Origin of the sequence: Pseudomonas sp. CFBP 13727 (genome assembly GCF_014841915.1) — a bacterium.
Lineage (GTDB): Bacteria > Pseudomonadota > Gammaproteobacteria > Pseudomonadales > Pseudomonadaceae > Aquipseudomonas > Aquipseudomonas baltica.
Window position 1 is genome coordinate 1,264,593 of sequence record NZ_JACYUT010000001.1, and the last position, 115,343, is coordinate 1,379,935.

Genomic DNA, 115,343 nt, shown 5'->3' on the forward strand with positions numbered 1-115,343 from the left:
GGAGAACGTGCTGCGCGCGTCCATCCTGGCCGACCCGGCTGGCGCTCGCCGCAACACCAAGGACAACACACCGGCCGTGATCCACTACTCCATCGTTCCCGGCAACACCGTGGAAGTGGATGTGGCCGCCAAGGGCGGTGGCTCCGAGAACAAGTCGAAGATGGCCATGCTCAACCCGTCCGACTCGATCGTAGACTGGGTCCTCAAGACCGTGCCAACCATGGGCGCCGGCTGGTGCCCGCCCGGCATGCTCGGCATCGGTATCGGCGGCACGGCCGAAAAGGCTGCGGTGATGGCCAAGGAAGTGCTGATGGAGTCCATCGACATCCATGAGCTCAAGGCACGTGGCCCACAGAACCGCATCGAGGAGATCCGCCTGGAGCTGTTCGAGAAAGTCAACCAGCTGGGCATCGGCGCCCAGGGCCTCGGCGGCCTGACCACCGTGCTCGACGTCAAGATCATGGACTACCCGACCCACGCTGCCTCCTTGCCGGTGTGCATGATCCCCAACTGCGCCGCCACTCGCCACGCCCACTTCGTGCTCGACGGCTCCGGCCCGGCTGAACTCGAAGCGCCGGACCTGGACGCTTACCCGGAAATCGTCTGGGAAGCCGGCCCGTCGGCGCGCCGGGTCAATCTCGACACGCTGACGCCCGAAGAGGTGCAAAGCTGGCAACCCGGTGAAACCATCCTGCTCAATGGCAAGATGCTCACTGGCCGCGATGCGGCGCACAAGCGCATGGTCGAGATGCTGAACAGGGGTGAAACCCTGCCGGTCGACCTCAAGGGCCGTTTCATCTACTACGTCGGCCCGGTCGATCCGGTCCGCGAAGAAGTGGTAGGCCCTGCCGGCCCGACCACCGCCACGCGGATGGACAAGTTCACCCGGCAGATCCTCGACCAGACCGGCCTGCTGGGCATGATCGGCAAGTCCGAGCGCGGCCCAACCGCCATCGAGGCGATCAAGGACCACAAGGCCGTGTACCTGATGGCCGTGGGTGGCGCCGCCTACCTGGTGGCCCAGGCGATCAAGAAGTCGCGCGTAGTGGCCTTCGAAGAACTGGGCATGGAAGCGATCTACGAGTTCGACGTCAAGGACATGCCGGTCACCGTGGCCGTCGACAGCAAGGGTGAGTCGGTCCACATCACCGGGCCAGCCATCTGGCAAGCCAGGATCGCCGAAAGCCTGGCGGTGGAAGTGCAGTAAGCGTTTTGTGCTGAACCGAGAAGCCCGGCTCTGTGCCGGGCTTTTTGCGTTCATGAGCCGGATTCAGCTGGACAGGCGACCCTAACCGCGTGGCCAGGCTTTGCCTACCTATCAGTTCTGTGGATACCCCGCTCTCGGCAGGCCCGCTAAAAAGTCGGCCTGATTACCCCCTTGAGCGAGGCACACCATGAACACACCTGAACGCCCCGACCCAGTTTTCGACGACGGCGACCACCTGCCTCCCGAGGCCGAGCTGCCCGAGCTGGCGGATCCAACACCTAACCCGCTGTTCGACAACCTGGTTCCGCTCACCCCGGAAAATCGCCTGCCGGGCAGAATGAGCTTCACCGACGCGATGCCGGAAATGGGCATGAGCTCGGTGTTCGACATCATTCGCCAACCCAAGGCCGAATTCACCCGTCAGCTACGTACCCTCAGCGATGCCGATGGCGAACTGGCCTACGACAATGCGCTGTGCTACGCCACCCAGATCGCCCGCTCCTATCGTGAAGACGCCGTGTCCTCAGGCCGCAACCTGCCACTGATCGCCCCGCAGACCGGCGTGCGTGCACTGGTCGACATCGGCCCGAGCTACCCCAACCTGTTCAAGGAAAACTGGGACCAGTTCTGCAAGGTCGGCGCCATCGAAGCCATGGACGGCCCGGTGGCCTACTTGGGCTCGCTGCGCCGTTTTGCCGAGCAGAAGATCGAAGGCGCGTCCACGTCGCCACTGCGGATACCGCTGGCGGTGCGCCGGCCGGACCTGGACAGCCTGTTGATCGACGAGCAGAGCACCTACCAGAGCGTGCCAATGCTGGACCTGGTGAACAACGTGTTGAGCCAGGGCATTGCCAAATACCAGACGGAGAAAGGCGACGCGCGGCCGATTCATGAGTTGCTGGCGGAGAAAAAGCATCCGTTCGTGTTTCCCTATCACTTTGCGCATCAGCAGGTGAGCTTGGCGTTGAGCGGTGAAAAGCCGACGCTGGGGGAGTTGAACTACCGGATGAGTATCTCGCCGCTCGGCGAGGAGTCTGCTTATGGATCCGTAGGAATAAGCGCTACCGTCGCCCAAATTGGATTGGCAGGTTTGAGTCCAACTATCGAGACGCTGGTGACATCGGCCTCCCCGTTCAGCCATTTCTATGTATCACTGCGCGATCTACTGGGTAATAAACAATTCCTGACGCCAGGCGCCGAACAATTCAAGTCACACAAGCACTTCACTAGTGGCTTTCTGATGCCGTCACAAACCTCCGTTAAGTCGGTCGAGCCTCCGGCTTTGCAGTTGGAGTGGTCTTCATCGAGGGATGACACACTTGCTCATCTAGTATTCACAGGGGCCGAGCAGTCTATTAGAGAGCTGCCCGTCAAGTTTGCCAGTCAGGATTATCCAGCCGCCAAAAAATGGCACATGCACAACGCTGTCTACGGCAGCACGCTGAATACCAAGACACTAATAATTACCTATTCGGGCACCGATGCTGCGTTGAGCGACGCCGCTGGCCGCCGCTGTGATGTGTTGATCACGGCACAATCCTGGTCGCAGCTCGAGGACTGGGCACCTTCGAAGCGGGTTGCACCTTGGAAATTCACCTTCACGCCTGACGACGACTGTGCTCTGAATGACCAAGAGCGCGCGTTTTTTGTCACGCACTACGGAGTGGATTTTACCCATGGCTCGATGAATCCACTGGTTGGCCTGGACCGTTTTCTTCACTCCACAGACCTTGACAGTAAGGCCACGGAAAACCTGCTCGCAGTCAAGGCATTCGCCCCCATACAGTCGCCTAACTTCATCTCCCTCAACCGCATGGCCACCGGCATTCGCGGTTCCAGACCTTTCCCCCGCTCCAATCACTACGGAGCCAGCTACATAAACGGCATTGGTGGGAAGGACTCAGGCACAAAATCCTATGACAACTACGACAACACTATCGGCCTGGCCAAAGCCACCTCTGGCGATAAATGGCAGCTGACCAATACCAGCCTCGAGCGATACGACCGGCTGCAACGCATGATCCGGCTGCAGAAGGCTACCGGCCTCTCGTTCGCTCAGTTGGACATTCTCATGATCGGCGCCATGCGTTCTGAAAGTGATGCCAATGCTGGACTGCTAATCAACGGCAATACGCTCAGGACACTCGGGATGTACCGCTACTTCAGCCGCGAGTACTCGATTGCGGCTGATGAGTTTGCCGCATTCGTACACCATGTCTCGCCCTACGCCGCGACGGGTCAGGTTTCCATGCTCGACAAAGCGTTCAATACACCCGTGCTCTTCGATAGGCCTTTGGTGATTGATGACGGTGGTTTCAACCTGAACTCCTCTGATCCACTGCACCAGAAAACCGTCGCGCAACTCTGCGCAAGCCTGGGCGTTCAACCAGGCCGAGAGTTCGAACGCTTGGTCGCCGACACCCTGACTGCCGTGACGCCATTGAAACGCTCGCTGGCAGTGGTGTCCTCGCTTTACCGCCAAGCCCGTATCGCGCAGATGTTCGGTCTCTCGGCCAGCGACTTCTGGGAGCTGACGACCTTGCTGGGTGGCAGCGCCTATCGCGGGTCGATTGCCAGCGGTCGCTTGAAAGCGCTGGACTCTGCTGGCAAGGACATCCTCGACATCCTGATGGAACTGGACTGGGCCGTGCGCTGGCTCAAGGCCAATAAACTCACGGTCACCGGGCTGCTCGCCTTGTTGAGCACGGACGCTGCACAGGAGCCAGGCAACGCCCTGCTCGAGCGCCTGCAGCAGATGGCCGATGAGGGCCGTACCTTGGCCGTGAACGCCGCCACGATATCCGCCCTCGGTCTACCCAACAAAGCCACCGGCGCAGCCATCGACTGGCACACGGAACTGGGCAAAGGGACCTCAGCCATCATTGATGCGGCCGGGCTGGTGAAGCCGCTTCAACCAACGCTGACCGACACCGATCAGCAGCAGCTGGCAGAAAAGGTTCGCTCGCTGGTCGCCTCGCTGGGGCTGGCCGCCAATGACGTCCAGATCGCCGAAGACACACTGAATACGTATCTGGCCAACGCCCTGTGCCGCCAGCAGAGGCTTGTGGAAGGCCTGCTGCAGGAACACACCACGCTCCTGCCGGAATTGGCGGTATGGGTCGCCCACTGCGCCGATGTTTCACCTTACCGCCTGCTCGAGCGCACCTTCCAGGCCTGGCCGATGGACGCCGAGCCCGATGCCGCCAAAGTGAGTACGGTTCTGGCCGACCTGCGCCAGATCGACACCTGCGCACGCGCTGTCAGCTGGGCCAAGGTTGGCACCGCCGCGTTGCGCACCTTCGTCGTCAACCCGGCGTGGCTGGGGTGCGAAAGCCTGTGGCCGTTGTCCTTGAACACCCTGCACCTACTCAAGGCCTACGACAGCCTGTTCAACACCTTGGGGCAGACGGAAGAGCGCCTGCTTGGTTACGTGCAGCAAGCCAATGCATTGGTATCCAGACGGCCCGGCAAACGCCAACTGGCGGTCCAGTCGCAAACCTGCAATGCCGCCCTGGCGAGCTTGCTGGGCTGGAGCGAAAGCGAGGTGGCGGTGCTCACCGCGCTGCTGCCTCAGCAAACCGCCAAGAGCGTTGCCCATATCGACTGGGTGCGCCGCGCACAGGCCCTTTCGCTGGAAACCGGCCTCAACGCCGCGACCCTGCTCAAAGCCTGCTCCCTGCATGCCGACAGCCCCGAAGCTGACTGGCAAGCGGTGGGCCAGGCGGCCATGGCGGCCGCGGGCCGTTGATTCACCAGATGTTCAGGCCGGCCTCTTCGCGGGTAGAGCCCTCTGCCCGCGAAGGCCGCGCCGCTTTTGCAAGGTGATTCGCTTACCCAACAGCCCTGGGAAACCAGCCCAGGTCGGCCGGTCACGCCAGTGCCGCTGCCCTGTTGTCCTGCCCGGACGCTTCGTTTAGCTCGATATCAACGACATGCCCACCTGCCTGCTTTATCTCAGGTGCGCAGTCCAGGCATGCCCCTGCATCCACGCCCTCCCCAGCTCACCTACAGCCGCCAGCAACTGCGCGTCATGCCACACCGCAGCTCGCCCCGTCGAAACCTCGCACCCGTTACAGCACCTTCTCGTCCAGGCATCCAGCCTACCCGACAGCCCACCATCGACAGCGCCTGAAACGGCACCATCACCTCAGCATTCAACCTGGTCGCCTGCCAGCATCAGCATTTGCTTGTCCGCGATGATGTTATTTCTCCGCAGTAGCGTGGTCGGCTACAAAACGCCCCAGTCCTTGCGACAGCTCGGCGTACACACCTGTGCAGTGCACGGATGCCCCGGTTTTCAGGGCTTTCGAGGTAGCAACAGGGCATCTCATAACGCCATTGAACAGCCCTGGCTACCTATCAGTTCTATGGATACCCCACCCTTCGCTCGCCCGCTAAAACATTGGCCTTGATCAGCCTGATGAGCGAGCCCCCGCATGACCACACCTGAACGCCCCGACCCAGTTTTCGACGACGGCGACCACCTGCTTCCCGAGGTCGAGCTGCCCGAGCTGGCGGATCCAACACCCAACCCGCTGTTCGACAACCTGGTTCCGCTCACTCCGGAAAATCGCCTGCTGGGCAGAATGAGCTTCGCCGACGCGATGCCGGAAATGGGCATGAGCTCGGTGTTCGACATCATTCGTCAACCCAAGGCCGAGTTCACCCGTCAGCTACGCACCCTCAGCGATGCCGATGGCGACCTGGCCTACGACAATGCCCTGTGCTACGCCACCCAGATCGCCCGTTCCTATCGTGAAGACATCGTGTCCTCAGGCCGCAACCTGCCACTGATCGCTCCGCAGACCGGCGTGCGTGCACTGGTCGACATCGGCCCGAGCTACCCCAACCTGTTCAAGGAAAACTGGGACCAGTTCTGCAAGGTCGGCGCCATCGAAGCCATGGACGGCCCGGTGGCCTACCTGGGCTCGTTGCGCCGCTTTGCCGAGCAGAAGATCGAAGGCGCGTCCACGTCGCCACTGCGGATACCGCTGGCGGTGCGCCGGCCGGACCTGGACAGCCTGGTGATCGACGAGCAGAGCACCTATCAGAGCCGCCCGATGCTGGACCTGGTGAACACGGTGCTCACCCAGGGCATCGAGAAGTACCAGGTAGAAAAAGAAGACCCACGGCCGGTGCATCAACTGCTGGCCGAGAAAAAACACCCGTTCGTCTTTCCCTATCACTTTGCCCATCAGCAGGTGAGTTTGGCGCTGGAAGGTGACAAGCCAGTACTGGGTGCGCTGAACCTGGCGCTGAGGACGGGTCTGCAAGCATCCGCCCATCCTGTGGATCAACGTAACGCCTTGGCGCTGTTGTCCGGTTTGAGCCCTGCGCAGCAACATCTGTTAATGGCCGAAAGGCGCTTTCCAGCCTTCAACTTGTCGCTGCAAGGCCCTAGCTGGTACACACCAATCATTTCAAACATCCACCTGTGGGACAGCAACACCACTCATATCGAGATACCTGAGCAAGAGTCGGTCATAAGCGTTTTACACACTGACAGCGATACGCTGATAGAAATGCGCCTGATCAACAATGGCCGATCCCAGACAGTCAAACTGCGTGGTCGAGTGCTTCAGGAAGGTGCTGGCGGCAGTTGGAAAATGAGCCATCAGCATGCGGATGGTAACTTGGGCATTTGTTTTGTTCTCTATTACAAAGCCGAAGATAATCCCGGAGTGGAGTTGGCACTTCACTATGATGCCCCCTTGGTATTGAACGTCATGGTGACTGTTGCCGGCCAATCGCGCATCGGTCGCCAGATGGTGTTCGATGTCAGTACGCTTGGCGATCCTGTTCTGGGCCGTGATTTGAACGTTGCCGAGCGCGACTATCTCCAGGCCCACCTGGCAATTGACCAACGTAACCTCGGCGAGTCGCTGTTGAACCGGGCCAAGGTCTTCTGCGACAAGACCGGCGTCGATGCCGAACAGCTGACGGCACTGCTCTCGCAAAAAGACCATAGCCCTCACGTCTCGCCCAATTGCCCCATCCGCAACAAGACCGGTGCCAGCAATCCGTTGCGACGCTCGCCTACACCGATGAACTATGGCGCTGTTTTCATCAACGGCAACGGGGCCATTGATCGCTTCAAACCCCGCGACAACAGCTATCAGTACAACAACGCTGTTTCCCTTGTGGAAGAAACGCTGGGCAGCGAGCGTACTGTCTATCTGGCCTATACCTCACTGGATAGGTTCGACCGAATGCAGCGCATGATCCGCCTGCAACGTTGGACCAAACTGCCATTCGCCGAGTTGGATACCCTGATCGTCTCGGCCATGCGCGCGGAAGGCGATGCCAACCCTGACTTGACCCTCAATCCTAATACGTTGCGTATGCTGGGCGCTTATCGCTATCTCAATGGCCGCCATGGCATTGGCGCTGAAGAGTTCGCCGCGTTCGTTCATGATGTGTCTGCGTTCGCCAGCGGCACCCGCACACCGCTGTTCGACCAGGTATTCAACAACCCGGTACTGTTCGGCACACCCCTGGTTCTGGACCACGGCTCATTCAGCCACACCAGTGACGACCCTGCCCACCAAGCCACTGTCAATCAGCTGTGCGCAGGGCTTGGCTTGACACCTGAGGCATTCGCCGCGGTCGCGCTTCAGACCATCGAGCATGTCGGTCCTCTCAACCGCTCACTGCTCACGGTGTCGGCTTTGTACCGACTGACCCGAATCGCACGCCTGTTCAGGCTCGAGGTAGAAGACTGTCTTTACCTGATCGAGTGCCTGGGCGGCCGCACCTACCTGCGCCATTGCACTGTTGGCACGCTCCTGCAAGGTAATGAAACGCAAACGGACGTGCTGGATATCCTCATTCATCTGGATGGCGTGGTCGACTGGTTGGGGCGCCACAAGTTGAGCGTTGCCAAGATGAGGACGCTACTTGCGGTGGATGCCGAGGCCAGCCCGACCACAGGCGTGCTCGAACGTCTGCAACAGCTGGCAAGCGACGGTCGCAGCACTGCCGTGACACCGGTGGCAGTGGCCGCCTTGGCTTTGCCCGGCAAGGCCACAGGGGCGACCATCGACTGGTTCAGCGAACTGGGCAAGGGCGCCAACGCGCTCATCGACAGTGCAGGGTTGATCAAGCCACCGAACGCAAACGTGGCAGGCAGTGATCACGCGCAACTGGCCGCGCAGGTCCGCGCCTTGATCGCAACCCTGGGTCTGGGGAGTGACGACGTGGCTGCCGCTGAAACCCGGCTTACTGCTTTCTTGCTCGACGCCTGGGCCCGCCAACAGCGCTTGGTCGAAGGCCTGCTGCAGGAACACACCACGCTCCTGCCGGAATTGGCGGTATGGGTCGCTCACTGCGCCGATGTTTCACCTTACCGCCTGCTCGAGCGCACCCTCCAGGCCTGGCCGATGGACGCCGAGCCCGATGCCGCCAAAGTGAGTACGGTTCTGGCCGACCTGCGCCAGATCGGCACCTGCGCACGCGCTGTCAGCTGGGCCAATGTCGGCGCCGCCGCATTGCGCAGCTTCGTCGTCAACCCGGCGTGGCTGGGGTGCGAAAGCCTGTGGCCGTTGTCCTTGAACACCCTGCACCTGCTCAAAGCCTACGACAGCCTGTTCAACACCCTGGGCCAGCCAGAAGAGCGCCTGCTCGGCTACTTGCGGCAGGCCAATGCACAGGTCTCCAAACGCCCCGGCAAACGCCAACTGGCGGTCCAGTCGCAAACCTGCAACGCCGCCCTCGCCGCCTTGCTGGGCTGGAGCGAAAGCGAGGTGGCGGTGCTCACCGCGCTGCTGCCTCAGCAAACCGCCAAGAGCGTTGCCCATATCGACTGGGTGCGCCGCGCACAGGCCCTTTCGCTGGAAACCGGCCTCAACGCCGCGACCCTGCTCAAAGCCTGCTCCCTGCATGCCGACAGCCCCGAAGCTGACTGGCAAGCGGTGGGCCAGGCGGCCATGGCGGCTGTAAACCGCTGATTCACTGGGTGTCCAGGCCGGCCCCTTCGCGGGCAGAGGGCTCAGCCCGCGAAGGGGTCAGCACTGGCGCCCCTCCATTACTCATCCAAAGGAATACCTGCATGACCATCGCAGCCACACTCAACGAAAGCTTTCGCGACGCCCTCGTCGCCTACTACCTGGGCGAAGTCGTGCCCAACGACGCCACTCTGGCCGACCTTGGCCTGGCCAATAAACTGAAAACCGAAAACGACCTGTACGAATACCTGCTGCTGGACACCCAGGTCACCCAGGCCGTGGAAACCAGCCCCGTAGCCAGTGCCATCGCCAGTCTGCAGCAGTACATCAACGGCGCGCTGCTGGGCATGGAGCCGGGTTACAACGACGTACGCTTCAGCGAAGCGCTGCTCGGCGAATGGCGCGACCAGCGTAGTCAGTACCCACTGTGGGCGGCCAACCAACAGTTGGCCTGGTACCCCTCGCTGTACATCGACCCCTCGCTGCGGATGAAGAAATCCAGCTATTTCCAGCAGCTCGAGAACGACATCAATCAGAACCGCATCAGTTTGGACACTACTCAGGAGGCGGTGCAGAACTACTTGGCCAGCTTCGAGGAAGTGGCCAATCTGAGCATCATCAACGGTTACATCGCCGGCACCGACTTCAAGGAGTCCACCTACTACTTCATCGGCAAGTCCCGCGCCGAGGGCGCCTACTACTGGCGCTCGGTGAACATGGCCGAACGTACCTACGTCAGTGGTACTCAAGGGCCGAAGGTGGACAATCCGAACCCAGGGGCTTGGTCGGACTGGAAACGGGCCAACCTGCCCATCTCCGATACTGCCATCGAACACACCATTCGCCCGGTTTACTTCAATAACCGGTTGTTCGTGGTGTGGGTTGAGTACGTTGAAAGTGTAGAGCCCGGCGGCAGCGGTGACCTTGAGGCCACGCCGCCCGAAGATGGCAAGTATCCCCATCGCTCATTAACCAGCAGCAAACCAAAAATGTCGGCGAAGCTGCGCCTGAACCTCACCTACAAGAAATACGATGACAGTTGGAGCGCACCGCAGTGCTACATGGATGTTGACGTTGACCCGGGATCAGCCGCTATGCTGGACGTACACACAGTTGCGGTAGTGGATAAGTCGACAAATCCTGAAGGCCTATTGATGCTGATGCACAAAGGTTATTCGACCGGCGCAAACAACGACGGTACCCGCGACACCTACAAGTGCCTGAAGAGTCTGAAGCTAGACAAAAACTTCGTGACCACGGCGCTATTTCCTGAGCGCGGGATGGTTGATGACGACACCTCCGACACCGGCATCTACAGGTTGATGGTACTGCGAGCGGGACGATTGTTCGCCAACGCCAATGCCGGGCGTTTTCAGTTTCCGGTAACAGCGGGCGTCATATCCATCAAGTCTGTAAGCACCACTTCCCCCCATCCCAATAGTTCTGAAGTTCAAGGCTGGAACTATCTTGGGTGGCAGGACAGGGTGGGGAATAGTTCGGTAAACCGCCAGGTGACGTTCAACGCCACGACCAACAGGCTCAGCTTTTCATCACACGTGGCCACCGCGTTCACATCCGAACAAGAGTTCAATATCGAGTGTACAAACACTGGCTTTAGTTTATCGTTGATCGGACTCAAACCGACAGATGCAACGAGCGACATTATCCTGGACGCAAGGTCCACATTTCGAGCTACATATGACGCTTTCAAGCAGAATTTCGATTACACATTTTACAAAAGTCGTGAGGGTACATTTACTCCATTCCTGAAAAATAGTACAGGCTCAAACCTGACGCTGAACGCTTCGTCCGGTACCGCCAGCCTAGCAGGCAAGCGGTTGACGCGGGCAGCCTTTGACCGCCTCACCGGTTCAGATCCAGCCATTCCACCAGGGCTCGGCCTGACTATCACGCATACGAGCAGTGGCGTTTTTTTCCATCAGGGTCTTCTCAACGCTTTACCCAACACCCTCACTCAGAACTATCAGCAATTTCTCGCCCGAGCAACGTCGGTTACTACGCCAACACCGCCCAGCATGACGCAAAAGACTAATCTGAAAGTTGCGCCGACAGCGACTTCCGAGTTGTTACCCGGCCAGCATAACCAGAGCATCGATATCGCCATCAATCCGGAGACACTGCGGCCTGATTGGTCAGCCAACTTCCCGGACACAACCTTCACCGTCATTCACGGCGTCTATGTAACCCAGCGTGGTGTTGGCGTTACCAGAAGCCTGGGGCACTGCTGCAAAGCTACAAAAATCGAACTTCAGGCGATTGGTTCCGGAGACAGCCTGCGCGCTCCAAAGATTTCTCGGCATACCAACCCAACGTTGGGCACCGTTGAGTACATAGACTTCGCCAACTCAACAATTGCCAAGAACGACAACGACAACGCCAACCGACAACCCATCCGCATGAACACCCTGTTCGCCCGCAACCTGATCGAGCGCGCCAACGTTGCCTTGGAAAACCTGTTGTCCTGGGAAACCCAATGCCTGCCCGAGCCTGGGCTAGGCAACGGCTCGGCAGACCCCTTCATGGACTTCAAAGGCGCCAACGGCCTGTACTTCTGGGAGCTGTTCTTCCACCTGCCGTTCCTTATCAGCCACCGCCTGAACACCGAGCAACAGTTCAGCGAAGCCGAGCACTGGCTCAGCTTCATCTTCGACCCGAGCCGACGCGCCGACAGCAGCGGCCGTCCCGACTACTGGAACGTGCGCCCGCTGGTGGACGACCTGAGCCGCGAGCGTGCCACCCGCGCGCCGATCGATCCGGACGGCATCGCCAGCGACAACCCGGTGCACTACCGCAAGGCGGTGTACAGCCACTTCGTTCGCAACCTGCTGGACCGCGGCGATGCGGCGTATCGCCAGTTGACGCCGGATGCGTTGAACGAAGCCAAGCTTTGGTATGTGCGCGTGCTGGACCTGTTGGGCCCGCGTCCGGACAAGCGCCTGGTCAGTGGCTGGAAGCCGCTGACGCTGAAAAAGCTGTCGGATTCGGTCAGTGGCGGGCTGCGCGCGTTCGAGCAACGTTTGATCGAGCAGGAGCGCCTGGTCGCCGAAAGTGCCGCCGAGAACGACGGTCGGTCACTTATCATCTTCCAGCAGCCGCCGCTGGCGCTCATGCCTTTTGCGGTCGACCCATCGCTGGCCGAACTCGACAGCCCGCATTTCCGCGTGGCCCTGAACCGCGAACTGGTGCAGAACTGGGACACCGCCGAAGCGCGGCTGCGCAACCTGCGGCATAACCGCACCCTGGACGGCAAGCCGCTGCAGTTGCCACTGTTCGCCGCACCGCTGGACCCACGCGCGCTGATGTCGGCGTTCGGCTCCGCAGCCGCCGGGGGCGGTAGCGGTCGATTGCTCGGCCAGGAAATCCCGCACTACCGCTTCAGCGTCATGCACAACCGTGCCAGCGCTGCGGTAGAAAACCTGATCCAGTTCGGCAGCACCCTGCTCTCGTTGCTCGAACGCAAGGACAATGCCCAACTGCAGGAAATGCAACAGCAGCAAGCCTGGGACATGGCCAAGCAGGCCATCGTCCTGCAGCAGCTGGTTCAGGGTGTGGAGGCCGAAGGCCGCAAGGCGCTGTTGGCCAGCCGTGCGATCGCTGAAAACCGTTTGAGCCATTACGCCACCCTGGCTTCTGAAGTCGTGAGCGCCGGGGAAGTATCTGCCGGCGCCCTGCATCTGCAAGGTCGAGTCGCCGAAGGGGTGGGCTTCGTCTCCCAGGCCATTGGCGAGGGCCTCAAGGTAGCGCCCAACCAGGTCGGTGCAGTGGGCGGCGTGATCGCCGGCATGGCCGGTGGCGCAATCGTCGGCGCCACCACCGGCGGCTGGCGCCTGGAAGGCGTCACCGGCATTGCCACTGCCGTGGCCCAAGGCATGGCCACCGCTTTCCATGGCGCGGCTGAAGCCCTGGACCGCACCGAGCAATACCGTCGTCGCCATCAGGAATGGATGCACGCCGAAGACCAGGCCAAACGCGAGATCGAGCAGATCGATGCGCAGCTGGCGGTGCACGACGAGCAGGCCAAGGTCACCGCCGAGCAGTTACGGCAGACCGAGCTGATGGTTGACCAAGCGGCCACCACCTATCAGTTCCTCAACAAGCGCTTCACCAATGCCCAGCTCTACCAATGGCTCAACGGCCAGTTCGCCACCTTCTACTACCAGGCCTACGACACCACGTTGTCGCTGTGCCTGGCCGCCGAAGCGTGCTGGCAGTACGAGATCGCCGACTTGAAGACCCGTTTCATTCAGCCGGGTGCCTGGAAGGACAGCTACCGCGGCCTTACCGCCGGTGAGTCGCTCAAGCTCAACCTGATGAAGATGGAAGCGGCCTACCTGCAACGCAATGCGCGCTCGCTGGAGATCACCAAGACCGTGTCGGTGCGCCGTCTGCAGGAAACCGAGGCCAAGCCGTGGGCGACCATCGTCGAGGACCTGGGCAAGACCGGTGGGCTGGAAATCAAGCTGGAACAGGGCCTCTTCGACAACGACTACCCCGGCCAGTACCTGCGCCGCATCAAGCGCGTCAGCGTGACCTTGCCAGCGGTGCTGGGCCCTTACGAGGACCTGGCGGCCGTCCTTACGCAAACCTACAGCAAGGTGGAAATGGCCGACACGGTGGGTGCCAACGTTTGGGAAAACATGCGCGCCAGCCAACAGATCGCCCTGTCCAGCGGCGTCGACGACGACGGCATGTTCACCCTGAACTTCGACGACGAGCGCTACCTGCCGTTCGAGGGCACAGGGGCGGTGTCGACCTGGAACCTGCGTTTCACCCGCTCCACGCCTGAGCTGTTGGCGGCGTTAAGCGATGTGATCGTGCGGGTTAGCTACACGGCGAAGTCCGCGTAGTTCGGGCGGTCGCTTTCGCGGGCAGAAGGCTCGCAAACAAGGCGACTCATCATTCAAAGGACCGGGCCACGCGCTCGGTCTCTATCCCATCTTCAGTGATACCTACTCATGAATACACACCACGACACCCCACTGGCGATCAACACGCCTTCACTTCCCAAAGGCGGCGGCGCCATCCAGAGCATCGGCAAGGGCTGGGGCTCGGTGGGCGCCAGCGGCGCTGCCTCGTTCAGCATCGCGCTGCCACTCTCACCTGGCCGCGGCGCCACCCCACAACTGGGCTTGAGCTACAGCAGCGGCGCCGGTAACGGCCCCTGCGGCATGGGCTGGGGGCTGAGCCGCCAGAGCATCGCCCGGCGCACGCAAAAAGGCGTACCGGCGTACACCGTCGACGACGAAATGGTCGGCCCGGGCGGCGATGTCCTGCTGCCACAGCGCGACGCCCAAGGCGTCATCGTCAGCACCACCGTCCATACCTTTCGCGGCCAGGCGCTGGGGGCCAGTTACCGAGTGACTCGCCACTGCCCCAGAGTGGAAGGCAGCTTCGCGCGTATCGAGCATTGGCAGCTGGACGATGCCGACGCCGGGTTCTGGCTGGTCCATGGCAGCGATGGCGGCCTGCACCTGTACGGCAAGCGCGCCAGTGCGCGCGTCTTCCCAGCCCACGCGCCGCAGCAGGTGGGCGAATGGCTGCTGGAGGAATCGGTAACGCCCACCGGCGATCACGTCGTCTACGAGTACCGCGCCGAAGACGGCGTTGGCCTGCCTGAAGGCGATGAACGCGACCACAGCGCCCAGCGCTACCTGAGCCGCGTGCGCTATGGCAACTTCACCGCCCATGCACCGCTGTATTTGTGGGATGAAGCGAGCCTGCCCGAGCATTGGCATTTCGACCTGGTGCTGGACTATGGCGAACGCGCCATCGAGCAGGGCAGCGTACCGACCTACGCCGCCAGCCAGCCCTGGCCGCTGCGGCCCGACCCCATCGCCAACTTTGCCTACGGTTTCGAACTGCGCAGCTTGCGGCGGTGCCATCAGGTGCTGATGTTCCATCGGTTCGACGAACTGGGCAGCGCGCCCGTGCTGGTCAACCGCTTGTGGCTGGAATATCGCCAGTGTCACGGTTACAGCCTGCTCACGGCCGCCATCGCTCAGGCCTGTGAAGGCACCGAGATGGTCGAACAGCCGCCGCTGGAATTTCGCTACGAGCATTTCCGCTTCGAAGACGCGCGTTACCGCGAGTTCGAAGCGATGCCGGGCCTCGACGATGGCCAGACCTATCAGTTGGTTGACCTGTACGGCGAAGGCCTGCCTGGCGTGCTCTACCGCCAGGACGACAGTTGGCGCTACCGCGAACCGGTGCGCGGCGATGACTCGGCCGACCCTGATGCCGTGGCCTACGCACCTTGGCAGCAATTGCCCAGGCAACCGGTCGCGGACGCGCGCAAGCCCGCTCGCCAGTTCCTCAGCGACCTGACCGGCGACGGCCGTCTGGATTGGATCGTCGCCCAGCCCGGGTACAGCGGTTTCTTCACCTTGGGCAACGATCGAGCGTGGTCCGGTTTCCATCCGTTCGATGCCTTTCCACTGGAGTTCTTCAGCGCCGAGGGGCAAATGACCGACCTTGTCGGCGATGGCCTGCGTGATTTCGCGATGATCGGCAGCCGCAGCGTGCGGCTGTACCCCAGCGCGCGCGACAAAGGCTTTGCCTTGCCCCGTGACGTTGCCCACGCCGACGACGCGCTGCCATTGGCCAGCAACAGCCAGCATGAGTTGGTGGCGTTCAGCGACGTGCTGGGCAGTGGCCAGCAGCACTTGATCCGCATCCGCCATGACGAGCTGCGCTGCTGGCCGAACCTGGGCCGCGGCATGTTCGGCAAAAGCTTCAAGATGGCCAGCCTGCCGTTTGCCTTCGGTGAGTTCGATGCGTCGCGGGTACGCCTGGCTGACCTGGATGGCTCCGGCGCCGCCGACCTGATCTACCTGAACAGCGAGCATGCGCAGGTATTCCTGAACCAGAGCGGCAATGGCTTTGCCGAACCGGTGCTGCAGGCCTGGCCCCAAGGCCTGCGCTACGACAACAGCTGGCAGGTCAGTGTCGCCGACCTGCAAGGGCTGGGCTGTTCGAGCCTGGTGCTCAGCGTACCGCACCTGCCGGGGCAGCATTGGCAGCTGGACTTCAATTCAGGTCGCAAGCCCTACCTGCTGGTGGGGTCGAACAACAACATGGGCGCCGACACCCAGGCCTGCTACCGCAGTTCGGCTCAGGAATGGCTGGATGAAAAAGCCGAACAGCTGGCCGCAGGGCTCACACCGGTTGCCGAACTGCCGTTTCCGGTGCACGTGGTGGTGGGCCAGACCCAGCACGACGAGATCACCGGCAATACCTTGAGCCAGCGCGTGCAGTATCGCCGAGGTCATTACGATGGCCGTGAGCGCGAGATGCGTGGCTTCGGCCTGGTAATCGCCACGGACTCCGAAGCGCCGTCGGCGAGTGCCGAGCCAACCTCGCCAGTGCTGCTGACCAAGACCTGGTACCACACCGGCCGAGCAGTGGATGAAGTCCTGCATGGCACCGTCGAGCATGATCCGCAGGCACGGACACTGGGCCCGATTCTGCTGCTGCGCCACGATGCCCAAACCGGCAATGACAGCATCGTCACCGAACAGGACGAAGGCTTGCGCCACGACATGGCCTGTGCGCTCAGCGGTCAGGTGCTGCGCACCGAAGTGTTCGGCCTGGACGGTCAAGCCTGTGCGGCGGTGCCTTATTCGGTGCAGGTACAGCGCCCTGCCCTGCGCCTGCTGCAACCGCGCAGCGCGCGGCAGCGTTACGCCACCCTGCTGCCCATCACCCTGGAAACTCTGAGCTATCAGTACGAGCGCATCGCCGACGACCCGCAATGCAGCCACAGCGTGCAATTGCGCGCCGATGCGTTCGGTGCAGTGACTCACGCAGTCAGCATCGCCTATGCCCGGCGCAAGCACGAGATCGACGCCCCACCCTACAGCGACGAACACGAGCAGACCTGGTGGCGAGATGCGTTCGACCCGGCCCAGCATCGCTATTACTTCAGCGAAAGCCGTACCCAAGCCATTCATCTGGCCGATGACCCACAGCACTGGCGCTTGCACCTGCCCTACCGGGCACGTGGCAACGCCTGGTCGTTGCCCAAGGCCGACGTGACACTGGACCAGCTCGGCTACGAAGCGCTGTTGCGTGACGATGGGCTGTTGGGCAACACCGCGCCCAGGACCCTGACCGCCTTGAGCATGCAACGCTATCAAGGGTGCAGTGACGGCAGCGCCAGTTTCCTCGCCCTGGCCGACTTCGCCGAGGCGGCCGAGCTGGATGAAGCAGCGCTGCAAGCCTATGAAGAGGTATTGGAACCGCAGGCGCTGGACGCCAAGCTGGTGGAACTGGGTTATCAACCCATGCCGGCATTCCTGCCCGAGGAGCCGGACCGCGTGCTGTGGTCGGTGCGCCAGGGGTATGCCACCTACGGCGACGCCCAGGCGTTCTACAAGGTCCAGGCCTACCGGCAGAGCCCCGCGATGGGTGAAACACGCGTGCAGTACGATGCCTACCAGTTGCTGCCAGTGAAGGTAATCGCCGCCGATGGCTGCACTACCCAGGCACGGTATGACTACCGGCACTTGCAGCCGGTGGACGTGGTCGACCCCAACGACAATCGCCAGCAAGCCAGCTATGACGCCTTCGGACGCTTGTCGCTGAGCAGCTTCTTCGGCACCGAGATGGGCGAGCCGGTGGGCTTTGCACCGTTGCAGGGCCAGACCATGGCCGGCAGTATTGCCGAAGCGATTGCCGACGACGCCGCTGGCCTGGGTGACTGGGCCATGGCCTATACCCATGAAGGCGATGCCTGGATGGGCGAGGTGCCCGCCGTTGGTGTGACCGACAGCTACGCGCTGGGCGAGCAGGTAATGGCCGGTCGCGTGACCCTGAGTGGGCAGTTGCGTGCCTCGGCTCGCAAGGGATGGCAGCAGGGCCTGTTGGCCGACGCGGTCGCCGAGACTCTGGCGCCACTGGCCAGCTATCCTCGCCAGCCGGTTCGCGTGGCGGCGTTCCAGGCCGATCGCTACCCCGGCGACCCCGAGCGCCAGGTACGCATGAGCATCGAGAGCTTCGACGGCTTCGGGCGCAACCTGCAAAGCAAGCAGCGGGTCGAGCCCGGCATGGCCCACCAGGTGGACGGTGACGGCATGCTGCTGGCCGAGGATGCCCATGCCGATCCACGCTGGCGGGTCAGCCAGCGCGTGGAGTACGACACCAAGGGACAGGTGATTCGTGTGTACCGTCCGTACTTCGCCAACAGTGATCGCTATATCGATGACGCCAGCCATCGCGATGCCGAGCACAGCTACCATGATCTGCAGCGCTATGACGCCCTGGGACGGCCGACGGAGACCTGGACTGCGGCCGGCTGGTTGCGCCGCCAGCGCCATACCCCTTGGTACAGCATCAGCGAAGACGAGAACGACACGGCCGAGGAGGTGCTGGCGATGCGCGCTGCCGAGGCTTGATCCCTACCGCCGCTAGCCCGGCGGACACTGCTCGCAGGGCGGCATGTCGCCGCCCTGTCGAGCCATGAAGTGACAGCGTCGCTTGCCAAGCCCGGTGAGCGTCAGTTGTCCAGTGGGCCTGTGGCGAGGTTCACCAAAAGTCTGGGGACAAACGGTCATTTGCCTCCAGTCCAGACACGGCGCGGGCTAGCGCCGTCACCCACACAATACCCACATGTTATCCACAGTCTGGCACCTTGCAATGACCTCCAGACCGCATTATCTTGTATCCCCGGCGCGCAAAACCACTACATGTAGGGTTTCGCCTGAAAAACCAAGCACAAGTCAAAGCAAGAACTCAAGCCCTTGCAGCGTGCTTTCCCCGAGTTTTTTCGCCCACGAATTCTCCGCCTGCCGCTACCTGCGGACGGCCGCATTTTCCGCTCTTTCCTACACCCGGCTGAAGGCCTCGGCCTTCCGCGGACAGCTTTTCGGTGACGGACCCAACGATTGGCGTCCGCTCAAATTTTTGAACGTGGAGATACTCACCCCATGCAAACCGACACAACTCGCGAGAACTCGCCGGCCAAGGCGCCGCAGGCCAACGATGCCAATCTGGATCTGGCCGCGACCGCTCCAGGCCAACTGCGCGTGATCAAGCGCAACGGTACCGTGGTCGGCTACACCGACGACAAGATCACCGTGGCCATCACCAAGGCGTTCCTTGCAGTTGAAGGCGGCAACGCCGCCGCCTCGTCGCGCATCCACGACACCGTCGCGCGCCTGACCGAACAGGTCACCGCCACCTTCAAGCGGCGCATGCCATCGGGTGGCACCATCCACATCGAAGAGATCCAGGACCAGGTCGAACTGGCCCTGATGCGCGCCGGCGAGCAGAAGGTCGCGCGCGACTACGTGATCTACCGCAACGAGCGCTCCAAGGAGCGCGCCACCCGCACTCCGGCCGATGCACCGGTCGAAGCGCACCCCAGCATCCGCATCACCAAGGCCGACGGCAGCCTGGCGCCGCTGGACATGGGCCGCCTGAACACCATCATCAACGAAGCCTGCGAAGGCCTGGCCGAAGTCGACGGTGGCCTGATCCAGAAAGAAACCCTGAAAAACCTGTACGACGGCGTGGCCCTCACCGACGTCAACACCGCCCTGGTGATGACCTCGCGCACCCTGGTCGAGCGCGAGCCGAACTACTCGTTCGTCACCGCCCGCCTGCTGATGGACACCTTGCGCGCCGAAGGCCTGAGCTTCCTGGAAGTGGCTGAAAGCGCCACGCACCACGAGATGGTCGACCTGTACGCCAAAGCGCTGCCCTCCTACATCGCCAAGGGTATCGAGTTCGAACTGCTGAACCCCGTGCTGGCCACCTTCGACCTGGAAAAACTGGGCCGGGCGATCAACCACGAGCGCGATCAGCAATTCACCTACCTGGGCCTGCAGACCTTGTACGACCGCTACTTCATCCACAAGGATGGCGTGCGTTTCGAACTGCCGCAGATCTTCTTCATGCGCGTGGCCATGGGCCTGGCGATCGAAGAGAAGAACAAGGAAGACCGTGCGATCGAGTTCTACAACCTGTTGTCGTCCTTCGACTACATGGCCTCGACCCCGACCCTGTTCAACGCCGGCACCCTGCGTCCGCAGCTGTCGAGCTGCTACCTGACCACCGTACCGGACGACCTGTCGGGCATCTACGGCGCGATCCACGACAACGCCATGCTGTCCAAATTCGCCGGCGGCCTGGGCAACGACTGGACGCCAGTGCGCGCGCTGGGCTCGTACATCAAGGGCACCAACGGTAAATCCCAAGGCGTCGTACCTTTCCTGAAGGTCGTCAACGACACCGCCGTGGCAGTGAACCAGGGCGGCAAGCGCAAGGGCGCGGTCTGCGCGTACCTGGAAACCTGGCACCTGGACATCGAAGAGTTCATCGAGCTGCGCAAGAACACCGGTGATGACCGTCGTCGTACCCACGACATGAACACCGCCAACTGGATCCCCGACCTGTTCATGAAGCGCGTCTTCGACGACGGCAAGTGGACCCTGTTCTCGCCCAACGAAGTGCCGGACCTGCACGACCTGACCGGCAAGGCCTTCGAGGAGCGCTACGAGTACTACGAAGCGCTGACCGAGTACAACAAGATCAAGGTATTCAAGACCGTCCAGGCCAAAGACCTGTGGCGCAAGATGCTGTCGATGCTGTTCGAAACCGGCCACCCATGGCTGACCTTCAAGGACCCGTGCAACCTGCGCTCGCCGCAGCAGCACGTGGGCGTGGTCCACAGCTCGAACCTGTGCACCGAGATCACCCTGAACACCAACAAGGACGAGATCGCGGTCTGCAACCTGGGCTCGATCAACCTGCCGAACCACATTGCCGACGGCAAGCTGGACACCGCCAAGCTCGAGCGCACCATCAACACCGCCGTGCGCATGCTCGACAACGTGATCGACATCAACTACTACTCGGTGCCGCAGGCGCGCAACTCCAACTTCAAGCACCGCCCGGTCGGCCTGGGCATCATGGGCTTCCAGGATGCGCTGTACAAACAGCACATCCCGTACGGTTCCGATGCCGCCGTCGAGTTCGCCGACAAGTCGATGGAAGCGGTCAGCTACTACGCTATCCAGGCGTCGTGCGACCTGGCCGACGAGCGTGGCGCCTACGAGACGTTCCAGGGCTCGCTGTGGTCCAAGGGCATCCTGCCGCTGGATTCGCAACAGATCCTGATCGAGGCCCGTGGCCAGAAGTACATCGATGTCGACCTCAACGAATCGCTGGACTGGGCGCCGGTACGTGCGCGCGTGCAGAAAGGCATTCGCAACTCGAACATCATGGCCATCGCGCCGACCGCGACCATCGCCAACATCACCGGCGTGTCGCAGTCGATCGAGCCGACCTACCAGAACCTGTACGTGAAATCGAACCTGTCGGGCGAGTTCACCGTGATCAACCCCTACCTGGTTCGCGACCTGAAAGAGCGCGGCCTGTGGGACTCGGTCATGATCAACGACCTGAAGTACTACGACGGCTCGGTACAGCAGATCGAACGCATCCCGCAGGAATTGAAAGACCTCTATGCGACCGCGTTCGAAGTGGACACCAAGTGGATCGTCGACGCAGCCAGCCGTCGCCAGAAGTGGATCGACCAGGCCCAGTCGCTGAACCTGTACATCGCCGGCGCTTCGGGCAAGAAGCTCGACGTGACCTACCGCATGGCCTGGTACCGTGGTCTGAAGACCACCTACTACCTCCGTGCCCTGGCCGCGACCAGTACCGAGAAGTCGACCATCAGCACCAGCAACCTCAATGCAGTGTCGAGTGGCGGCAACAGCGCGCCGATGCAGGCCGCGCCAGCCGGCCCGGCACCCGTGCCAAAGGCCTGTGCAATCGACGAGCCGGATTGCGAAGCCTGTCAGTAGGGTTCATAAGCTTTAAACGTATACTTAGCTAAATCTCCAACCCCAATAGATACAAGGGGTTGGAGCGTCCACTCCTCGTATACCCTCTCTATACTTGCCGCCCTATCTAGCTCATAGGTCGGAATCGTATACATTGCTCACTTTCCCCATCAGATCTTTCACCGAATTAGACGACTTTCCGATGACCGCGCTGGTCGATCAGGAAGGGCGCCCATTTAATGTTTCGGACTGCTTTTGGTGAAAGACACGAGCGGTTTTGGGGGACTCCTCACATCCAGCGCAATTCGCCAATACCCGACGTCATGCCAGGCGCCATGCTTGAATCCCACTTCTGGATACGTACCGATGTGAGCGAAGCCCAGCGCTTCGTGCAACCCAATACTGCCGTCGTTGGGCAGCGCGATCCCGGCGTAGGCTGCGTGAAAACCTTGCCTCTTCAATGTCGGCAGCAACACGTCATACAGTGCCCGACCGACGCCACTACGGTGCGCTTCTGGCGATATATAGACGGTAACGTCGACCGACCAGCGATATGCCTCCCGAGCCCGGTGCTGACTGGCATATGCATAGCCGATGACCTGGCAGTCTCGCTCCGCTACCAGATACGGGTAGGTAGGCAAAGTCGACCCAATCCGCTTGGCCATTTCTTCGACGGTAGGGGGCTCAAGCTCAAACGAAATCGCGGTGCGTTCTACCATCGGTGCGTAAATTGCCTGGATGGCTTGAGCGTCCGAAATCTGCGCAATCCTTACTGTCGTGTTGCTCATCTCTATCCTATTGGTGGCTCAAATCGATCTTTGATTGACTCGTTTCGAGAGTGCCTCGGCGCTTTCCTTGCGCTCCGAGTAGCGGTCTACCAGATACGTTTCCCGGCCCCGAACCATCAGCGTGAACTTCATCAGTTCCTCCAGCACGTCCACCACACGGTCGTAGTAGGCAGATGGCTTCATACGCCCTGCGTCGTCGAACTCCAGGAAGGCTTTGGGTACTGACGACTGGTTTGGAATGGTGATCATCCGCATCCAGCGCCCGAGGGTCCGCAGCTGGTTTACCGTGTTGAAGGACTGTGATCCACCGCAAACCTGCATGACGGCCAGCGTCTTGCCCTGAGTGGGCCGGACAGCGCCCATGGTGAGCGGAATCCAGTCGATCTGGGCTTTGAATACAGCAGACATTGCACCGTGACGCTCTGGCGAACACCACACCTGTCCCTCTGACCATAGAACCAGATCCCGCAGCTCTTTGACCTTTGGATGGTCTTCCGGAGCGTCGTCGGGGAGAGGTAGACCCGAGGGATCAAAGATGACGGCTTCGGCTCCGATTAGGTTCAGGATGCGCGCTGCCTCTTGGGTCAGTAGCCTGCTGAAAGAGCGCTCACGGGTCGAACCATACAACAACAAAATACGTGGCTTGTGGGCCAGGTGATCGTGGCCCTGAAGCAGATCCATTGAGGGGATATCAACCAGTGACAGATCCAGATTTGGAAGATCCGGACCAATATCCGTGGACAATTCGTCCATTACAGTTCACCTATTCGATCTAGTTCGCGCTTCAATTCCTGCGGTGTAAGCGTCGAATGATCCAGACTGAAGAATGCCTCGAAACGCTTTTTAATCAGGACTACGGTTGCGTCAAATGCGGCCTGGATTTCGCTGTCTGTTCCTTCAACATCGGAAGGATCGGCAAGACCCCAGTGGCTTTTGACAGCAGGCCCGAAATAGACCGGGCAGGGTTCGCCTCCAGCCTTGTCACACACGGTGATCACCACATCCGGTGGTGAGTTCGAAAAAACCTCTGAGCCTTTGCTGTAGAGATCTGTGGTGCCGATACCGAGCGCTTGCAGCGTGCTCACGGCACGCAGGTTCAGGTGCCCGCTTGGGAAGCTCCCCGAACTGAGGGCAGTAAAACCGCTCGGGGCCACGTGGTTGAACACCCCCTCCGAGAGAACGCTCCGGCAGCTGTTTGCCGTACACATAAATAGTACTTTCATGGGTTTCTCCTAGACAGGGATGCTCAGCCGTAACGCCAGTGCCATCAGCGTTACCAGCAAGATAGGAAGGGTGAGGATGCTGCCGACTTTGAAGTAGTAGCCCCAGGTGATGCGGATATTTTTCTGCGACAGCACATGCAGCCACAGCAACGTGGCCAGACTTCCGATGGGCGTGATCTTGGGGCCAAGATCGCAACCGATGACGTTGGCGTAGATCATGGCCTCACGTACCAGTCCCGTAGCGTCGCTGCCCTGAATGGACAGAGCGCCGATAAGCACACTCGGCATGTTGTTCATGATCGAAGACAACAGCGCAGCGGTGATACCGGTGCCCAAGGTAGCGGCCCATAGGCCATGCTCGGCAAATATGTTCAGCAGCCCCGAGAGCGAGTCGGTTAGGCCGGCATTACGCAGGCCATAGACCACCAGATACATGCCCAGCGAAAACACGACAATTTGCCAGGGCGCGTGCTTGATGACCTTTCTTGTGGAGATGATGTGGCCTTTACCTGCGATGACCAGCAGGATCATCGCACACGCAGCAGCAACGGCGCTGATGGGGATACCTAGCGGCTCCAGTGCGAACAGACCAATCAGCAGCAGGCCAAGTACCCACCAGCCAGCAATGAAGGTCGCCCGATCACGAATTACCGACTCTGGAGCCTCAAGCTGACCCGCGTCGTACTGGGCGGGAATGTCCTTGCGATAGAACATCCAGAGCATGAATAGCGTCGCTGCCACCGCCACCAGGTTCACTGGCCACATCACCGATGCATACTTACCGAAACCCACGCCAAAAAAGTCTGCCGAAACGATGTTGACCAGATTGGACACCACCATGGGCAGACTGGCGGTATCCGCGATAAAGCCTGCGGCCATCACGAACGCTAAAGTCGATGCTGGACTAAAGCGCAGCGCCGTCAGCATCGCGATGACGATCGGGGTCAGAATCAGTGCGGCTCCATCATTGGCGAACAGTGCTGAGACGGCTGCACCGAGCAGGATCATCAGCGCAAACAGGCGTCCGCCTTTGCCCTGACCCCAGCAAGCCACATGTAGCGCCGCCCATTTGAAGAATCCCGCTTCATCGAGCAGCAAACTGATGATGATCACGGCAATGAAGGTCGCGGTAGCGTTCCAGACGATGTGCCATACAACCGGCACATCCCCCAGGCTCACCACGCCGGTCAACAATGCCAGAACGGCACCCGCTGCTGCGCTCCAGCCGACGCCTAAGCCCCTTGGTTGCCAGATAACGAGCACGAGCGTAACTACGAAAATCGACGCAGCGATGAGCATGGGTATGTTCCAGATCAGGAGGTCAGCAGCAGGAGGCTTGGCGCACTGGTCTGTCTTCCATGGAAGCCAGCCGCCCTTGATGGTCGTTAACCCAGGACTGGTGGGCCTGTGTAGTGACGTTCAGAACATCTAGCGCCCACTGTTCAAGTTCGGGATGTAGGCGGTAGTAAACCCACTGACCCTGCCTGCGATCCGCGAGTAACCCGCAAGCACGCAACTGTGCAAGGTGCCTGGAAACCTTCGACTGGTTATCGTCCAGTGCCCAGATCAACTCGCACACGCACAGCTCACCCTCTGCGGACAGCATGAGCATGATCCGAGCGCGGGTTTCGTCTCCCAGGCACTTGAAGAAGGTGTGTGGTGCAAGGTTCATAAGCAATCGACCTAGATATGTGGATAACCGAATATACAGATATAAACACATTCAGTTCTCTTGCACAAATGACTAGCGACCGGACTTGATGATCCAGGTATCGGAGGTTGAGGTTCACTTCAAAGGCAGCGATAGCGCGAGATCAGCACTCGCCAGCTTGCATGTGATCGACGATTTGGGGCCTAGTTGATTCCCCATGGACTCCCCATCTGACTCGGCTCCGGTGTAGGCGATCTGCCATACGTCGCTAAGTCCGCTTGCGATATGATGCCAAGCAGATATCAAGCAGGCAGCTTGGGAACGGTTGAAAGGCCGGGGCTGTATGGCTTTTATTTCACAACACAGGAACGTGTTCTATGCCAGTCGATGCACCTCCATTTGTCCCTCCACCACGACTGCCTGTAATTCCTCTCCCACCCACGTACCAAGGGCAGCAGGCATACCTTCCACCAGGTGCTAGTGAGTGGATGCCGCTGACAGCTGAGGCTTATCAAGTCCTGAAGGGCGTCGAGCCTGATGATGAAAATGTGATCAGCTCGAACAGGAATAGGCTTAGCGAGATGTTTTCGTCTGCTCTTCAGGTACCTAACTTAGGTTTTTTTGCTGGAAGCGGTACATCTCTAGGTAACCCAGGCGGGCCTAGCATGTGGAAGCTATGGCAAGACTCGATGTGTGACCCGCAGACCCATGCGCTGACAGCTGCCGGCCAGCAGGTTACTGAGCGTGTCCGTTACGCCGAGCGCGATAATCCGAACATTGAGCATTTCTTATCACAGTGCGACGCCTACCTGGCGTTCAATGACGACCAAGTCGTCGAAGAGTTTGTCGCACGCGTGAAGGAGCAAATCCTACACGCTTGCTCAACGTTCATTACTCTGCCCACTTCAGACATATCGGCATATCGTGAACTCCTCCAGAAGCTGGCTAGGAGAAGGGTTCGTGACCCGCGCCTGAAGGTGTTTACGACAAACTATGACATGTGTTTTGAAACGGCAGCGTCGGAACTGGGCATGGTCATTATTGACGGATTTTCCTACACCCGCAGACGCCGGTTTGACGGCAAACATTTCACGTACGACATCGTGCGCCGGGAGGCAGACAGCCACGAGTTTGCCGAAGGCATTTTTCAACTGCTGAAGCTACACGGATCAGTCAGCTGGAGCCGTGATGGTCATGAAATCTATGAGGACAGCCGACCGACGCCGGAAAACGCATGCCTGATATATCCCGCAAAAGGAAAATACCAGCAAGCGTTTCTTCAACCCCACTTGGAGCTGCTTTCAAGATTTCTGGAGTTTTTACGTCAACCAAACAGCTGTCTGGTTGTGTCAGGATTCGGGTTTAACGATGACCACCTTTCCGAACCGATCTATTCAGCCTTGCAATCCAACCCTAGCCTGAAGCTGATTCTTTGCGACTACAGTGGCATCAGCCATGTCCACAATCGTGGGGATAATGGATCGAGCGCCTACTGGGGAAAATTCCGCGATCTCGCTCAGCGTGGTTTCGACGTCCATTTTGTTAGTGGTTCATTCAGCGATCTGGCCGCGCATATCCCCCACCTACGCACGGCTTCGCCAGCTGAGAATTTGGCGAACGCAGTCAAACGGATCGGTAGGTAATCATGTCCCCAGAAGGAATACTCCTTAGCACGCTTAAAATCGGGGTGGTCACCAGCGTGGCTGCGCAGTTGATCAAAATCAACTTGGCACATGCTGGAGAGAACAGCGGTCGATATCTCGGTCAAAATCGCTATGGCAAGGGTGAGGTGGGGGAACTGGTTCTGATCGAGGGTCAGCAGGCAGTGCTCTTAGGACGCATCACCGAGGTGAACCTACCTGATCGCGAGCGTACCGAGATTTCCCAAGATTTTGCTGGCACGCATGCTATTGACGCGATCGGCTTTATCCGCCTGCTGGGGTCTGTTCACCCTCACACCTTGAAAGTCACTGCGGGCGTCAGCTCCTACCCACGATTGGGAGACCGGGTTTACTCAGCACCGGGCTCGTTTATCTCCAAAATCCCAACATTGATTTCGAGCGGAATAAATGGAGAGTCTCCCCGCGTAACGCTTAACCTCGGACATGTTTCTGGGGACGGCGGTTTCGCGATTGCTGTAACGCCAGAAAAACTCTTTGGTCGGCATTGCGCGATCTTGGGCTCAACTGGGGGAGGGAAAAGCTGGACGACTTCAAAGCTTATTGAGGAGTGTCGTCGATATGCCTGCAAGATCGTGCTTGTGGACGCTACCGGGGAGTACCGGTCGCTTGAGGGGGAGGACTCAACACATCAACATCTTGGAAACCCGCTGCATCGCACGACAGGCTCACTTGAGGTAGGCATTCCACCCACCTGCTTCAATGAGACTGATTTCATTGCACTCTTTCAGCCATCTGGTAAAACCCAAGGCCCGAAACTCAGAGAAGCCATCAAGAGCCTGAGACTGGCAGCGTTGGCTCCAGATATCTTCCCAGGAGGGTATGTCCCGAAAGTAAGTCAACTCAAAGCTGATTTCCGTCGAGCGATGAACAGGGACGACAACGCCAACAGGGTAGGTAATCCAAATCTACCCTTCGATCCGGGCATGTTGGTTCGGCAAATTGTCGAGGAATGCTGCTACCCGACCGGCCATAACAACGATATGACTAGATGGGGCGCTGCGAGTAGCGAGCTATCTTATTGCTCCTCTCTTATGACACGTATCATGAGCGTAATGGACTCCCCTTCGTTGAGCAGCGTATTTAGCCCAGCTCAGGGCCTACCGAGTTTAGTTGAACATCTGGATGAATTTATTACCGGTGAAAAGCGGCTATTCAGAATATGCCTCAGCTCAGTTGGCTATGAGTTCAACGCGAGAGAAGTCATCGCCAACGCTATCGGCAGACTGTTATTGCTTCGAGCACGCAACGAGTCTTTCAGGCAGCGCCCGCTAATCGTCATCTTGGACGAAGCTCACAATTTCCTAGGAAAAACATTAGGGAATGAAGACGACGTTCAGAACTTGGATGCGTTCGAACTCATCGCGAAAGAGGGACGAAAATACGGGCTTAACATCTGCCTGGTGACTCAGCGACCGCGAGACATCACAGAGGGAGTGCTGAGTCAGATGGGCACGTTGCTCGTGCATCGCCTTACAAATGACCGTGACCGAGAAGTGGTCGAGCGTGCGTGTGGAGAGCTGGATCGTTCCGCTGCGGCGTTCTTGCCCAATCTGAAACAAGGTGAGGTGGCATTGGTAGGTGTAGATTTTCCAATCCCTGTAACTATTCAGATCGGACGTCCCACCCAGCCTCCAAAATCGGACGGGCCGAGCTTCCAAGAATTATGGTGGAATCGCGATCCTGGTCGATAGGCGCTAGCTTAGCCGGATTGAAGCGTGGCCTGCTCGTAGATTGGTCAGGGACGTCCGACATCAGAAAATTGGGGGGTTAAAATCTGGACTGTAAAAACGTATACTTTGACCTTCAAAATGAAGCTGAAAACACCAAATGTATACGTTTTCGCAAAAAATTCTGAAAAATTATCTGGTCAAACCCCCGCCAGCGTTGGGCAAGACGAATGTATACGTAGATTCCTATAAGTATTATGCCAGTAAGCGGCGGCTAGACCCTGAAGCCCGCCTCACGGTAACGTGAAGCGGGCTTTTTTGTGCTCGGCGCGCGGACGCTGTTCTCGCACATCCCGAAACACCGCACGTGGAACCTTCCCCACGGTTACCCGTCAACCCCTCGAACCCACTCTCGGATTGGTCACTACCATGAAAACCACCGCTGCCCTGCTCCTGGCCTGTATGGCCGCCCCAGCCTTTGCCGCCGAAATGTCGCACAGCAACAGCGACATGACCCCAATGCAGCACGAGTACATGATGAGCATGGAGACCATGCAGAAATCCATGCACGAAGGCGGCATGGAAACCGACGCCGACGTTGCTTTCGCCAAAGGCATGCTGGCCCACCACAAGGCCGCACTGGACATGGCCAGGATCGAGTTGAAATACGGCAAGGACGCTGAGATGCGCAAGCTGGCCGAGGACATCATCAAAGCCCAGCAGGCGGAAATCGATCAGATGGAGACGTGGGTCAAGAAGCATCAGAAGTGATGTAAGCTTTCGCCCTATCGCGCTCGCCCCCCACTTCAAGGAGTCCGCCCATGAGCAACCGCCAAAGCGAAATCGCAGCCGCCCTGGCCGTGATCCCGCCGTTCGCCGATGACCACGCCATCGACCAGGAAATGGAACGCCGCAAGGCGTTCATCAAGCAGTGTCTGACCACGGCCGGCTTGAAGGTTCTGGTACTGGGCATCAGCGGCGGCGTCGACTCGCTCACGGCCGGGCGCCTGGCACAGGTGGCCATCGAGGAACTGCGCAAGAGCAGCGGCGACCCTGACTACCGATTCATCGCAGTGCGCCTGCCCTACAACGTCCAGCACGACGAGGACGACGCTGCCGCCTCGTTGCGCTTCATCAAGGCGGATGTCGAAGAAACGGTGAACATCGCCGATGCCGTGCAAGGCCTTGCCCAGCAGACAGCACAACTGCACGGTCTGAGCGATGCCCGTCGTGACTTCGTCATGGGCAACGTCAAGGCACGTATCCGCATGGTCGCGCAGTACACCATCGCCAATGCCAACAATGGCATGGTGATCGGCACGGACCATGCCGCCGAGGCCGTCATGGGGTTCTTCACCAAGTTCGGTGATGGGGCGTGCGACCTGGCGCCGCTCAGCGGGCTGGTGAAAAACCAGGTTCGTGCCATCGCCCGCCGGCTTGGGGCACCGGACAATCTGGTGATGAAAGTGCCAACGGCCGACCTCGAAGAACTGCGACCCGGCAAGCCGGACGAAGACGCCCATGGCGTGAGCTACCAGCAGATCGACGCGTTCCTCCACGGTGAGCCGGTGGGCGACGAAGCCTATGGGATTATCGTGAAGGCGTACGACCAGACGCATCACAAACGTGTGTTGCCGTTTTCGCCTTGATTTCCCTTCGATGTGCGGTTGATCATCTGAACAGGTCAGGGAGATCAACCCACAATGAAATTGCATCAACTGCGCGCACTTGTCTGTATTCATGAAACCGGGAGCCTGCAAGACGCCTCGCACGTGCTGCACCTCACGCAGTCGGCATTGAGCCGGGCGATGAAGGAACTGGAAAACGAACTGGGGGTTACCCTTCTGGTTCGTTCCAACAAAGGCATGAGCCTGACCGAGCATGGCCAGCGCATGCTGACCCACGCTCGCCAGGCGCTGGAAAGCGTGCGGCGAGCGCGTCAGGAAATCGAAGACATGAACGGGCTGACCGTGAGCGAGGTCACCCTGGGAGTGACGCCCGTCACCGCGCTGCTGCCGCCACTGCAACAGACCCTTCTGCGTTTCCAGCAGACCTACCCAAACGCCGCGCTGAAGGTACTGGAGATGCGCCCTGCCCAGTTGCTGCAGCATCTGCGCGATGGCCTGCTGGACTTTGCCCTGACGTCGCAAGTGCCAAGCCATGCCGTAGGGCTGGACTGGCAGCCGCTGTGCCGCATTCCCGGCAGCGTGGCGGTGCGCAAGGATCATCCGCTGCGCCACGTGAGATCGCTGCGGTTACTGCAGCACGCCCAGTGGATCAGCGTCGATCCTGTTGCAGACAGCCAATCCCAGTTCAATCAACTGTTCGCCGGCAGTGCGCTCGGCCGCCCGTCCAAGGTGTTCGAATGCACCGCAATGAATCTGGCGCTGAAGATGCTGATCGAGAGCGATGCCGTGATGGTGGTCAGTGAGAGTGCCCTCGGACCCTGCTGGGCGGGCATGACCGATATGGCCAACTACCTGCATACGCTTGGGTTGCAAGAGGCGGTTCCCGATTTTTCGGTCAATGTGGTGTGCGTGAACCAGGCCTACCTGACCCGGACCGCGAGCCTGTTGTTCGGTCAACTGCAGGCCAGCTTTGCGTAAACGGCCACTTGGACCAATACCCTGACGGCGACTCCTTCAAAACAGCGGATTCAGACATTTCGAGTTGAGCAATACTCAAGCCCTTGCACGGACCGTAATTTCAGACCCTCAACTTTGCCGAATCCCCAGGCTAGAGCCTACGGTCAGTGAATGAAACGGCTTCAGCTCAGCAGGCAACGGCTCCCACGGTTACCAACCTTCCCATTTTCCGCTACTCGTCTGGATGGTTTTGGGTCGCTCATTCCCCGCCAGCAGCGCCATCCGGTATCAGTCAACGCCTCCATCGAAACCAAGCCATAAGCCCTTGATTAAATGTGATGTGCAGTGACTGAACCCATCCCCGACACTGGCCCGCACCACGATTCCGGGTACAGGCCTTACCTATGAAAAGCACTCTTGCCAGCGATTCACCTCTTCCTGTCGCCGATGCACCGCCCGCACCGCAGCCCAACAAGATGCGTCGGGTCATCATCGCTTCTTCCCTGGGCAACGGCCTGGAGATCTACGACTTCACCGTGTACAGCTTTTTCGCAGTCATCATCGGTCAGTTGTTCTTTCCCGGGTCCTCGCCCATGGCCTCGCTGCTCATGTCTCTGGCGACATTTGCCGTCGGCTTCGTCATGCGGCCCTTGGGTGCGTTGCTCATCGGTCGAGTCGCCGACCGCCGAGGGCGCAAGGCTGCACTGTCGCTGACCATTGCCCTGATGACGGTGGGTACCGGCATCATCGCCTTCACACCCACCTACGCCAGTATCGGCATCAGTGCCAGTGTCCTGCTGGTGATCGCCCGGCTGCTGCAGGGGCTTTCGGTCGGTGGCGAAGTGGGTTGCGCGTCGGCGTTCATGATGGAGTCGGGCCGCACCGACAACCGTTGCTTCGTGGTCAGCTGGCAGGGCGCCAGTCAAGGCGCTGCCGCATTGCTGGGTGCGGGCACGGGCTTGCTGCTGACCAGCAGTCTCAGCGAGGCATCGTTGCTGGAGTGGGGATGGCGGGTGCCCTTCGTGATCGGCCTGCTGATCGGCCCGGTCGGCTGGTTCATCCGCCAGCATCTGGATGAAACGCATACGGCCACCGCCACTGCACCCTCGCTGGGGCAGTTGCTCAAGACGCAAAGCCGCATCCTGTTGCTAGGCATCGCCTGGATGTCGGCAACCACCGTGACCATGTACATGGTGGTCTATTACATGCCCACCTACCTGACCCAGACACTTGGCCGCCCGCAGAGCCTGGGGTTTGCCCTGGTCGGCCTGGCCAGCGCCCTGCTCGTCGTCATTACGCCCATCGCCGGCCGTTATGCGGACGGTTTCATTCGCCGCAAGCCGTTGCTCTATGGGGTTACCGGGCTGGCGCTGCTGACGGTCTACCCGGCATTCATGCTCTTGAGCCACGAGAACGTTCTGCTGTGCATCGTGGCCATTATCCTGCTGATTCTACCGATGGCGATCGGACTGGCGCCGAGCATGGCCATGCTGCTCGAAGCATTCCCCCGGGAACAGCGGGTGACCGGCATGTCGATCATCTACAGCGTCAGTGTGACGCTGTTCGGTGGATTCTCACCGCTGCTGGTGACATGGCTGATCAACGTCACCGGCAACCCATTGACCCCGGCGCTGTACCTGGTGGCCACCGTGGCGCTCAGTTTATGTGCCCTGCGCCTGCTGCCAGAGCATCCCGGCCGCGACTGATCGTTCAATACACTGCAACACAGAGGAAGATGCCCATGAGCGAGCCCATGGTTCACCCGCACCTGCTCAGCACTGCAACACGATTTGCGACACTGCGCCAAGACATTCACCGCCACCCCGAACTGGGGATCGACACCTGTCGCACCGCGGCAATCGTGGCCGAACGGCTCGCTGCATGGGGTTATGAAGTCCATGCCGACGTGGGCAAAGGCGTTGTGGGCGTACTCAGGCGCGGGCAATCCACACGTACGCTGGGCATCCGAGCGGACATGGATGCATTGCCCATCCTGGAGCGCAACGGGCTGCCCTGGGCAAGCGAGCGTCCAGGCTGCATGCATGCCTGTGGCCACGATGGGCATACTGCAACCTTGTTGGCGGCGGCGGAGCATCTGGCGGCAGACGCTCGATTCGACGGCACCTTGAATTTGATTTTCCAGCCGGACGAGGAAGGTTTGACGGGGGCGCGCTCGATGCTGCAAGCCGACCTGTTCGCCAGGTTTCCCTGCGATGCGGTCTATGCCTTCCACAACATGCCCGGCTTGCCGGTCGGGGTGGCCGTGGTTCAGTCCGGCGCCTTCATGGCGTCTTCGGAAGAAGTGCAGATTACCCTGACAGGCCGAGGTGGCCATGGCGCCATGCCGGAACGCGCCATTGATCCGATACCAGCCCTGGCAGGCATCATCACTGCGTTGCAAACGGTGGTTTCGCGCAACCTTTCGACCAGCGACGCTGCGGTGGTGAGTGTGGGCAAGGTCCGCGCCGGTACCGTCTACAACATCATTCCAGAGAGCGCCACCCTGATGCTCGGTGTGCGTACCACAACGCCTGCCGTACGCGAAAAGGTGGAGCAACGGATCCGCGAAATCGTGCAGGGGCAGGCAGCCAGCTTCGGCGTCACCGCAGCCATCGAATACCGGTTGCTGGCACCCGTGCTGGTCAATGCGCCCGAAGAAACCGCACGTATGCATGCCGCAGCCTGCGCGGTGTTGGGTGCGGACAATGTGTTGGAGCAGATGCCGGTGCGCTTGATGGGCAGCGAGGACTTCGCCTGGATGCTGAACGAGCGCCCAGGCTGCTATTTCGTCCTGGGGAACGGCACCGGGTCGTTCAATGGCTGCTCGGTGCACAACGACCACTATGACTTCAACGACGCGGTCATTCCCTTGGGCGCTGCGTGCTGGACGCGGCTGGTGGAAGACTATCTGCAACCACTGGGCGACTAGCGCTTGCTTGCCGCCTGAATCAACGCCTTCATCTCGGCCACCGCGGCCTTGAAGCCCACGAACAACGCATGGGCCACCAGCGCATGACCGATGTTCAGCTCGTTGACCCCGCGAATCGCGGCCACCGGCTCGACGTTGTGATAGTGCAGACCATGGCCGGCGTTGACGATCAGCCCGTGGCCCAGACCGAAACCCACGCCGTCGACGATTCGTTGCAGCTCATCGGCGACATCGGTCGGGGTCTGGGCGTCGGCGTAGCGGCCGGTGTGCAATTCGATAGCCGGCGCACCCACCCGCTTCGAGGCTTCAATCTGGCGCTCGTCGGCATCAATGAACAGCGACACCTCGCACCCCAGCTTGCCCAGACGCTCGACGGCGGCCTTGATCTTGGCCTCCTGACCGGCGACGTCCAGACCGCCCTCGGTGGTCAGTTCTTCACGGGTTTCAGGCACCAGGCAGACGTGAGCCGGGCGAATCTGCTCGGCAAAGGTCAGCATGGCCTCGGTAACGCCCATTTCGAAATTCATTCGCGTCTGCAACACGTCCTTGAGCAGCAGCACATCGCGCGGCTGGATGTGCCGACGGTCTTCACGCAGATGCACGGTGATGCCATCGGCTCCGGCTTCCTCGGCGTCGAGCGCGGCCTTGACCGGATCGGGGTAGCGCGTGCCACGGGCCTGGCGCAGCGTCGCCACGTGGTCGATGTTGACGCCCAGCAGAATGCGGTTACAGGTATTCACGAGAACTCTCCGAAAAATCCAAGCCACAGCATACGTGTTGGTCAGGGCTTGCGAAACAGCTCGCGACTGACCAGCGGCCGACCGCCCAGGTGCACCGCCAGGGCCTGGCGCATGAGGCGCTTGGCCGCGGCCAGCGCACCTGGCGTTTCCCAGCTGGCCTGGGCCATGGCCAGCAACTCGGCGCCCTGGAACAACCCTGGCTGCAACAGCTCGACCCGTTCCAGGCCAGCATCCACCAGCAAGCGGTACAAGCCGTCGGTCGCTACAGGTTCACCGTTGACGTCGATGTCCAAGGCGAAGCCATAACCGAGCTGGTCCAACAGGCGCCACTCGAAAGAGCGCAGCAAAGGTTCCAGCGCACGCCCTGCGCCAAGTGCCTGAAGGGTGGCGGCATAATGCTCGAACAGCTGGGGGTGGGGGTCTTCACTGGGCAACAGGCGAATGAGCAGCTCGTTCAGATACAGGCCGCTGAACAGCGCGTCGCCGAGCATCCACACCGCCACCCCGGCGGACTCCATACGCGAAACGTTCTTGAGTTCGCCCTTGCCGCGAAACTCGACCTCGAGCGGTACGAACGGACGCGCCAGGGTGCCCGCCTTGCCGCGCGCATTGCGCAGCACAGCGCGCAGGCGGCCCTGGGGGGTGAGGAAATCGACGAGAGCACTGGTTTCGCGATAGGCGCGCGAGTGCAGGACGTAGGCAGGTTGTGGCGTCGGGGCATTGGACATGACTTACGCAAACCTGTAGCAGCGGCGCAAGCCGCGTCACGAACCCACGCGAACGAACAGAATATCTGCTGCACCCTGTGACGCGGCTTGCGCCGCTGCTACAGGGTGTCGTCCGCGATGTGAAATTACTGGTCGTTGTAGCCCAGCGAACGCAGCGCTCGCTCGTCGTCGGACCAGCCGCCCTTCACCTTCACCCACAGATTGAGCATGACCTTGGAGTCGAACAGCACCTCCATGTCCTTGCGCGCTTCCATGCCGATGCGCTTGATACGCTCGCCCTTGTCACCAATGATGATTTTCTTCTGACCATCACGCTCGACGAGAATCAAGGCATGGATGTGCAGCGTCTTGCCCTGCTGCTTGAATTCCTCGATCTCGACGGTGATCTGGTACGGCAGCTCGGCGCCCAGCTGGCGCATGATCTTCTCGCGCACCAGTTCGGCAGCGAGAAACCGGCTGCTGCGGTCGGTGATCTGGTCTTCCGGGAAGAAATGCTCGTTCTCCGGCAGATGCCCGGCAATCACTTTTTCCAGCGCTTCGAGGTTATGCCCGTGCTGCGCGGAAATCGGCACGATCTCGGCGTTCGGCAGCTGCTCCTGCAGCCAGGCCAGGTGCGGCATCAGCTCAGCCTTGTCCTCGATGCGATCGGTCTTGTTGATCGCCAGGATCACCGGCCCCTGCACGTACTGCACCCGCTCCAGAACCAGTTGGTCTTCGTCCGTCCACTTGGTGCGGTCGACCACGAAGATCACCACGTCGACGTCTTTCAACGCTGCCGAGGCGGTCTTGTTCATGTAGCGGTTCAGGGCCTTTTCATTGCCCTTGTGCATGCCCGGGGTGTCGACATAGACGGCCTGGATCTCGCCCTCGGTCTTGATGCCCAGCATGTTGTGGCGGGTGGTCTGCGGCTTGCGCGACGTGATCGCCAGCTTCTGCCCCAGAATGTGGTTGAGCAACGTCGATTTGCCGACATTCGGACGGCCGACGATGGCTACATAGCCACAACGGGTAACGGGTGCATCAGTCATTGCCATTCTCCACGCCCAGGGCGATCAGGGCAGACGCGGCGGCCACCTGTTCGGCGATGCGACGGCTGACGCCCTGGCCCCGGCTTTTCTCATTCAGAAGGACGACTTCACACTCGACGAAGAACTGTCGGCAGTGCGGGTCGCCCTGGATATCCACCACTTCATAGCGCGGCAGTTCAGCACCGCGCGACTGCAGGAACTCCTGCAGGCGGGTCTTGGGATCTTTGTTGGTGTCGACCAGCGTCAGTCCTTCGAACTGCCCTTCCAGCCAGGCCAGCACGCGATCACGCGCTGCATCCATACCGGTGTCCAGGTAGATGGCCCCGATCAGTGCTTCGAGGGCATCGGCCAGGATCGATTCGCGGCGAAAGCCACCACTCTTCAATTCGCCCGAGCCCAGGCGCAGGTAATCGCCCAGATCGAAGCCGCGGGCCAGTATGGCCAAGGTTTCACCCTTGACCAGACGCGCGCGCAGGCGTGAAAGCTGGCCTTCGCGGGCTTGCGGAAAGCGCTCGAAAAGCGCTTCGCCAGCGACGAAATTGAGGATGGCATCGCCGAGAAACTCGAGGCGCTCGTTGTTGCGCCCGGCGAAGCTGCGATGGGTCAGTGCCAGCACCATCAGGTCCTGGTCCTTGAAAGTGTAGCCCAGCTGGCGTTCGAGGCGGCCCAGGGAAGCGGTCACGGCTTGACCACGCTGAACTCACGATCAAACTTCACCACCACATCCAGATTCTGGATCAGTGGCTCACGCTTTTCGTACTTGAGGTGGGCCTTGAACGTGTTACCCGCCTCGGTGATGCTTAAAACCTTGTTCAAATCCAGATCCTGAATATTGTTGACCTGCATGGCCCGGCTGACGTGGCCATAGAATTCACCCACCGTATCGACCCGGGTGGACTTGTCGGCACCCGCCGACTCGATGGCCTGGGTCAGCGTCCGGTAGTCCATGTAGTGCGGCACCAGCTTGAAAGCCGTACTGGCCACGAACGCGATCACCGCCAGGGTGAGCAACCAGCCAACGATGGACATGCCTTGCTGGGACTTCACTGCGTTCATGCTGGACACCTCTGAAAACATTCGGCGCCGTCCGTGGACGGCGCCGGCGGCGCTACTTGATCAGCCCGACTCGCGAGAAGTTGGGCAAGTGGCTGAGCTTGGGCTCGGGCCAGCTCATCCAGATGGCAAAGGCCTTGCCGACGATATTCTGGTCGGGGACCATGCCCAGCAGTTCCTTGGGAATCGACGGATCGTCCCAGTAGCGGCTGTCGTTCGAGTTGTCGCGGTTGTCGCCCATCATGAAGTAGTGCCCGGCAGGCACCGTCCACTGGCTGTCGGGCGGCGCGCGATAGCGCGACATTTCCTGGCGGATGACGTGCTCGACTTCGCCCAGCTTTTCCTTGTACAACTCGGCGCTGCCCAGGCTGCCCGGCTCGCTGCCAACCAGTTGCCGCGCGATCAATTCGCCGTTGACGTACAGCTGCTTGTCCGAGGTGTAGCGAATCTGGTCGCCCGGCAAGCCGATCACGCGCTTGATGTAGTTGACGTTGGGGTCGCTGGGGTAGCGGAACACCATCACGTCGCCGCGCTTGGGATCGTTGACCTCGATGATTTTCTTGTCCACCACCGGCAGGCGAATACCGTAGGAGAACTTGTTCACGAGGATGAAATCACCCACTTCCAGGGTCGGGATCATCGAGCCCGAAGGAATCTGGAACGGCTCGACCAGAAACGAGCGCAGCACCAGCACGATGAACAGCACCGGGAAGAACGACTTGCCGTATTCGACCAGCAGCGGTTCCTTGTCCAGGCGCTCGACCACCGCCGGCTCGGGCTGGCTGACGCTGCCCTCGTAGGTGGCGATCGCAGCCCGTCGTCGTGGCGCCAGGACGACCAGATCAAGCAAGGCCAGCAGACCACAAACGGCTACGGCGATGACCAGCAACAGCGGGAAATTTAGTGACATAGGACTCGACTATTCCAACCTGAGCACAGCAAGGAAGGCTTCCTGTGGAATTTCCACGTTGCCGACCTGCTTCATGCGTTTCTTACCGGCCTTCTGTTTCTCCAACAGCTTGCGCTTACGGCTCACGTCGCCACCGTAACACTTGGCCAGTACGTTCTTTCTGAGCGCCTTGACAGTGGTCCGGGCAATGACCTGTCCGCCAATGGCGGCCTGGATTGCCACATCGAACATCTGCCGAGGGATCAGCTCCTTCATTTTCTCGGTCAACGCACGGCCCTTGTAGGCCGCATTGTCGCGGTGCACGATCAGCGCCAGGGCATCGACCTTGTCGCCGTTGATCAACACATCCAGCTTGACCAGGTTGGCCGACTGGTAACGCTCGAAATGGTAGTCCAGCGAGGCATAGCCACGGCTGGTGGATTTCAGGCGGTCGAAGAAGTCCAGCACCACTTCATTCATCGGCAGGTCGTAGCGAACCTGAACCTGGCTGCCGAGGAATTGCATGTCGCGCTGCACGCCGCGCTTCTCGATGCACAGGGTAATGACGTTGCCCAGGTGCTCTTGAGGCACAAGAATCGTTGCCGACACGATCGGCTCGCGGAAGTCCTCGACGGACGAGGCGTCCGGAAGCTTCGACGGGTTGTCCACATAAATGGTTTCACCGGTCTTCATGACCACTTCGAAGATCACGCTCGGCGCCGTGGTGATCAGGTCCAGGTCGTACTCGCGCTCCAGGCGCTCCTGGATGATCTCCATGTGCAGCATGCCCAGGAACCCGCAGCGGAAACCGAAGCCCAGGGCATCGGAGCTTTCCGGCAGGTACTGCAGCGAGGAATCGTTGAGGGTCAGTTTCTGCAACGCGTCGCGGAAATCTTCGAAGTCTTCCGAGCTGACCGGGAACAGCCCGGCGTAGACCTGCGGCTGAATGCGCTTGAAGCCGGGCAGCACGGCAACATCGGGCGTGCTGCTCAAGGTCAGGGTGTCGCCGACCGGCGCGCCGTGAATGTCCTTGATGCTGCCGATGATGAAGCCCACCTCGCCCGCCTTGAGGTCGGCCGTGGCGGTGTGCTTGGGAGTGAAGACGCCGACGCTGTCGACCAGGTGCACCTTGCCGGTGGACTTGACCAGAATCTTGTCGCCCTTCTTCACCCGGCCATGGCGCACGCGCACCAGCGAGACAACGCCCAGGTAGTTGTCGAACCAGGAGTCGATGATCAACGCCTGCAACGGTGCTTCGATATCGCCAGTAGGGGCCGGAATGGTCTGCACCAGGCGCTCGAGCACGTCGATCACGCCCATGCCGCTCTTGGCGCTGCAGGCCACGGCGTCGGTCGCGTCTATGCCAATGATCTTCTCGATCTCGTCCTTGACCTTGTCCGGGTCGGCCTGGGGCAGGTCCATCTTGTTCAGCACCGGCATCACTTCCAGGCCTTGCTCGATGGCCGTGTAGCAGTTGGCCACGGACTGGGCTTCGACGCCCTGCCCCGCATCCACCACCAGCAGCGCGCCTTCGCAGGCCGCCAGCGAGCGGCTGACTTCGTAGGTGAAGTCGACGTGCCCAGGGGTATCGATGAAATTCAGCTGGTAGGTTTTGCCGTCCTGCGCCTTGTAGTGCAGGGTGACGCTGTGCGCCTTGATGGTGATCCCGCGCTCACGCTCCAGGTCCATGGAGTCCAGGACCTGGGCCTCCATTTCGCGGTCGGCCAGGCCGCCGCACATCTGGATGAACCGATCGGCGAGGGTCGACTTGCCGTGATCGATGTGGGCGATGATGGAGAAATTGCGGATATGACTCAAATCACTCACGGGTCAACACTCAAAAAGGCTGCGGGCCGAACGCCCAACGAAAAATAGCCGGGAATTGTACCTGAATAACGTTCGGGTGTGGGAGCGGTGGGTCGAGGGGTGGTTGTACGGACGTCTTCGCGGGCACAGGGCCCGCGAAGGCCACACCACCGCTCACAAAAAAGGCGACCCGAAGGCCGCCTTTCGTTCATACACCCAACCTGCTTACTCAGCCAGCTTGAAGGTGATGAAGCTCGCCCTGCCCTGACGCAGCACGCGCATGGACACCGAACGATTCTTCGGCAGGCCCTTGGCGATATCGGCGAACTGCTTCGACGACTCGATGGCCTGGTTGTTCAGGTGCGTGATGACGTCGCCGGGCTGCAGGCCGATCAGCGCAGCCGGACCGTCCTGCACCTCCTTGATGACCACGCCGCCCTTGAGCTCGAGTGCCTTTTTCTGTTCGGTGGTCAGCTCTGCCACCGACACACCCAAACGATTGCTGCTGCGTTCGGTCTGGGCCTTGGCGCCTGTATCCAGATCCTGATCGTCATCCGGCATCGCACCAACGGTCACGTCGATCGTGCGGCGCTTGCCTTCGCGGATCACTTCCAGGCTGGCCTTGGCACCGGCCTTGAGCCCTCCGACCAGATGCGGCAGGTCAGCCGACATATCGATCGGCTGGCCATTCATGCTCAGGATCACATCACCCACCTGCAAGCCGCCCTTGGCTGCCGGGCCTTCTTCGAGCACCTGTGCAACCAGTGCACCGGCCGGCTTGTCCAGGCCGAACGACTCGGCCAGGTCCTTGTTGACCTCTTGAATGACCACGCCCAGCCAGCCGCGGCTGACCTTGCCGTCCTTCTTGAGCTGGTCCGAAACGTCCAGGGCAACGTCGATCGGAATGGCGAAGGACAAGCCCATAAAGCCGCCGGAACGGGTGAAGATCTGCGAGTTGATACCCACCACTTCACCGTTCATGTTGAACAGCGGGCCACCCGAGTTGCCTGGGTTGATCGCCACGTCGGTCTGGATGAACGGCACGTAGGCGTCATTGGGCAGTGTACGGCCCTTGGCGCTGACGATGCCCTTGGTGACCGAATGGTCGAAGCCGAACGGCGAGCCGATGGCCAATACCCACTCGCCTACTTTCAACTTGGCCGAATCGCCCAGCTTGACCGTAGGCAGATTCTTGCCGTCGATTTTCAACAGCGCCACGTCGGTGCGCGGATCGGTGCCGACCAGCTTGGCCTTCAGCTCACTGCGATCGGACAGGCGCACGATGATTTCGTCGGCGTCGGCGATCACGTGGTTGTTGGTGAGTACATAGCCGTCAGCCGACACGATGAAACCCGAACCCAACGACTGCGCTTCGCGCTGACGATCGCCGCGCTGCGGGGAACGCGGCCCACCGCGCGGCATGTTGCGCTCGAAGAACTCGCGAAACATCGGCGGCAGGCCTTCCAGATCTGGCATCTGGCTGGCAGCCACCCCGCGATCCGGCAGCTTCTGCGTGGTACTGATGTTCACCACGGCGGGCGAAGCCTGTTCGACCAGCGTGGTGAAATCAGGCAACGCTTCAGCCTGCACGCTGGCAACGTTGCCCAGCATCAGCACTGCCGCGAACAGTGAAAGAAAGGGGTTGAAACGTGTTATCGACATACGGCTCCCGTTCGTAACGAGCATGGTTGAGCAATAGGGTTGTGCGGTCGGCAAAACCGGGATTCGGCCCTCTGGCAATCCCGTGTTCCGGCGCGGCGCACGGCAGCGAACCAGCAACTGCATAACGGTTCGCCCCCGAAGCACAGACCTATAAGAAAAAAACCGGCGGTTTGCAACCTGCATGAAACAGCTTTCACGTTACGTCGCGATGATTAAACCAGCATGAAGGCCTGTCGCGAAGCATGGACGGCGCCTTGGGGCGCGCACAGTTCAACGCCGAGCCTGAACATCCTGGCGTTGCATCGACAGGGCTATTCGCTCAGCAGTGCCCAGCGGGATTTCACCCACTACCGTGATCATCATTTCACCTTCCGAGGTCTTCAACCGTCGCGACACTGCCGCCGTCGGGCCAAGCTGGACGCGGGTATCGCGCGCAGATGCACCATTGAGCGGTTCAACAAATACAGAAAAATGCGCAAGCCCATCGGCGTACAGCAGACTGGTCACACTGGCATTGCTGGCGGAAGATTTGCGCAGGCCTGTCTGGGCCAGTTCGAAGCCAGCCGGGATCCATTTGGAGCGCCACGTGGAGACATCGCGCGGTGCGGTGGCAGCGAGCGCGTGCAATACAGGCTTACAATTTGGTGTCGCCTTCAAGTCAGCAGATGCAGGGGCTCCCACTGCCAGACGCGTGTACTGCAAACGTTCGAGCAGTCGCCCTTGCGCGTCGATCAACAAAGACTTGAGCAACAGGCCGGTACGTGCGTCCAGATGCATCTCGAAGGCATAGCGGTCGCGATCCCTGGGAACCAGAGTCACCACCACTGCCTCGCGGCCGGCCACCCTGGAAGCTCCGGCAACGCGCAGGTCGTACCACGACATCAACTTGAGCGGATCGACAACGCCATCGGAGCCAACAGGACCTTGCACCACGCCGAGCACTGGGTTGCCCGTTGCGCAGGCCGTACGGCCACCGGCCTGGACACGCTCGGACGCGATACCATCCAATTTGAGCACACGCTCACGCACCCCGCCGTCGCCAGCACGGTGCCAAACCTGATAAGTGGAGAAATCACCGTCACGTTCGTAGACGAACGTGCCTTCGAAACTCTGCGTGCGCTCGGCGCGCGTCATGCTTTCGAGCCACTGAGCTGCATCGGGTGCAGCAGCGGCCGGTGCGGCCAGGCCAAGGAGAAATGGCAGGAGCAGAGCCGCACGCATGATCGGGATTAACGGTTTTCCATGCTCGCGGAACGGGCATAAGGCAGAGCGCTTTCCGAACCTTTGGCGGCAGCTTCCTGCGAATGTTGACGCAGATAACCCGGCAGGCGCTGGTCGTTCAAACCTTCCTCACCTTTAAGCACACCGTTGGCCATCGGCCCTGGTGCGTCGGAGCTGTCGGGCGTGTAGCCCGCCAGAACGGCCGGACCTTGCACCATCGGCGTCGACGGCGCTTGCTGCGCGGGCTGCTGTTGCGCCAGCTCGGCGCCGGTAATGTCGTCCTGGTTGTACAGGCGCACGCCTGCCAGCACGGCGACGGTCACCGAAGCAGCCACGGCCAGACGACCGAGGCTGCGCCATGGGCCGCGAGCAGCCGCTGCCGGCGCAACGTCTTCGGCAATGGCTGCCGACACTGCAGCCGACAGGTCCAGGCGCGGATCCAGAAGGTCCTTGTGCATGACAGCACGAGCGACCTGAAAACGTGCCCATGTGGCACGGGTTTCGGCATCGTCCAGCGCGGTCAGTACCCGACGCAGTTCCAATTCGTCCGCTTCGTTATCCATCACTGCGGACAGCGATTCCTGCAGGGCTTCACGACTCATGGCGTTCCTCTCTTGGCTATCGCCGCTGTCTCAGGATTCCTGCAACAACGGCTGCAGGGCTTTGTCGATGGCTTCCCGGGCACGGAAAATCCGTGACCGCACGGTCCCCACCGGACACTGCATGACACTGGCAATGTCTTCGTAACTCAAACCGTCGAACTCGCGCAGGGTCAATGCCGTGCGCAGGTCTTCAGGCAGCTGCTGAATGGTTCGATGGACGGTACCCTCGATCTCATCGCGCAGCAGTGAACGTTCCGGTGACTCGAGGTCCTTGAGGCCATGATCGCCGTCATAGAACTCCGCGTCCTCGGAACTTACGTCACTGTCCGGTGGCCTGCGTCCGCGGGACACCAGATAGTTTTTCGCCGTGTTGATGGCGATACGGTACAGCCACGTGTAAAACGCGCTGTCTCCGCGAAAATTGCCCAACGCGCGGTAAGCCTTGATGAAAGCTTCCTGCGCCACGTCCTGGGCTTCATGGGTGTCGTGCACGAACCGCACGATCAACCCGAGAATCTTGTGCTGGTATTTCAGCACCAACAGATCAAACGCTCGCCGATCACCGCGTTGTACACGCTCGACCAGCTGCTGATCCTCTTCCTGGGTTAGCATGAACACTCCTCATGGGTCCGGAAGGAGCGCTGCTCAGGCCATCGTTCAGGCTTGCAACCATAGACTCGGGCTATTCGCAAAAGTTCTCCCCTCCAGGCAAGTTTCCCGCAGGCCTGGATCAAGCCTGCACGGAAAGCGCAGCTCGAACGTGCCGGGCTGCGCCGATAATCTTTCCGTCGAGCGCTGCAACCTGGCATTGCCAATGCAACCACTGTTCGACGCTGTTTCCTTCCTATAGGCAACCTTCTATTGATTGCAGGCTTTCTTGGAAAGTTCCCACAAAAACGAAGGTTTAGGCCTATACGCACGGCTTACTCGGTCCTACAACCGTTCCTATAACTGAAGTGATTCAGCTCGCGCAGCCCAGGTCGAGCGCCTGTTCGCGTAGCGCAAGCGTCAATGCGGCTGCTATAAATGCCGCGCCACGCCAGCGGGAAACCCTGGACTCCGTGCGTCGAAGGTGCCGCTATTGTGCCGCTACCCCCTTGGATATACCAGCGGGACGTGCACAACAGGCGCGAACGGCACACTGGATGGCGCTTCACGCAACCTTACTTTCGACCTGCGGATGACCTTCGAATGGGCAAGCAACTGCAACACGATGTTCTGGTGATCGGTAGCGGAGCCGCAGGCTTGAGCCTTGCGCTGGCGTTACCCGACACGCTGCGCATCGCGGTCATCAGCAAAGGTGGACTGGGCGATGGCTCGACGCCCTGGGCACAGGGCGGCGTGGCGGCCGTACTGGCCGATACCGATACCGTCGAGGCTCACGTTCAGGACACGCTCGAAGCGGGCGCCGGCCTGTGCGATGAAGAGGCCGTGCGCTTCACCGTAGAGCACAGCCGGGCGGCGATTCAGTGGCTGGTCGAGTTGGGCGTGCCGTTTACCCGTGAACACGAATCGGATCCCGAGCACACCGGTTTCCCCTTTCATCTGACCCGTGAAGGCGGCCACAGCCAGCGCCGGATCATTCATGCGGCGGATGCCACCGGCGCGGCGATGTTCGACACGCTGTTGGCAGCGGCGCGCCTGCGGCCCAACATCGAACTCATGGAGCAGTGCGCGGCCATCGACCTGATTACCGAACGGCGCCTGGGCCGCGCTGAGGACCGCTGTCTCGGCGCCTACGTGCTGGATCATCGCAGCGGCGCGGTGAACACTCACGCGGCGCGCTTCACCGTGCTGGCAACCGGTGGCGCCGCCAAGGTCTACCTGTACACCAGCAACCCCGACGGTGCCTGCGGCGATGGCATTGCCATGGCGTGGCGCGCGGGCTGCCGGGTCGCCAATCTGGAATTCAACCAGTTCCACCCGACCTGCCTGTATCACCCCCAGGCCAAGAGTTTTCTCATCACCGAAGCGCTGCGTGGCGAGGGCGCCCTGCTCAAGTTGGCCAACGGCGAGCGTTTCATGCCTCGCTTCGACTCGCGTGCCGAGCTTGCCCCGCGCGATATCGTGGCGCGCGCCATCGACCACGAAATGAAGCGCCTGGGCGCCGAGTGTGTGTACCTGGACATCAGCCACAAACCGGCAGACTTCATCCGCAGCCATTTCCCGACGGTATACCAACGCTGCTTGACGTTCGGCATCGACATCACCCGCCAGCCCATTCCTGTCGTGCCAGCCGCCCACTACACCTGTGGCGGCGTGCAGGTGGACCGGCACGGCCGCACCGACGTCCCCCATTTGTATGCCATTGGCGAAACCAGTTGCACTGGCCTGCACGGCGCCAACCGCATGGCCAGCAATTCCCTGCTCGAATGCATCGTCTACGCCCGCTCCGCCGCCGAGCACATCGTTTCCTGCCTGGCCGAAGTCGCACCGCCCGGACCGTTGCCGCAGTGGGACGCCAGCCAGGTGACCGATTCGGACGAAGACGTGATCATTGCCCACAACTGGGACGAGTTGCGGCGCTTCATGTGGGACTACGTGGGCATCGTGCGCACCACCAAACGTCTGCAGCGCGCGCAGCACCGAGTGCGCCTGCTGCTCGACGAGATCGATGAGTTCTACAGCAACTATAAGGTCAGCCGTGACCTGATCGAACTGCGCAACCTGGCGCAAGTGGCCGAGCTGATGATTGCGTCGGCCATGCAGCGCAAGGAAAGCCGAGGCCTGCACTACACGCTCGACTATCCAGATCTGCTGTCCGAGGCACATGACACTATTCTGGAACCGCCCACCTTTGCCGACTGAACTTGAGCCGCAGGCGCAGGCGTCGATGGGTGTCTGCATCCAGGCAGTCAGGCAGGACACAAGCGCTGCGCACCTGTCGCTGACCGGCCAGGCGGAAGCGCAGCACAACCACATGGGGCAGCGCCATGCTGTCGGGGCGCAGCTGCACCGCTTGCCAGCCAGCGGCCGCGGTCCACACGGACCAGCCGCTACGATCACGGCGCAGGCCGGTCACGGCGTGGGGGCTACCGAGCAACACTTGCCGCGGCAATACGTACAGTGCGTGCGCGATGCATAGCGCCGCGGCGGCCAGGTGCACGAGTACGGGCGCATCCATCAGCAGGTTGGCCAGCCACGCCGAGGCCTGCGCCAGCACGTAGAAGGCCAGCAGCCGCCGCGAGGGCTGCCAGTGGCACTCGAAGCGGTTACTTGGGCTGGACACGATCCAGGATCATCCGAACCATGCGCTGCAACTCGGGGTCATCGGACTCGTTACGCTCCATGAACCAGCCGAACATGTCTTGATCTTCACATTCGAGCAGGCGTACGTAGACATCGCGATCCACCTGATTCAAGTGGGGATAGACTTCCTTGACGAAAGGCACCAGCAACACGTCCAGCTCCAGCATGCCGCGGCGGCTGTGCCAGTAAAGCCGGTTGAGTTCAACGTTTTCGACCATGGGGGGCTCCTTGAATAGGCGCGCAGTATACAGAGGCGTCGGTGGGGTGTCAGGGCGGCGGGGATAGCATTCCCCCGGCGCGGGGCTCTATGATGACGTCCAGTCTTTTCAACTCAGCGATGACCCATGTCCGATAGCGCTATGTTCTGCACCCTGACCCACGAGGGCGTCCTCGCCGTTCGCGGCTCGGACGCCGGCAAGTTCCTGCAGGGCCAGCTCACCTGCAACCTCAACTACCTGGACGAGCACACGGCCAGTCTCGGCGCGCGCTGCACGCAGAAAGGCCGCATGCAGTCCAGCTTTCGCATTCTTTTGCAGGGCGATGGCTGTGTTCTGGCCATGGCCCGCGGCCTGCTCGAAGCACAATTGGCGGACCTGAAGAAGTACGCGGTGTTCTCCAAGTCCAAGCTCACCGACGAGAGCGACGCCTGGGTGCGCTTCGGCGTGCAGCATGGCGATGGCGCGCTGAACGCGCTGGGCCTGGACCTGCCCCTGGACACCGATGCTGTGGTACGTCACGGCGCGCTGATCGCAGTGCGCGTCTCGCCGGCGCGGGCCGAGCTGTGGGCGCCTGCCGAGCAGGCCGAGAACCTGGCCGCCCGGCTGGCCGAACAGCTGGCCCAGGGCTCGCTCGACGACTGGATGCTGGGGCAGATCCGCGCCGGTATCGGCCAGGTGCTGGAGCCGACTCGCGAACTGTTCATCCCGCAGATGCTGAACCTGCAGGCAGTGGGCGGCGTGAGTTTCAAGAAAGGTTGCTACACCGGCCAGGAAATCGTGGCGCGCATGCAGTACCTGGGCAAACTCAAGCGACGCCTCTACCACGTCCAGTTGACCGGCCCGACGCGTCCGGAACCGGGTGCTGCGCTGTTCTCGCCGGTGCATGGCAGCGCCATTGGCGAGATTGCCCTGGCCGCACCGACCGCGCAGGGTTTCGAGGCCCTGGCCGTACTGCAGGACAACGCGGTCGAGGATGGTCGCATTCATCTGGGCAGTCTCGAAGGTCCTGCGCTGGCGCTTCTCACCTTGCCCTATACACTTGATCGAGACCGTGAAATACAGCGCTGACACGGCCCGTAGCAGGGCCTGCGCACCTCTCTCCCGCTATGCCGAGGCGTCGAATGAACCAGCTGGCCGATACAGTACAAAGGGATTTGCTGGCCGCCATCGACCGTGACGAACTGGTCTTGCCGACCATGCCGGAAGTCGCCCTGAAAATTCGTGAAGCGGCCGAGGACGACAACGTCAGCGTCAATCGTCTGAGTCAGGTCATCGCTCAGGACGCAGCGCTGTCGGCGCGTCTGCTCAAGGTGGTCAACAGCCCACTGCTGCGCGCCAGTTTCGAGGTCACCGACGTGCGTACGGCGATCAATCGGCTGGGCGTCAATTACAGCAGCAACCTGGCCATCGGCCTGGTCATCGAACAGATCTTCCACGCCCGCGCGCCTGCTGTGCAGAGCCGCATGCGCGAGGCCTGGCGGACCAGCCTGGAGGTGGCCGGCATGTGCACCGAGCTGGCGCGGCGATTCACCACGCTCAAGCCCGACCGCGCTGCTCTTGCCGGCCTGGTGCACCAGATCGGCGTATTGCCGATCCTGACCTACGCCCAGGAGCACAACGAACTGCTGGCCGACCCGGTGAGCCTCACCCATGTGATCGAGCATATCCATCCGCGGATAGGCGACCACATCCTGCACAAGTGGGACTTTCCGGCCATGCTCGCGCAGGTGCCAGGCCAGTTCCTGGACCTGAACCGGCACAACACGGAAACCGATTATGGCGATCTGGTGATGATCGTCACGCTGTTGCGCCTGCCGCACAATACGGGCCTGCCGACCCTGGTCGAGCATCCGGCGTATCAACGCCTGGAAATCAAGCAAAGCCCGGTGCTGCTGGCCAGCGATCTGCTGCAGGCACAGTCGCTGCTGAACTAGAGCGCGAAGTCGACGCGCACTTTCAAGCCGCCCCTGGCGCCATCGTGCAGGCTGATGCGCGCCATGTGCGCGCGGCAGATTTCACCGACGATGGCCAGCCCCAACCCGGTTCCGCTGCTCTGCGCATTGCGCCGGTAGAAGCGCTCGAACACGCGATCGCGTTCATCCGCCGGAATGCCTGGCCCGTCGTCCTCGACTTCGAGGATGCCGGGGGCCAGCACGCGCAAAATGACGTTACCGCCGGCCGGGGTATGCGCCAGGGCGTTGTCCACCAGGTTGCTGAGCAGTTCGTTGAGCAACGTCGGCTCGCCGCGCAGCCAGATGGGCTCGTCGGCCTCCAATGCCAGCGCCACGCCTCGGCCGTGGGCCAGGGGCGCCATGGCCATGCCCAGTTCGCGGGCCAATTGGCTCAGGTCCAGGCGCTGGGCGCCGCCTTCGGCAATGGCCCGTGCGCCGTTCTCGACCCTGGCCAGCGACAGCAACTGATTGGCCAGGTGGGTCAGTTTATCGGTGCCTTCCACCGCCTGCTGCAGGGTGGTGCGCCAGACTTCCGGCTGTTCGGCGCGCAAGCCTAACTCCACCCTCGCCTTGAGCGCTGCCAGCGGCGTGCGCAACTCGTGGGCAGCATCGGCAATGAACTGCGCCTGACGCTCGAACTGGACGCGCAGGCGCTCGGTGAAATGGTTGAGGGCCTGCACCAGCGGCCACAGTTCGCGCTGGACCTCGACCAGCGGCAGGGGGCGCAGGTCATCCGGCTGACGGTCTTCGACTTCGTCGCGCAGACGCTCCAGTGGGCGCAGGGCGGCGCTGACCGTGACCCATACCAGCAACAAGGCGCCGCCGCCGAGCATGCCCAGGCGCAGCAGGGTGTCGGCCATCAGGCTACGGGCCATCGACACGCGCGCTTCTTCGGTCTCGGCCACGCGAATTTCTGCCATGCCGATCATGTTCGGTTCGCTGACCGCCTTGAGCAGGCTCACCACGCGTACGTCCTGCCCCAGATAACGGCCGCTGTAGAACGTGGCCAGGGCCGGATAATCATCTGTGCGCGGCGTGCCCTTGGGCGGCGCCGGCAGGTTTTCGTAGCCGGAGATCAGCTTGTGGTCGATGTCGTTGACCTGGTAGTAGATGCGCCCGGCGCTGTCGTAGGCGAAGGTATCCAGGGCCACGTAGGGCACGTCGGCACTGAGCGTGCCGTCGCGCTGGGACAGCCCGGCGGCAATGGTGCGCGCCGAGGCCAGCAGGGTCCGGTCATAAGCCGTGTCGGCCGCTTCGCGGCCATTCCAGTAGGCACTCAGACCGCTGGCCAGCATCAGGAAGACCAGCAGCATGGCGAGGTTCCACAGCAGCCGCCAACGCAGGCTGCTGACTTCACGCATCGCGGCTTTCCAGCAGGTAGCCCAGACCGCGGAAGGTGACGATGGCGATCGGTTGCTTGTCGAGCTTCTTGCGCAGGCGGTGCACATAGATCTCGATGGCGTCGGCGCTGGCCTCTTCGTCCAGCCCGAACACCTGGGCCGCCAATTGCTCCTTGCTCATCACCCGTCCCGGACGGGCAATCAGCGCCTCGAGCACCGCCTGTTCGCGCGAGGTCAGGGTCAGCAGTTCCTTGCCCAGGGTGAAGCGTCGCGTATCCAGGTCATAGGCCAGCGGACCGCAGCGTTGCTGGCGCTCACCACCAAGCACGGTGCGCCGCAGCAGGGCCTTGACCCGGGCTTCCAGCTCGGTGAGCTCGAACGGCTTGGCCAGGTAGTCGTCGGCGCCCAGGTTCAGGCCATGGACGCGGTCCTTGACGTCGCTGCGCGCCGTGAGCATCAGCACCGGCAAATTCTTGCCCCGCGCCCGCAGGCGCGCCAGCACTTCAAAACCATCGAGCCTGGGCAGGCCGACGTCGAGTATCGCGGCGGCGTACTCCTCGCTGGCCAGGGCCAGGTCTGCCGCGACGCCGTCGTGCAGCACATCGACGGTCAAGCCGGTGGCCTTCAGCGCCTGGGCGACACTTTCGGCCAACTGCAGGTGATCTTCTACAAGCAGGACACGCATCGGTATTCCTCACGGCCAATCTTTTCTATGTCGGGATGATGTTGCCGTAGTACGGTATTCGCTGCTGCCAGAGCCAGCCGCGAAGGCTCATCAACCGCTTTATGTGCCCGAGTTTACAGGCCCGTGCCGGACTGTGAAGCAGTCTTGGCAGATTGACCGCCACTGAAAGCTTGGTGAAAGGTTCGCAACATAAGGTTTCAGCAAGGCGAGTCCGTAGAGACCTGCCACGCAAACGTCACGATACGTTTTCGATAACAAGAACAACAATGGAGAAATACCCATGATTCGCGCCATGCGTCCGCTTGCCCTGGCTGTCAGCTGCCTGTTCATCAGTGCCCCGCTGCTTGCTCAGGAAGAACCCAAACGTCCTGAATGCATTGCCCCAGCCTCGCCTGGCGGTGGCTTCGACCTGACCTGCAAACTTGCGCAAAGCGCGCTGGTCAACGAGAAACTGCTGTCCAAACCGATGCGCGTCACCTACATGCCCGGCGGTGTCGGCGCCGTGGCCTACAACGCGGTGGTCGCCCAGCGCCCGGCCGACGCAGGCACGTTGGTGGCTTGGTCCAGCGGCTCGCTGCTCAACCTGGCGCAAGGCAAGTTCGGCCGTTTCGACGAGAACGCCGTACGCTGGCTGGCTGCGGTAGGCACCAGCTATGGCGCCATCGCGGTCAAAAGCGACTCGCCCTACAAGACCCTGGACGACCTGGTCAAGGCGCTCAAGGCCGACCCGAGCAAAGTCGTGATCGGCTCCGGCGGCACCGTCGGCAGCCAGGACTGGATGCAGACCGCGCTGATCGCCAAGGCCGCCGGGATCAACCCGCGCGACCTGCGCTATGTCGCCCTGGAAGGTGGCGGCGAAATCGCCACGGCCCTGCTCGGCGGCCACATCCAGGTTGGCAGCACCGACATCTCCGACTCCATGCCGCACATCCTCAGCGGTGACATGCGTCTGCTCGCGGTGTTCTCCGACAAGCGTCTGGACGAGCCGGAAATGAAGGACATCCCCACTGCCAAGGAGCAGGGCTACGACATCGTCTGGCCTGTGGTGCGCGGCTTCTACCTGGGGCCGAAGGTGACCGACGCCGAATACGACTGGTGGAAAGCGGCGTTCGACAAGCTGCTGGCATCCGAAGAATTCGCCAAGCTGCGTGACCAGCGCGAGTTGTTCCCGTTCGCCATGACCGGGCAGGAGCTGGACACCTACGTGAAGAAACAGGTCGCCGAATACAAGACCCTGGCCAAGGAATTCGGCCTGGTTCAGTAATCGGCCTGGGTCCGCGGGGAGCCATTCGCGGGCAGAGACCCGCTCCCACAGGGTTGGATATACACGTCCACTGTGAGAGCGGATCTCTGCCCCCGAAGGCTTCCCTGCCGACACCACCATCGTCCTCCTTCACGAAGGAACATGACCATGATCATGATCGTTCAACGGCTTTTTGCCCTGCTGTTGCTGCTTGTCTGTGCCGGTCTGGCACTGATGGCCTGGCCCTACCAGGCACCCTTTTCCTATGAGCCGGTAGGCCCGCGCGCCTACCCGTTGCTGATGCTGGGCCTGATGAGCCTGGCCCTGCTGTATCTGGTGTTTCGTCCCACTCCGATCGTGCACAGCGAGGAAGAGCCGCCGCTGGACCGCCCGACCTTGAAGAAGATCGCCATATGCATCGGTTTGCTGCTGGTGTTCGCCGGGCTGTTCGAACCCCTTGGCTTCATTCTCAGCAGCATCCTGATCGGCATTCCGATGGCCCTGCTGTACGGCGGCCGCGCAGTGCCCAGCGTGATCATCATCACCTTGATGAGCATCGGCCTGTACGTGCTCTTCGACAAAGTCATGGACGTGCCGCTGCCCCTGGGCCTGCTCAGCGTTCTGGAGAACTGACATGGATACTCTTGGCTACCTGGGTCAGGGCTTCGGCGTTGCCCTGACCCCCTACAATCTGGTCACCGCCCTGTCGGGCACCCTGATCGGCACCGTGGTCGGCCTGCTGCCGGGCCTGGGGCCGATCAATGGCGTGGCACTGCTCATCCCGATCGCCTTCGCCCTGGGCCTGCCGCCGGAGTCGGCGCTGATCCTGCTGGCAGCGGTATACCTGGGCTGCGAATACGGCGGTCGTATCAGCTCGATCCTGCTCAACATTCCCGGCGAAGCATCGACCGTGATGACCACTCTGGACGGCTACCCGATGGCCCGCCAGGGTCTGGCCGGCGTTGCGCTGTCGTTGTCCGCCTGGAGCTCGTTCATCGGTGCATTCATCGCCACCTGCGGCATGGTCATGTTTGCCCCGATCCTGGCCAAATGGGCGATTGCCTTCGGCCCTGCGGAATACTTCGTGCTGATGGTGTTCGCCATCGTCTGCCTAGGCGGCATGGCCGGTGACAGGCCGTTGAAGACGTTCATCGCCGCGCTGATCGGCCTGTTCCTGTCCAGTGTCGGCATCGACGCCAACAGCGGCGTGTACCGGTTCACTGGCGACAACATCCACCTGGCCGACGGCATCCAGTTCGTCGTGCTGGTGCTGGGCCTGTTCTCGATCAGTGAAATCCTCCTGCTGCTGGAAAAGACTCACCACGGCAGCGTGGCCGTCACGGCCACCGGGCGCATGATGTTCAACCTCAAGGAAGCCGCTTCGGTGTTCTGGGTGAACATTCGCTGCGGCGTGCTGGGCTTCATCATGGGCGTACTGCCCGGCGCCGGCGCCACCCTGGCCAGCGCGGTGGCCTACACCACCGAGAAGCGCCTGGCAGGTGCCAGCGGCAAGTTCGGCCAAGGTGACAAGCGCGGCCTGGCCGCGCCGGAAACCGCCATCGGCGCCACTGCCTGCGGCGCCCTGGTGCCGATGCTGACCCTGGGCGTACCGGGTTCGGGCACCACCGCAGTGATGATCGGCGCCCTGTCGCTGTACAACATCACTCCAGGCCCGCTGCTGTTCCAACAGCAACCGGACATCGTCTGGGGCCTGATCGCCTCGCTGTTCATCGCCAACATCATGCTGGTGATCCTGAACATCCCGATGATCCGCATCTTCACCAAGATCCTCGCCGTGCCGAACTGGGCACTGGTACCGGTCATCGCCATCATCACCGGCATCGGCGTCTACGCGGTCCACGCGACCACCTTCGACCTGTTCCTGATGATCGGTATCGGCATCTTCGGCTACATCCTGCGCAAGCTGGATTTCCCGCTGTCGCCTGTCCTGCTCGGTTTCATCCTGGGCGGCCTGATGGAGCAGAACCTGCGTCGCGCGCTGTCGATTTCCAACGGCGAACTGCAGATCCTCTGGGGCAGCCCGATCACCGCAGGTGTCTGGATCCTGACCATTCTGATGCTGCTGCTGCCGGTGGTTCGTATCTGGCGCAAGCGCGCTGCCATGCGTCGTGCCGCTGCCGATGTTTGATCGGTTCCTGCACAACTGGTGGGGTACACCGTTCGTAGGTCTGGCTGGCGGCTATGTCGCCAGCCTGATCGGCTGGCCGCTGCCCTGGATGATCGGCTCGTTGCTGGCGATCATCCTGGTGCGCTGCCTGACACCTTGGCAATTGGCGGAAATACCCAATGGCCGCAAGCTGGGCCAGTGGATCGTCGGCATAGGCATCGGCCTGCACTTCACCCCCTTGGTGATGGAGCAGGTGGGCGGCCATTTCGGTCTGATTTTTTTCGGAGCGCTGATCACCAGCGTTTCCAGTGCCGTGGGCGTGTGGCTGATGCTGCGCACCGGTGAAGACCGGGCCACGGCTTTTTTTTCCAGCATGCCGGGCGGTTCCGGCGAAATGGTCAACCTGGGCGCGCGCAACGGCGCCGACCTCAGCCGCGTCGCCGCAGGGCAGAGCCTGCGGGTGCTGGCGGTGGTGCTGTGTGTGCCGGCGCTGTTCAAATTCCTGATGGGCGACGGCACACCCATCAGCCATGAAGGCGGCGTCGACTGGGCCTGGCTGGCGTTGATCTTCCCCCTCGCCGGGGTGGCGGCCTGGATCTGGCAGCGACTGGACCAGCCCAACCCCTGGCTGTTCGGCCCCCTGCTGGTCAGCGCTGCCATGAGCGTAAGCTTCGATCTGCACATCGGCCTGCCGGACGGTGGCAGCCAGATCGGCCAGTGGCTGATCGGCAGCGGCCTGGGCTGTCACTTCAATCGCGCGTTCTTTCGCCGCGCACCGTCGTTTCTCGCTCGCACGCTGGTCAGCACCGCCCTGACCATGGCCATTGCCGGCGGCTGCGCGCTGGCCCTGAGCGCCCTGACCAACCTCGACCTGCGCTCGCTGACCCTGGGCATGATGCCCGGGGGCATTGCCGAGATGAGCCTGACCGCCGAGGTGCTGCAGCTGTCGGTACCGCTGGTGACCGCGATGCAGGTGATGCGCCTGCTGTTCGTGCTGTTTCTGGCCGAGCCGCTGTTTCGCCAGTGGCAGAAGCGCCGACCGGTGCCTTAGGGCAGGCGCCAGTCGATGGCAGTCAGACCGTTCTGTTCGAGGAACTTGTTGGCACGACTGAAATGCCCGTTGCCGATGAAGCCCTTGTGCGCCGACAACGGCGAGGGGTGCACGGACGTCAGCACCAGGTGCTTGCTGTTGTCGATCAGCTTCTGCTTGCTCTGCGCATGGGCGCCCCAGAGCATGAACACCACGCTGGACTGCTGCTCGCTGACCACTTCGATGATGCGGTCGGTGAACGGCTGCCAGCCTTTTTTCGCGTGGGCGGCGGCATTCGCCCTTTCCACCGTCATGGTGGTATTCAGCAGCAACACCCCCTGCTCCGCCCAGCTTTGCAGATAGCCATGCTTGGGAATGTCGATGTTCAGATCGCGCTTGAGCTCCTTGTAGATGTTCACCAGCGAGGGCGGCGTGGGGATGCCTGGCTGCACCGAAAAACACAGACCATGCGCCTGGCCCGGACCGTGGTAGGGATCCTGGCCAAGAATCACGACTTTCACCTGATCCAACGGCGTGGTGTTGAGCGCGTTGAAGATCATCGGCCCGGGCGGATAGACTTCTTTGCCCAGTGCATGTTCCTGGCGCAGGAATTCGCGCAACTGGGCCATGTAGGGCTTGTCGAATTCCTCACGCAGTGCAGCTTTCCAGCTAGGCTCGAGTTTGATGCGGTCGTCTGTGCTCATATGTTCACCAAAAAGAAGCAGGCACCAAAAAACAGAAGGCACCGGAAATCAGTGGGCGGACGGTAGGAAAGCGGACACGGAAAGTCAAATGCAGACAGGATCGCTGCCACCCTACGCCGGCCATTCGCTATGGCTGTTCCGCGGCTACCGCCCCTTTGATGCGAGGTCACGATGGATTTGAATTTCGAAGAACTCAGTGCCGGCAATGGCGCACGTATCGGTATTGTCTCGCTTGCTGCAGAGAAGAGTCTCAACGCTTTGACCTTGCCGATGCTCGAAGCGCTCGCCGGAAAATTCGATGAGTGGGCGCAGGATGACCGTGTGGTCTGCGTCGTCTTGCGCGGCGAAGGCGAAAAAGCCTTCTGCGCCGGGGGCGATGTGCGCAGCCTGGTGCAGGCCTGCCGCGCCCACCCCGGCGAAGTGCCGCCGCTGGCAGCGCGTTTCTTCGCTGCCGAATACCGCTTCGACTACCGCCTGCACACCTACCCCAAGCCGGTGATCTGCTGGGGCCACGGCTACGTACTGGGCGGTGGCATGGGCTTGCTGCAGGCGTCGAGCATTCGCATCGTCACGCCGAGCAGCCGCCTGGCCATGCCCGAGATCACCATCGGCCTGTACCCGGATGTCGGCGCCAGCGGATTCCTCTCGCGCATGCCCGGCAAGCTCGGTCTGTTCCTGGGCCTGACCGGCGCGCAGATCAACGCCCGTGACGCCCTTGACCTGGGCCTGGCCGACCGTTGCCTGCGCGACGATCAATACGAAGATCTGCTCGACGGCCTGCTGCAGCTGAACTGGCAGGAGCAGACAGCCATGCAGCTGAACAGCCTGCTCAAGGCCCTCGAACACGATGCGCGCGACAGTGCCCCAGCGGCGCAGTGGCTGCCGCGCCGGGCCGCCATCGACGCCCAGCTGGACGTCAGCGATGCGCCGGGCGCCTGGCATGCACTGGTGCAATGGCAACGACACGAGGACCCCTTGCTGGCCAAGGCCGCCAGCAACCTCGCCAAGGGCTGCCCGCTGACCGCGCATTTGATCTGGGCGCAATTGGCCCGTGCCCGCCACTTGTCGCTGGCCCAGGTGTTCCAGATGGAATACAGCCTGAGCCTGAACTGCTGCCGTCATCCCGAATTCAGCGAAGGCGTGCGTGCGCGCCTGATCGACAAGGACAACCAGCCGCACTGGCACTGGCCCGATGTCGACCATGTACCGCAGGCAGTGGTCGAGGCGCATTTCGGCAAGGCCTGGGAAGGCCGTCATCCGCTGGCGGATCTTTGTGATTACTGAATGGCAGGTGAAAAACGAAAACGGCGCCCCTGAGGGCGCCGTTGCTGGCTAGTGTCGACCGCCGCGGCCCGGGCCACGGTCGGAGCCTCGGCCCCGGTTCCAATCCTGGCCGTAATGCCGCGCCGGCCCGTCGCGCCAGCGTGGATCGGGGCCGCGCCCTGGCCTGAACCCCGGCCGGTAGTGCGGCGCAGGCGGACCGTAGTAGCGCGGCGGCGGCACCGCGTAATACCGAGGCGCCGAGAAATAGCGCGGCCCCTCGTAGTAGCGCGGTGCCGGCGTCACGTAGTAACCACTGCCGTAGGGCTGGCTGTAGGGGTAGTAGCCGCCTCTGGGCGAACTGTCCACGGAATAGACTTCGGTGCGGTAGTAACCTCCCCCTCCATAGGGCACACAGGCACTTGTCAACAAGCCCAATACCACGATCAAAAGAGCTTTAGGGGACATAAGCGGCCTCCTGGACCGCGAGAGGGATCGAACCAGCACGACTGGTCGTTACCCGGAACGATGGTTCTGGGCATAACTCAGACAGCGGAAAAGATACTGCATTTCACACGGCAATAAATTGATACAAAGCGTTCTGCATTGACGCTTTTCGCCGACCTGCAGGGCGCTGAAGTAGAATGCCACGTTCATACCTTCACGGATCGCTCATGACCACGCTCGCGCTGACCGACAGCCGCCTTTGCCCAGCCTGCGGCGGCCGCAACGACTGCACATTGGCCGATGCCAAGACGGCTGCACAGCCGTGCTGGTGCTACACGGTCAGCATCGACCCCGCTGTGCTGCGAGCTTTGCCCGAGCATTTGCGCAACGCCGCCTGCTTGTGTCCGCGCTGCGCGCGAGTGAATGAGCAACTGCCTGAGTCGGAGGCATAGCGCAGCAATGCGTCTGGACAGATTTCTTTCCAATTTCGAACGCTTCAACCGGCAGCAGGTGCGCCTGGCCTTGATCGCAGGACGGGTCCAGGTGGATGGCAGCGTGGTCCGCGACCCGCTGCATGCTGTCTCTGAGTTCAGCGAAGTACGGCTTGACCAGACGTTGTTGCAGGCCGGCTATCCTGCTCGCTACCTGATGCTGCACAAACCACCTGGTTGCGTCAGCGCCACGCAGGATCCGCAGCATCGGACCGTTCTTGACCTGCTCGAGGTGCCCGACAAGCACCAGTTGCACATCGCCGGGCGACTGGATTTCAACACCACCGGGCTGATGATCCTGACCAACGATGGGCAATGGTCACGCCGCCTGACCCAACCGGCAACCAAGCTGCCCAAGGTGTACCTGGTCGAGACCGAGCAGGTCATCGAACCCCATTACGTCGAGACGTTCGCCAAGGGCATCTACTTCGCTTTCGAAGACCTCACCACCCTGCCCGCCCACCTCGACATCCTCGGCCCGCACCTGGCGCGCCTGAGCATCGTCGAAGGGCGTTACCACCAAGTGAAGCGGATGTTCGGCTACTTCCAGAACAAGGTGCTCACGCTGCACCGAGAGCGCATGGGCGCGCTGGTACTCGATGACAGCCTGCAACCCGGCCAGTACCGCAGCTTGAGCGCAGAGGAGATCGGTCTGGTTTGAGGGGAATCGAGCAGAGAAACGAAAATTAGCGCTTCAAATTGCCAGGCGCTTCTGGTACAAAGTCAGCCGCCCGGAGCAGGTGTCGAAAGACGCAGTGCACCGAGGTCGCCAAGCTGGCAATCGAGTTCGCAATGAACTGCCAGCGGCACGGAAACAACGCGTCATGCGGGTATAGTTTAGTGGTAAAACGAAAGCTTCCCAAGCTTTAGTTGAGGGTTCGATTCCCTCTACCCGCTCCAGTTTTCACACACCTGAAAGCCCCGTACTCGCTGGCCTCCAAGCCTTTTCGTACGTTTTATAGTTCGCCTTCCTGTACCCCCAGGCCGCGTCAGCCGGCAAGCCTCCTATGCATCCATGACCTCGACCTAACACCCATAAATGTGGTGAATAAAGGCAATGGATCCCCCTCCCCTTCAGCTTCCTTTTCATCGGGCCTTATGTGCGCCCAGTGAAGATATGCTTTGACTACAGCGCTGCATCAACACCTACATCCCGTCGGGAGTCGAGCCCGTGAAGACGGCTATGCCTATTACAGCCGGAATGGAGGATTGGAGGCTGCCGAACTGCAATGGGAGGCGCGGCAGCTTATCAAAGTCGATCACCACAACTTCTTCGAGTCGATCCTGGAGCAATCCGTCTACGTGCTGTTCAGGTAGTTCGGCTATCAATGCCCCCGCTGCAGAGGTGCGATAACAATTTCCCAGAGCGCCTCAGCGGCTCCTTCTTGAGACAGCTTCTGGTCTCGCTGACTGCGGAACGATGCCATTCCCAGAGTACGCCAGTACAGGGTCTGGTCGTCCGATTCAACATGAAGAGCCTCGTTAAAGGATCCGCCGCCAAATCCTTCACCTTGGCTGTAGTAGATGCCGGCTCCCATCTGGCCTCCGACAAAAACGGAAGCCTTGGCCACATCTCGACCATCCTTGTAGATGGTCGCAGAGAACCGATTGGCATCGACCCGGCGAAAAGTGCCTTGATAACCTGCGTTTCGAGACTGGAGCTCAGCCAGCGAGCTCTCGAAGTAGCGGGCAATGTATTCAAAAGTCTCGAATTGGAACTGATCCTTGTCCAGCTGGGTAAAGAACTTGGCCAGACGTAGATTGCTGGAACGGGGCCCGGTTATGGCATCAGGGGCTACTGCAACTGACGCAGAGTTCGCGGTGTACACACTCGCGAGTGGTGAAACAGGCTTGTCGTTTCGCCATTTTTCAGCGGCTTTGCGCACCTCTTTGGCTACCAGTAGGAAGGCCTCATCACGATCAGGCCATAGGGTTACCGGCTTGCCATCTTGAGGCGTGCCCATTAGCTTGCCGAAGGGCGCATGGTGCCAATCACAGGCCCGCAGAATGACCGGGATGACAGTCGCCTGCTTCGCCTCATGGCGCTCCATGGCGCGCGTCATTTCGATATCGTAGCAGTAGTCGGATGCAATGAAATCAGGGCTCACTAAAAGCAGAATGATTTCATCGGTGTTGATGTGATCATCAATGGCAGGATTGATCTCCTGACCAGCGTTGATTCTTCGATCATGCCAAGTCTCAATGACCCCTTGTCGCTTGAGCATGGAAAGCTGTTTTTCGAGCTGGTCTCGCAACGCCTCATCAGCATGGCAGTAGGAGAAAAATACGTTCGGCAAGATGGTCACTCCATACAAGTTGGGCACCTTGATCTTACGCCGTAAGTCCGATCCGGCTCAAATCAACTGCAGCACACTTAAACACTGCATCAAAATTATCAGGACGAGATCATCGTAGCCATCAACTCAAGGCTCTCAGTGGTCAGCGCTCATAACCTGGCAAGCGTTGTGAGTTCACGAGCCAGCTTTCGGGGATGCTGCAGATCTTGTATGCGTCGGCTCCTCAGGTTGTCGTATATTTGAGTGCCATGATGCCAATCTATAGTGGTTGCATTGAGAGCGTTGCGGTTCCTTTTCATGGGCTCCCGCCTGACCTCGCTGAATACGCCACCGTAATTTTCACCGACTGCCATCTATTAACACTCAGTCACTTCCTGGTGTCCCTCAGGAACGTCCCTGCCTCCACGCGGTTGGTGCTAATTGATACCCGGCCAGCTATGGCTGAGCAACCAGCACATTTCTTGGACGCTCTCAAAATCTATTATCCCGTCATCACCCTGGACGTTCTGAATCATGCTGTACCAGCGATCCCAGCGCCGAACGTTGAGCGCTGTGACGACGAGCAGGTGTTCAACGTGTACTGCGCCGAGCAATGGCATCAATTGTCCAACGGTGAAATCTTTGTCAGTGACTCTCCCTCGCTGATTACAACGATCAATCAGCGTCTGAGTCGAGTACGAGCTCCGGTAGTAATCCAAAGTCAGGAGAGCAGTTTCAGAAAGCACGATCGGATCAGAGTGCACCCGGCCCATGCCAATAAGTGGGATCCCTTCATCTGCCGGATCCACTCTGTCAGTGTGAAAGGGCTGTTTGTGGAAACGGAAGGACGGTACTCCACCTTGTCACCTGAGCTCGTTGGCGAGGCGAAGGTGTCACTCGGCTTCGCCATGTCTCCTGAGGCAGCTGTCCAGGCAGGCGCACGATCGGTGGTACTGATCGCAAACACGGCATCAAGGCACGCGTGGATTGATTACCTGAAGGCCTATCAAATTGAGGTCAAGCAGGTATATGTGCATGACCACCCCATGACAGCAATGCCTAACCTGATCTCTCACCAGCGACTGACCCCACCGGTGGAGTATGCCCCTAACCCTCTCCCTAGGTGGTTGTGCAGATCATTGCATCCAGTACGTGAGACGAAAAAGGGCATAGCGGGCTTTCTGTAGCGTTATAGCGCACACGCGGCACGCAATAAACTCTCATACTTCAGCGCAGCCAGTGCCTTGACAGGCTCAATGAGGGATGTCAATTTAACATCAAAGCGATCGTCAAGGAGTGACGCGTGAAGATCACTATCAACGTGTTCATGCTCAAGGAAGGCCGGGCAGTCCAAGACGCCCTCAATGACGAGGTCAATCTGCAGCCTATCGCTTTTGAGCTCAACGGCGTCGACTGCCTGTTCTATCACCAGAAGAACCCGTCCCACCCCAAATGGACTCAGCTATTCAAAGACATTGAGGAAGTCGTCGCCCTCGATCTCACAGGCAGGTCGCTGAAGGCACTCCTCGTCATGGCTGTGCGGGGCCGTGTCTTCTGCTTCACCTTTGGCCATGCTCGCCACCTCATTGACTCGCTGGCAATAGAGCGGTACTTCGGCCTCCGTACCGCACTCAGCCTGACAGATCCTCTGCTGATCAAGTCCGTTGAAAAATCCAACATTGACCGCACTCCCCTCCGCTCAAAGTCCCAGTCATCCAAGCATCTGTCGATAGCTGAGTTTGATTTCAAGTTCGATTCGGAGATTCTGAAATCTCTGACCGGGATCGTAGAAAGCGACCAGGACGATGGTGAGTACGTCAGCGGCTCGGACTCGCTGGCTTTGCATTCGGATGTGAAGCTGGAGGAATTCCCCGAGATCGCGTCACGCCTGTTGACGGCCTACGAGGATGAGCGCTGCAAGGAGAAGTATCCGTGGATGGATTACATCGTGCCGGTGCGCGACTCATCGCTCAATGGAGATCTGGACGGACTCCTTGTTGAGGCCATCAACGCCGAGCAGTTTGACCGAGTCCGTGCGGCGTCTCCCGAGCTGCTTGGCAATGACATCAGCGGCTTTAGCTACGTGAAGCACAGTGCTCGATCGCACCATGGCCCCGCACTCGCGTTTGACCTCGATCTACGCCAAGCCCTGCTGGCCAAACACATCCTGGGGGCAGTCACCCAGCCATTGCTTCTATCCGAGCGCATTTATCTCTACGGCGCCGAGGAACAACGAATAGCGATGTCATCGCTTTACAACTGCCTGGAGGCCGAGGTTGAACATGACGGTAAGGTCTATCTGCTCAGCGAAGGTGATTGGTATCAGATTGACCGGGACTACACTGAACAGGTCAACCGTTTCTTTGAAGCTGCTACTCGGTGCGAACTCCAGTTTCCTCGGTACAACGCCGACAATGAAGGCCCCTACCTAAGGCGCATTGCTGACAATGCAAATTTCTACCTTCTCGACCAGAAACTGGTGAGGCTGAATAACGCCTCCAGCCCATTTGAATTCTGTGATCTGTTGACTCCAGACCACCACATCATTCACGTGAAAAAGTATTCCTCATCGAGCGTACTCAGCCACCTATTTTCACAGGCGTACGTGTCCGCTGAAGCACTGATCAACGCACCTGACGTCACTGCTCAGGTGAATACCCACCTCTCTGAGCTTGGGCCCTTCCAGTTCGTCTTCGATCCTGCGACGCTGCCACGGAACAAGATTGTCTTTGCCATCATGCAGCCTAACGATGAACTGCACATGCCGTTCTTTTCCAAGGTCAATTTCAGACAATTTGCGCAAAGGTTAGGTGCGATGGGCTACCAAGTAGAGGTTTGCAGAATCGCTAACTGAGCAGAACGCTAGCTCAAGTAGCTCACTGCCCTGTGGACTGCAGAACCAGCTCTGCGAACTGAACAAGGTTCTCGATCCCTCCCCCTCCCCTAGTCAGGAGATGTCCGGAAATGCCAAGCGTGCGCGGCCCATCCCGATCGCAGCGGGGCGAGTCACCAATCATCAGTATCAATGGTGGCGCTGGCAGTACGTACCTATGGGTCTGAACACCCAACGAGTCGCACATGGCTTGGTAGATCAACGGTTCAGGCTTGATGGCGCCGATCTCATAGCTCAAGGCGAATGCGCCCACAGCAGAGAGAAGCCGTTTCACACCTGCGCCGTAGGCCGCCGAAAGGTTCTAGCAGACGCCGACACAAACACCGGCACCACGGAACATCTCAACGGCTTCGAGTCCGTCAGCAAAGGGCACCAGTGATTCAAGCTCATCGGCGAGTGCCGCCTGGTTCACCTCCATACGCTCGGCAGAGACACGAAAACCCAGCCGGTCAGCGGCCTCGCTGATCGAGCACTTCCGGGTCATCAGGAAGCGCAAATCTTCGGAGCGAGGAGTACGGCCTTGGCGAGCACCATCACGCAAGAGCATTCGATATGGATGCGTCCGATGCTTGATGTCGAGCAGCGTGCCGAACGCGTCAAAGATCACCGCAGACGAGAGCATGACAGACCTCAGATAGTGAATTTCTTGCGACGTGACCAGTTCGCCTTGTAGTGGTCAACTGATCCCGGACACGACGTTAAGGTTTTTCTCGTACTGAGCGGGTGCCAGTCCATCATTGAACTGGTGTGGCCGAACCCAGTTGTAGCGATGCATCAGATAATGACTGATATCCCGCTGTGCCTCTTGGGCCGTCATGTAGCCCACGGCGGGTATCCACTCGGTTTTCAAGCTGCGGAATACACGCTCCATCGGCGAGTTGTCGTAGCAATTACCTCGGCGACTCATGCTCTGGCGCATGCGGTATCGCCAAAGCCGCTGGCGAAACTGTCGGCTCCCATATTGGGAGCCCTGATCTGAGTGAAACAGCAGGCCCTGAGGCTTGCCGCGTTGCTCATAAGCCATGTCCAGCGCCATGATGACCAAGTCCGTGTCCGGTTTGTTTGAAAACGCCCAGCCCACCACCCGACGCGCATAAAGATCCATAACCACCGCCAGGTAATGCCATTTTCCTTGCGCCCAGATGTAGGTGATGTCGCCACACCAGACCTGATTGGGCGCGGGTACATCGAACTCCCGATTCAAAATGTTCGGAATGTCAGGCCTCTCCACTGTTGCTTTTTTATAAGCATGAGAGCCAGGTTGCTTGCTGATTAATCCCAGTTCCCGCATCAGGCCACGTACCTTGAACCGACCAATTTGCTCGCCATCTTCCTGCAATATCGAAACGATACTGCGGCTGCCGGCAGCGCTTCGACTTTGCCCGAACAGCTCATTGACTCGACTGAGTAAACGAACCCGCTCAGCGTCTGGAGCCCGACGCCGCTGGCAATGGTCGTAGTAGCACGAGCGAGGTGTCTCGAACACCTCGCACAGCAATTCGATCGGCTCATGGGCACCTAGCTGATCGATCAGCGCAAGCGCTCGTGTTCTTCCGACATCAAGAGCGCGGTAGCCTTTTTTAAAATGGATTTCTCCCGCTCAAGACGAGCGATCCGCGCTTCCAGCTCCTGAATTTTCTGCTGCTCGGGCGTCAGGGCTTTGCTCTGAGGCGTTACGCCATTGCGCTCCTGCTGGAGCTGGCTCACCCAGCGACGCAGCGCAGACTCGACCACCCCTAGTGAGCGGGAGGCCTCAATGTGGCTATAGCCCTGATCGAGCACGAGGCCTGCGGCCTCACGTTTGAATTCAGCAGAGAAGGTACGGCGTTGTTTGGTCATCAGACACCTCTATCTGGCGATATTCTCGCCTAAATGAGTGTCCGGAATCATTAGACCACTACACCTGTGTCGCCTTCGGTCGCCCCTTAGTCTCGATACTCCGACGCGACTACGTAGTGGTCGTTACCGCAGGCACTTTTGAACATCTTGAACATACCCTGCGAGCTGACCAGCTTCAGTGGTGGTGTGAACACAGTGGAGCCGTTCTCTGCACGCCCAGATCGATCATCAAATACCTGCGCCGCATACCCACCGGATCACTCATAGAACGTGTCAGTGGTCACCCTGAAATAAAACATGTCAGGCTGTAGTGCTTGGTACTACGCATTAATCTCCGCTAGCCATCTTCTCTTCCCACTTCAGGAACTCGTCAAGGGGAAGGCACCGTGCCGCATCAGGGCCTTGACCGTCGAATATTTCATCGATCCAAGGTTTGAGTCGTTTAGCTAAAATCTTTGAGTCCTCGGTAGAAAGAGACATGCCGACGACCGAACTCAGGTTGCCGAGCATGATTAGCGACACTTCGGTACCAGTGTTGAAGCTGACAAAGGCCCTGTCGAGTTGTGGCAAACGCACCCATGGCGCCAAACCGGTGACCCGCTTTGTCGGCCCGTACCGCATCGCTAGGATTGGAACGTCCTTCGGCAGAGGCTCTTCACTGTAATCAGGCCAGTCTTCAAAAAAATCCAGCTTGGCGTTTCGGATCTCTGGTGAGTCCGAACGCTGAGCCTCTTTGTTTGCCAAACTAGCTTCTACCAGCGCCTGATCACTGGCCGTCAAGCGGTATATCGCCAGATGAATATCACGGTTCTTGAGGCTCGCCGCCGAAGCCTCAACGAGTTTTGTCGCCGTCAATGGACGACTCCCTCGATTTTTCAACCAACGGTCTTCTGCCGCCGTGAGCTTTTCCTCCGTTATTTCTTCACCCTGTTGCCACAACTCATCAAACCAAACCTGCATCTGAAGGCACTGCGAATGATCTTTCACCAACAGCCCTGCCTCTTGCCATCCGACGCATTCGGGGCCTTCAAACCCCAAACCGTTAGCCGAGACGTTCGCTGATCCGACTATTGCAGCTTGCTCACCAACAGCCACTTTCGCGTGTAGGGCATCCAACGTCAGCACCTCCAAACCTGGTCGCTCAGATCTCAAGGCAAGCAAGTCACGAATGACACCAGGATTGGTTCCGCCGCTTCCCAAATTGCACAGGAGCCTTAAACGCTCACCGCTCCAAGTATTCTCCAGCAATACCTGAGCGCCTTGCCCCCAAAATGCAATGGCCAGCGAAATGCGTGCCTCCGTGCGAAGCAGAGACTGAAATTCTTGCCGGTAATTTTGCGACGTGAGAAACATCACTTTCCTCGCTACTGGAATCTGAGTGGCCGAAGCTACCACAACATCATTACGCCTCCTCGCAACCCGGCTAGCTCGTCTTGCATAAGTCAGCTCCGTGCCCACAGGTGAGGGAGCGATCGCCCGATCTCACTGGCCCGCCTAGACTCTGAACCCGGTGAGACGAAATCACCTTGCGCTTAATCGGCCCCCCGACTTTTCCGCCAATCGCCCCTGGAAGGGCATCTGCCGTGTCGACCGGCTAGCAGGCCACCAGCAGCGCTGGCTGTCGTCCGGCTCTGGAGAGAACGAGCCGGATGCGGTATAGTGAATCTGCTAAAGGAGGCTCTATGACTGATTTTCTTAAAAGCATCGTAGGCAAAAAAAGCGACTTTGCATCCAAAGTCCTTGACCGGTACAGCTCGAAAAAAGCTGTAGGTTCCTTCGCGCGTGGCCTTTTCAGCTCGGAAAGCGTTGACAGCATCAACGCTCGCTTTGCGAAGGCCAAGCGTATGGCCTCTCGATAAGATGCGGAGCAGAAGGCGTTCAGACCCACCACCTAAGCCCTCTGCCGGAAAACCCTCTCACGGCACGTCCTCTTCGGACGAGAGCCAGCCAAAATTCACTCACAACGTTGTCTACCAAGAACTGGTGGTGAATGACGAGGATATCGTCGGACAGTTGGCTTACTGCCTCTATAAGCAGAGTAAGCAACAATATCTGAAAGCCTTCGAGGCCAGGAACGACCGACGTCCTACCGACGATGAAGTCCGCACGCACGTCGAGTGCGCAGAGATCCCCGCCTTAGACATGTACCGCGACAAAGCGAAGCGTATGGTCGCGGAACTGCTCAGTCAGGCTGCCCAAGAGAAGCAAGACGAGCTTGAAAAGCACTTCAAGGATCGTCTGTGGAGATTCATCAACAGGCACGAACACGAAGGCTTTTTAGAAAGAAGCTGGCACGGCATCAAGAGCCTAGGCTTTGGAGGGCTGGGTGGTGTACTGGGCAATATTTTTACCACCATCCTGGTGTTCCTGATCTTGTTCATGGCGGCATCTAACGCCAGTCGGGAGGAATTTTCTAAAAGCGCCCAGGAAAGCTTCATCTCAGGGATGGCTGAGATCATCGGGGTCGGCGTGACCATCAACAATGGTGCGGACACAACTGCTCCCTCGCCTCCTCCGGCCACCGCACCTACACCTTGAGAGCATGCTTTGGCAGGAGGGTAATGTGCGTACCGCGCAAGTCCTGCTCATCGACCAGGCTGTGAGATCCATATGCAGCCTAGTCCCACATCAGCTACCGATGGGACCATGACCCTATCTGATGTAATCCTGATACTGCTCTTGGCTGAACGTATCCCTAGTTCTGATGAGGCGATTCGCCGCTCAGCCATGAACGTCGTGAAGAAGCTTCCGCGAAGCAAACGAGACATCATTTTTCAGATAGTCAGGGCAAAGAGCCCACGCTATCTGATTCAGCATATCGCGGCAAACTTAGATGATTAGTGAACCTTATACTGCTAATGCAATGCCGTATCAGCGCGTGGCATAGGATATCGATCAAACGAGTTAGCCGACATAATGCATATACGCTAAGCAAATCTTGACCATACAAATTCGCTACACCCCCTAAGATGACTCAAGTCTTTAACAGAAAGGCTTCTGCCTAGAATATTTTTTTCGAGGTAGGAATTGACACGAAAGATAATCTCTATCGAGCATATAACATGAAGAGCAAAAATATTTGTCCCCAAGTCTGAATTAAACTGTGGAGACAGCATTGTAAACAATGGAGTCAGTATTTCTTAATTTGAATTAGCTGAGCGCGCCCTGGTTACTCCAGACAAAAAAATACATTATCCGACAAATGAGCGAGCCCTGTAATTTCGCTATATACTCTTCGTATGCTTTCATCCTCTCCGCTAACTCTAGGAGCATCGCCAGTCTTATACCTACCATTAAGAATTTTTCGTAATTGCACCATCGTTCAGGCGCAGAAACTGCTTGGCGATCCGGACTACCTACTCATGGTGGTAACTGCAGATCTTCCTGCGTTTCAGAGACTTTATGACGAGGCGCTATCGAGGCTGCCAAATGTACAGCGACTGACCTCGACCTCGGTAATGAAGCACATCATCACAGATCGCTCACTCCCATTGGACTGAGCGCCGCGAATCCGGTTGTATCAATTCGATTTAACCGCACGCTCACTTATTAAACACGCGAGATGAGTTCGGCCGACGCTTGCGCGGCGATGATTACCGTGAGGAATTGGAAGGTACGTCAATCGCCAACTGGAAATGATCGGGAACTTGCGCAGACCGGTATCCCTCTCCTGTAGGTGATTGCTCAGGAGTGATAAACCATGGAAACCTCGATTTTCTGGGCGGCGTCCGCCGTGATCGTTCTGTTGCTGGACGCTTGGGTACTGACGAGCGTCTGGCGAAGCACCAAAAGCTCCGGCACGAAGCTGGGCTGGACGGTGCTGATCTTTGTACTGCCCCTTGTCGGACTCGCCATCTGGGGCATCGCGGGGCCGAGAGGCGTTGCCATCCCGCCAGCATCGGATAAGCACAGCAAAGGCTGATGTCGATCCTACCCATCTGATACGCGTTGGCTGGCATGTATTTAATTCGCCATCCCCAGGCGTTTGGCTGAAGGCGTTCATATCGCCCAGCCAAGCGTGATCGCGGTCAGTGCCAGATAGCGGAACGCCTTGGCCAGTGTAACCACGACCAGAAAACGCCAGAGCGGCTCACGCATGACGCCAGCGATCATAGTGATGGGATCACCGATGATCGGCACCCAGCTGAACAAGAGCGCCCAGTATCCGTAGCGCAGGTAGGCATTCTGCGCTTTATCCAAGTGGCGCTCACTGATGGGAAACCAACGGCGGTGCCGAAAACGTTCGATAGAGCGGCCCAGGTACCAGTTCACGACAGAACCCAGCACGTTGCCCGCCGTGGCGATCAGTACGAGCAACACCGTTGCGTAGTGTTGCGAAACAAGCATCCCCACCAATACCGCTTCGGATTGCAAAGGCAGAAGCGTGGCGGCACCGAACGCCACGACGAAAAGGCTTACATAGCTGGTCAGTTCGAACACCTTGTCATCTCGCGTGTGAAGGCCTGCTGCGGAGTGAACGTTTCAAACGCAGTTATCCGCAACAGCTCGCAGGTTTCAAGGGCTGATACCAGCTCTGCTGTACCGCATGGTGTGGAAACTGTCCCATTGGCACCAGCTATACAGATAAACAAGATGCAGATGTAGCGCATCGATCAGCACAGATTCGTTGCTCGCAACCTTGCAAAGCCCCCCGCCCAGCACCCTTCATTTCTCGATCAAACAGCCAGTTACGCCAACTCAATCAGAAAACCACCCAACATTGCGAAGAAATTTCTGACACTGATGTTGACGGTTCAGTTACCTATCCAGCCTAGTAATATCCTCTTACTTGATAGGGACATCCATCATGATCATCCTGGTAGCGGGTATTCATGGCGTGGGCAAAACCTGGCATTGCGAGCATTACGGGCACCGTCGGGGCGTGTTGCACAGCAGCGCTTCGGGTTTGGTCAGGCAGGTGCTGGCCTGTGTGAAATGGAGCGATGATCGCTACGCGACCAATCGAGACCGCAACCGCCAGGCACTGGAACTGGCCGTGACCAGCATCGCCGCCAGTGGCAAGTCGATGCTGCTGGAAGGAAACGTGGCGTTGATGGGTAAGCGCCCACGTTCGTCGGGCACCGATCTGACAGCGTTCGAGCGGCTTTCCCTGGGGGCGATTCTGTTGCTGGAGAGCGATCCGTGGACGGTGTTGAAGCGCTTGCCGGCCAGCCACGCTTCGCCGACCGAGGTCGAGGTGTTCCAGCATCAGGAGCGTGACAGCGCGCGAGCGGTGGCGCGCCATCTGGACATTCCGCTGATGCTGCTGCGCGATTGCAGTGACCACACCTTTGGCCAGACCCTTGATGCCTGGCTGAAGCGCGGGCAGCCTATCTCCATTGATACAGCCAGACGCCATCCACCTGGATTTCATCGTCAATACCGCTGAGAAGCATTGCTGCGACGAGATGCCGCTCGTCGCCTCGACGGCACCTTGCGTGCAAGACGCTGGCCCAATGCTTGTACCCCAATCACTGCGGAGATGCACCATGATGATTAGCAAAAAGCTTGCCTCGCTGGCTCTGGCCGGTCTTCTGTCGGCTTCGTCGTTCGCGGCGATGGCGGCGTCCAACGACAGCAACCCCACGGCTACGCCAGAAGCGCCATCGGGCAAGCAGGTCATTCCAGGCACTGACAAGTCACCCGACAATGGCAACGCCACTGGCATAGACGGCAAGACCGGTTCGATGAGCCAGGGCGCAGATGCCGGCACCACCGATGGTGGGCCTACCCCGATGGGCGCGACCAAAGGCGATGGCAGCTCGGGCAACAGCGGCGGCAACGGCAGCGGCGCTGGCAAATAAGCCCACCGCACCTTCTGCAGCGGCGCGAATTCCGTCCTTCAAATTGCCAGGCGCAATTGCAAGGTCAAGCGGATTCGCGCCGTTGGCGTTTCCGCAGGTCAGTAACCGTTGCGTAGAAGAACCTCGATGACCGATTCAGCGGCAGGACGCTTGTAGAACTTCAGCAGCTCGCTGGTACGGTTGGTGAAGATGCCATCCACGCCTGCGTCACTGACCTTCTTGAAATCGACCGGCTCGTCCACGGTATACACGTGCACCAGAAGACCTTTGTCATGAGCCAGCGTGTTCATCCACGGCTGAACCAGGTCCATGTAGCTCTCCTCTCCCCCCTCGGTCAACGCTGCCGAAGGGCCGGTGCCCACCGCGCCGTTGGCTTTGGCAATGTCCAGCCAGCGCTCGAACTCGGCACGGTCGCGGGGCCGTTGCTGGGCGTAGTAAGCCGCTTTGTCCTTCATGCCGGACGCTGCGAACGTCACCTTGGATTCGGGCTCGATGCTGCCCTCGCCTACCCATAGCAGCAATACCTTGGGCACCTGCGGCATTTCCTTGGCCAGCAGCTCCAGGCTGCCTTTTTCGAACGTCTGCAACACGACCCGGTGCTGACCATCGAGCCAGCCACGCTGCTCGAGTTTGGCCTTGAGGTCACGCTCGATACCAGGAAACTGCTGCGGCACCTTGGTTTCGATGTACACCCCAGGCGTGTGCGTACCGCCTTGCGCCACGTCGAGTACCTCATCGAGGGTGAGAATCTTCAAGCCTTTGTAACTGCCACGGGCGCGCTCGGGGTGCGCTGCGTTGAACCAGCTGCCGGCATCCAGGGTTTTCAGCTCCGCCAGGGTGAAGTCGCTGGCGGGCTTGTCCTTGCGCTCGGGAAATTTGCTGGCGATGTCGGTGGTGCGCAGCAAGGTATCGTCGTGCAGTGCGATCAGTTGCCCGTCGCGAGTGCGCTGCACATCGAGCTCCAGATAGTCGGCGCCCAGGTCACGGGCCAGCAGGTAGGCCGGCAGAGTCGATTCCGGCGCATCGAACGAAGCACCTCGATGGGCAATGACCGCAGGGTGCGGAATGTTGGCGGCATGAGCCAACTGATCGGGGGTTTGCCCCTGGGCCGAGGCAGCTGCGCCCATGGCAGCAGTGAGGCAGAGCGTCTTGTACAGGTGTGCCAACATGTGTAGTCCTTCCACGGATGATCGAAAACGGCGCGGTTTGATGCCGGTGAACCGACCCAGCATAGACGGCGTCGGATGACAGGACATGGCGTGATAGAGTCGCGCCCTTGCCCAAGACACGAGTAGAACGAATCATCACCATGGCACATGACACCTTCGACGCCCACCTCGACGACTGGCAAACCCTGCATAGCCGTCAGCCTGCACAAAGCCTGTTGCTGGGCAACGGCGCCAGCCGCGCGGTGTGGCGCAGCTTCGCCTACGACGGGTTGTTCGAGCGCGCGCAAAAGGTGCGCAACAAACCCTTGAGCCTGACCGACCTGGCCTTGTTCAAATCGCTGCAGACCCGCAGCTTCGAGCAGGTGCTGGCGGTCCTCAACAGTACCATTCGGGTCAATGCCGCCCTGGCGATCAGTTCCACCGCCCCGCTCAATCGCTACTATGCGATCAAGGAAGCGTTGATCCATGCGGTGCGCAGCGTGCACATTCCCTTTCGCCTGCTCGATGAACAGCGCCTGGCCGCGCTCAACCTTGCACTGCGCGCGTTCGACACGGTGTACAGCAGCAACTACGACCTGCTCTGCCCCTGGGCCGTGCAGCACGACACGCAGGGTTTTGCCGAGCTGATGGACGTGGACACCGGTTTCGACATTCGCCACACCGCCTCCACAGGCTGCCGCGTGCTGTACCTGCACGGCGGTCTGCACCTGATCAAGAACAGCGACGGTACGACCCGGCAACGCACCGCCGAGGGCGAAGCCTTGCTCGACGGGTTTGCGATCAACACGCCTGGCGATGTGCCGTTGCTGGTCAACGAAGGCCCCAGTGCGCAGAAGCTGCGCACCATCCGTGATTCGGACTACCTGAGCTGGTGCCACGGCGAGTTGAGCCGGCAAGACGGCACGCTGTGCATCTTCGGCCACAACCTGGACAGCGACGATGCGCACATCCTTCAGGCGCTGCGTCTGGCGCCTGCACAGACCCTGTATGTGTCGATCTTCCCGCTCAGCGATGCCTGGATCATCAGCCAGAAACAGCGCTTCGAAGAACTGTTCGCCGGCTGCGGCAAGACACTGTATTTCTTCGACGCGACCAGCCATGGCCTGGGCAGTGCGCAATTGAACGTGGCCGTGCCTGCGGTGTTGAAGAAGAAACGTTGAAGACTCGAGCGCAACCAGGCGCTCACCACAGCGATATCAACCCTTTCTCCAGTGCCAGCAGCACGGCCACGCTGCGTGAGCCCACGGCGAATTTGCGACGAATGTTGGCAAAATGGAAATTCACCGTGGCCTCGGAGCAGGCCAGTATGCGCGAGATTTCCCACGAGGATTTGCCTCTGCCACTCCAGACGAGCACTTCCTGCTCGCGCGGCGTCAGCTTGATGTCGAGCGTCACTGCGAACTCCAACCCTTGGCTTGAGCGCTCATGGTGGCGCTCGTCAGGGATGGGTCACAATGCCGGCGACTTGTAGTCCCGATGCCTCACAGCGCCTGGCCCAGCAGACCGTCTTCCTGCAGCAGGGTCTGCAGACGCTGCTCGCGAATGCCGTAGAAGGCTTTCAGTTCCTCGATCTTCGCCAGCGCTTCGGCGGACGGGCCGGACGTGTCGCGCTTGACCGCCAGAATCATCTTGTTCTTGTTGGTGTGCTCCAGGGAAATGAACTCGAACACCTTGGTCTCGTAGCCACAGGCGTCCAGCAGCAGGGCGCGCAAACTGTCGGTGACCATCTCGGCCTGCTGGCCCAGATGCAGGCCATATTGCAGCATGGGCTTGAGCAAGCCTGGGCTCTGGATCTGCAGGCGGATTTCCTTGTGACAGCACGGCGAGCACATGATGATCGCCGCGCCACAGCGGATGCCGGTGTGAATGGCGTAGTCGGTGGCGATGTCGCAGGCATGCAGGGCGATCATCACGTCGATCTCGCTGGGCACCACCGAACGCACGTCACCGCACTCGAACACCAGCCCCGGATGTTCCAAGGATGCGGCGGCGGCATTGCACAACTCGACCATGTCCGGACGCAGTTCGACGCCGGTGACCCGAGCCTGACGCTGCAGCGAGTTGGCCACATAGTCATGGATGGCGAACGTCAGGTAACCCTTGCCCGAGCCGAAATCGGCGACACGCACGGGCGCATCTGTCCTGGCCAGCACGGACGAGGCGAAGGCGTGAGAAAACACCTCGATGAACTTGTTGATCTGTTTCCACTTGCGCGACATCGCCGGGATCAACTGCTGCTGCTTGTCGGTGACACCCAGGTCATGCAGAAACGGCCGGCTCAGCTCCAGATAACGCTTCTTCTCCCGATCGTGACCCAATTCCGGCGCGGCCCGCTCCTGCTGTTGCTTGTTGCGGTGCAGGCTGGCCTTGTTCTTCTTGCTGAATTCGAGCTGCAACTCGTCGGTCAAGGTCAGCAGGTGCGCGTTCTTGAAGGTGTCGGGCAAGGCGTCGGCAATGAATTGCTGGCCATCGGTCAGGCTGAAGTTCTTGGTGATGTCGCGCGTCTTGTAGCGATACACGAACGACAGGCAAGGCTCGCCCTTGATGGTCGCCAACTTGACGATCAGCCGCTGCAGGTCCGGTTCCTGGCCGACATGGCGAGCCAGCACCACTTTGATGAAAGCGTTCTGCGCCAGGCTGGTGTCGAGCAGGGCAAGGAATTCGGCGCGGGGGTCGGTGACGGACATGGCGAAACGGATCTCGGGTCTATTCAGGCAGGCATTTTAGTGGCTGTGAATGGACTTGGGGGATTTGATTCGACGCTGCTTGCGCGGATGCATTTGTATCAATCCCGGCACCCGACTGGATTGACGAGCGCCGATACGTTAAAACACCTCCGGCAAACTATAAAAACACTGTCATCCGTAATCGGCTGCGGCATCCCTGCGGTAGGCCAGAGAGAAGAACTCAATGAACAAGCTGTGTCTGCTGGGTGTCGTCGTTGGCCTGGCCTTGCAAACCGCGTATGCCGATAGCCCTTCCCTAGGTCCGCAGAACAAGGATGCATTCGTTGCCGACCTGCTCGCACGCATGACCCTGGACGAGAAGATCGGCCAGTTGCGCCTGATCGCCATCGGTGGGGAAATGACTCACCAGCGCATCGAGGCCGAGATCGCCGCAGGGCGCATCGGCGGCACTTTCAATTCGGTCACTCGCGCCGACAACAGGCCCATGCAGGATGCCGCGCAGCGCAGTCGCCTGAAGATTCCCATGTTCTTCGCCTACGACGTGATCCACGGTCACCGGACGCAGTTTCCGATCAGCCTGGGCCTGGCCGCGAGCTGGGACATGGAAGCCATTGCCTTGAGTGCCAGAACCTCGACCGCCGAAGCGGCGGCCGACGGTATCGACATGACCTTCGGGCCGATGGTCGACATCTCTCGCGATCCGCGCTGGGGCCGCATCAGCGAGGGGTTTGGCGAAGACACCCACCTGGTGTCGAAAATCGCCCGGGTGATGGTGGAAAACATACAGGGCCCCAGCCCGGCCAGCCCGGACCGAATGATGGCCAGCGCCAAGCACTTCGCCTTGTACGGCGCGATCGAGGGCGGGCGCGACTACAACACCGTCGACATGAGCCCGCAACGGATGTTCCAGGACTACTTGCCGCCTTATCGCGCCACGGTCGATGCTGGCGCAGGTGGCATGATGGTCGCCCTGAACTCCATCAACGGTGTGCCGGCGACCTCCAATACCTGGCTGATGCAGGATGTGCTGCGCAAGCAATGGGGGTTCAAGGGCGTCACCATCAGTGACCACGGTGCAATTCATGAATTGATAAAGCATGGCGTGGCCAGCGACGACCGAGAGGGGGCCAAGCTGGCCATCAAGGCCGGCATCGACATGAGCATGAACGACCAGGCGTACGGCGAACATCTGCCGGGGCTGCTCAAGAGCGGCCAGATCAGCCAGGCCGACATTGATAACGCGGTGCGCGAGGTGCTTGGCGCCAAATACGACATGGGCCTGTTCGCCAACCCGTACCTGCGCATCGGCAAGGCCCAGGACGACCCGGCCGATGTCAACGCGGAAAGCCGCCTGCATCGCGCTGAAGCGCGTGATGTCGCGCGCAGGACGCTGGTGTTGCTGAAAAACCAGAAGCAGACGCTGCCGCTGAAAAAAGACGCGCGCATTGCCCTCATCGGCCCCCTCGCCGACGCGCCGGACGACATGCTCGGCAGCTGGTCGGCAGCCGGCGTCGCAACGCAATCGGTGACGTTGCTCAACGGATTGCGCAATGCCGTGGCCGACCCCGCCAAGGTCACTTATGCCAAGGGGGCGAATCTCACCGATGACCGTGCGACGCTGGACTTCATCGCCCACTTCAACCCCGAGCACGTGAAGCAGGCCATCGACCCACGCTCCGGCCAGGTTTTGATCGACGAAGCGTTGGCAGCGGCACGCGACGCCGACGTGATCGTGGCCGCGGTGGGCGAATGGCGCGGCATGACCCATGAATCGGCCAGCCGTGTTGCCCTCGACCTGCCGCGTACCCAGCAAGCCTTGATCACTGCACTGCGCGCCACGGGCAAACCGCTGGTGCTGGTGCTGATGAACGGCCGCCCGCTGACTATTGGGGAACAACAGCGCCAGGCAGATGCGGTGCTGGAAACCTGGTACAGCGGCACCGAAGGCGGCAATGCCATTGCCGACGTGCTGTTCGGCGACTACAACCCGTCCGGCAAACTGCCGGTCACCTTCCCGCGCTCGGTCGGCCAGGTGCCGCTGTACTACAGCCACTTGAGCATCGGCCGACCGTTCACGCCGGGGCATCCGGGCAACTACAGCTCGCAGTATTTCGACAGCGAGCAGGGCCCGCTGTACCCCTTCGGCTACGGCTTGAGCTACACCGACTTCAGCCTGTCGGACGTCAGCCTGTCGAGCAAGCGCCTGAGCCGCGACGGCAAGGTGACGGCCAGCATCAACGTGCGCAACGTCGGCAAGGTCGCCGGCGAGACCGTGGTTCAGCTGTATCTGCGTGATGTCGCTGCTTCGATGGCTCGACCGGTCAAGGAGCTCAAGCATTTCCGCAAGGTGATGCTCAAGCCGGGCGAAAGCCAGACCCTGACATTCGATATCGTCGAGGGTGATCTGAAGTTCTATAACCAGCAACTGGTGCGGGCCGCCGAGGCCGGGCAGTTCACCGTGATGATCGGGCTGGACTCCGAGGACGTCAAAGAGGCCACCTTCGAGTTGTTGTAGGTCGGCAACGGCTCGATAGCGCCCGTGACCGGTTCCCGCGCCCCACGCCTGGCCGTCATCGTGCTGGTCATCGTGGCCGGCGCGTCGTTGTGCGCCGTATGGGCGGGCCGTCACGCCCAGCTGCTGGCGCAGAACGAAGAGGCGGCACGCAGCAATGGCCAGTTGGCGCTGTACGCCAACAGCCTGCACACCCTGATCGAACGGTATCGCACCCTGCCTGCTGTACTGGCGCTGGATCCTCAGCTGCAGCAGTCGCTGCAGGGGCCGATCGATCCGGCCACCCAGAACATGCTCAACCGCAAGCTTGAGCGCATCAACGCGGCGGCGCGGTCGTCGACCCTGGAACTGCTGGACAGCCAGGGCCTGGCGGTGGCAGCCAGCAACTGGGGTCTGCCGACCAGCTATGTGGGTCACAACTACGCCTTCCGTCCCTATTTCAGCCAGTCGGTCAGCCAGGGCAGCGGGCGTTTCTATGCGGTAGGCGTAACCAGCGGCATTCCCGGCTACTTCTTGTCCAGTGCGATCAAGGACGCTCGGGACGGCTTTCTCGGTGCCATGGTGGTCAAGCTCGAGCTGCCCGAACTGGAACAGGAATGGGCGCAGGGGCCCGATACCTTGCTGGTCAGTGACGCGCGCGGGGTGGTGTTCATCGCCAACCGACCGGGATGGCGGTATCGCACCTTGCACCCTTTGAGCGAGGCCGACCGCGCCGAACTGCAGCGCACCCGTCAGTATCACGATCAAGCCTTGCAGCCGCTGGACCACCAGGTGCTGGGCAACCTCGATGGAGCGGCCCGGCACGTGCGCGTCAACGGCCCTCAAGGCACGGCCGACTACCTGTGGGCATCGTTGCCGATGGCCAGCGAAGGCTGGACCCTGCACTTGCTCAAGCCTCCCATGGCGAGTACCGAGGACAGCCGCAATGCCGCGCTGGCAGCGGCCGGCCTGTGGTTGAGCCTGGTTTTCGGCGGCCTCTGGCTGAATCAGCGTCGGCGCCTGGCTGCGCTGCGCCAGCGCGGTCGCGAGCAATTGGAATCACTGGTCAGGGCACGCACCCGGGAGCTGCGCGATGCTCAGGAGGGCCTGGTCCAGGCGGCCAAACTGGCGGCATTGGGGCAGATGTCGGCGGCCTTGGCCCACGAGATCAGCCAGCCGCTGACAGCGCAGCGCATGCAGCTGGCGAGCCTGCGGCTGTTGCTCGATCAGGATCGCATCGACGCGGCGCGCCAGGCCCTGGCGCCGCTGGAACAGATGTTGGTACGCATGGCGGCCTTGACCACTCATTTGAAGACCTTCGCGCGCAAGAGCCCGGCCGGCGTGCGCGAACGAGTCGACCTGGCGCAGGTGCTCGACCAGGCCTTGCAGTTGCTGGAAACACCCCTGCATGCGGCAGGTGTACGCCTGCAGTTGCAGGTCCGGCGGCCGGCCTATGTCCGCGGCGACGTGATTCGCCTCGAACAGGTGCTGATCAATCTGTTGCGCAACGCGCTGGACGCCATGACCGGGGTGCCGGCCAAGGACATGCACATCAGCCTGCAGCTTCATGGCGAGCAATGGCAGCTGGACATTGCCGACAGCGGTGGCGGCATCGCCAGCGAGCACCTCGAACACTTGTTCGACCCGTTCTTCACCACCAAGCCCATCGGCGAAGGCCTCGGCTTGGGGCTGGCGGTCTCCCTGGCGATCGCTCACGAACACGGCGGCCAGTTGAGCGCGGAAAACCTGGCACACGGCGCACGTTTCACCCTTGCCCTGCCCATCGATACGGAGCCTGCATGAGCAATCAAGTGATGGTCATCGACGACGAAGCGAGCATTCGCGACGCTGTTGAACAGTGGTTGGGCCTCAGCGGCTTTTCGGTGCAGCGCTTCAGCCAGGCCGAAGACTGCCTGGCGCAGCTGCCGGCGGATTTCGCCGGGGTCATACTCAGCGACGTGCGCATGCCGGGCATGGGCGGGCTCGCCCTGCTGGCACAGGTCCAGGCCCGCGACCCCGAGTTGCCGGTGATTCTGTTGACCGGGCACGGTGACGTGCCGATGGCGGTGCAGGCCATGCGCGAGGGTGCCTACGATTTTCTCGAGAAGCCTTTCAGCCCGCAAAGCCTGTTGACCAGCCTGCAGCGCGCTCAGGACAAGCGTCGACTGGTTCTGGAAAACCGGCGCCTGCACAGTCGGGCCGATTTCAGCGAGCAATTGCAGGCGACCCTGCTGGGCGCTGCGCCCGCCATCGCCCAGCTGCGGCGCCAGGTACTGGATCTGGCGCAGTTGCCGGTCAACGTGGTGATTCGTGGCGAAACCGGCAGTGGCAAGGAGTTGGTTGCGCGCTGCCTGCACGATTTCGGCCCACGGGCTGGCAAACCCTTCGTAGCGCTCAACTGTGCCGCGATTCCCGAGGCATTGTTCGAGGCCGAACTGTTCGGCCACGAGAGCGGTGCATTCACCGGCGCCCAGGGCAAGCGCATCGGCAAATTGGAGTACGCCCACGGCGGGACTCTGTTTCTCGACGAAGTGGAGAGCCTGCCGATGGCTCAGCAGGCCAAGCTGCTGCGTGTGCTGCAGGAGCAGAAGCTCGAGCGCCTGGGCTCCAACCAGAGCATTCCGGTTGACCTGCGGCTGGTCGCAGCGAGCAAGCCCGACCTGCTGGAGCAGGCACGGGCTGGGTTGTTTCGCGAAGACCTGGCCTATCGGCTGAATGTCGCCGAACTGCGCCTGCCGCCATTGCGCGAGCGGCGCGAAGACATCGTGCGGCTGTTCGATCACTTCACCGCGGCAACCGCGAAGCGTCTGGCGCGACAGGCGCCGCCGGTCAATTCGGCGCAACTGGCCCAGTTGCTCAGCCATGATTGGCCTGGCAACGTCCGCGAGCTGGCCAATGCTGCCGAACGCCACGTGCTGGGCTTGGCCGCGCCAGCGGCGGAAACGGTCAGCGTCCGGCTGTCCCTGGCGGCACAACAGGAAGCCTTCGAAGCCCAATGCCTGCGCGCGGCACTGGCGCGGCACCGCGGCGATATCAAGTCGGTGATGGAGGAACTGCAACTGCCTCGGCGCACCCTCAACGAAAAGATGCAGCGTCACGGCCTGGCCCGCGACGACTTTCGCGAGTAGGCAAGAATCCGCTCACTCCACCTCTCGTATCGGCAAGAATCCGCCGGCTTTTTTTCGTGAACCCTCTGAAAGCGGGGGGTGCAGCGGCTGGCACGGCTCCTGCTATTGCCTTGGCAAGCGCGAACCAACGCGCTACCAACAATAATGAGAAGGATCCATCATGGATAACTCCAACACCCTGCCCGCCGGGGCAACCGCTGCATCCGCCCCGCCTCGCACCACCGCCAGCCGCGTCAAGTCGATCTTCAGTGGCTCGGTCGGCAACATGGTCGAATGGTACGACTGGTACGTCTACGCGGCATTCTCGCTGTATTTCGCCCAGGTGTTCTTTCCCAAGGACAGCCTCAACGCGCAACTGCTCAACACCGCCGCGATCTTCGCCGTCGGTTTTCTGATGCGTCCCATCGGTGGCTGGCTGATGGGTTTGTACGCCGACCGCAAGGGCCGCAAGGCTGCGCTGATGGCGTCGGTATTGCTGATGTGCTTTGGCTCGCTGGTCATTGCGCTGACACCAAGCTACGAAACCATCGGCATCTGGGCGCCCGTGCTGCTGGTGCTGGCGCGGCTGATGCAGGGCCTCTCGGTGGGCGGCGAGTACGGCACGTCCGCCACCTACCTGAGCGAGATGGCAACCAGGGAACGGCGCGGCTTCTTCTCCAGCTTCCAGTACGTGACCCTGATTTCCGGCCAGTTGATCGCGCTGGCGGTGCTGATCGTGCTGCAGCAGACACTCACCGAAGAGCAGCTGCTCAGCTGGGGCTGGCGTGTACCGTTCGTGATCGGCGCGCTGTGCGCAGTGGTGGCGCTGTGGTTGCGCCGTGGCATGGAAGAGACAGACTCCTTCACCCAGAAAAAGGAATCCAAGGAAAGCACGATGCGCACCCTGCTGCGCCACCCCAAGGAACTGTTGACCGTGGTCGGCCTGACCATGGGCGGTACCCTGGCTTTCTACACCTACACCACCTACATGCAGAAATACCTGGTCAACACGGTGGGCTTCAGCAAAGCGGACTCGACGGCTATCTCCGCGGCCACGCTGTTCCTGTTCATGTGCCTGCAACCGGTGGTCGGCGCCCTCTCCGACAAGATCGGACGCCGCCCCATCCTGATCGCGTTCGGGGTGCTGGGCACGGTGTGTACCGTTCCGATCCTGACCACGCTGCACACCATTCAAACCTGGTGGGGTGCGTTCTTCCTGATCATGGCGGCGCTGATCATCGTCAGCGGTTACACCTCGATCAACGCCGTGGTGAAAGCGGAGCTGTTCCCCACCGAGATCCGCGCCCTGGGCGTCGGCCTGCCCTATGCGCTGACCGTGTCGATCTTCGGCGGAACCGCCGAACTGATCGCCCTGTGGTTCAAGCAGATCGGCATGGAAACCGGTTACTACTGGTACGTGACCGCCTGCATCGCCTGCTCGCTGCTGGTGTACGTGTTCATGAAGGACACCAAGAAGCACTCACGGATCGAAACGGACTGAAGCTGAGCATGCCTGCGCCGCAAAGGCGGGGGCAGTTGCACTGGCCGCCATGGCCGACGCACACTGGGGCACCTGAACGCTGAGGATTGCCCCTGATGTCGGATGACACCTACTACTACGAGCCGGCCAAGGGCCATGGTCTGCCCCACGACCCGTTCAACGCCATCGTCGGCCCGCGGCCCATTGGTTGGATCTCTTCCCACGACCGTGAAGGTCGCCTGAACCTGGCGCCGTACAGCTTCTTCAACGCCTTCAACTACACGCCGCCGATCATCGGTTTCGCCAGTGTGGGACGCAAGGACAGCCTGAACAACATCGAACAGACCGGTGAATTCGTCTGGAACCTGTCTACTCGTGCCCTGGCCGAGCAGATGAACCAGAGCTGCGCCGCGGTCGGCCCCGAAGTCGACGAGTTCGAACTCAGTGGCCTGCACCATGCACCGTCGACAATCGTCAGCGTACCGCGGGTGCTCGAAGCGCCGGTGTCGTTCGAGTGCAAGGTGACGCAGATCATTCAGCTCAAGGGCGCCGACCAGCAGGAAGTGCCCACCTGGCTGATCCTGGGTGAAGTGGTGGCGGTGCACATCGCCAAGTCATTGCTCAAGGACGGGGTCTACGACACGGCCGCAGCCGGTCCGATCCTGCGCGGCGGCGGGCCGGCCGATTATTTCGAGATCGGTCCGCAGGCGCTGTTCAAGATGCACCGACCGCAGGTCAAGTAGGCTCGAAGCGCGGCTCGCCTTCATCGCCGACAGCGGCCAGAGTCAGCAAAACCTCGGCGGCAGCACCATCGGCCTCGTGCGCGGTACGAAACGACCGGCCGTCGAGCACCTTGTGGAACCGCGGCGCACCACCACCCTGCAGGGCCTTGATGGCGATGGCGGCGTGGTAACTGCCTTCATTGGGCACTACCGCTGAAACCGCTTCGTGATGTTCGAATACCTTGCGTGCCATGACGTACCTCGCAGCTATGCAAAAGCCACGATTGTACGCAGCTCAGGCCGCGCTGGCCTGTTCGATCGCGGCATCCTCGAAAGTGTGCAGATCGAGGCTGGTGACCAGCAGGCCCTGGACCAGGTCGGAGAACACCTGCATGCCGGGGGATTTGAACCAGGCGGTCATCGCGGCGTGATCGCGCCAGACGCCGGCCACTTGCCACAATCGCTCGTCGCCGTGGCTGCGCTGGACTGCAAAATGCAGGCAGCCGGGCATGCCCAGCGCAGGCCGCACCAGTGCCGACAACCCCAGCCCGACCTGTTCGGAATGCCCATGCCGGGCGGTGACCAAGGCACAGTGACTGACGGTAGATAATGAGTTCATGCTCGACTCTCCCTGATTGAACGGTCTGCGGTGAACAAGGTTGCAGCGACAACAGTACGCAACCCCCGATGTCAGGGGTTAGCCGTTTCCTGTCAAGGTCTTGCCCGATCCTGCAGGGTTGCAGTTTCAATCAACCCAAGCGGCCCTGTGTGGCGGTTTTCATGCCGATACGCACAGTGCACGTGCGGGTTCGGACAAGACGCTCCTACAACTTGGCAGGATTGGGCAAACATCCTGCAGCTATCGTCTACCCTTGGCATTAAGCGCGGATTATCCTCGTGGTCATGTGATGCACAGATCATGGAGCCTGCATGAAACCCGCCGCACCTGCTGCCCTGCCCCTGCACCCTGCCCTGGAACGAAGTCGCTGCGAACTTGCCGAGCGCATTGCCCGTGGCGCACAGGCACCCGGCTGCCATGGCACCGCGATCAGCGGCTTGCATCTGGTGCGCTATGAAGAGTGCGTGCAGTCGTTCCCGGCGTTGGTGCAACCGGCGCTGTGCATCCTTGCCCACGGCAGCAAGGAGGTGCGCCTGGGGGAAGAGCGCTATATCTACGACCCGCTGAACTTCATGGTGGTGTCGGTGGCCATGCCGATCTCGGGACGGATCCTGGATGCCAGCCCCGGCGACCCTAGCCTGTCCCTGCGGTTGGACATCGACCCCGACGAAATCAACGCGGTGATCGCCGACGCCGGGCCACTGGGCGTGCCTTCGCGTTCGACCCAGCGCGGCCTGTACGTGGAGCAGATGGACACCGCGTTTCTCGATGCCGTGCTGCGCCTGGTACGCCTGCTGGAAACACCGAAGGACATTGCCGTGCTGGCACCACTGGTGCGGCGGGAAATCCTCTATCGCCTGCTGGGCGGGCAACAGGGTCACCGCTTGTATGAAATCGCCGTAGCCCACAGCCAGACCCACCGAGTCAGCCAGGCCATTGCCTGGATCAATCGGCATTTCCAGCGCAGCCTGCGCATCGAAGACCTGGCTCGCGAAGTCAACCTGAGCGTGTCCACCCTGCATCACCGTTTCAAGGCCGTGACGTCCATGAGCCCGTTGCAGTACCAGAAACAGCTGCGCTTGCAGGAGGCTCGTCGACTGATGCTCAGCGAAGATCTCGATGCGTCGGCCGCCGGGTATCGCGTGGGCTACGAAAGTCCTTCGCAGTTCAGCCGCGAATACAGCCGGCATTTCGGCGCACCACCGGTGCGTGACCTGGCACGCCTGCGCATCAGCCTCTGATGTCATGCTGGCAGAGTTGAAAAAAAACCGCAGATCACCAATAGAACCGATAGCTAGCTATCAAGTACACTCGAAGACCGCAGCCCGTGGCCATCTTGCCGGGGCGTCTCTTTGCAGGCCTACCTGTGACCGATCTCAGCCACTCCCCGCCGGCCATCAAGAGCATTCTGGTGGCCCTGATGCTGGCCATTTTCCTGGGCGCGTTGGACCAGACCATCGTTGCGGTCTCCATGCCGGCGATCTCCGCCCAGTTCAACGACGTCGACCGCCTGGCCTGGGTGATCTCCGGGTATATGGTGGCCATGACCGTGGCCACGCCGATCTACGGCAAGCTGGGCGACCTGTATGGACGCCGACGCATGATTCTGATCGGCACGGGATTGTTCACCCTGGCGTCGCTGTTCTGCGGCATGGCGCAGAGCATGGAGCAACTGGTGCTGGCGCGCCTGCTGCAGGGCGTCGGCGCTGGCGGCATGGTTTCGGTGAGCCAGGCGATCATCGGCGATGTCGTGCCGCCGCGCGAACGTGGCCGCTACCAGGGCTATTTCAGCAGCATGTACGCAGCCGCCAGCGTGCTGGGCCCGGTACTGGGCGGCTACATGACGCAGTACCTGTCGTGGCGCTGGGTGTTTCTGATCAACCTGCCGCTGGGCGCGTTCGCCTGCTGGTACGCCAGCCGCAAGCTGGCGGGGCTGCCCATACCGCAGCGTACGCCGATCATCGATTACCTGGGTACGGTGCTGATGATCGTCGGCCTGAGCACCTTGCTCATGAGCATCACCCGCGTTGGCCAGGGGCATGGGCTGGACGACACCCAGGTGTGGGCGCTGCTGGTAATTGCCGCGGCATCGCTGCTGGGTTTTGTCTGGCATGAACGACGTTTTCGCGAACCGCTGCTGCCGATGCATCTGTTTGCCAATCGCGCAGCGGTGCTGTGCTGGTGCACGGTGTTTTTCACCAGCTTCCAGGCCATCGGGCTGAGCGTGATGATGCCCCTGCGCTTCCAGACCGTCACCGGTGCCGGCGCGGATCAGGCGGCTCTGTACCTGCTGCCACTCGCATTGGGGTTGCCCATCGGGGCTTTTCTGGGCGGGCGTCGCACATCGCAGACCGGGCGCTACAAACCGATCATTCTGACCGGGGCGTTGCTCGCTCCGCTGGGGATTCTAGGCATGGCGTTCAGTCCCCCGGACAACCTGCTGCTCAGCGTGACCTTCATGCTGTTGACCGGGTTCGCCTGCGGCCTGCAGTTTCCCACCTCGCTGGTCGGCGCGCAGAATTCGGTGCAGGCCAGGGACATCGGCGTGGCCACCAGTACCCTGGCGTTGTTTCGCTCGCTGGGCGGCGCTGTTGGAGTGGCTTGTCTGTCGGCTTTGCTGTTGGCCATGCTGCACGGTGTGCAGTTGGCGGACGGTGCCTTGAGCGGTCATGGGCTCGAGGTAATGACCGACAACGTGCTGCTGACCGGGCTCAACGCTGCGGCCGGCCCTGCTCGCGATGCCTTGCGCATGGAACTGGCGCAGACCTTCCAGCACTTGCTGTGGGCCAGTGCCGGCATTTCCCTGCTGGGAGTGGCCGTGGCACTGGCGCTGCCCAATCTGGAATTGCGCGGCCGCGGGCATGGCGAGAAGTAGCATGTATGCCGGGCAGGCCTGGCCCCTTCGCGGGTAGAACCCGCTCCCACAGGGTTCTAGGGGGAAATGGCTTGTGTGCCGGGCAGGTCTGACCTCTTCGCGGGAACTGTGGGAGCGGGTTCTACCCGCGAAGGGGCCCGCTCAGGCAACCGGTCGCTTCTTGCGCTGGGCCCAGGCTACGGCCAGGCCGCTGAGGCAGATGACGCTGATGCCCACCACCCCGAAGATATCGGGGGTGTGGTCGAAGATCAGGTAGCCATACATCCCGGCGAACAGGATCTGCCCGTAACTGAACGGTGCCAGCAGCGCCGGCGCGGCATGGCGAAAGGCCTGGGTCAGCAACAGATGCCCGAGCATGCCGCAGGTGCCCAGCCCGACCATGAACAATGCATCGATCCACCCTGGCGCCTGCCAGAAGAACGGCAACGCAGCGCTCATGATCAGCGTATTGAAGATACCGGCGAGAAAATTGCTGGTGGTCGGGCTGTCGATGCTGCTGAGCTTGCGCGTCAGCAATTGGTACAGGCCGAAGAAGAACGCGGATATCAACGGCAGCAGAATGGCCGGCGTGAACAGGGCACCGCCGGGGCGAATCACGATGAGCACGCCGATGAAGCCGGTGATCACCGCCGCCCATTGCGCGCGGGTCACCACTTCCTTGAGCAGCGGCACCGACAACGCCGTCACCAACAGCGGTGCCAGGAAGTTGACCGCCGTGGCTTCGGCCAGCGGTATGTAGCGCAGGCTGGTGGTGAAGAACAGGCTGGTGGCGATCAGGCACAGCGCGCGCAACAGCTGCAGCCCCGGCCGCTTGGTGCGGATCACCGTGGACAGCCCGGTCTGCGGCACGAATATGACCAGCATCAGCAAGGTGTGCACCACGTAGCGCGCCCACACCACCACAACGATGGGGAACAGCCCGGAGAGGTACTTGGACAAGGCGTCGTGGCTGGCGAACAGCAACGTTGCCAGACAGATCAGCGCGATACCGCGCAGCGGCTGGTTGACCCCGGTGAGCAACGGGTTTTGCACGCTCATTCACACGCTCGCAACAGGATGATGAAAGGGTACCGGTCGTGACCTGTCCGCCGCACGCAGGTACTCGGGCAGCGGCTGGATGGTGTCGGGTCGATGATGGCGCGAGCGGGGGCGCTGTTACAACTTGATTCAGAACTTTATTTGCGCAACGCCGGTGTCAGGCTCAGCGTCTGCAGGCTCAGGTCCACCCAACGCTCCGCTTCCTGATAGATGTCGAAACTGTCGGGGACGAGCAACCATTGGCCGACCATGCCATCTATATAGGCGTGCAAGGCGATGGCCGCCCTGACGGTGTCCAGATCGTGCGGCAACTGCTCGCGGTTCACGGCGTTGCGCAACGACCGTTCGATGCGCACATTGCAGTCGATGCTGACCGACTGGCGCTGGCGGCGCATGTCACACATTTCATCGGTGAACTCGCACTTATGATGCAGAATTTCGTTGAGGCGGCGGGTCTTGGGGTCTACGGCGATCTGCTGGAAAAGGCGGATCAGCAACTGACGCATGCAACCCAGTGGGTCGGGCTCATCCTCGCTCTCGCTGGCCTGGGCCAGCTCCTCGAGCGGCTCCTGCAAGCTGTCGAGCATGGCCTGGACCAGATCCGCCTTGTTGCTGAAGTGCCAATAGATGGCGCCGCGCGTCACCCCTGCCAGGGTCGCGATGTCAGCCAGGGTCGTGCGCGCCACGCCGCGCTCGTAGAAGGCCTGCTCGGCCGCCTCGAGAATCTGGCTGCGGGTTTCCTGGGCTTCCTCTTTGGTACGGCGAACCATGGCAGTCGAACCTCAATCTTCAATGCACGCGCGATGCGTAACGCAGCGCCTGCTCAGGCCGGGAATCCCTTTTGTGCGGGGCTTGTCCGGAATATCGATGGGTGCGCCGCAACGTCGCGGGCATCAGGCCATCAAGTTGTTTACAAACAACCACGAATGTAAGTATATTCGTTAGTAAGCTATTAATCCAGTCGTAACATTTTTTTACCTTTCCACTATTCTTGAGCCCTCCCCCGCGCTCACGACCCGAGGATCTTCATGCAATTCAAGCCAGTTGTTACCGCTCTGGTATCCGCCGTCGCCCTGGCAACCTTGCTCAGCGGCTGTGACAAAAAGGAAGAAGCAGCCCCGCAACAGGCTCAGCAAGCTCCTCAGGTCGGCGTGGTTACCCTGAAAACCCAACCCTACACATTGACCAGCGAACTGCCGGGCCGGACCACCGCGTACCGCGTGGCCGAAGTACGGCCGCAGGTCAACGGGATCATCCTCAAGCGTCTGTTCAAGGAAGGCACCGAGGTCAAGGCCGGGCAGCAGCTCTACCAGATCGACCCGTCGGTGTACGAGGCTACGCTGGGCAGCTCCCAGGCGACGCTTGAGTCGGCCAAGTCGCTGGCCGGGCGCTACAAGCAGCTGATCGACGAGCAAGCCGTCAGCCGCCAGGAATACGACAACGCACGCTCGCAGCAGCTGCAGGCAGAGGCCTCGGTGAAGAGCGCGCAGATCGACCTGCGCTACACCAAGGTGATGGCGCCGATCTCGGGCCGCATCGGCCGTTCCGACGTGACCGAAGGCGCACTGGTGACCAATGGCCAGACCAACGCCCTGGCGACCATCCAGCAGCTGGACCCGATCTACGTCGACGTGACGCAGTCGTCCGCCGAAATGCTGCGGCTGCGACGCGACCTTGACAGCGGCAAGCTGCAGAAGGCTGGCGACAACGCCGCTTCGGTCAAGCTGACCCTGGAAGACGGCAGCGAGTACGCCCAGGCCGGCAAGCTGGAGTTCTCCGAAGTGTCGGTCGATCAAGCCACAGGCTCGGTGACCCTGCGCGCCGTGTTCCCCAACCCGGAACACGTGCTGCTGCCCGGCATGTTCGTGCACGCCAAGCTGCAGGCCGGTGTGCGCAGCGAAGCCATCCTGGCGCCCCAGCAAGGCGTGACGCGTGACCTGAAGGGCACCCCGACCGCCTTGATCGTCAACAAGGACAACAAGGTCGAGCAGCGTCAGCTGGTGGCCAATCGCACCGATGGCGCTTATTGGGTGATCGAGAAGGGCCTGAATGCCGGCGATCGCTTGATCACCGAAGGTCTGCAATACGTCAAGCCGGGTGCCGATGTGACCGTCAAGGATGCTGGCAACCTGACTCCTGAACAGTCCGCCCCTGCCGCCAACGGCAAAGGTGAGTGATCGATGTCTAAATTCTTTATCGACCGCCCCATTTTCGCCTGGGTACTTGCCCTGGTGATCATGCTGGTGGGTGGGCTGGCCATTCTCAAGCTGCCCATCAACCAATACCCGGCCATCGCGCCGACCGCCATCGACATCCAGGTCACCTACCCAGGTGCGTCCGCACAGACCGTGCAGGACACCGTGGTACAGATCATCGAGCAGCAGCTCAACGGTATCGACAACCTGCGTTACGTTTCCTCGGAGAGCAACTCCGACGGCAGCATGACCATCAGCGTGACCTTCAACCAGGGCACCAACCCCGACATCGCCCAGGTGCAGGTGCAGAACAAGCTCAACCTGGCCACCCCACTGTTGCCGCAGGAAGTGCAGCAACAGGGCCTGCGCGTGACCAAGTCGGTGAAGAACTTCCTGTTGGTGATCGGCCTGGTGGCCGAAGACGACACGCTGACCCGTGAAGACTTGTCCAACTACATCGTCTCCAACATCCAGGACCCGATCTCGCGGACCTCGGGCGTGGGCGACTTCCAGGTGTTCGGTTCGCAGTACGCCATGCGCATCTGGCTGGACCCGGCCAAGTTGAACAAGTATCAACTGACACCGGTGGAAATCAGCGCCGCGATCAGCGCGCAGAACGTGCAGATCGCTACCGGCCAGCTCGGCGGCCTGCCGGCCGTGCCTGGCACCCAGCTCAACGCCACCATCATCGGCAAGACCCGCCTGCAGACCGCCGAGCAGTTCGGCAACATTCTGCTCAAGGTCGACGCTGACGGTTCGCAGGTACGTCTCAAGGACGTTGCACGCATCGCCCTGGGCGGCCAGAGCTACAGCATCGACGCCCAGTTCAACGGCAAGCCGGCCTCGGGCATGGCGATCAAGCTGGCGTCCGGCGCCAACGCACTGGACACCGCCAAGGCGATTCGCGCCACCGTGGCCAACCTGGAGCCGTTCTTTCCGCCTGGCATGAAAGTGGTTTACCCGTATGACACCACGCCGACCGTGACCGAGTCGATTTCCGGCGTCGTGCACACGCTGATCGAAGCGATCGTGCTGGTGTTCCTGGTGATGTACCTGTTCCTGCAGAACTTCCGCGCTACGGTCATCACGACCATGACGGTACCGGTGGTACTGCTCGGCACCTTCGGCATCCTCGCCGCGTTCGGTTTCACCATCAATACCTTGACCATGTTCGGCATGATCCTGGCCATCGGACTATTGGTGGACGATGCGATCGTGGTGGTGGAGAACGTCGAGCGGGTCATGGCGGAGGAGCACCTGTCGCCCAAGGAGGCGACCAAGAAGTCCATGGAGCAGATCCAGGGCGCGCTTGTCGGTATCGCCATGGTGCTCTCGGCGGTACTGCTGCCGATGGCCTTCTTCGGCGGCTCCACCGGTGTGATCTACAAACAGTTCTCGATCACCATCGTTTCGGCCATGGCGCTGTCGGTACTGGTCGCGCTGATCTTCACCCCGGCATTGTGCGCCACCATGCTCAAGCCGATCGATCCGGAAAAACACGGCCAACCCAAGCGTGGGTTCTTCGGCTGGTTCAACCGAACCTTCGACCGCAGCGTGGTCAGCTACGAGAACGGCGTGAAGCGCATGGTCACGCACAAGCTGCCGGCGTTCATCGTTTATCTGATCATTTTCGCTGGCATGATCTTCCTGTTCACCCGCATCCCCTCGGCGTTCCTGCCTGAAGAAGACCAGGGCGTGATTTTCGCCCAGGTGCAGACGCCTGCAGGCTCCTCGGCCGAGCGGACGCAGAAGGTCATCGACGAGATGCGTACCTTCCTGCTCGACGGGGAAAATGGCGAAGGCGCTGGTGTGAAGTCGGTGTTCAGTGTCAACGGCTTCAACTTCGCCGGTCGTGGCCAGAGTTCGGGCCTGGCGTTCGTCATGCTCAAACCCTGGGGTGAGCGCGACGCCGAGACGACTGTGTTCAAGATCGCCGAGCGGGCGCAGAAGCATTTCGCCAGCTTCCGCGATGCCATGGTTTTCGCCGTGGTCCCGCCTTCGGTATTGGAACTGGGTAACGCATCGGGCTTCGACTTCTACCTGCAGGATCAGGGCGGGGTTGGCCACGAAAAACTGCTGGAGGCACGTAACCAGTTCCTCGGCATGGCCGCCCAGAGCAAGATCCTGGCGGGCGTGCGTCCCAACGGTCTGAACGACGAGCCGCAGTACCAGCTCACCGTGGATGACGAGAAGGCCAGTGCCCTGGGCATCACCTTGTCGACCATCAACCAGACCCTGTCCATCGCTTTGGGCGGTAGCTACGTCAACGACTTCATCGACCGCGGTCGGGTGAAGAAGGTCTATGTGCAGGGCGAAGCGGCAGCGCGGATGACCCCCGAAGACCTGAACAAGTGGTACGTGCGCAACGACTCCGGGACCATGGTGCCGCTGTCGGCCATCGCCACCGGTGAGTGGATCTACGGTTCGCCCAAACTGTCGCGCTACAACGGCGTGGCGGCGATGGAGATCCTGGGTACGCCGGCACCGGGCTACAGCTCGGGTGACGCCATGGCCGAGGTCGAGGCGCTGGCGAAGAAACTGCCTGATGGCATCGGCTACTCGTTCACCGGCCTGTCGTACGAAGAACGTCTGTCCGGCTCGCAAGCCCCAGCGCTCTACGCGATCTCGCTGCTGTTCGTGTTCCTCTGTCTGGCAGCCCTGTACGAAAGCTGGTCGATCCCGATCGCGGTGCTCCTGGTGGTGCCGCTGGGTGTGATCGGTGCGCTGATCGCCACCAGCATGCGCGGCTTGTCCAACGACGTGTTCTTCCAGGTGGGCCTGTTGGTCACGGTGGGATTGGCGGCGAAGAACGCCATTCTGATCGTCGAGTTCGCCAAGGAACTGCACGAACAGGGCAAGAGCCTGGTCGATGCAGCAGCCGAGGCGTGCCGCATGCGTCTGCGGCCGATCATCATGACGTCGCTGGCGTTCATCCTCGGCGTTGTCCCGCTGGCGATTTCCAGCGGCGCAGGTTCGGGCAGCCAACATGCCATCGGTACCGGGGTGATCGGCGGTATGATCACCGCCACCGTCCTGGCAATCTTCTGGGTGCCGATGTTCTACGTGGCCGTGTCGTCGATGTTCAAGAGCAAATACGACAAGGAACACGAGCAGGACAAGGGCAACGACAAAGCCATTACACACGAAGAGGCTGGCCAATGAGCAAGTCACTGATATCCATCGCTGTCGCCGCCTTCGTGCTCGGCGGCTGCTCGATGATCCCCGAGTACCAGCAGCCTGCCCTGCCAGTGGCCGAGCAGTTTCCCCAAGGCGAGGCCTACGCGCCCGCCGATGCGGCCGAAGTGGCTGCGGCCGAGCAAGGCTGGCGGCAGTTCTTCACCGACCCGGCGCTCGAGCGCCTGGTGCAGGTGGCGCTGGAGAACAACCGCGACCTGCGCGTGGCGGCCCTGAACATCGAGGCCTACCGGGCGCAGTACCGCATCCAGCGCGCCGATCTGTTCCCGGCGATCAACGCCGACGGTACTGGTACGCGTCAGCGCACACCGGCCGACCTGTCACAGCTTGGCGAGTCGGGCATCTCCAGCCAGTACGGGGTCACCCTAGGCGTCAGCGCCTATGAACTGGACCTGTGGGGCCGCATCCGCAGCCTCAACGAACAGGCGCTGCAGACCTACCTGTCTAGCGAAGAGGCACGTCGTTCCACCCAGATCAGCCTGGTGGCCAACGTGGCCAATGCCTACCTGACCTGGCAGGCCGACCAGGCGCTGCTGAAACTGACCCAGGACACCCTGGGCGCGTTCGAGCAAAGCCTCAAGCTGACCAGCCGCAGCACCGAAGTGGGAGTATCCTCGGCCCTGGACCTGAGCCAGGCGCGCACCGCGGTGGAAACCGCTCGCGTCAGCCTGGCCCGCTACCACCGCCAGGTGGCCCAGGACCGCAACAGCCTGACCATGCTGCTGGGCACGCGTATTCCAGTGGACCTGCCCGAAGCCCGTGGCCTGGATGCCGACCTGCTCAGCGAAGTGCCCGCAGGCATGCCGTCGCAGCTGCTGACCCGGCGCCCGGACATCCTAGAAGCCGAGCACGCCTTGCTGGCCGCCAACGCCAACATCGGCGCGGCTCGCGCAGCGTTCTTCCCCAGCATCAGCCTGACCGCCAACGCCGGCACTTCGAGCCGCCAGTTGTCCGGCCTGTTCGACGCCGGTTCCGGCAGCTGGTTGTTCTCGCCCAGCATCAGCCTGCCGATCTTCAACGCCGGTGCGCTGCGTGCAAGCCTGGACTACTCGAAGATCCAGAAGGACATCAACATCGCCAACTACGAGAAGGTCATTCAAACAGCCTTCCAGGAAGTGTCCGACGGCCTCGCCGCACGCAAGACCTACAACGAGCAGTTGCAGGCCCAGCGTGACTCGGTACAGGCCAACCAGGATTACTACCGTCTGGCAGAGCGTCGCTATCGGATCGGTATCGACAGCAACCTGACCTTCCTCGATGCCCAGCGCTCGCTGTTCAGTGCCCAGCAATCGCTGATCACCGACCGGCTTTCGCAGCTGACCAGCGAGGTCAATCTGTACAAGGCCCTGGGTGGCGGCTGGTACGAGCGTACGGGCCAGGCCCAGTTGGCACAGCCAGCGCAGGCGCCGAAAAGCTGAAGCGCAACGTTGCAAGAAAAAACCACCGCCTGCGGTGGTTTTTTATGCAGGTCAGGCGGTGACATCGGCACGAACAGGGTAGCTCCTGAAGAAAATGTCACACGGAACTGGCCGAAAGTTCAATCTTGAGCAATAGTGGTCTGATGACCAGATAACTGACTTGTTATTAACCAGTTAGTTAGTGTTCGGTTATCGCACGTATTCCCGTGCGGTCGGTTGAATCGGGCGTCACCCCAACGCACCATCCGCGCAACACTCAGAAACATGCATGACCTGCTCGTACAAGCGTGCGTCAATCATAAAATCAATAACAATAGGTTTACCCCATGCGCCAGCACTTCCGTCGTTCACCCCGTCTGTTGCCCAACCTGATTGCGCTGACCGTTGCCACGGCCGCCCTGCCCTCCTTTGCGGCCGAGTCCGGCTTCCTGGAGGACGCCAAGGTAGGGCTGAACCTGCGCAACTTCTACTTCAACCGCAATCACACCAACCCGGCCTTCCCGCAGAGCAAGTCCGAGGAATGGACCCAAAGCTTCATTCTCGATGCCAAATCCGGCTATACCCAAGGCATGGTCGGCTTCGGTGTGGACGTGCTGGGCATGTACTCGGTCAAGCTCGACGGCGGCCGTGGTACCTATGGCACGCAGTTGTTGCCTGTGCATGACGGCAATGACCCGGCCGACGATTTCGGTCGGTTGGGTGTGGCCGCCAAGGCCAAGATATCCAAGACCGTGCTCAAGGTCGGTGAATGGATGCCGGTGCTGCCTATCCTACGCTCGGATGACGGGCGCTCGCTGCCGCAGACTTTCCAGGGCGGACAGGTCACCTCCCAGGAAATCGACGGCCTGACGCTATACGGCGGCCAGTTCCGCAAGAACAGCCCGCGCAACGACGCCAGCATGGAGGACATGTTCCTGCAGGGCCGCGCCGGCATCACTTCCGACCGCTTCAATTTCGTCGGTGGCGAGTACACCTTCAACGGCAAGAACACCCTGGTCGGCCTGTGGAATGCCGAGCTCAAGGACATCTACCAGCAGCAGTACCTGCAGATTCTCCACAGCCAGCCCTTGGGCGACTGGACCCTGGGTGCCAACCTGGGCTTCTTCCATGGCAAGGAGGACGGCAGCGCACGGGCCGGTGACCTGGACAACAAGACCTGGTCGGCGCTGCTGTCGGCCAAGTACGGCAGCAACACCTTCTATGTCGGTCTGCAGAAAGTCACCGGCGACAATGGCTGGATGCGCGTCAACGGCACCAGTGGCGGCACCCTGGCCAACGACAGCTACAACTCCAGCTACGAGAACGCCAAGGAGAAATCCTGGCAGTTGCGCCATGACTTCAACTTCGCCGGCGTGGGCGTACCGGGGCTGACCCTGATGAACCGCTACATCAGCGGCGACAATGTGCACACCGCCACCGTCACCGACGGCAAGGAATGGGGCCGCGAAACCGAACTGGCCTACACCGTGCAGTCGGGCACCTTCAAGAGCCTGAACATGCGCTGGCGCAACTCGACCATGCGCCGCGACTACAGCACCAGCGAGTTCGACGAAAACCGGGTGATCGTCAGCTATCCGCTGAGCATTCTGTAACCCTCGCGCCGGTGACGGGCATGTCGCCCGCACCGGCCCGCTCGGGCGTCACTGGCGGGATTCGACGCCCAGCTCATCCCATACCGATTCGGCCAGGTGAAACGTCGCGTTGGCCGCCGGAATGCCACAATAGATGGCGCTCTGCATCAAGACTTCCTTGATCTCTTCACGGGTGACACCGTTGCTTGCCGCCGCACGCAAGTGCAGCTTGAGCTCGTCGTTGCGATTCATGCCGATCAGCATGGCGATGGTGACCAGGCTGCGGGTGTGCCGCGGCAGGCCCGGACGGGTCCAGATATCACCCCACGCATGGCGGGTGATCATCTCCTGGAACTCGGTATTGAACTCGGTCAGGTTGTTCAGGCTGCGTTCCACATGGGCATCGCCCAACACCGCTCGCCTGACTTTCAGGCCTTCTTCGTAGCGTTCTTTTTCGTCCATGGACGTGCTCCTTCAGCGCAACAGAAATTCGACGACGCGGGCACTGAAAGGCGCACCGACTTCAACGTTGGACAAATGCGCCGCGGCAAACTCGGCGTACTGCGCACCGGCCACCTGCTCGACGATGAATTGCGCGTCGGCGGGCGTGGTCACAGCGTCCTCGGTGCCTGCGATCACCAACAGCGGTACCTGGATGGCACCCAACTGTTCGCGGAAATCGGCGTCGCGCACGGCCGCGCAGTTGGCGGCGTAGCCTTGGGGCGAAGTGGCCGCGAGCATGTCGGTGATGCGCCGGGTTTCGCCCGGGCTGGCTTCGGCGAACGCCGGGGTGAACCAGCGCGCGATGGAGGCGTCGCGCAGCGACTGCATGGCCGCCTCGCCCTGCCCAAGGACCATTTCGATCCGAGGGTTCCAGACGTCCTGGGTACCGATTTTCGCCGCCGTGTTGCAGATCACCAGCTTGTGCAGGCGCTCGCCAGCGTTGATCCCCAGCCATTGGCCGATCAAGCCGCCCATGGACAGGCCGCAGAAGTGCACCTTGTCCAGTCGCAGGGCATCGAGCAGCGCGAGCACGTCGCCACCCAGCTGCTCGATGGTGTAGGTGCCCGGGGTCACCAGGGATCGGCCATGGCCGCGGGTGTCGTAGCGCAGCACCTGAAAATGCTCGGTGAAGGCGGCCATCTGGCTGTCCCACATGTGCCGGTCGGTGCCCAGCGAGTTGGACAGCACCAGTACCGGCTTGTCCTCGGGGCCTTGCAGACTGTAATCGAGTTCGCCGTCGGCGAGTTGTACCTGTGCCACGCTCATCTCCTCACGCATTCAAAAGATCGTGTTCGGCCACCGCCCGTTCGACCCAGACCTGGGCCTGGCCCAGGTAGTGCGAAGGGTCCAGCAGACGGTCCAGTTCATTGGCGTCCAAGTGCTCGGTGACCTGCGGCTCGTCGCCGAGCACCGCGCGCAGGTGCCGGCCCTGGGCGACGGCCTGCTTGCAGCACTGTTCCAGCACATGATGGGCGCGGTCACGACCGATCCGCTGGGCCAGCACGATGCTCACAGCTTCGGCCAGCACCAGGCCGTGAGTCAGTTTCAGGTTCGCCAGCATGCGCCCATCGTCGACCTGCATGCCGTCGGCGATGGCCAGCGCCTGCTGCAGCGCGCCGGACACCAGGCAGCAGATCTCCGGCAGCGTTTCCCATTCGGCGTGCCACAGCCCCAGGCTGCGCTCGTGTTCCTGCGGCATCGCGCTGAACAGCGTGGCCAGCAGACCCGGCACCCGGGTGGCAGCGCCAATGAGCACCGCCGCACCGACCGGATTGCGCTTGTGCGGCATGGTCGAGGAACCGCCCTTTCCCGGTGCCGAAGGTTCGAAGACTTCCGCCGCCTCGGTCTGCATCAGCAGGCTGATATCACGCCCCAGCTTGCCCAGACTGCCGGCCAACAGGCCCAGCACCGAGGCCAGCTCCACCAGTCGGTCGCGTTGAGTATGCCAAGGCTGCTCGGGCAGGTTCAGGTGCAGTTCCTCGGCCAGTGCCTGGGCCACCGGCATGGCTCGATCGCCGAGGGCGGCCAAGGTGCCCGATGCGCCGCCGAATTGCAGGCAGGCCAGCCGCGGCCTGAGCTCGCGCAGGCGCTGTCGGCTGCGGGTCAGGGCGCCGAGCCAGCCAGCGATCTTCATGCCCAGGGTGACGGGTGTGGCGTGTTGCAGCCAGGTTCGTCCGGGCATCACCGTGGCCGCATGGCGGCGAGCCTGCTGGCTCAGGGCGTCGGTCAGCAGGCGCAGGTCGGATTCGATCAGCTCAACTGCCGCCAGCAGCTGCAGGACCAGCCCGGTGTCCATGACATCCTGGCTGGTCGCCCCCAGATGCACGTAGCGCTCGGCCTCGGCGTCGGTGGCGGAAATGACCTTGCCGAGCATCTTGACCAAGGGAATGGCCGAGTTGCCAGCACTGGCAATGGCCTGCGCCAAGGCCTGGAAGTCGTATAGCTGGGCCTTGCACGCGGCCTCTATGGGAGCGACTGCCGCGCTGGGGATCACACCGACCCGCGCCTGGGCGCGAGCCAGCGCAGCTTCGAAATCGAGCATGCCCTGCACCCGGCCATGGTCGCAGAAGATCTGGCGCATGGCCGGGGCGGTGAAGTAGACATCGAACAACTGATTGTTCGGCGGTTGGTTCATGGAGCTCCCCTGCAAGGGCGCGCCAGCGATGGCGCGCCCCTGGGTTTAATGGTCGGTATGCAGGTACTTGGGCTGCTTGGGCAGCCGCAGGCTGAACAGGAAGGCGATGGCCATCATCACCGTGACGTACCAGTAGAACGCGTTTTCGTTGCCCATGTTCTTCAGGTTCAAGGCGACGAACTCCGCTGAACCGCCGAACACCGCGTTGGCTACCGCGTAGGCCAGGCCGACGCCCAGGGCGCGCACCTGCGGCGGGAACATCTCGGCTTTGACCAGGCCACTGATCGAGGTGTAGAAGCTGACGATGGCCAGGGCCAGGGTGATCAGCACGAACGCCAGGAACGGGCTGGTGACGGTCTTCAATGCCATGAGGATCGGCAAGGTGCACAAGGTACCGAGCCCGGCGAACCAGAGCATGGAGGTGCGTCGGCCGATGCGGTCGGCGAGCATGCCGAACAGCGGCTGCATGCACATGTACAGGAACAGCGCGCCGGTCATGATCAGGCTGGCGGTCTTGGCATGCATGCCTGCGGTATTGACCAGGTACTTCTGCATGTAGGTGGTGAAAGTGTAGAAAATCAGCGAGCCGCCGGCGGTGTAGCCCAATACGGTGATGAAGGCTGCGCTGTGATTCTTGAACAGCCCGGCGATGCTGCCGGCGTCCTTGTCGTTGCGCGTTTCGGCGGTGCTGGTTTCCTTCAGCGTACGGCGCAACAACAGCGAGATGATCGCGGCGACGGCACCGACGAAAAACGGAATGCGCCAGCCCCAGGCCCGCAGTTCCTGCTCGTCGAGAAACTGCTGAAGGATGACCACGGTCAGCACAGCCAGCAGTTGCCCGCCGATCAACGTCACGTATTGGAACGACGCGAAGAAACCACGCTGGCCACGCAGGGCGACTTCGGACATGTAGGTCGCCGTGGTGCCGTATTCACCGCCCACCGACAGACCCTGGAACAGCCGGGCCAGCAACAGGATGATCGGTGCCCAGACACCGATGGTGGCGTAGGTCGGCAGGCAGGCGATCACCAGCGAGCCAGCGCACATCATCAGCACCGAGATCATCATGGAGTTCTTGCGGCCATGCTTGTCGGCCACGCGGCCGAACAACCAGCCACCGATCGGCCGCATCAGAAAGCCTGCGGCGAACACCCCGGCGGTGTTGACCAGTTGCACGGTTGGATCGTCGGAAGGAAAGAAGGCTGGGGCGAAATAAATGGCGCAGAAGGCGTAGACATAGAAGTCGAACCACTCCACCAGGTTGCCCGATGAAGCGCCGACGATCGCGAATATGCGCTTCTTGCGCTCCTCACCGGTGTAATGAACTGTTGTCATGTTTTAGTTCTCATTGAGGTCGGTAAAGGCTAGACATAACCTGTTACAACCTCAGGCACAAGGTGATTGGCGGTCTGGGAGGTTGAGGGTTGGCTTTAGGGCCTCTTCGCGGGCAGAGCCCGCTCCCACAGGAGCCTGCTCCCACAAGAACATTTGATCTATGTGGGAGAGGGCTTTTCTGTGGGAGCGGGGCGGGCGGCGAGCCCTCTGCCCGCGAAGAGGCCAGTGAAGCCCCCTCAAACCCGCTCGATCGCCAACGCCAGACCCTGCCCTACCCCCACACACATCGTCGCCAGCCCGCGCTTGCCGCCACTTTTTTCCAACTGATGCAGCGCGGTCAACACCAGCCGCGCCCCGCTCATGCCCAATGGGTGCCCCAAGGCAATCGCCCCGCCGTTGGGATTGACCTGCGCCGCGTCGTCCGCCAGCCCCAGCTCGCGCAGCACGGCCAGGCCCTGGCTGGCGAACGCTTCGTTAAGCTCGATCACGTCGAAGTCTTCGACCGTCAGGTTCAGGCGTTCCAGCAGCTTGCGCACTGCCGGTACCGGACCGACGCCCATCACCCGTGGCGCCACCCCGGCACTGGCCATGCCCAGCACCCGGCCACGGGCCGTCAGGCCATGCTTCTGCACTGCCTCGGCACTGGCGAGAATCATGGCGGCGGCGCCGTCGTTGACACCCGAAGCATTGCCTGCGGTCACGCTCTTGTCGGCGCCGTTGACCGGCTTGAGCCTGGCCAGGGTTTCCAGGGTGGTATCGGCACGTGGATGCTCGTCCTGCTCGACCACGGTGTCGCCCTTCTTGCCGGGAATGCGCACCGGTACGATTTCCTCGGCGAAGAACCCCGCCGCCTGGGCGGCAGCGGTGCGCTGCTGGCTGCGCACGGCGAAGGCGTCCTGGTCCTCACGGGAAACCCGGTAATCGTCCGCCACGTTGTCAGCGGTCTGCGGCATCGCATCCACGCCATAGTGGGCCTTCATCAGCGGGTTGATGAAGCGCCAACCGATGGTGGTGTCTTCCAGCTTCATGTTGCGGGAAAAACCGGCGTCGGCCTTGCCCATGACGAAGGGTGCGCGTGACATCGATTCAACGCCACCGGCAATCGCCAGCTCCATCTCGCCACTGGCAATAGCGCGGAACGCCGTGCCCACCGCATCCATGCCCGAAGCACACAAGCGGTTGAGGGTCACGCCCGGCACGCCCTCGGGCAGGCCGGCCAGCAGCAGCGCCATGCGTGCGACGTTGCGGTTGTCTTCGCCCGCCTGATTGGCGCAGCCCATGAACACTTCGTCGACCTGCGCCCAATCCACCGTCGGGTTACGCTCGAGCAACGCCTTGATCGGCACGGCGGCGAGGTCGTCGGCACGCACGTTGGCCAGGCTGCCGCCAAAGCGACCGATGGGCGTACGTACCGCATCGCAAATGAATACGTCACGCATCATGCTTCTCCCGGCGCCTGGCCATGGGCGGCCGCGGTGCGTGCTTCCAGGGCGCGCAACGCCTCCAGTTCGGTGGTGTCGGGCTCGGCCGTGGTCTGCACGTCGTCGGCGAAGCGGACCTTCCAGCCGGTGGCAGCACTGATCTGCTCGCGGGTCACACCGGGGTGGATGGAGGTGACCACGAACTCGTTGGTGCCGGCTTCCGGTTCCATGATGCACAGGTCAGTGATGATCCCCACCGGGCCTTGCCCCGGCAGGCCCAGGCGCTTGCGCGAGTCGCCGCCGTCACCGTGGCCCACCGACGTGAGGAAATCGAGCTTCTCGACGAAGCTGCGGTGCGACTGCTTGAGGATGATCAACACGCTCTTGGCTGAACCTGCGATTTCAGGCGCTCCGCCAGCGCCCGGCAGGCGTACCTTGGGCTGATGATAGTCGCCCACCACGGTGGTGTTGATGTTGCCGAAACGGTCGACCTGGGCAGCGCCGAGGAAGCCGACGTCGATACGTCCACCCTGCAGCCAGTAGCGGAAGATCTCACCCGTCGGCACCACCGTGTCGGCGGTTTCCGCCAGTTCGCCGTCGCCGATGGACAGCGGCAAGACGCTGGGCTTGGCGCCGATCGGACCGGACTCGTAGATCAGCACCACGTCGGGCGAAGACGTCAGGCGCGCCAGGTTGGCAGCCTTGGACGGCAGGCCGATGCCGACGAAGCACACCGCGCCGTTGCGCAGGCGCCGCGCAGCCGCGACGGTCATCATCTCGTTGGTGGAGTAAGTCATGGGGTCACCTGCGCTGCGCTGGCCAGTTTCGCCTGGTATTCGCTGAAGTTCTGGGTGCCATGGATGTAGGTGTCGATCCAGGCGGTAAAGGTCTGCCGGTCTCGCGCAACGGAATCCCAGGCTTGGTAAAACACGTTGTCGCGCTGGGTGTAGCCGTGGGCGTAGGACGGATGTGCCCCACCCGGTACGTGGCAGACCGCAGTCAGTGCCCAGGTCGGCAGTACGCAGGCGTTCATGGGGGCCTGCAGGTCGTCGACGATTTCTTCCACCGTGACGATGCAACGCTTGGCGCCCAGGGCAGCTTCTTTCTGCACGCCCAGAATGCCCCACAGCAGCACGTTGCCCTTGCGGTCGGCTTTCTGCGCATGGATCACTGTGACGTCTGGACGGACCGAAGGCACAGCGGCCAGCACTTCCCCAGTGAACGGGCAGGTGACCGTTTTGATCAACGGGTTGACCTTGGGCAAGTCGGAGCCTGCGTAGGCCCGCAACACCGCGAACGGCAGGCCCGAGGCGCCGGCCACATAGGCATTGGCCAGGTCGGCATGGCTGTGTTCTTCGATCTCCAGCGCTTGCGGCCACTGCTTCTCGACGGCGTCGCGCAGTCGATGCAGCGAACCGACACCGGGGTTGCCGCCCCACGAGAAGATCAACTTGCGAGCGCAACCGGCGCCGATCAACTGATCGTAGATCAGGTCGGGGGTCATGCGCACCAGCGTCAGGTCTTTCTTGCCTTGACGAATGATCTCGTGACCTGCAGCGGTTGGAATCAGGTGGGTGAAGCCTTCGAGCGCGATGGTGTCGCCATCGTTGACGAATTGCTTCACCGCGTCGGTGAGCGACAGAATTGCAGCCATGTGGGCAGGACTCCTCGGTACTGTGAGCCATCTTGTTTGAATGAAGCTGGCATACAGGTTAGGGCGCCAGCCTCACACGAACAATCCGATTATCGACTATCTGTTCGATTATCGAACAGTACAGCGGCGTGTTTCAGGTAGCGTCGGCGTGGCTGACCCGGTTCTTGATCAACAAGGCCACGGTGGCCAGCACGGCGGGGACGACCAGCGCCGTCAGCACCTGTTCGAAATTCCAACCCAGGCCAAGCAGTGTCGCGCCCATCCAGGCACCCAGAATTGCACCGAAACGGCCGATGCCCAGCATCCACGACACACCGGTGGCGCGCCCCTGCGTCGGGTAGAACCGCGCGGCCAGCGACGGCATCGCCGACTGCGCGCCGTTGACGCACATCCCGGCGATCAGCACCAGCGTCGCCAGCACGGTGATGTTGCCCAGGCTTTGCCCTACCGCGTAGGCGAATACGCCAGCCAGCAGGTAGAACGTGGCGATGACCTTGTGCGGGTTGAACCGGTCCATCGCCCAACCCACGCCTACGGCACTCAGTACACCGCCGAACTGGAACAGCGCGCCGATGAAGGCGGCCTGCTCGAGGCTCGCGCCGCTGTCGCGCATCAGCGTCGGCAGCCAGCTGGTCAACAGGTAGACGATCACCAGACCCATGAAGTAGGTCAGCCACAGCAGCAAGGTCCCGGCACGGTAGGTGCCCGAAAAGATCACCGCCAGGACGTTGCTCGCTTTGACGGTTTTCTGTTCGGGAACGCTGAAACGCTCGGCCCGCGCCACTTGCTCAGGGTCTATCGGTGCAAGGGTACGACGGATTTTTTCCACGCTTTTGTTGCGTACCACCAGGTACCGCGCCGACTCGGGCAGCCAGACCATAAGCACCACCGCCAGCAGCAGCGGCAGCACACCGCCGAGCAACAGCAGGCTGTGCCAGCCGAAGGCAGGAATCAGCTTGGCGGACATGAACCCACCACCGGCCATGCCCAGGTTGAAACCGCAGAACATGCTGGTCACCAACAGCGAACGAAAGCGTTCGGGGGTGTATTCGGACAACAGCGTGGTGGCGTTGGGCATACCCGCGCCCAGCCCCAAGCCGGTGAGAAAGCGCAGGACCAGCAGTTGATCGACGTTGCTGCTGTAGGCCGATGCCAGGCTGAACCCGCCAAACACCAGCACCGCCCCAACCAGCACCAGCTTGCGCCCGAAGCGGTCGGCCAAGGGCCCGGAGCCCAGCGCGCCGAACACCATGCCAATCAGCGCGGCGCTCATCACCGGCCCGAGGCTGGCCCGGTCGATGCCCCACTCCTGCGACAGCGCGGGCGCGATGAAACCCATGGCGGCGGTGTCCAGGCCATCGAGAAAGACGATCAGGAAACACAGGATGACCACGCGCCATTGGTAGCGCGACAGCGGTCGGTCGTTGATCAGGGTCTGCACATCCAGGCACACCCCTGCAGCGTTGGCAGGTCTGTTCATTATTGTTCTTGTCATTGTAGTTATTCGGGAAAGACGGGCACATCGACACATGCCTGAGCAGTCGATGCGATGGACATTAGTCAGCGCGCCCCGGCCCGGTCAATCGCGCACCTGCAGATGTGTGCGGTCACCGCACACTGCAATGCCCACCCTGGCCACGATGGTTCAAGCGAACAGTTGCGCACTCAAGTCGCGGCTGGCAGCCAGCATGATCGGCAGGAAGCGTTGCTCCAGTTCCGCCCGCGTCACTCGACCGGCGTGGGTACTGACGTTGAGCGCCGCCAGCACCTGCCCCGACGCGTCGTACACCGGCACGGCAATCGAACGCAGGCCCTGCTCCAGCTCCTGATCGACGATGCACCAGCCCTGCTGGCGAACCCGCTCCAGGCATTCGAGCAATGTCACCTTGCTGGTCAAGGTACGGCTGGTCTTGGGAGCAAGGTCGGTGTGCTGCAGGTATTCGTGCAACGAGGCGTCGTCGAGCGCGGCGAGCAATATGCGGCCCATGGAGGTGCAATACGCCGGCAGCCGGCCGCCCACCGACAGGTCCACGGAGATCAGCCGCTGGGTCGTGGCCGAGCGCGCGATGTAGAGAATGTCGTCGCCTTCGAGCGTGGCCATGTTGCAGGCTTCGTGCAGCTGCTCGCTCATGCGATCCAGATACGGCTGTGCAGACACCGCCAGGGGTGTCGACGACAGGTAGGCATGGCCAAGGGTCAGGACCTTGGGCAACAGCGAGTAGGTGCGCCCATCGGTGGTGGCGTAGCCCAACTTGATCAGGGTATGCAGGCAACGTCGCACGGCGGCCCGAGGGATTTCGGTGCGGTGGCTGATCTGCGCGATGGTCAGGTGTCGCTTGCGCTCCTGGAATGCCTGCACCACCGCCAGCCCGCGGGCCAGCGAGGTCATGAAGTCGGGATCGCCGGTAAACGCCTGGATGCGCTTGGCCGGCGATGCGACGATCGGCGGAGCCAGAGAGCTGAACGCCGTTCGCTGAGGCGCTGTCGAGCCTGCCGGTGGAGTGTGTTCGTTCATCGTACTGCCCTCTGGATTCTTCGGAACCGATCGAGGGCGATTATCGAACCAGCGGGCGATAATCGCAAACCTGTGCAGCGGGCGTTTCGTGGCCGGTGCTGAAACTTATCCCTGTTTGCGTTTTCCTAGTGTGTATCGAGTCGAGCTACACACATTCGATGACAGACCCAGGTGCCCCGTTGACACTGCGACTCGCTACAATGCGTTCGCCAACTGGCACGGCGCTGGAGAAACCTTGTCAGCCGGTTTCAACTTTCCATTTATCAGAGTAATGAATGTGACGAAAGACGAACTGCGCGCGCAACTGGAGCGCCAGGAACAACGTTACAAGGAAGTCTACGGCGGCGAGATCACCACCTACGCTGCTCAGCCGGAACCCGAACGCAAACCTTGGCGCAAACGCGCCAGCATTGTCGATCTGGCATTCCAGGAAGAGATCCAGAAGATCGAAAAAGACCTGCAACAGCCTAACGCCTGATATTGACGTGGCACGACGCACCGCGCCGGCCCTGCCACGTCAATTGCCATCAAAAATGCGTCATGTGGCGATAGATTTCATACGCCCGTTTGAATTATCCAGGGTTGTATGCGGGACGTTGCCTGCTACCGATAGCCCGAATTTTCGGGGCCAAGGTGCCTGCTGCATTGGCGTCAGCCCTCGCCACTGCCTGCTGAATGCCGGAAAAGCGGACCCACCGGTCAGCGCCTGGGGGGTCATAACGCCTCGATTTCTGGCATAATCGCGCCCCCTCAATGGCCCGGTCACAAAACCTTCATGATCGAATTATTCAGCGCACTGGATGCGTGGGTGTTGGTCAGCCTGTTCTTAGCGCTGGCGTTTGTTCTCACCTTCGAATTCATCAACGGCTTTCATGACACCGCCAACGCGGTGGCCACAGTCATCTACACCAAGGCAATGCCGCCGCACCTGGCCGTATTCCTGTCCGGTATCTTCAACTTCCTCGGCGTGCTGCTGGGCGGCGTTGGCGTGGCCTACGCGATCGTCCACCTGCTGCCGGTGGAGTTGCTGATCAACGTCAACACCGGACATGGCCTGGCCATGGTGTTCTCGCTGCTGGCCGCGGCCATTACCTGGAATCTGGGCACCTGGTATTTCGGCATTCCGGCCTCGAGCTCGCACACCCTGATCGGCTCGATCCTGGGCGTGGGTCTGGCCAATGCCTTGATCAACGACATCCCCCTGGGCGACGGCGTCAACTGGCAGAAGGCAATCGACATCGGCGCCTCGCTGGTGTTCTCGCCCATCGCCGGCTTCGTGGCGGCGGCCCTGGTGCTGATCGGCCTGAAATGGTGGCGTCCGGCGTCCAAGATGCACAAGACCCCAGAGCAGCGGCGCAAGCTGGACGACAAGAAGCACCCACCGTTCTGGAATCGCCTGGTGCTGGTGTTGTCGGCCATGGCCGTGAGTTTCGTGCACGGTTCCAACGATGGCCAGAAGGGCATCGGCCTGATCATGCTGGTATTGATCGGTATCGTCCCGCAGCAGTTCGTACTTGACCTGAACTCGACCACCTACCAGATCGAGCGGACCCGCGACGCGACCCAGCACTTGAGCCAGTTCTACCAGCGCAACCAGGCCACCCTGGGTGAGTTCCTGGCGCTGGGCAAAGCCCAGCAGGGCGATCTGCCAGAGAAGTTCAGCTGCAATCCGCAGCAGACCGAACCTACCATCGCAGCGCTGTTGAGCACGCTTGAAGGTGTCTCCGACTACCATTCGCTGGCGGCCGAGCGTCGCATCGAAGTGCGTCGCTACCTGCTCTGCCTGGATGACACGGCGAAGAAGGTCGGCAAGTTGCCAGCACTGGAGCCGCGTGAGAAATCCGACCTCGAGAAGCTGCGCAAGGACCTCACCGCAACCACCGAATACTCGCCGTTCTGGGTCATCCTGGCCGTGGCGCTGGCCTTGGGTACCGGCACCATGGTCGGCTGGAAACGCGTGGTGCTGACGATCGGCGAGAAGATCGGCAAGCAGGGCATGACCTACGCCCAGGGCATGTCGGCGCAGATCGTCACAGCGTGCGCCATCGGCGCAGCCAACGTGTTCAGCCTGCCGGTGTCGACTACCCACATCCTGTCCTCGGGCGTCGCTGGCACCATGGTGGCCAACAAGAGCGGGCTGCAGGGCGGCACGGTGCGCACCATCATGCTGGCATGGGTGTTGACCCTGCCAGCCTCCATGGGTCTGGCGGCTGGACTGTTCTGGTTGGCGAGCCGACTGGTCGGGTAGGTAATGAGCGACAGTTGCAAAAAGGCGCCCGCGGGCGCCTTTTTGCATGGGTGGGAAAACGCTGGACGCTACTTGCGCTTGCTGCCGCCCAGCAAAGACCCCATCAAGCCGCGGACCAACTGGCGACCGAACTGGTTGGCCGCCTGGCGCATCGCTGACTTCAATGCCTGCCCCGCCGCGCCACTGAGAAACTCGCCGGCCTTGTCGGCCAGGCTTGGCGCGGGCGGCTGTGCAGGGTCCGCGGCGGGCGCCAGCTTGCGCGCGGTCAGCAGTTCATAGGCGGACTCGCGGTCCACCGGCTGATCGTAGCGCCCGGCCAGTGCAGAGTTGCGGACCACGGCGGCACGCTCGGCGTCCGTCAGCGGGCCGATACGCGACTGCGGCGGCGCGATCGAGACGCGCCGGACCATCGCCGGGGTGCCTTTCTCCTCCAGCGTTCCGACCAAGGCCTCGCCGGTGCCCAGCTCGGTCAGCACCGCCAGGGTGTCGAACGCGGGGTTGGGGCGGAAACCTTCGGCAACCGCCTTGAGCGCTTTCTGCTCTCGGGCGGTGAACGCCCGCAGACCGTGCTGGATGCGCAGGCCCAGTTGGGCCAGCACCGCATCGGGCAGGTCGCTGGGGGACTGGGTGACGAAGTACACGCCGACGCCCTTGGAGCGAATCAACCGCACCACTTGCTCCAGGCGATCCTGCAGGGCTTTGGGGGTGCCGTTGAACAACAAGTGGGCTTCGTCGAAAAACAGCGCCAGCAACGGCTTGTCGGCGTCGCCGCGTTCGGGCAATTGCTCGAACAGCTCAGCCAGCAGCCACAGCAGGAAGGTGGCGTAGACTTTCGGCGCCTCGTGCACCAGGCGGCTGGCGTCGAGCAGATGGATGCGGCCGCGGCCATCGGCGTCGGGGTGCAGAATGTCTTCCAGGCGCAGGGCCGGCTCGCCGAACAGCGCTTCGGCGCCCTGCTGCTCCAGCGTGGCAAGGCGGCGCAACAGGGCCTGGCTCGAGCCCGTGGTCATCAGCGCGCTGTCGTCACCGAGCAGCTCTGGGTTGTCCCGGAGGTGGTTGAGCAGCGCCTTGAGATCCTTGAGGTCGAGCAGCAGCAAGCCTTCGCGGTCGGCTACCTTGAAGGCGGCGTACAGCGCGGATTGCTGGCTGTCGGTGAGTTCCAGCAGGCTGCCCAGCAGCAGCGGTCCCATTTCGCTCAGCGTGGTACGCAACGGATGGCCGGATTGCCCATGGATGTCCCAGAGTGTGACCGGACAGGCCTGAGCGCGGTAATCCAGCCATGGCATCTGCGCAATCCGCTCGGCGATCTTGCCCTGCGGATTGCCGCTGGCGCCGAGGCCGCACAGATCGCCTTTGATATCGGCGGCAAACACCGCCACTCCGGCCTCGCTGAAAGCCTCGGCCAAGCGCTGCAGGGTGACCGTCTTGCCGGTTCCAGTGGCACCGGCGATCAAACCGTGGCGGTTGGCCAGGCGCAGGTCCAGACCCACTGGCTCGCCGCTCAGGTCGGCACCGAACAATACGTGTCGGGCATCCGTCATGTTGCACCTCTGCTGTTATTCAATGAAGCCTGACCCAGCGTAATGCCAAACCGGCCGGTGTGCAGGAAAAAATCCTGAGTGAATCAGTGCCGGCCTCTTCGCGGGCAGAGCCCGCTCCCACAGGGCAAGGGAGGCGTTCCCTGTGGGAGCGGGCCGGGCGGCAAGCCCTCTGCCCGCGAATAGGCTTGCTGCCACAAGAATGGTAGGTGTTCCCTGTGGGAGCGGGGCTCTGCCCGCGAAGAGGCCCGTGAGTGCACGCATGACCCACTGATCTCCCCGCGAACCCAAGTCGCTGACGAATCGCGCCGACGCGGCTATCATCTCGCCCACGACGGCCCGATGCCGGCCCATACGGACTCTTCCATGCAGCGCACTCGCCTTTCCCCTCCTTCGAACCTCGCGACGACTCGGCTACCATGAGTCGTATGCTGTGGCTGGTTCTGATCATCGCCGTCGCCGTGCTCATCCCCATCGTCATGGGCGGCAGCGAAATGCTCCAGCGCCTGCGTGGGTTCTCGCTGCTCCTGCTGCTGGGCATGTTCGGCATGATCTGCGTCGGCTGGGTGGTGAATGCCATGCGCCTGCGCTTGCTGCTGGCCGAGCAGGCGGCACGCATCGGTCGGCTGAAGACGGTTGCCGTAGTGATGGCGGCCGAGTTTGCCTATTGCGCGACCCCAGGCGGCAGCGGCGCACCACTGACCCTGCTGGCCTTGCTGGGACGCCAGGGCATCGGCGCGGCCAAGACCAGCGCCGTGTTCGCCATGGACCAGCTCAACGACCTGATGTTCTTCTTCTTCGCCCTGCTGTGCATTCTGGTCTACGCGCTGTTTCACAACCTCAGCCAGGCACTGGAAAGCATGCTGCTGGCCAGCGGGGTTCTGATGACGGCCGCGTTGATCGCCTGTGCGGTACTGGCGCGCTATCACCGCCCGGTGATCAAGATCAACGGCCGGCTCCTGCAATTGCTGCGCATCAAGCCCGCCACACGACGGCGCTGGGCGCGCAAACTGCTGCATTTTCTCGACGCTTTCGCTGACAACTTCCGCCTGCCCCGCCGCGTGCTTGCCCAGGTGTTTGCCTTGACCTGCGTGCACTGGACGCTGCGCTACAGCGTGCTGTATTTCACTTTGCAGGGGCTGGGCAGCGAGGTGGACTGGGCGTGGAGCTTTCTGATTCAGATGCTGGCCCTGAGCGCCGGCCAGTTCAGCCTGTTGCCCGGCGGCGCGGGCGCCGCCGAGCTGGCCTCGGCCGCCCTGTTGGCGCCCATGGTAGGCAAGTCGACCGCTGCCGCCGCCATTCTGATCTGGCGGCTGGTCACCTACTACTTCTACCTGATCGCCGGCGGCCCGGTGTTCGTCGCCCTGTTGGGCAAACCCTTGCTCAACAAGCTGCTGCGGGCCCGCCAGGCTTGACCGCAGCGGGCGTGTCGACGTCGCTGGCAGGCTCGCCCTGCTGCTGTTCCCGCAGCTGCTGCGCCCACAACGCCTCGGCACCCGGAAAATCGGTGCCGTGCTCCTCGCTCAGCGCCTCGGGATCGAAGCGGCTCGCACAGCCCGCACCGAGCACCGGCAACGGCTTGGCACTGGCCTTGTCGCCCGGCTCGTCCATGCTCAGCTGAAGACTACGGTCTTGTTGCCGTGCACCATCACGCGGTCTTCGAGGTGATAGCGCAGACCACGGGCCAGAACCATTTTCTCGACATCGCGACCGAAGCGCACCATGTCGTCGATGCTGTCGCTGTGGCTGACGCGAACCACGTCCTGCTCGATGATCGGGCCGGCGTCCAGCTCCTCGGTGACGTAGTGACAGGTGGCACCGATCAGTTTCACGCCGCGCAGCGAGGCCTGGTGGTAAGGCTTGGCGCCGACGAAAGACGGCAGGAAGCTGTGGTGGATGTTGATGATCTTGCCGGCATAGGCCTGGCACAACTGCGGTGGCAGAATCTGCATGTAACGCGCCAGCACCACGACATCGGCCTGGTGCTGATCGACCAGGCGCGAGACTTCGGCGAACGCCGGCAGTTTGTCCTGAGGGTCGACCGGCACGTGGTAGAAGGGAATGCCATGCCATTCGACCATGCTGCGCAGGTCGTCGTGGTTGGACACCACGCAGGCGATGTCGCAGTCCAGCTCGTTGCTGTGCCAGCGGTGCAGCAGGTCAGCCAGGCAGTGGGATTCGCGGCTGGCCATGAGCACCACGCGCTTCTTCTGCGCGGTGTCGGTGACCCGCCATTCCATGGCGAACTCTTCGGCGATGGGCGCGAAGGCTTCGCGGAAGGCGTCGATGTCGAACGGCAGGGTGTCGGCACGAATTTCGTGGCGCATGAAGAACCAGCCGTTCTGGTCATCGGAGTGGTGGTTCGATTCGCTGATCCAGCCGTTGTGGGACGCCAGGAAATGGCTGACTTTGGCAACGATGCCAACGCGGTCCGGGCAAGCGGTCACCAGCCGAAAAGTGCGCATGTATTCAAACTCCAGAAACTTCGCAAAGGGCGCCATTCTAGCGGCTGACGGCCGAATCTGCAGTATTGATTGCAGCCTTTCAAGCGTGTCGCACACCCGCCCCGCTCCACCGAACGGGTCGGCCGGCACACTGTCGATGGAGTCACAGGTATTAAATAGATCTGCCCGGTAATGACATGAAAAATCATTCACCTCGAGTTTGCAGGCACTGTCGGTATCAACGCAGTGTTTCCGTTAAATGTTTACTTGGCCTCGGTGGATGCTTATTATCACGACACTGTTCCCACTGACACTTGCATTACCGAGGTATGACCATGTCCCTGATCAACGAATATCGCGCAACCGAAGAGGCTATCAAAGAGCTTCAGGCACGCTTGAAGAACCTGTCCGAAGACGACAAATTGCAAACCGAACTGGAATTCGAAGGCAAACTGCGCACCCTGATGGGCGAATACCAGAAATCACTGCGCGACATCATTGCCCTGCTGGATCCGGAAGCCAAGTTGAACAAGGCACCGCGCCCTGCCACAGGCAAAGTTACCGGCACCAAGCGCGCGCGCAAGGTCAAACAATACAAGAACCCGCACAACGGTGAAGTCATCGAGACCAAGGGTGGCAACCACAAGACCCTGAAAGAGTGGAAAGCCAAATGGGGTGGTGACGTGGTCGAAAGCTGGGCCAGTTTCCTCGGCTGATCGTCACGTCGTGTAGATCACAGCCTGTAGATAAAACAACGCCAGTCCTGTGACTGGCGTTTTTTATGGCCGTGACTTCAATTCAAATCGGCTGTAGGCCCAGGCGCGCCGCCAGTGCCTGCGCGTAGGTCTGCCAGTGACTCAGCACCTGGGTCTGCGCCGGATCGGCCTTGGCCATGCAGTCGGCCAGCGCGGCGTTGAAACCTTGCAGAGTATTGGGCGCGCCCAATAGTGGATCACTCAAGCGCTGTTGGCAGAATTGCAACCAACGCTGTGTTTCAAGAGGATTCAGGGTATGCGGAAAGTTGCGCGCCCTGTAACGGAACAACAATTCAGGCAGGCGCTCGTCATCGAATACCCACTGAGCTGTCGCCAACTGTTCTGGATCCAATGTGCGAATCCGTTCGCACAATAACCGGTCGCGGTCACCGATGAACCCGTCATACAACTGTTGTTCCGGATCGACACTCTCGGAAAACGCCTGCGCTTGATACAACGGTGACAATTTGTAATGCCATTGCGGTTGGGCATCGCACAAACGCATTGCCCGAGCTTGATAAAGCGGCTTGTCCAGATTCAGGCGTTGCCAATCTTCGTCGCGCAGTACGCCGAGCGGGGCTATTACCGGGCAGCGATTGATGTGCAGAAGTTTCAAAGGCAATGGCGCCTCGCCCTCCGCGAGATCCTCGCGGCGTTTGTACAGACGCTCTTGCAATACCTCGATACTTTGCTCGATCAACGGCTGCGGATCATGAGCCAGGTCGTAGACAATCAAGGCATTGCGATTCTTTGGATGCCAAGCCAATGGCAACACCACTGCGGCATAGCGTCGCGCTGCGCCGAATTGCCCGGAAACATGTACCAGCGGCTGCAACAGCTGGATATTTTCCTGCACTCGTTGTTTGCCACGCAATTGGAACAGCCAGTCGTAGAGCCGGGGTTGGCGCTGACGGATCAAGCGTGCCAGGGCAATGGTGGCACGAACGTCGGACAAGGCGTCATGCGCCTGGCCATGGTCGATGCCGTTGGCGGCCGTGAGCAACTCCAGGCGCATGCTCGCCCGTCCGTCTACCTGCGGCCAGTGGATGCCCTCGGGGCGCAGCGCATAGGCAGCGCGGACCACGTCGATCAAATCCCAACGGCTGTTGCCACCTTGCCACTCGCGCCCGTAAGGGTCGAAGAAGTTGCGATAGAGGCTGTAGCGGGTCATTTCATCGTCGAAGCGCAAGGTGTTGTAGCCGGCCCCGCAGGTACCGGACATCGCCAGCTGGGCGTGGACCCGGGTCATGAAGTCGGCCTCGCTCAGGCCGCGATCGGCCAGGCGCTGCGGAGTGATGCCGGTGATCATGCAGGCTGCCGGGTGCGGGAGAATGTCGTCACTGGGCTGGCAGTACAGATTGACCGGCGCCGCGATCTCGTTGAGGTCTGCATCGGTGCGGATGCCGGCGACCTGCAAGGGCCGATCGCAGCGCGGATTGATACCGGTGGTTTCGTAGTCGTACCAGAAAATGCTGGAAGTCACTGAGGTGTCCTGTGCGCAGTTGCGCGACAGTGTAGAGCCCTGCCCCGCATGAGGCCACGGTTGTCGGGCGGCCTCAGCCCCGGCGCCGAAACACCGCCACGCTGAGGCGATCCATCCAGCCGAAAATGCGTTGCTGAACCCGCCCCCAGAACGGCCGACGGCGCCAATCGGCCAGGCTGACTTCATGGCTGGCGGCGAAGTCGGTGATGAAGCTGCGCTGCACCGCCTCGGTCAGGCTGGGGTCCAGCGCTTCGAGGTTGGCTTCCAGATTGAAGCGCAGGTTCCAATGGTCGAAGTTGCACGAACCGACACTGACCCAGTCGTCGATCAAGACCATTTTCAAGTGCAGGAAACAGGGCTGGTATTCATAGATCTTGACCCCCGCCTTGAGCAACTTCGGGTAATAGTTGTGCCCTGCGTAACGCACCGACGGGTGATCGGTGCGCGGGCCGGTGAGCAACAGCCTGACGTCGATGCCGCGGCTGGCGGCGCGACGCAGCGAGCGGCGGACCTTCCACGTCGGCAGAAAATACGGTGTCGCCAGCCAGATGCGGCGCTGTCCGCTGTTCAGTGCGCGCACCAGTGACTGCAGAATGTCGCGATGTTGCCGGGCATCGGCGTAGGCGACCCGACCCAGCCCCTGGCCGCCGTCGGGCATGGGCGGTACGCGCGCCAGGCCGAAATGGGTAGGCGGACGCCAGGCGGTGCGCCGCAGGTTGGCGCGCCATTGGCGGTCGAACAGCATCTGCCAGTCAGCGACCAAGGTGCCGGTCATGGCCACCATTACCTCATGCCATTCGCTGACACTTTCATTCGGCTGCCAGAACTCGTCGGTGACACCGGTGCCGCCGACCATCGCCCATTGCTGGTCCACCAGCAACAGTTTGCGGTGGTCGCGGTAGAGGTTGCGCACGCCCCGGCGCCAACTGATCGGGTTGTAGAAACGCAGCTCCACCCCGACGTCGGTCAACTG

96 protein-coding genes, 1 tRNA gene and 1 pseudogene (2 of these 98 cut by a window edge) are annotated in these 115,343 nt (G+C 61.2%); 49 read left to right on the forward strand and 49 right to left on the reverse strand.

Going from position 1 to position 115,343, the window contains the following annotated elements:
* From IFT76_RS05635 to IFT76_RS05660, 6 genes are all read left to right on the forward strand, one after another.
* Positions 1 to 1,207: the 3' portion of a fumarate hydratase gene (locus IFT76_RS05635; protein WP_122479347.1), read on the forward strand. It extends 317 nt beyond the left edge of the window; only the last 1,207 of its 1,524 coding nucleotides appear in the window; the start codon falls outside the window, past its left edge; its stop codon occupies positions 1,205 to 1,207.
* Positions 1,208 to 1,544: 337 nt separating this feature from the next.
* Positions 1,545 to 4,955 (forward strand): Tc toxin subunit A, encoded by a 3,411-nt coding sequence (locus IFT76_RS05640; RefSeq protein ID WP_274603803.1) that lies wholly within the window; start codon positions 1,545 to 1,547, stop codon positions 4,953 to 4,955.
* A gap of 688 nt (positions 4,956 to 5,643) precedes the next feature.
* Positions 5,644 to 9,153 carry a Tc toxin subunit A gene (locus IFT76_RS05645; protein WP_192057600.1) on the forward strand — a complete coding sequence of 1,170 codons (3,510 nt, stop codon included), beginning with the start codon at positions 5,644 to 5,646 and terminating at the stop codon, positions 9,151 to 9,153.
* Between the two features lie 101 nt (positions 9,154 to 9,254).
* Positions 9,255 to 14,018, forward strand: coding sequence for a Tc toxin subunit A-related protein (locus IFT76_RS05650; protein ID WP_192057601.1), 4,764 nt, complete (start codon positions 9,255 to 9,257; stop codon positions 14,016 to 14,018).
* A 108-nt stretch (positions 14,019 to 14,126) separates the two neighbouring features.
* Positions 14,127 to 18,563 carry a SpvB/TcaC N-terminal domain-containing protein gene (locus IFT76_RS05655; RefSeq protein ID WP_192057602.1) on the forward strand — a complete coding sequence of 1,479 codons (4,437 nt, stop codon included), beginning with the start codon at positions 14,127 to 14,129 and terminating at the stop codon, positions 18,561 to 18,563.
* 531 nt (positions 18,564 to 19,094) lie between these two features.
* Positions 19,095 to 21,980 carry a ribonucleoside-diphosphate reductase subunit alpha gene (locus tag IFT76_RS05660; RefSeq protein WP_122479351.1) on the forward strand — a complete coding sequence of 962 codons (2,886 nt, stop codon included), beginning with the start codon at positions 19,095 to 19,097 and terminating at the stop codon, positions 21,978 to 21,980.
* Between the two features lie 215 nt (positions 21,981 to 22,195).
* On the opposite strand, the gene IFT76_RS05665 is transcribed toward IFT76_RS05660, so the two are convergent.
* From IFT76_RS05665 to IFT76_RS05685, 5 genes are read right to left on the reverse strand one after another with little or no spacing between them, the layout of a single operon-like run.
* Positions 22,196 to 22,747: an arsinothricin resistance N-acetyltransferase ArsN1 family B gene (locus IFT76_RS05665; protein WP_192057603.1), complete on the reverse strand. Its 552-nt coding sequence runs from the start codon at positions 22,745 to 22,747 to the stop codon at positions 22,196 to 22,198.
* Positions 22,748 to 22,765: 18 nt separating this feature from the next.
* On the reverse strand, positions 22,766 to 23,479 hold the full coding sequence (gene arsH, locus IFT76_RS05670; RefSeq protein ID WP_192057787.1) for an arsenical resistance protein ArsH: 714 nt from the start codon (positions 23,477 to 23,479) through the stop codon (positions 22,766 to 22,768).
* 20 nt (positions 23,480 to 23,499) lie between these two features.
* On the reverse strand, positions 23,500 to 23,970 hold the full coding sequence (locus tag IFT76_RS05675) for an arsenate reductase ArsC (protein WP_192057604.1): 471 nt from the start codon (positions 23,968 to 23,970) through the stop codon (positions 23,500 to 23,502).
* 9 nt (positions 23,971 to 23,979) lie between these two features.
* Positions 23,980 to 25,269 (reverse strand): arsenic transporter, encoded by a 1,290-nt coding sequence (locus IFT76_RS05680; RefSeq protein WP_192057605.1) that lies wholly within the window; start codon positions 25,267 to 25,269, stop codon positions 23,980 to 23,982.
* 22 nt (positions 25,270 to 25,291) lie between these two features.
* On the reverse strand, positions 25,292 to 25,642 hold the full coding sequence (locus tag IFT76_RS05685) for a metalloregulator ArsR/SmtB family transcription factor (protein WP_192057606.1): 351 nt from the start codon (positions 25,640 to 25,642) through the stop codon (positions 25,292 to 25,294).
* A gap of 467 nt (positions 25,643 to 26,109) precedes the next feature.
* Between IFT76_RS05685 and IFT76_RS05690 the strand changes: the two genes are divergently transcribed.
* The 7 genes from IFT76_RS05690 to IFT76_RS05720 all read left to right on the forward strand — a co-directional run bounded on the left by IFT76_RS05690 (position 26,110) and on the right by IFT76_RS05720 (position 34,484).
* Complete coding sequence (locus tag IFT76_RS05690; RefSeq protein WP_230692045.1) at positions 26,110 to 27,264, forward strand: SIR2 family protein; 1,155 nt, start codon at positions 26,110 to 26,112, stop codon at positions 27,262 to 27,264.
* Positions 27,265 to 27,266: 2 nt separating this feature from the next.
* Positions 27,267 to 28,994, forward strand: coding sequence for an ATP-binding protein (locus IFT76_RS05695; protein WP_192057607.1), 1,728 nt, complete (start codon positions 27,267 to 27,269; stop codon positions 28,992 to 28,994).
* Between the two features lie 405 nt (positions 28,995 to 29,399).
* Positions 29,400 to 29,741, forward strand: coding sequence for a CopM family metallochaperone (gene copM / locus IFT76_RS05700; RefSeq protein WP_122479352.1), 342 nt, complete (start codon positions 29,400 to 29,402; stop codon positions 29,739 to 29,741).
* A gap of 50 nt (positions 29,742 to 29,791) precedes the next feature.
* Complete coding sequence (nadE, locus tag IFT76_RS05705) at positions 29,792 to 30,619, forward strand: ammonia-dependent NAD(+) synthetase (protein WP_192057608.1); 828 nt, start codon at positions 29,792 to 29,794, stop codon at positions 30,617 to 30,619.
* A 54-nt stretch (positions 30,620 to 30,673) separates the two neighbouring features.
* Positions 30,674 to 31,576, forward strand: a complete 903-nt coding sequence (locus IFT76_RS05710) for a LysR family transcriptional regulator (protein ID WP_192057609.1) — start codon at positions 30,674 to 30,676, stop codon at positions 31,574 to 31,576.
* A gap of 383 nt (positions 31,577 to 31,959) precedes the next feature.
* Entirely contained in the window at positions 31,960 to 33,261 is a 1,302-nt protein-coding gene (locus tag IFT76_RS05715) for an MFS transporter (protein ID WP_192057610.1), read from the forward strand.
* Positions 33,262 to 33,296: 35 nt separating this feature from the next.
* A complete protein-coding gene (locus IFT76_RS05720) occupies positions 33,297 to 34,484 on the forward strand; it encodes a M20 aminoacylase family protein (RefSeq protein ID WP_192057611.1) in 1,188 nt (395 codons plus the stop codon).
* On the opposite strand, the gene pdxJ is transcribed toward IFT76_RS05720, so the two are convergent.
* The 11 genes from pdxJ to rpoE form a co-directional block, all read right to left on the reverse strand.
* The gene (gene pdxJ, locus IFT76_RS05725) at positions 34,481 to 35,224 is read right to left on the reverse strand and encodes a pyridoxine 5'-phosphate synthase (RefSeq protein ID WP_192053694.1); all 744 of its coding nucleotides are present in this window, start codon (positions 35,222 to 35,224) and stop codon (positions 34,481 to 34,483) included. The genes IFT76_RS05720 and pdxJ overlap by 4 nt on opposite strands.
* Positions 35,225 to 35,265: 41 nt before the next feature.
* Complete coding sequence (recO, locus tag IFT76_RS05730; protein ID WP_192057612.1) at positions 35,266 to 35,952, reverse strand: DNA repair protein RecO; 687 nt, start codon at positions 35,950 to 35,952, stop codon at positions 35,266 to 35,268.
* A 125-nt stretch (positions 35,953 to 36,077) separates the two neighbouring features.
* On the reverse strand, positions 36,078 to 36,980 hold the full coding sequence (gene era / locus IFT76_RS05735; RefSeq protein WP_122797209.1) for a GTPase Era: 903 nt from the start codon (positions 36,978 to 36,980) through the stop codon (positions 36,078 to 36,080).
* Positions 36,973 to 37,662 (reverse strand): ribonuclease III, encoded by a 690-nt coding sequence (gene rnc, locus IFT76_RS05740; RefSeq protein WP_122479360.1) that lies wholly within the window; start codon positions 37,660 to 37,662, stop codon positions 36,973 to 36,975. The genes era and rnc overlap by 8 nt, the downstream gene beginning before the upstream one ends.
* Positions 37,659 to 38,036, reverse strand: coding sequence for a DUF4845 domain-containing protein (locus IFT76_RS05745; protein ID WP_122479722.1), 378 nt, complete (start codon positions 38,034 to 38,036; stop codon positions 37,659 to 37,661). The genes rnc and IFT76_RS05745 overlap by 4 nt, the downstream gene beginning before the upstream one ends.
* Positions 38,037 to 38,088: 52 nt before the next feature.
* On the reverse strand, positions 38,089 to 38,943 hold the full coding sequence (lepB, locus tag IFT76_RS05750) for a signal peptidase I (protein ID WP_122479361.1): 855 nt from the start codon (positions 38,941 to 38,943) through the stop codon (positions 38,089 to 38,091).
* 9 nt (positions 38,944 to 38,952) lie between these two features.
* Positions 38,953 to 40,749 (reverse strand): translation elongation factor 4, encoded by a 1,797-nt coding sequence (lepA, locus tag IFT76_RS05755; RefSeq protein ID WP_122479362.1) that lies wholly within the window; start codon positions 40,747 to 40,749, stop codon positions 38,953 to 38,955.
* Between the two features lie 204 nt (positions 40,750 to 40,953).
* Positions 40,954 to 42,339, reverse strand: a complete 1,386-nt coding sequence (locus IFT76_RS05760; protein WP_244647901.1) for a DegQ family serine endoprotease — start codon at positions 42,337 to 42,339, stop codon at positions 40,954 to 40,956.
* Between the two features lie 321 nt (positions 42,340 to 42,660).
* Positions 42,661 to 43,611, reverse strand: a complete 951-nt coding sequence (locus IFT76_RS05765) for a MucB/RseB C-terminal domain-containing protein (RefSeq protein WP_192057614.1) — start codon at positions 43,609 to 43,611, stop codon at positions 42,661 to 42,663.
* Positions 43,612 to 43,619: 8 nt separating this feature from the next.
* A complete protein-coding gene (locus tag IFT76_RS05770; protein ID WP_122479365.1) occupies positions 43,620 to 44,213 on the reverse strand; it encodes a sigma-E factor negative regulatory protein in 594 nt (197 codons plus the stop codon).
* A gap of 30 nt (positions 44,214 to 44,243) precedes the next feature.
* Entirely contained in the window at positions 44,244 to 44,825 is a 582-nt protein-coding gene (rpoE, locus tag IFT76_RS05775) for an RNA polymerase sigma factor RpoE (RefSeq protein WP_011535354.1), read from the reverse strand.
* Between the two features lie 579 nt (positions 44,826 to 45,404).
* Here rpoE and nadB point away from each other — a divergent pair.
* Entirely contained in the window at positions 45,405 to 47,021 is a 1,617-nt protein-coding gene (gene nadB / locus IFT76_RS05780) for an L-aspartate oxidase (protein ID WP_192057615.1), read from the forward strand.
* Here nadB and IFT76_RS05785 read toward each other — a convergent pair.
* Positions 46,990 to 47,442: a protein YgfX gene (locus IFT76_RS05785; protein ID WP_192057616.1), complete on the reverse strand. Its 453-nt coding sequence runs from the start codon at positions 47,440 to 47,442 to the stop codon at positions 46,990 to 46,992. The two genes, nadB and IFT76_RS05785, sit on opposite strands and share 32 nt — an antisense overlap.
* Positions 47,426 to 47,680, reverse strand: a complete 255-nt coding sequence (locus IFT76_RS05790) for an FAD assembly factor SdhE (protein ID WP_122479368.1) — start codon at positions 47,678 to 47,680, stop codon at positions 47,426 to 47,428. Before IFT76_RS05790 ends, IFT76_RS05785 begins: the two co-directional genes overlap by 17 nt.
* Before the next feature lie 126 nt (positions 47,681 to 47,806).
* On the opposite strand from IFT76_RS05790, the gene ygfZ reads away from it, so the two are divergent.
* Both ygfZ and IFT76_RS05800 read left to right on the forward strand, forming a co-directional pair.
* Complete coding sequence (ygfZ, locus tag IFT76_RS05795) at positions 47,807 to 48,748, forward strand: CAF17-like 4Fe-4S cluster assembly/insertion protein YgfZ (protein ID WP_192057617.1); 942 nt, start codon at positions 47,807 to 47,809, stop codon at positions 48,746 to 48,748.
* Between the two features lie 53 nt (positions 48,749 to 48,801).
* Positions 48,802 to 49,614 carry an HDOD domain-containing protein gene (locus IFT76_RS05800; RefSeq protein WP_122797203.1) on the forward strand — a complete coding sequence of 271 codons (813 nt, stop codon included), beginning with the start codon at positions 48,802 to 48,804 and terminating at the stop codon, positions 49,612 to 49,614.
* On the opposite strand, the gene IFT76_RS05805 is transcribed toward IFT76_RS05800, so the two are convergent.
* Both IFT76_RS05805 and IFT76_RS05810 read right to left on the reverse strand, forming a co-directional pair.
* Complete coding sequence (locus tag IFT76_RS05805; protein WP_122479371.1) at positions 49,611 to 50,993, reverse strand: sensor histidine kinase; 1,383 nt, start codon at positions 50,991 to 50,993, stop codon at positions 49,611 to 49,613. The two genes, IFT76_RS05800 and IFT76_RS05805, sit on opposite strands and share 4 nt — an antisense overlap.
* Positions 50,986 to 51,657, reverse strand: a complete 672-nt coding sequence (locus IFT76_RS05810; protein ID WP_049860714.1) for a response regulator — start codon at positions 51,655 to 51,657, stop codon at positions 50,986 to 50,988. The genes IFT76_RS05805 and IFT76_RS05810 overlap by 8 nt, the downstream gene beginning before the upstream one ends.
* Before the next feature lie 280 nt (positions 51,658 to 51,937).
* Here IFT76_RS05810 and IFT76_RS05815 point away from each other — a divergent pair, with 280 nt between their 5' ends.
* The 4 genes from IFT76_RS05815 to IFT76_RS05830 all read left to right on the forward strand — a co-directional run bounded on the left by IFT76_RS05815 (position 51,938) and on the right by IFT76_RS05830 (position 56,079).
* The gene (locus IFT76_RS05815) at positions 51,938 to 52,921 is read left to right on the forward strand and encodes a Bug family tripartite tricarboxylate transporter substrate binding protein (protein ID WP_122479372.1); all 984 of its coding nucleotides are present in this window, start codon (positions 51,938 to 51,940) and stop codon (positions 52,919 to 52,921) included.
* A 153-nt stretch (positions 52,922 to 53,074) separates the two neighbouring features.
* Positions 53,075 to 53,533, forward strand: coding sequence for a tripartite tricarboxylate transporter TctB family protein (locus IFT76_RS05820; protein ID WP_122479723.1), 459 nt, complete (start codon positions 53,075 to 53,077; stop codon positions 53,531 to 53,533).
* 1 nt (position 53,534) lies between these two features.
* A complete protein-coding gene (locus IFT76_RS05825; protein ID WP_192057618.1) occupies positions 53,535 to 55,049 on the forward strand; it encodes a tripartite tricarboxylate transporter permease in 1,515 nt (504 codons plus the stop codon).
* Positions 55,042 to 56,079, forward strand: a complete 1,038-nt coding sequence (locus tag IFT76_RS05830; protein ID WP_122479724.1) for an AbrB family transcriptional regulator — start codon at positions 55,042 to 55,044, stop codon at positions 56,077 to 56,079. The genes IFT76_RS05825 and IFT76_RS05830 overlap by 8 nt, the downstream gene beginning before the upstream one ends.
* Here the strand turns inward: IFT76_RS05830 and ung are convergent.
* Complete coding sequence (gene ung / locus IFT76_RS05835; RefSeq protein ID WP_122479374.1) at positions 56,076 to 56,762, reverse strand: uracil-DNA glycosylase; 687 nt, start codon at positions 56,760 to 56,762, stop codon at positions 56,076 to 56,078. The genes IFT76_RS05830 and ung overlap by 4 nt on opposite strands.
* Before the next feature lie 171 nt (positions 56,763 to 56,933).
* Between ung and IFT76_RS05840 the strand changes: the two genes are divergently transcribed.
* Positions 56,934 to 58,046 (forward strand): enoyl-CoA hydratase/isomerase family protein, encoded by a 1,113-nt coding sequence (locus IFT76_RS05840; RefSeq protein WP_192057619.1) that lies wholly within the window; start codon positions 56,934 to 56,936, stop codon positions 58,044 to 58,046.
* Between the two features lie 48 nt (positions 58,047 to 58,094).
* On the opposite strand, the gene IFT76_RS05845 is transcribed toward IFT76_RS05840, so the two are convergent.
* On the reverse strand, positions 58,095 to 58,490 hold the full coding sequence (locus IFT76_RS05845) for a hypothetical protein (RefSeq protein WP_192057620.1): 396 nt from the start codon (positions 58,488 to 58,490) through the stop codon (positions 58,095 to 58,097).
* 221 nt (positions 58,491 to 58,711) lie between these two features.
* Between IFT76_RS05845 and IFT76_RS05850 the strand changes: the two genes are divergently transcribed.
* The 3 genes from IFT76_RS05850 (at position 58,712) to IFT76_RS05860 (ending at position 59,860) form a co-directional block, all read left to right on the forward strand.
* Complete coding sequence (locus IFT76_RS05850; protein WP_185794202.1) at positions 58,712 to 58,921, forward strand: cysteine-rich CWC family protein; 210 nt, start codon at positions 58,712 to 58,714, stop codon at positions 58,919 to 58,921.
* 7 nt (positions 58,922 to 58,928) lie between these two features.
* On the forward strand, positions 58,929 to 59,621 hold the full coding sequence (locus IFT76_RS05855) for a pseudouridine synthase (protein ID WP_192057621.1): 693 nt from the start codon (positions 58,929 to 58,931) through the stop codon (positions 59,619 to 59,621).
* Positions 59,622 to 59,786: 165 nt separating this feature from the next.
* Positions 59,787 to 59,860 (forward strand) — tRNA-Gly (locus tag IFT76_RS05860).
* Between the two features lie 425 nt (positions 59,861 to 60,285).
* Here the strand turns inward: IFT76_RS05860 and IFT76_RS05865 are convergent.
* Positions 60,286 to 61,257 carry a toll/interleukin-1 receptor domain-containing protein gene (locus IFT76_RS05865; protein ID WP_192057622.1) on the reverse strand — a complete coding sequence of 324 codons (972 nt, stop codon included), beginning with the start codon at positions 61,255 to 61,257 and terminating at the stop codon, positions 60,286 to 60,288.
* 194 nt (positions 61,258 to 61,451) lie between these two features.
* On the opposite strand from IFT76_RS05865, the gene IFT76_RS05870 reads away from it, so the two are divergent.
* Together IFT76_RS05870 and IFT76_RS05875 are read left to right on the forward strand one after the other, a co-directional pair.
* The gene (locus IFT76_RS05870) at positions 61,452 to 62,423 is read left to right on the forward strand and encodes a hypothetical protein (RefSeq protein WP_192057623.1); all 972 of its coding nucleotides are present in this window, start codon (positions 61,452 to 61,454) and stop codon (positions 62,421 to 62,423) included.
* Between the two features lie 116 nt (positions 62,424 to 62,539).
* Positions 62,540 to 64,090 carry a TIGR04141 family sporadically distributed protein gene (locus IFT76_RS05875; RefSeq protein ID WP_192057624.1) on the forward strand — a complete coding sequence of 517 codons (1,551 nt, stop codon included), beginning with the start codon at positions 62,540 to 62,542 and terminating at the stop codon, positions 64,088 to 64,090.
* Between the two features lie 22 nt (positions 64,091 to 64,112).
* On the opposite strand, the gene IFT76_RS20980 is transcribed toward IFT76_RS05875, so the two are convergent.
* From IFT76_RS20980 to IFT76_RS05890, 4 genes are all read right to left on the reverse strand, one after another.
* Positions 64,113 to 64,403, reverse strand: coding sequence for an HAD family hydrolase (locus tag IFT76_RS20980; protein WP_446731092.1), 291 nt, complete (start codon positions 64,401 to 64,403; stop codon positions 64,113 to 64,115).
* 27 nt (positions 64,404 to 64,430) lie between these two features.
* Positions 64,431 to 64,751, reverse strand: coding sequence for a hypothetical protein (locus IFT76_RS20785; protein ID WP_244647862.1), 321 nt, complete (start codon positions 64,749 to 64,751; stop codon positions 64,431 to 64,433).
* Between the two features lie 54 nt (positions 64,752 to 64,805).
* Positions 64,806 to 65,968 (reverse strand): IS3 family transposase gene (locus IFT76_RS05885; protein WP_122236921.1). Its coding sequence is split into 2 segments (ribosomal slippage): positions 64,806 to 65,713 and positions 65,713 to 65,968, totalling 1,164 coding nucleotides; the frame shifts between segments, so codons are not numbered across the junction.
* Between the two features lie 327 nt (positions 65,969 to 66,295).
* The gene (locus IFT76_RS05890) at positions 66,296 to 67,321 is read right to left on the reverse strand and encodes a phospholipase D family protein (protein ID WP_192057625.1); all 1,026 of its coding nucleotides are present in this window, start codon (positions 67,319 to 67,321) and stop codon (positions 66,296 to 66,298) included.
* A gap of 329 nt (positions 67,322 to 67,650) precedes the next feature.
* Between IFT76_RS05890 and IFT76_RS05895 the strand changes: the two genes are divergently transcribed.
* The 5 genes and pseudogenes from IFT76_RS05895 (at position 67,651) to IFT76_RS05910 (ending at position 69,890) form a co-directional block, all read left to right on the forward strand.
* A complete protein-coding gene (locus tag IFT76_RS05895; protein ID WP_192057626.1) occupies positions 67,651 to 67,827 on the forward strand; it encodes a hypothetical protein in 177 nt (58 codons plus the stop codon).
* A 127-nt stretch (positions 67,828 to 67,954) separates the two neighbouring features.
* The gene (locus tag IFT76_RS05900) at positions 67,955 to 68,506 is read left to right on the forward strand and encodes a hypothetical protein (protein ID WP_192057627.1); all 552 of its coding nucleotides are present in this window, start codon (positions 67,955 to 67,957) and stop codon (positions 68,504 to 68,506) included.
* A gap of 108 nt (positions 68,507 to 68,614) precedes the next feature.
* Complete coding sequence (locus IFT76_RS20790) at positions 68,615 to 68,809, forward strand: DUF7740 domain-containing protein (protein ID WP_244647863.1); 195 nt, start codon at positions 68,615 to 68,617, stop codon at positions 68,807 to 68,809.
* 476 nt (positions 68,810 to 69,285) lie between these two features.
* Positions 69,286 to 69,468: pseudogene (locus tag IFT76_RS05905) on the forward strand (Lrp/AsnC ligand binding domain-containing protein); the annotation flags it as partial.
* A 200-nt stretch (positions 69,469 to 69,668) separates the two neighbouring features.
* Positions 69,669 to 69,890, forward strand: coding sequence for a PLDc N-terminal domain-containing protein (locus tag IFT76_RS05910; RefSeq protein WP_192057629.1), 222 nt, complete (start codon positions 69,669 to 69,671; stop codon positions 69,888 to 69,890).
* A 77-nt stretch (positions 69,891 to 69,967) separates the two neighbouring features.
* Here the strand turns inward: IFT76_RS05910 and IFT76_RS05915 are convergent, their stop codons facing one another.
* The gene (locus IFT76_RS05915) at positions 69,968 to 70,408 is read right to left on the reverse strand and encodes a YqaA family protein (RefSeq protein WP_185793983.1); all 441 of its coding nucleotides are present in this window, start codon (positions 70,406 to 70,408) and stop codon (positions 69,968 to 69,970) included.
* 367 nt (positions 70,409 to 70,775) lie between these two features.
* Here IFT76_RS05915 and IFT76_RS05920 point away from each other — a divergent pair, with 367 nt between their 5' ends.
* Both IFT76_RS05920 and IFT76_RS05925 read left to right on the forward strand, forming a co-directional pair.
* Positions 70,776 to 71,357, forward strand: a complete 582-nt coding sequence (locus IFT76_RS05920; protein WP_185793984.1) for a hypothetical protein — start codon at positions 70,776 to 70,778, stop codon at positions 71,355 to 71,357.
* Between the two features lie 100 nt (positions 71,358 to 71,457).
* The gene (locus IFT76_RS05925) at positions 71,458 to 71,772 is read left to right on the forward strand and encodes a hypothetical protein (RefSeq protein WP_185793985.1); all 315 of its coding nucleotides are present in this window, start codon (positions 71,458 to 71,460) and stop codon (positions 71,770 to 71,772) included.
* A gap of 98 nt (positions 71,773 to 71,870) precedes the next feature.
* Here the strand turns inward: IFT76_RS05925 and IFT76_RS05930 are convergent, their stop codons facing one another.
* Positions 71,871 to 72,941: a glycerophosphodiester phosphodiesterase gene (locus IFT76_RS05930; protein WP_192057630.1), complete on the reverse strand. Its 1,071-nt coding sequence runs from the start codon at positions 72,939 to 72,941 to the stop codon at positions 71,871 to 71,873.
* 140 nt (positions 72,942 to 73,081) lie between these two features.
* Between IFT76_RS05930 and IFT76_RS05935 the strand changes: the two genes are divergently transcribed.
* Complete coding sequence (locus IFT76_RS05935) at positions 73,082 to 74,101, forward strand: DUF4917 family protein (RefSeq protein WP_192057631.1); 1,020 nt, start codon at positions 73,082 to 73,084, stop codon at positions 74,099 to 74,101.
* A 22-nt stretch (positions 74,102 to 74,123) separates the two neighbouring features.
* On the opposite strand, the gene IFT76_RS20895 is transcribed toward IFT76_RS05935, so the two are convergent.
* A complete protein-coding gene (locus tag IFT76_RS20895) occupies positions 74,124 to 74,336 on the reverse strand; it encodes a response regulator transcription factor (RefSeq protein WP_277305613.1) in 213 nt (70 codons plus the stop codon).
* Between the two features lie 86 nt (positions 74,337 to 74,422).
* Positions 74,423 to 75,628 carry a class I SAM-dependent methyltransferase gene (locus IFT76_RS05945; protein ID WP_192057632.1) on the reverse strand — a complete coding sequence of 402 codons (1,206 nt, stop codon included), beginning with the start codon at positions 75,626 to 75,628 and terminating at the stop codon, positions 74,423 to 74,425.
* A 223-nt stretch (positions 75,629 to 75,851) separates the two neighbouring features.
* On the opposite strand from IFT76_RS05945, the gene bglX reads away from it, so the two are divergent.
* From bglX to IFT76_RS05970, 5 genes are all read left to right on the forward strand, one after another.
* Positions 75,852 to 78,143: a beta-glucosidase BglX gene (gene bglX, locus IFT76_RS05950; RefSeq protein WP_192057633.1), complete on the forward strand. Its 2,292-nt coding sequence runs from the start codon at positions 75,852 to 75,854 to the stop codon at positions 78,141 to 78,143.
* A gap of 24 nt (positions 78,144 to 78,167) precedes the next feature.
* The gene (locus IFT76_RS05955; protein ID WP_342365565.1) at positions 78,168 to 79,922 is read left to right on the forward strand and encodes a sensor histidine kinase; all 1,755 of its coding nucleotides are present in this window, start codon (positions 78,168 to 78,170) and stop codon (positions 79,920 to 79,922) included.
* Complete coding sequence (locus IFT76_RS05960; RefSeq protein ID WP_122479397.1) at positions 79,919 to 81,247, forward strand: sigma-54-dependent transcriptional regulator; 1,329 nt, start codon at positions 79,919 to 79,921, stop codon at positions 81,245 to 81,247. The genes IFT76_RS05955 and IFT76_RS05960 overlap by 4 nt, the downstream gene beginning before the upstream one ends.
* A gap of 160 nt (positions 81,248 to 81,407) precedes the next feature.
* The gene (locus IFT76_RS05965; protein ID WP_122479398.1) at positions 81,408 to 82,727 is read left to right on the forward strand and encodes an MFS transporter; all 1,320 of its coding nucleotides are present in this window, start codon (positions 81,408 to 81,410) and stop codon (positions 82,725 to 82,727) included.
* Positions 82,728 to 82,822: 95 nt separating this feature from the next.
* Entirely contained in the window at positions 82,823 to 83,449 is a 627-nt protein-coding gene (locus tag IFT76_RS05970) for a flavin reductase family protein (protein WP_185793993.1), read from the forward strand.
* Here IFT76_RS05970 and IFT76_RS05975 read toward each other — a convergent pair.
* Both IFT76_RS05975 and IFT76_RS05980 read right to left on the reverse strand, forming a co-directional pair.
* Positions 83,442 to 83,681, reverse strand: coding sequence for a hypothetical protein (locus tag IFT76_RS05975; RefSeq protein ID WP_192057634.1), 240 nt, complete (start codon positions 83,679 to 83,681; stop codon positions 83,442 to 83,444). The two genes, IFT76_RS05970 and IFT76_RS05975, sit on opposite strands and share 8 nt — an antisense overlap.
* 42 nt (positions 83,682 to 83,723) lie before the next feature.
* Positions 83,724 to 84,047, reverse strand: a complete 324-nt coding sequence (locus IFT76_RS05980) for a putative quinol monooxygenase (protein WP_192053660.1) — start codon at positions 84,045 to 84,047, stop codon at positions 83,724 to 83,726.
* A gap of 311 nt (positions 84,048 to 84,358) precedes the next feature.
* On the opposite strand from IFT76_RS05980, the gene IFT76_RS05985 reads away from it, so the two are divergent.
* Both IFT76_RS05985 and IFT76_RS05990 read left to right on the forward strand, forming a co-directional pair.
* A complete protein-coding gene (locus IFT76_RS05985; RefSeq protein ID WP_122479402.1) occupies positions 84,359 to 85,288 on the forward strand; it encodes an AraC family transcriptional regulator in 930 nt (309 codons plus the stop codon).
* A gap of 125 nt (positions 85,289 to 85,413) precedes the next feature.
* Complete coding sequence (locus IFT76_RS05990) at positions 85,414 to 86,922, forward strand: MDR family MFS transporter (protein ID WP_342365566.1); 1,509 nt, start codon at positions 85,414 to 85,416, stop codon at positions 86,920 to 86,922.
* Positions 86,923 to 87,063: 141 nt separating this feature from the next.
* Here the strand turns inward: IFT76_RS05990 and IFT76_RS05995 are convergent, their stop codons facing one another.
* Entirely contained in the window at positions 87,064 to 87,960 is an 897-nt protein-coding gene (locus tag IFT76_RS05995) for a DMT family transporter (protein ID WP_122479404.1), read from the reverse strand.
* Between the two features lie 137 nt (positions 87,961 to 88,097).
* A complete protein-coding gene (locus tag IFT76_RS06000) occupies positions 88,098 to 88,730 on the reverse strand; it encodes a TetR family transcriptional regulator (protein WP_192057635.1) in 633 nt (210 codons plus the stop codon).
* A gap of 258 nt (positions 88,731 to 88,988) precedes the next feature.
* Between IFT76_RS06000 and IFT76_RS06005 the strand changes: the two genes are divergently transcribed.
* The 4 genes from IFT76_RS06005 to IFT76_RS06020 all read left to right on the forward strand — a co-directional run bounded on the left by IFT76_RS06005 (position 88,989) and on the right by IFT76_RS06020 (position 96,360).
* Complete coding sequence (locus tag IFT76_RS06005; RefSeq protein ID WP_122479406.1) at positions 88,989 to 90,137, forward strand: efflux RND transporter periplasmic adaptor subunit; 1,149 nt, start codon at positions 88,989 to 88,991, stop codon at positions 90,135 to 90,137.
* 3 nt (positions 90,138 to 90,140) lie between these two features.
* Complete coding sequence (locus tag IFT76_RS06010; RefSeq protein ID WP_192057636.1) at positions 90,141 to 93,317, forward strand: efflux RND transporter permease subunit; 3,177 nt, start codon at positions 90,141 to 90,143, stop codon at positions 93,315 to 93,317.
* Complete coding sequence (locus IFT76_RS06015) at positions 93,314 to 94,768, forward strand: AdeC/AdeK/OprM family multidrug efflux complex outer membrane factor (protein ID WP_122479408.1); 1,455 nt, start codon at positions 93,314 to 93,316, stop codon at positions 94,766 to 94,768. Before IFT76_RS06010 ends, IFT76_RS06015 begins: the two co-directional genes overlap by 4 nt.
* 326 nt (positions 94,769 to 95,094) lie before the next feature.
* Positions 95,095 to 96,360: an OprD family porin gene (locus tag IFT76_RS06020; protein ID WP_122479409.1), complete on the forward strand. Its 1,266-nt coding sequence runs from the start codon at positions 95,095 to 95,097 to the stop codon at positions 96,358 to 96,360.
* A 48-nt stretch (positions 96,361 to 96,408) separates the two neighbouring features.
* Here IFT76_RS06020 and pcaC read toward each other — a convergent pair whose 3' ends face one another.
* From pcaC to pcaR, 9 genes are all read right to left on the reverse strand, one after another.
* Complete coding sequence (gene pcaC / locus IFT76_RS06025; protein ID WP_185793997.1) at positions 96,409 to 96,801, reverse strand: 4-carboxymuconolactone decarboxylase; 393 nt, start codon at positions 96,799 to 96,801, stop codon at positions 96,409 to 96,411.
* 12 nt (positions 96,802 to 96,813) lie between these two features.
* The gene (pcaD, locus tag IFT76_RS06030) at positions 96,814 to 97,602 is read right to left on the reverse strand and encodes a 3-oxoadipate enol-lactonase (protein ID WP_192057637.1); all 789 of its coding nucleotides are present in this window, start codon (positions 97,600 to 97,602) and stop codon (positions 96,814 to 96,816) included.
* Positions 97,603 to 97,612: 10 nt separating this feature from the next.
* Positions 97,613 to 98,977 (reverse strand): 3-carboxy-cis,cis-muconate cycloisomerase, encoded by a 1,365-nt coding sequence (locus IFT76_RS06035; protein WP_192057638.1) that lies wholly within the window; start codon positions 98,975 to 98,977, stop codon positions 97,613 to 97,615.
* A gap of 45 nt (positions 98,978 to 99,022) precedes the next feature.
* Positions 99,023 to 100,312, reverse strand: a complete 1,290-nt coding sequence (locus IFT76_RS06040) for an MFS family transporter (protein WP_122479412.1) — start codon at positions 100,310 to 100,312, stop codon at positions 99,023 to 99,025.
* A 236-nt stretch (positions 100,313 to 100,548) separates the two neighbouring features.
* Positions 100,549 to 101,754, reverse strand: coding sequence for a 3-oxoadipyl-CoA thiolase (gene pcaF, locus IFT76_RS06045; protein WP_192057639.1), 1,206 nt, complete (start codon positions 101,752 to 101,754; stop codon positions 100,549 to 100,551).
* Complete coding sequence (locus tag IFT76_RS06050; RefSeq protein ID WP_192057640.1) at positions 101,751 to 102,530, reverse strand: CoA-transferase subunit beta; 780 nt, start codon at positions 102,528 to 102,530, stop codon at positions 101,751 to 101,753. The genes pcaF and IFT76_RS06050 overlap by 4 nt, the downstream gene beginning before the upstream one ends.
* Positions 102,527 to 103,387 (reverse strand): CoA transferase subunit A, encoded by an 861-nt coding sequence (locus IFT76_RS06055; RefSeq protein ID WP_192057641.1) that lies wholly within the window; start codon positions 103,385 to 103,387, stop codon positions 102,527 to 102,529. The genes IFT76_RS06050 and IFT76_RS06055 overlap by 4 nt, the downstream gene beginning before the upstream one ends.
* Positions 103,388 to 103,520: 133 nt before the next feature.
* The gene (locus IFT76_RS06060) at positions 103,521 to 104,867 is read right to left on the reverse strand and encodes an MFS transporter (protein ID WP_192057642.1); all 1,347 of its coding nucleotides are present in this window, start codon (positions 104,865 to 104,867) and stop codon (positions 103,521 to 103,523) included.
* A 165-nt stretch (positions 104,868 to 105,032) separates the two neighbouring features.
* Positions 105,033 to 105,902, reverse strand: a complete 870-nt coding sequence (gene pcaR, locus IFT76_RS06065; protein WP_122479417.1) for a pca regulon transcriptional regulator PcaR — start codon at positions 105,900 to 105,902, stop codon at positions 105,033 to 105,035.
* A gap of 277 nt (positions 105,903 to 106,179) precedes the next feature.
* Between pcaR and IFT76_RS06070 the strand changes: the two genes are divergently transcribed.
* Positions 106,180 to 106,380, forward strand: a complete 201-nt coding sequence (locus IFT76_RS06070) for a hypothetical protein (RefSeq protein ID WP_122479727.1) — start codon at positions 106,180 to 106,182, stop codon at positions 106,378 to 106,380.
* A 297-nt stretch (positions 106,381 to 106,677) separates the two neighbouring features.
* Positions 106,678 to 108,150: an inorganic phosphate transporter gene (locus IFT76_RS06075; protein WP_192057643.1), complete on the forward strand. Its 1,473-nt coding sequence runs from the start codon at positions 106,678 to 106,680 to the stop codon at positions 108,148 to 108,150.
* Between the two features lie 68 nt (positions 108,151 to 108,218).
* Here the strand turns inward: IFT76_RS06075 and IFT76_RS06080 are convergent, their stop codons facing one another.
* Positions 108,219 to 109,691: a helicase HerA-like domain-containing protein gene (locus IFT76_RS06080; RefSeq protein WP_192057644.1), complete on the reverse strand. Its 1,473-nt coding sequence runs from the start codon at positions 109,689 to 109,691 to the stop codon at positions 108,219 to 108,221.
* A gap of 416 nt (positions 109,692 to 110,107) precedes the next feature.
* Between IFT76_RS06080 and IFT76_RS06085 the strand changes: the two genes are divergently transcribed.
* Positions 110,108 to 111,103 (forward strand): lysylphosphatidylglycerol synthase transmembrane domain-containing protein, encoded by a 996-nt coding sequence (locus IFT76_RS06085; RefSeq protein WP_192057645.1) that lies wholly within the window; start codon positions 110,108 to 110,110, stop codon positions 111,101 to 111,103.
* Here IFT76_RS06085 and IFT76_RS06090 read toward each other — a convergent pair.
* Both IFT76_RS06090 and purU read right to left on the reverse strand, forming a co-directional pair.
* Positions 111,072 to 111,299, reverse strand: coding sequence for a hypothetical protein (locus tag IFT76_RS06090; RefSeq protein ID WP_185794220.1), 228 nt, complete (start codon positions 111,297 to 111,299; stop codon positions 111,072 to 111,074). The two genes, IFT76_RS06085 and IFT76_RS06090, sit on opposite strands and share 32 nt — an antisense overlap.
* 2 nt (positions 111,300 to 111,301) lie before the next feature.
* Positions 111,302 to 112,153, reverse strand: a complete 852-nt coding sequence (gene purU, locus IFT76_RS06095; RefSeq protein ID WP_122479422.1) for a formyltetrahydrofolate deformylase — start codon at positions 112,151 to 112,153, stop codon at positions 111,302 to 111,304.
* A 314-nt stretch (positions 112,154 to 112,467) separates the two neighbouring features.
* On the opposite strand from purU, the gene mvaT reads away from it, so the two are divergent.
* Entirely contained in the window at positions 112,468 to 112,848 is a 381-nt protein-coding gene (mvaT, locus tag IFT76_RS06100) for a histone-like nucleoid-structuring protein MvaT (RefSeq protein ID WP_122479728.1), read from the forward strand.
* Positions 112,849 to 112,930: 82 nt separating this feature from the next.
* Here the strand turns inward: mvaT and sbcB are convergent, their stop codons facing one another.
* Positions 112,931 to 114,370 (reverse strand): exodeoxyribonuclease I, encoded by a 1,440-nt coding sequence (sbcB, locus tag IFT76_RS06105; protein ID WP_342365567.1) that lies wholly within the window; start codon positions 114,368 to 114,370, stop codon positions 112,931 to 112,933.
* A gap of 73 nt (positions 114,371 to 114,443) precedes the next feature.
* On the reverse strand, positions 114,444 to 115,343 hold the 3' portion of the coding sequence (locus IFT76_RS06110; RefSeq protein ID WP_192057647.1) for a phospholipase D-like domain-containing protein. The gene runs 258 nt beyond the window's last position; 900 of the gene's 1,158 nt are visible here — the last part of the coding sequence; its start codon lies off the right edge, out of view; it ends in the stop codon at positions 114,444 to 114,446.

What these genes read in the sequence shown, in the direction of transcription:
- IFT76_RS05640 (WP_274603803.1), top strand. Translation starts at nt 1,545, where the DNA reads ATGAGCTTCACCGACGCGATGCCGGAAATGGGCATGAGCTCGGTGTTC.
- IFT76_RS05645 (WP_192057600.1), top strand. Translation starts at nt 5,644, where the DNA reads ATGACCACACCTGAACGCCCCGACCCAGTTTTCGACGACGGCGACCAC.
- IFT76_RS05650 (WP_192057601.1), top strand. Translation starts at nt 9,255, where the DNA reads ATGACCATCGCAGCCACACTCAACGAAAGCTTTCGCGACGCCCTCGTC.
- IFT76_RS05655 (WP_192057602.1), top strand. Translation starts at nt 14,127, where the DNA reads ATGAATACACACCACGACACCCCACTGGCGATCAACACGCCTTCACTT.
- IFT76_RS05660 (WP_122479351.1), top strand. Translation starts at nt 19,095, where the DNA reads ATGCAAACCGACACAACTCGCGAGAACTCGCCGGCCAAGGCGCCGCAG.
- IFT76_RS05665 (WP_192057603.1), bottom strand. Translation starts at nt 22,747, where the DNA reads ATGAGCAACACGACAGTAAGGATTGCGCAGATTTCGGACGCTCAAGCC.
- IFT76_RS05675 (WP_192057604.1), bottom strand. Translation starts at nt 23,970, where the DNA reads ATGAAAGTACTATTTATGTGTACGGCAAACAGCTGCCGGAGCGTTCTC.
- IFT76_RS05680 (WP_192057605.1), bottom strand. Translation starts at nt 25,269, where the DNA reads ATGCTCATCGCTGCGTCGATTTTCGTAGTTACGCTCGTGCTCGTTATC.
- IFT76_RS05685 (WP_192057606.1), bottom strand. Translation starts at nt 25,642, where the DNA reads ATGAACCTTGCACCACACACCTTCTTCAAGTGCCTGGGAGACGAAACC.
- IFT76_RS05690 (WP_230692045.1), top strand. Translation starts at nt 26,110, where the DNA reads ATGCCGCTGACAGCTGAGGCTTATCAAGTCCTGAAGGGCGTCGAGCCT.
- IFT76_RS05695 (WP_192057607.1), top strand. Translation starts at nt 27,267, where the DNA reads ATGTCCCCAGAAGGAATACTCCTTAGCACGCTTAAAATCGGGGTGGTC.
- copM (WP_122479352.1), top strand. Translation starts at nt 29,400, where the DNA reads ATGAAAACCACCGCTGCCCTGCTCCTGGCCTGTATGGCCGCCCCAGCC.
- nadE (WP_192057608.1), top strand. Translation starts at nt 29,792, where the DNA reads ATGAGCAACCGCCAAAGCGAAATCGCAGCCGCCCTGGCCGTGATCCCG.
- IFT76_RS05710 (WP_192057609.1), top strand. Translation starts at nt 30,674, where the DNA reads ATGAAATTGCATCAACTGCGCGCACTTGTCTGTATTCATGAAACCGGG.
- IFT76_RS05715 (WP_192057610.1), top strand. Translation starts at nt 31,960, where the DNA reads ATGAAAAGCACTCTTGCCAGCGATTCACCTCTTCCTGTCGCCGATGCA.
- IFT76_RS05720 (WP_192057611.1), top strand. Translation starts at nt 33,297, where the DNA reads ATGAGCGAGCCCATGGTTCACCCGCACCTGCTCAGCACTGCAACACGA.
- recO (WP_192057612.1), bottom strand. Translation starts at nt 35,952, where the DNA reads ATGTCCAATGCCCCGACGCCACAACCTGCCTACGTCCTGCACTCGCGC.
- era (WP_122797209.1), bottom strand. Translation starts at nt 36,980, where the DNA reads ATGACTGATGCACCCGTTACCCGTTGTGGCTATGTAGCCATCGTCGGC.
- IFT76_RS05745 (WP_122479722.1), bottom strand. Translation starts at nt 38,036, where the DNA reads ATGAACGCAGTGAAGTCCCAGCAAGGCATGTCCATCGTTGGCTGGTTG.
- lepB (WP_122479361.1), bottom strand. Translation starts at nt 38,943, where the DNA reads ATGTCACTAAATTTCCCGCTGTTGCTGGTCATCGCCGTAGCCGTTTGT.
- IFT76_RS05760 (WP_244647901.1), bottom strand. Translation starts at nt 42,339, where the DNA reads ATGCTGGGCAACGTTGCCAGCGTGCAGGCTGAAGCGTTGCCTGATTTC.
- IFT76_RS05765 (WP_192057614.1), bottom strand. Translation starts at nt 43,611, where the DNA reads ATGCGTGCGGCTCTGCTCCTGCCATTTCTCCTTGGCCTGGCCGCACCG.
- IFT76_RS05770 (WP_122479365.1), bottom strand. Translation starts at nt 44,213, where the DNA reads ATGAGTCGTGAAGCCCTGCAGGAATCGCTGTCCGCAGTGATGGATAAC.
- rpoE (WP_011535354.1), bottom strand. Translation starts at nt 44,825, where the DNA reads ATGCTAACCCAGGAAGAGGATCAGCAGCTGGTCGAGCGTGTACAACGC.
- nadB (WP_192057615.1), top strand. Translation starts at nt 45,405, where the DNA reads ATGGGCAAGCAACTGCAACACGATGTTCTGGTGATCGGTAGCGGAGCC.
- IFT76_RS05790 (WP_122479368.1), bottom strand. Translation starts at nt 47,680, where the DNA reads ATGGTCGAAAACGTTGAACTCAACCGGCTTTACTGGCACAGCCGCCGC.
- ygfZ (WP_192057617.1), top strand. Translation starts at nt 47,807, where the DNA reads ATGTCCGATAGCGCTATGTTCTGCACCCTGACCCACGAGGGCGTCCTC.
- IFT76_RS05800 (WP_122797203.1), top strand. Translation starts at nt 48,802, where the DNA reads ATGAACCAGCTGGCCGATACAGTACAAAGGGATTTGCTGGCCGCCATC.
- IFT76_RS05805 (WP_122479371.1), bottom strand. Translation starts at nt 50,993, where the DNA reads ATGCGTGAAGTCAGCAGCCTGCGTTGGCGGCTGCTGTGGAACCTCGCC.
- IFT76_RS05810 (WP_049860714.1), bottom strand. Translation starts at nt 51,657, where the DNA reads ATGCGTGTCCTGCTTGTAGAAGATCACCTGCAGTTGGCCGAAAGTGTC.
- IFT76_RS05815 (WP_122479372.1), top strand. Translation starts at nt 51,938, where the DNA reads ATGATTCGCGCCATGCGTCCGCTTGCCCTGGCTGTCAGCTGCCTGTTC.
- IFT76_RS05820 (WP_122479723.1), top strand. Translation starts at nt 53,075, where the DNA reads ATGATCGTTCAACGGCTTTTTGCCCTGCTGTTGCTGCTTGTCTGTGCC.
- IFT76_RS05825 (WP_192057618.1), top strand. Translation starts at nt 53,535, where the DNA reads ATGGATACTCTTGGCTACCTGGGTCAGGGCTTCGGCGTTGCCCTGACC.
- IFT76_RS05830 (WP_122479724.1), top strand. Translation starts at nt 55,042, where the DNA reads ATGTTTGATCGGTTCCTGCACAACTGGTGGGGTACACCGTTCGTAGGT.
- ung (WP_122479374.1), bottom strand. Translation starts at nt 56,762, where the DNA reads ATGAGCACAGACGACCGCATCAAACTCGAGCCTAGCTGGAAAGCTGCA.
- IFT76_RS05840 (WP_192057619.1), top strand. Translation starts at nt 56,934, where the DNA reads ATGGATTTGAATTTCGAAGAACTCAGTGCCGGCAATGGCGCACGTATC.
- IFT76_RS05845 (WP_192057620.1), bottom strand. Translation starts at nt 58,490, where the DNA reads ATGTCCCCTAAAGCTCTTTTGATCGTGGTATTGGGCTTGTTGACAAGT.
- IFT76_RS05855 (WP_192057621.1), top strand. Translation starts at nt 58,929, where the DNA reads ATGCGTCTGGACAGATTTCTTTCCAATTTCGAACGCTTCAACCGGCAG.
- IFT76_RS05870 (WP_192057623.1), top strand. Translation starts at nt 61,452, where the DNA reads ATGCTGCAGATCTTGTATGCGTCGGCTCCTCAGGTTGTCGTATATTTG.
- IFT76_RS20785 (WP_244647862.1), bottom strand. Translation starts at nt 64,751, where the DNA reads ATGCTCTCGTCTGCGGTGATCTTTGACGCGTTCGGCACGCTGCTCGAC.
- IFT76_RS05890 (WP_192057625.1), bottom strand. Translation starts at nt 67,321, where the DNA reads ATGTTTCTCACGTCGCAAAATTACCGGCAAGAATTTCAGTCTCTGCTT.
- IFT76_RS05895 (WP_192057626.1), top strand. Translation starts at nt 67,651, where the DNA reads ATGACTGATTTTCTTAAAAGCATCGTAGGCAAAAAAAGCGACTTTGCA.
- IFT76_RS20790 (WP_244647863.1), top strand. Translation starts at nt 68,615, where the DNA reads ATGACCCTATCTGATGTAATCCTGATACTGCTCTTGGCTGAACGTATC.
- IFT76_RS05910 (WP_192057629.1), top strand. Translation starts at nt 69,669, where the DNA reads ATGGAAACCTCGATTTTCTGGGCGGCGTCCGCCGTGATCGTTCTGTTG.
- IFT76_RS05920 (WP_185793984.1), top strand. Translation starts at nt 70,776, where the DNA reads ATGATCATCCTGGTAGCGGGTATTCATGGCGTGGGCAAAACCTGGCAT.
- IFT76_RS05925 (WP_185793985.1), top strand. Translation starts at nt 71,458, where the DNA reads ATGATGATTAGCAAAAAGCTTGCCTCGCTGGCTCTGGCCGGTCTTCTG.
- IFT76_RS05930 (WP_192057630.1), bottom strand. Translation starts at nt 72,941, where the DNA reads ATGTTGGCACACCTGTACAAGACGCTCTGCCTCACTGCTGCCATGGGC.
- IFT76_RS05935 (WP_192057631.1), top strand. Translation starts at nt 73,082, where the DNA reads ATGGCACATGACACCTTCGACGCCCACCTCGACGACTGGCAAACCCTG.
- IFT76_RS05945 (WP_192057632.1), bottom strand. Translation starts at nt 75,628, where the DNA reads ATGTCCGTCACCGACCCCCGCGCCGAATTCCTTGCCCTGCTCGACACC.
- bglX (WP_192057633.1), top strand. Translation starts at nt 75,852, where the DNA reads ATGAACAAGCTGTGTCTGCTGGGTGTCGTCGTTGGCCTGGCCTTGCAA.
- IFT76_RS05960 (WP_122479397.1), top strand. Translation starts at nt 79,919, where the DNA reads ATGAGCAATCAAGTGATGGTCATCGACGACGAAGCGAGCATTCGCGAC.
- IFT76_RS05965 (WP_122479398.1), top strand. Translation starts at nt 81,408, where the DNA reads ATGGATAACTCCAACACCCTGCCCGCCGGGGCAACCGCTGCATCCGCC.
- IFT76_RS05970 (WP_185793993.1), top strand. Translation starts at nt 82,823, where the DNA reads ATGTCGGATGACACCTACTACTACGAGCCGGCCAAGGGCCATGGTCTG.
- IFT76_RS05975 (WP_192057634.1), bottom strand. Translation starts at nt 83,681, where the DNA reads ATGGCACGCAAGGTATTCGAACATCACGAAGCGGTTTCAGCGGTAGTG.
- IFT76_RS05980 (WP_192053660.1), bottom strand. Translation starts at nt 84,047, where the DNA reads ATGAACTCATTATCTACCGTCAGTCACTGTGCCTTGGTCACCGCCCGG.
- IFT76_RS05985 (WP_122479402.1), top strand. Translation starts at nt 84,359, where the DNA reads ATGAAACCCGCCGCACCTGCTGCCCTGCCCCTGCACCCTGCCCTGGAA.
- IFT76_RS05995 (WP_122479404.1), bottom strand. Translation starts at nt 87,960, where the DNA reads ATGAGCGTGCAAAACCCGTTGCTCACCGGGGTCAACCAGCCGCTGCGC.
- IFT76_RS06000 (WP_192057635.1), bottom strand. Translation starts at nt 88,730, where the DNA reads ATGGTTCGCCGTACCAAAGAGGAAGCCCAGGAAACCCGCAGCCAGATT.
- IFT76_RS06005 (WP_122479406.1), top strand. Translation starts at nt 88,989, where the DNA reads ATGCAATTCAAGCCAGTTGTTACCGCTCTGGTATCCGCCGTCGCCCTG.
- IFT76_RS06010 (WP_192057636.1), top strand. Translation starts at nt 90,141, where the DNA reads ATGTCTAAATTCTTTATCGACCGCCCCATTTTCGCCTGGGTACTTGCC.
- IFT76_RS06015 (WP_122479408.1), top strand. Translation starts at nt 93,314, where the DNA reads ATGAGCAAGTCACTGATATCCATCGCTGTCGCCGCCTTCGTGCTCGGC.
- IFT76_RS06020 (WP_122479409.1), top strand. Translation starts at nt 95,095, where the DNA reads ATGCGCCAGCACTTCCGTCGTTCACCCCGTCTGTTGCCCAACCTGATT.
- pcaC (WP_185793997.1), bottom strand. Translation starts at nt 96,801, where the DNA reads ATGGACGAAAAAGAACGCTACGAAGAAGGCCTGAAAGTCAGGCGAGCG.
- IFT76_RS06035 (WP_192057638.1), bottom strand. Translation starts at nt 98,977, where the DNA reads ATGAACCAACCGCCGAACAATCAGTTGTTCGATGTCTACTTCACCGCC.
- IFT76_RS06040 (WP_122479412.1), bottom strand. Translation starts at nt 100,312, where the DNA reads ATGACAACAGTTCATTACACCGGTGAGGAGCGCAAGAAGCGCATATTC.
- pcaF (WP_192057639.1), bottom strand. Translation starts at nt 101,754, where the DNA reads ATGATGCGTGACGTATTCATTTGCGATGCGGTACGTACGCCCATCGGT.
- IFT76_RS06050 (WP_192057640.1), bottom strand. Translation starts at nt 102,530, where the DNA reads ATGACTTACTCCACCAACGAGATGATGACCGTCGCGGCTGCGCGGCGC.
- IFT76_RS06055 (WP_192057641.1), bottom strand. Translation starts at nt 103,387, where the DNA reads ATGGCTGCAATTCTGTCGCTCACCGACGCGGTGAAGCAATTCGTCAAC.
- IFT76_RS06060 (WP_192057642.1), bottom strand. Translation starts at nt 104,867, where the DNA reads ATGAACAGACCTGCCAACGCTGCAGGGGTGTGCCTGGATGTGCAGACC.
- pcaR (WP_122479417.1), bottom strand. Translation starts at nt 105,902, where the DNA reads ATGAACGAACACACTCCACCGGCAGGCTCGACAGCGCCTCAGCGAACG.
- IFT76_RS06075 (WP_192057643.1), top strand. Translation starts at nt 106,678, where the DNA reads ATGATCGAATTATTCAGCGCACTGGATGCGTGGGTGTTGGTCAGCCTG.
- IFT76_RS06080 (WP_192057644.1), bottom strand. Translation starts at nt 109,691, where the DNA reads ATGACGGATGCCCGACACGTATTGTTCGGTGCCGACCTGAGCGGCGAG.
- IFT76_RS06085 (WP_192057645.1), top strand. Translation starts at nt 110,108, where the DNA reads ATGAGTCGTATGCTGTGGCTGGTTCTGATCATCGCCGTCGCCGTGCTC.
- IFT76_RS06090 (WP_185794220.1), bottom strand. Translation starts at nt 111,299, where the DNA reads ATGGACGAGCCGGGCGACAAGGCCAGTGCCAAGCCGTTGCCGGTGCTC.
- purU (WP_122479422.1), bottom strand. Translation starts at nt 112,153, where the DNA reads ATGCGCACTTTTCGGCTGGTGACCGCTTGCCCGGACCGCGTTGGCATC.
- mvaT (WP_122479728.1), top strand. Translation starts at nt 112,468, where the DNA reads ATGTCCCTGATCAACGAATATCGCGCAACCGAAGAGGCTATCAAAGAG.